This is a genomic window from Actinoplanes sp. NPDC051470 (genome assembly GCF_040682035.1).
Lineage (GTDB): Bacteria > Actinomycetota > Actinomycetes > Mycobacteriales > Micromonosporaceae > Actinoplanes.
Genome location: NZ_JBFBAA010000005.1, coordinates 113,280 through 210,079 on the forward strand (window position 1 = coordinate 113,280; position 96,800 = coordinate 210,079).

General features: G+C 70.9%; 88 protein-coding genes, 2 pseudogenes and 1 riboswitch (1 of these 91 only partly in view). Of the genes and pseudogenes, 28 read left to right on the forward strand and 62 right to left on the reverse strand.

Annotated features, from left to right (window positions below):
* On the reverse strand, positions 1-172 hold the 5' portion of the coding sequence (locus AB0M54_RS11640; protein ID WP_364322468.1) for an ATP-binding protein. Its footprint begins 269 nt before the window's first position; the window shows 172 of its 441 coding nt (coding positions 1-172); its start codon is at positions 170-172; the stop codon falls past the left edge of the window.
* Positions 169-531, reverse strand: coding sequence for an STAS domain-containing protein (locus AB0M54_RS11645; RefSeq protein WP_364322466.1), 363 nt, complete (start codon positions 529-531; stop codon positions 169-171). The genes AB0M54_RS11640 and AB0M54_RS11645 overlap by 4 nt, the downstream gene beginning before the upstream one ends.
* A gap of 155 nt (positions 532-686) precedes the next feature.
* Here AB0M54_RS11645 and AB0M54_RS11650 point away from each other — a divergent pair, with 155 nt between their 5' ends.
* Positions 687-2,903: a DEAD/DEAH box helicase gene (locus AB0M54_RS11650; RefSeq protein WP_364470522.1), complete on the forward strand. Its 2,217-nt coding sequence runs from the start codon at positions 687-689 to the stop codon at positions 2,901-2,903.
* Positions 2,904-3,044: 141 nt separating this feature from the next.
* Here AB0M54_RS11650 and AB0M54_RS11655 read toward each other — a convergent pair whose 3' ends face one another.
* The 8 genes and pseudogenes from AB0M54_RS11655 to ssd form a co-directional block, all read right to left on the reverse strand.
* On the reverse strand, positions 3,045-3,416 hold the full coding sequence (locus tag AB0M54_RS11655) for an Rv3654c family TadE-like protein (protein ID WP_364470524.1): 372 nt from the start codon (positions 3,414-3,416) through the stop codon (positions 3,045-3,047).
* Positions 3,413-3,757, reverse strand: coding sequence for a TadE family type IV pilus minor pilin (locus AB0M54_RS11660; RefSeq protein WP_364470526.1), 345 nt, complete (start codon positions 3,755-3,757; stop codon positions 3,413-3,415). The genes AB0M54_RS11655 and AB0M54_RS11660 overlap by 4 nt, the downstream gene beginning before the upstream one ends.
* Positions 3,757-3,885: a DUF4244 domain-containing protein gene (locus tag AB0M54_RS11665; RefSeq protein ID WP_364322658.1), complete on the reverse strand. Its 129-nt coding sequence runs from the start codon at positions 3,883-3,885 to the stop codon at positions 3,757-3,759. The genes AB0M54_RS11660 and AB0M54_RS11665 overlap by 1 nt, the downstream gene beginning before the upstream one ends.
* A gap of 86 nt (positions 3,886-3,971) precedes the next feature.
* A complete protein-coding gene (locus AB0M54_RS11670) occupies positions 3,972-4,544 on the reverse strand; it encodes a type II secretion system F family protein (RefSeq protein ID WP_364470830.1) in 573 nt (190 codons plus the stop codon).
* A gap of 35 nt (positions 4,545-4,579) precedes the next feature.
* Positions 4,580-4,990: a hypothetical protein gene (locus AB0M54_RS11675; RefSeq protein WP_364470528.1), complete on the reverse strand. Its 411-nt coding sequence runs from the start codon at positions 4,988-4,990 to the stop codon at positions 4,580-4,582.
* Entirely contained in the window at positions 4,987-5,856 is an 870-nt protein-coding gene (locus AB0M54_RS11680) for a hypothetical protein (protein WP_364470530.1), read from the reverse strand. Before AB0M54_RS11680 ends, AB0M54_RS11675 begins: the two co-directional genes overlap by 4 nt.
* A gap of 449 nt (positions 5,857-6,305) precedes the next feature.
* Positions 6,306-7,460: pseudogene (locus tag AB0M54_RS11685) on the reverse strand (TadA family conjugal transfer-associated ATPase); the annotation flags it as partial.
* Positions 7,457-8,509 (reverse strand): septum site-determining protein Ssd, encoded by a 1,053-nt coding sequence (ssd, locus tag AB0M54_RS11690; RefSeq protein WP_364470532.1) that lies wholly within the window; start codon positions 8,507-8,509, stop codon positions 7,457-7,459. The pseudogene AB0M54_RS11685 and the gene ssd, both read right to left, overlap by 4 nt.
* Positions 8,510-8,699: 190 nt before the next feature.
* Here ssd and AB0M54_RS11695 point away from each other — a divergent pair, with 190 nt between their 5' ends.
* Together AB0M54_RS11695 and AB0M54_RS11700 are read left to right on the forward strand one after the other, a co-directional pair.
* The gene (locus AB0M54_RS11695; RefSeq protein ID WP_364470534.1) at positions 8,700-9,068 is read left to right on the forward strand and encodes an STAS domain-containing protein; all 369 of its coding nucleotides are present in this window, start codon (positions 8,700-8,702) and stop codon (positions 9,066-9,068) included.
* Between the two features lie 313 nt (positions 9,069-9,381).
* Entirely contained in the window at positions 9,382-10,182 is an 801-nt protein-coding gene (locus AB0M54_RS11700; RefSeq protein ID WP_364322450.1) for an HAD family hydrolase, read from the forward strand.
* Between the two features lie 430 nt (positions 10,183-10,612).
* On the opposite strand, the gene AB0M54_RS11705 is transcribed toward AB0M54_RS11700, so the two are convergent.
* Both AB0M54_RS11705 and AB0M54_RS11710 read right to left on the reverse strand, forming a co-directional pair.
* Complete coding sequence (locus tag AB0M54_RS11705) at positions 10,613-11,107, reverse strand: PH domain-containing protein (protein ID WP_364322448.1); 495 nt, start codon at positions 11,105-11,107, stop codon at positions 10,613-10,615.
* 83 nt (positions 11,108-11,190) lie between these two features.
* Positions 11,191-11,922, reverse strand: coding sequence for an oxidoreductase (locus AB0M54_RS11710; protein WP_364470536.1), 732 nt, complete (start codon positions 11,920-11,922; stop codon positions 11,191-11,193).
* 198 nt (positions 11,923-12,120) lie between these two features.
* Between AB0M54_RS11710 and acs the strand changes: the two genes are divergently transcribed.
* The 3 genes from acs to AB0M54_RS11725 all read left to right on the forward strand — a co-directional run bounded on the left by acs (position 12,121) and on the right by AB0M54_RS11725 (position 17,494).
* Positions 12,121-14,109: an acetate--CoA ligase gene (gene acs, locus AB0M54_RS11715; protein WP_364322444.1), complete on the forward strand. Its 1,989-nt coding sequence runs from the start codon at positions 12,121-12,123 to the stop codon at positions 14,107-14,109.
* Positions 14,110-14,189: 80 nt separating this feature from the next.
* Positions 14,190-16,508 (forward strand): immune inhibitor A domain-containing protein, encoded by a 2,319-nt coding sequence (locus AB0M54_RS11720; RefSeq protein ID WP_364470538.1) that lies wholly within the window; start codon positions 14,190-14,192, stop codon positions 16,506-16,508.
* Positions 16,509-16,576: 68 nt separating this feature from the next.
* Complete coding sequence (locus AB0M54_RS11725; protein WP_364322440.1) at positions 16,577-17,494, forward strand: alpha/beta hydrolase; 918 nt, start codon at positions 16,577-16,579, stop codon at positions 17,492-17,494.
* Positions 17,495-17,511: 17 nt separating this feature from the next.
* On the opposite strand, the gene AB0M54_RS11730 is transcribed toward AB0M54_RS11725, so the two are convergent.
* The 4 genes from AB0M54_RS11730 to AB0M54_RS11745 all read right to left on the reverse strand — a co-directional run bounded on the left by AB0M54_RS11730 (position 17,512) and on the right by AB0M54_RS11745 (position 22,035).
* Positions 17,512-17,877: a hypothetical protein gene (locus tag AB0M54_RS11730; protein WP_364322438.1), complete on the reverse strand. Its 366-nt coding sequence runs from the start codon at positions 17,875-17,877 to the stop codon at positions 17,512-17,514.
* Positions 17,874-21,131: an SseB family protein gene (locus tag AB0M54_RS11735; RefSeq protein WP_364470540.1), complete on the reverse strand. Its 3,258-nt coding sequence runs from the start codon at positions 21,129-21,131 to the stop codon at positions 17,874-17,876. Before AB0M54_RS11735 ends, AB0M54_RS11730 begins: the two co-directional genes overlap by 4 nt.
* Before the next feature lie 258 nt (positions 21,132-21,389).
* Positions 21,390-21,683, reverse strand: a complete 294-nt coding sequence (locus tag AB0M54_RS11740; protein WP_364322434.1) for a WXG100 family type VII secretion target — start codon at positions 21,681-21,683, stop codon at positions 21,390-21,392.
* A gap of 19 nt (positions 21,684-21,702) precedes the next feature.
* Positions 21,703-22,035, reverse strand: coding sequence for a WXG100 family type VII secretion target (locus AB0M54_RS11745; protein ID WP_364322432.1), 333 nt, complete (start codon positions 22,033-22,035; stop codon positions 21,703-21,705).
* A gap of 334 nt (positions 22,036-22,369) precedes the next feature.
* Here AB0M54_RS11745 and eccE point away from each other — a divergent pair, with 334 nt between their 5' ends.
* The 3 genes from eccE to rarD all read left to right on the forward strand — a co-directional run bounded on the left by eccE (position 22,370) and on the right by rarD (position 25,712).
* Positions 22,370-24,235, forward strand: coding sequence for a type VII secretion protein EccE (gene eccE, locus AB0M54_RS11750; RefSeq protein WP_364470542.1), 1,866 nt, complete (start codon positions 22,370-22,372; stop codon positions 24,233-24,235).
* A gap of 75 nt (positions 24,236-24,310) precedes the next feature.
* Positions 24,311-24,700 (forward strand): phage holin family protein, encoded by a 390-nt coding sequence (locus AB0M54_RS11755; RefSeq protein ID WP_364322428.1) that lies wholly within the window; start codon positions 24,311-24,313, stop codon positions 24,698-24,700.
* Between the two features lie 61 nt (positions 24,701-24,761).
* The gene (gene rarD, locus AB0M54_RS11760) at positions 24,762-25,712 is read left to right on the forward strand and encodes an EamA family transporter RarD (protein ID WP_364470544.1); all 951 of its coding nucleotides are present in this window, start codon (positions 24,762-24,764) and stop codon (positions 25,710-25,712) included.
* A gap of 34 nt (positions 25,713-25,746) precedes the next feature.
* Here rarD and AB0M54_RS11765 read toward each other — a convergent pair whose 3' ends face one another.
* The 3 genes from AB0M54_RS11765 to AB0M54_RS11775 form a co-directional block, all read right to left on the reverse strand.
* A complete protein-coding gene (locus AB0M54_RS11765) occupies positions 25,747-26,463 on the reverse strand; it encodes a zf-HC2 domain-containing protein (protein WP_364470546.1) in 717 nt (238 codons plus the stop codon).
* The gene (locus AB0M54_RS11770) at positions 26,460-26,975 is read right to left on the reverse strand and encodes a sigma-70 family RNA polymerase sigma factor (RefSeq protein ID WP_364322422.1); all 516 of its coding nucleotides are present in this window, start codon (positions 26,973-26,975) and stop codon (positions 26,460-26,462) included. The genes AB0M54_RS11765 and AB0M54_RS11770 overlap by 4 nt, the downstream gene beginning before the upstream one ends.
* A gap of 61 nt (positions 26,976-27,036) precedes the next feature.
* Positions 27,037-27,834 (reverse strand): IclR family transcriptional regulator C-terminal domain-containing protein, encoded by a 798-nt coding sequence (locus tag AB0M54_RS11775; RefSeq protein ID WP_364322420.1) that lies wholly within the window; start codon positions 27,832-27,834, stop codon positions 27,037-27,039.
* Positions 27,835-28,004: 170 nt separating this feature from the next.
* Between AB0M54_RS11775 and AB0M54_RS11780 the strand changes: the two genes are divergently transcribed.
* Positions 28,005-29,165: an MFS transporter gene (locus AB0M54_RS11780; protein WP_364470548.1), complete on the forward strand. Its 1,161-nt coding sequence runs from the start codon at positions 28,005-28,007 to the stop codon at positions 29,163-29,165.
* Here AB0M54_RS11780 and AB0M54_RS11785 read toward each other — a convergent pair.
* Positions 29,143-30,156: a polyprenyl synthetase family protein gene (locus tag AB0M54_RS11785; RefSeq protein WP_364322654.1), complete on the reverse strand. Its 1,014-nt coding sequence runs from the start codon at positions 30,154-30,156 to the stop codon at positions 29,143-29,145. The genes AB0M54_RS11780 and AB0M54_RS11785 overlap by 23 nt on opposite strands.
* 203 nt (positions 30,157-30,359) lie before the next feature.
* On the opposite strand from AB0M54_RS11785, the gene AB0M54_RS11790 reads away from it, so the two are divergent.
* Together AB0M54_RS11790 and AB0M54_RS11795 are read left to right on the forward strand one after the other, a co-directional pair.
* A complete protein-coding gene (locus tag AB0M54_RS11790) occupies positions 30,360-30,950 on the forward strand; it encodes a GrpB family protein (protein WP_364470550.1) in 591 nt (196 codons plus the stop codon).
* Between the two features lie 5 nt (positions 30,951-30,955).
* Positions 30,956-31,624, forward strand: a complete 669-nt coding sequence (locus tag AB0M54_RS11795; protein WP_364470552.1) for an HAD family hydrolase — start codon at positions 30,956-30,958, stop codon at positions 31,622-31,624.
* A gap of 1,022 nt (positions 31,625-32,646) precedes the next feature.
* Here the strand turns inward: AB0M54_RS11795 and nuoN are convergent.
* From nuoN to mqnC, 20 genes are all read right to left on the reverse strand, one after another.
* Positions 32,647-34,179 carry an NADH-quinone oxidoreductase subunit NuoN gene (gene nuoN, locus AB0M54_RS11800; protein ID WP_364322412.1) on the reverse strand — a complete coding sequence of 511 codons (1,533 nt, stop codon included), beginning with the start codon at positions 34,177-34,179 and terminating at the stop codon, positions 32,647-32,649.
* 2 nt (positions 34,180-34,181) lie between these two features.
* Complete coding sequence (locus AB0M54_RS11805) at positions 34,182-35,717, reverse strand: NADH-quinone oxidoreductase subunit M (protein WP_364322410.1); 1,536 nt, start codon at positions 35,715-35,717, stop codon at positions 34,182-34,184.
* Positions 35,714-37,639 (reverse strand): NADH-quinone oxidoreductase subunit L, encoded by a 1,926-nt coding sequence (gene nuoL / locus AB0M54_RS11810; RefSeq protein WP_364322408.1) that lies wholly within the window; start codon positions 37,637-37,639, stop codon positions 35,714-35,716. Before nuoL ends, AB0M54_RS11805 begins: the two co-directional genes overlap by 4 nt.
* Before the next feature lie 13 nt (positions 37,640-37,652).
* Entirely contained in the window at positions 37,653-37,952 is a 300-nt protein-coding gene (gene nuoK / locus AB0M54_RS11815) for an NADH-quinone oxidoreductase subunit NuoK (RefSeq protein WP_364322406.1), read from the reverse strand.
* On the reverse strand, positions 37,949-38,722 hold the full coding sequence (locus AB0M54_RS11820; RefSeq protein WP_364322404.1) for an NADH-quinone oxidoreductase subunit J: 774 nt from the start codon (positions 38,720-38,722) through the stop codon (positions 37,949-37,951). The genes nuoK and AB0M54_RS11820 overlap by 4 nt, the downstream gene beginning before the upstream one ends.
* Positions 38,719-39,315, reverse strand: a complete 597-nt coding sequence (gene nuoI, locus AB0M54_RS11825; RefSeq protein WP_364322402.1) for an NADH-quinone oxidoreductase subunit NuoI — start codon at positions 39,313-39,315, stop codon at positions 38,719-38,721. Before nuoI ends, AB0M54_RS11820 begins: the two co-directional genes overlap by 4 nt.
* A 1-nt stretch (position 39,316) precedes the next feature.
* Complete coding sequence (nuoH, locus tag AB0M54_RS11830) at positions 39,317-40,684, reverse strand: NADH-quinone oxidoreductase subunit NuoH (protein ID WP_364322401.1); 1,368 nt, start codon at positions 40,682-40,684, stop codon at positions 39,317-39,319.
* Positions 40,684-43,164, reverse strand: coding sequence for an NADH-quinone oxidoreductase subunit G (locus tag AB0M54_RS11835; RefSeq protein WP_364470554.1), 2,481 nt, complete (start codon positions 43,162-43,164; stop codon positions 40,684-40,686). The genes nuoH and AB0M54_RS11835 overlap by 1 nt, the downstream gene beginning before the upstream one ends.
* A complete protein-coding gene (gene nuoF / locus AB0M54_RS11840) occupies positions 43,164-44,480 on the reverse strand; it encodes an NADH-quinone oxidoreductase subunit NuoF (protein WP_364322397.1) in 1,317 nt (438 codons plus the stop codon). The genes AB0M54_RS11835 and nuoF overlap by 1 nt, the downstream gene beginning before the upstream one ends.
* Positions 44,477-45,619: an NADH-quinone oxidoreductase subunit NuoE gene (gene nuoE / locus AB0M54_RS11845; RefSeq protein ID WP_364470556.1), complete on the reverse strand. Its 1,143-nt coding sequence runs from the start codon at positions 45,617-45,619 to the stop codon at positions 44,477-44,479. The genes nuoF and nuoE overlap by 4 nt, the downstream gene beginning before the upstream one ends.
* Entirely contained in the window at positions 45,620-46,945 is a 1,326-nt protein-coding gene (locus AB0M54_RS11850; RefSeq protein ID WP_364470558.1) for an NADH-quinone oxidoreductase subunit D, read from the reverse strand. It lies immediately after the preceding gene.
* The gene (locus AB0M54_RS11855; protein ID WP_364322391.1) at positions 46,942-47,628 is read right to left on the reverse strand and encodes an NADH-quinone oxidoreductase subunit C; all 687 of its coding nucleotides are present in this window, start codon (positions 47,626-47,628) and stop codon (positions 46,942-46,944) included. Before AB0M54_RS11855 ends, AB0M54_RS11850 begins: the two co-directional genes overlap by 4 nt.
* Positions 47,629-48,300: an NADH-quinone oxidoreductase subunit B family protein gene (locus AB0M54_RS11860; RefSeq protein ID WP_364322389.1), complete on the reverse strand. Its 672-nt coding sequence runs from the start codon at positions 48,298-48,300 to the stop codon at positions 47,629-47,631.
* A gap of 5 nt (positions 48,301-48,305) precedes the next feature.
* Complete coding sequence (locus tag AB0M54_RS11865) at positions 48,306-48,671, reverse strand: NADH-quinone oxidoreductase subunit A (RefSeq protein ID WP_364322388.1); 366 nt, start codon at positions 48,669-48,671, stop codon at positions 48,306-48,308.
* Positions 48,672-48,750: 79 nt separating this feature from the next.
* Entirely contained in the window at positions 48,751-50,028 is a 1,278-nt protein-coding gene (locus AB0M54_RS11870) for a geranylgeranyl reductase family protein (protein ID WP_364322652.1), read from the reverse strand.
* A gap of 121 nt (positions 50,029-50,149) precedes the next feature.
* A complete protein-coding gene (locus AB0M54_RS11875; RefSeq protein WP_364322386.1) occupies positions 50,150-50,407 on the reverse strand; it encodes a hypothetical protein in 258 nt (85 codons plus the stop codon).
* 55 nt (positions 50,408-50,462) lie between these two features.
* Positions 50,463-51,158 (reverse strand): demethylmenaquinone methyltransferase, encoded by a 696-nt coding sequence (locus AB0M54_RS11880; protein WP_364470560.1) that lies wholly within the window; start codon positions 51,156-51,158, stop codon positions 50,463-50,465.
* A 291-nt stretch (positions 51,159-51,449) separates the two neighbouring features.
* The gene (locus tag AB0M54_RS11885) at positions 51,450-52,532 is read right to left on the reverse strand and encodes a hypothetical protein (protein WP_364470562.1); all 1,083 of its coding nucleotides are present in this window, start codon (positions 52,530-52,532) and stop codon (positions 51,450-51,452) included.
* Positions 52,533-52,627: 95 nt separating this feature from the next.
* Positions 52,628-53,797: a hypothetical protein gene (locus tag AB0M54_RS11890; protein ID WP_364322380.1), complete on the reverse strand. Its 1,170-nt coding sequence runs from the start codon at positions 53,795-53,797 to the stop codon at positions 52,628-52,630.
* Positions 53,798-54,063: 266 nt separating this feature from the next.
* The gene (mqnC, locus tag AB0M54_RS11895; protein ID WP_364322378.1) at positions 54,064-55,305 is read right to left on the reverse strand and encodes a cyclic dehypoxanthinyl futalosine synthase; all 1,242 of its coding nucleotides are present in this window, start codon (positions 55,303-55,305) and stop codon (positions 54,064-54,066) included.
* 92 nt (positions 55,306-55,397) lie between these two features.
* Between mqnC and AB0M54_RS11900 the strand changes: the two genes are divergently transcribed.
* The 3 genes from AB0M54_RS11900 to AB0M54_RS11910 are packed head-to-tail and all read left to right on the forward strand — an operon-like array spanning position 55,398 to position 60,259.
* Entirely contained in the window at positions 55,398-58,415 is a 3,018-nt protein-coding gene (locus tag AB0M54_RS11900; RefSeq protein ID WP_364470564.1) for a DEAD/DEAH box helicase, read from the forward strand.
* A gap of 1 nt (position 58,416) precedes the next feature.
* Positions 58,417-59,241 carry an SWIM zinc finger family protein gene (locus AB0M54_RS11905; RefSeq protein ID WP_364470566.1) on the forward strand — a complete coding sequence of 275 codons (825 nt, stop codon included), beginning with the start codon at positions 58,417-58,419 and terminating at the stop codon, positions 59,239-59,241.
* Positions 59,242-59,251: 10 nt separating this feature from the next.
* Complete coding sequence (locus tag AB0M54_RS11910) at positions 59,252-60,259, forward strand: WD40 repeat domain-containing protein (protein WP_364322372.1); 1,008 nt, start codon at positions 59,252-59,254, stop codon at positions 60,257-60,259.
* An 80-nt stretch (positions 60,260-60,339) separates the two neighbouring features.
* Here the strand turns inward: AB0M54_RS11910 and AB0M54_RS11915 are convergent, their stop codons facing one another.
* Positions 60,340-61,242 (reverse strand): DUF3103 family protein, encoded by a 903-nt coding sequence (locus AB0M54_RS11915; protein WP_364470568.1) that lies wholly within the window; start codon positions 61,240-61,242, stop codon positions 60,340-60,342.
* Between the two features lie 315 nt (positions 61,243-61,557).
* Entirely contained in the window at positions 61,558-63,570 is a 2,013-nt protein-coding gene (locus tag AB0M54_RS11920; protein ID WP_364470570.1) for an AAA family ATPase, read from the reverse strand.
* 167 nt (positions 63,571-63,737) lie between these two features.
* Here AB0M54_RS11920 and AB0M54_RS11925 point away from each other — a divergent pair, with 167 nt between their 5' ends.
* Positions 63,738-64,586, forward strand: a complete 849-nt coding sequence (locus tag AB0M54_RS11925) for a menaquinone biosynthesis protein (protein WP_364322366.1) — start codon at positions 63,738-63,740, stop codon at positions 64,584-64,586.
* Between the two features lie 12 nt (positions 64,587-64,598).
* On the opposite strand, the gene AB0M54_RS11930 is transcribed toward AB0M54_RS11925, so the two are convergent.
* Entirely contained in the window at positions 64,599-65,543 is a 945-nt protein-coding gene (locus AB0M54_RS11930; protein WP_364322650.1) for an aldo/keto reductase, read from the reverse strand.
* A 118-nt stretch (positions 65,544-65,661) separates the two neighbouring features.
* Between AB0M54_RS11930 and AB0M54_RS11935 the strand changes: the two genes are divergently transcribed.
* Positions 65,662-67,257: a beta-1,3-glucanase family protein gene (locus tag AB0M54_RS11935; protein WP_364322364.1), complete on the forward strand. Its 1,596-nt coding sequence runs from the start codon at positions 65,662-65,664 to the stop codon at positions 67,255-67,257.
* Between the two features lie 3 nt (positions 67,258-67,260).
* Here the strand turns inward: AB0M54_RS11935 and AB0M54_RS11940 are convergent, their stop codons facing one another.
* Positions 67,261-67,401, reverse strand: coding sequence for a hypothetical protein (locus AB0M54_RS11940; RefSeq protein WP_364322362.1), 141 nt, complete (start codon positions 67,399-67,401; stop codon positions 67,261-67,263).
* Positions 67,402-67,415: 14 nt separating this feature from the next.
* Positions 67,416-67,898, reverse strand: a complete 483-nt coding sequence (locus tag AB0M54_RS11945) for an HIT family protein (RefSeq protein ID WP_364470572.1) — start codon at positions 67,896-67,898, stop codon at positions 67,416-67,418.
* Between the two features lie 62 nt (positions 67,899-67,960).
* On the opposite strand from AB0M54_RS11945, the gene AB0M54_RS11950 reads away from it, so the two are divergent.
* From AB0M54_RS11950 to AB0M54_RS11970, 5 genes are read left to right on the forward strand one after another with little or no spacing between them, the layout of a single operon-like run.
* Positions 67,961-68,683 carry a transporter gene (locus AB0M54_RS11950; RefSeq protein WP_364322360.1) on the forward strand — a complete coding sequence of 241 codons (723 nt, stop codon included), beginning with the start codon at positions 67,961-67,963 and terminating at the stop codon, positions 68,681-68,683.
* Positions 68,680-68,997, forward strand: a complete 318-nt coding sequence (locus AB0M54_RS11955; protein WP_364322358.1) for a transcriptional regulator — start codon at positions 68,680-68,682, stop codon at positions 68,995-68,997. Before AB0M54_RS11950 ends, AB0M54_RS11955 begins: the two co-directional genes overlap by 4 nt.
* Positions 68,994-69,866, forward strand: a complete 873-nt coding sequence (locus AB0M54_RS11960) for an ABC transporter ATP-binding protein (protein WP_364322356.1) — start codon at positions 68,994-68,996, stop codon at positions 69,864-69,866. The genes AB0M54_RS11955 and AB0M54_RS11960 overlap by 4 nt, the downstream gene beginning before the upstream one ends.
* Positions 69,863-70,603, forward strand: a complete 741-nt coding sequence (locus AB0M54_RS11965; protein ID WP_364322354.1) for an ABC transporter permease — start codon at positions 69,863-69,865, stop codon at positions 70,601-70,603. The genes AB0M54_RS11960 and AB0M54_RS11965 overlap by 4 nt, the downstream gene beginning before the upstream one ends.
* A gap of 51 nt (positions 70,604-70,654) precedes the next feature.
* A complete protein-coding gene (locus tag AB0M54_RS11970) occupies positions 70,655-71,413 on the forward strand; it encodes a VOC family protein (protein ID WP_364470574.1) in 759 nt (252 codons plus the stop codon).
* Here AB0M54_RS11970 and AB0M54_RS11975 read toward each other — a convergent pair.
* The 8 genes and pseudogenes from AB0M54_RS11975 to mqnE form a co-directional block, all read right to left on the reverse strand.
* On the reverse strand, positions 71,364-72,161 hold the full coding sequence (locus AB0M54_RS11975) for an ABC transporter ATP-binding protein (RefSeq protein ID WP_364470832.1): 798 nt from the start codon (positions 72,159-72,161) through the stop codon (positions 71,364-71,366). The two genes, AB0M54_RS11970 and AB0M54_RS11975, sit on opposite strands and share 50 nt — an antisense overlap.
* A gap of 5 nt (positions 72,162-72,166) precedes the next feature.
* A complete protein-coding gene (locus AB0M54_RS11980; RefSeq protein WP_364470576.1) occupies positions 72,167-73,222 on the reverse strand; it encodes an iron ABC transporter permease in 1,056 nt (351 codons plus the stop codon).
* The gene (locus AB0M54_RS11985; RefSeq protein WP_364470578.1) at positions 73,219-74,139 is read right to left on the reverse strand and encodes an ABC transporter substrate-binding protein; all 921 of its coding nucleotides are present in this window, start codon (positions 74,137-74,139) and stop codon (positions 73,219-73,221) included. The genes AB0M54_RS11980 and AB0M54_RS11985 overlap by 4 nt, the downstream gene beginning before the upstream one ends.
* 93 nt (positions 74,140-74,232) lie before the next feature.
* Positions 74,233-74,295: riboswitch (cobalamin riboswitch) on the reverse strand.
* 28 nt (positions 74,296-74,323) lie between these two features.
* Positions 74,324-74,878: a TetR/AcrR family transcriptional regulator gene (locus AB0M54_RS11990; RefSeq protein ID WP_364322346.1), complete on the reverse strand. Its 555-nt coding sequence runs from the start codon at positions 74,876-74,878 to the stop codon at positions 74,324-74,326.
* A 60-nt stretch (positions 74,879-74,938) separates the two neighbouring features.
* Positions 74,939-76,213: pseudogene (locus AB0M54_RS11995) on the reverse strand (M14 family metallopeptidase); the annotation flags it as partial.
* A gap of 95 nt (positions 76,214-76,308) precedes the next feature.
* A complete protein-coding gene (locus AB0M54_RS12000) occupies positions 76,309-76,605 on the reverse strand; it encodes a DUF4229 domain-containing protein (protein ID WP_364322344.1) in 297 nt (98 codons plus the stop codon).
* An 11-nt stretch (positions 76,606-76,616) separates the two neighbouring features.
* Entirely contained in the window at positions 76,617-77,069 is a 453-nt protein-coding gene (locus AB0M54_RS12005) for a hypothetical protein (RefSeq protein ID WP_364322342.1), read from the reverse strand.
* Positions 77,070-77,103: 34 nt separating this feature from the next.
* A complete protein-coding gene (gene mqnE / locus AB0M54_RS12010; protein ID WP_364322340.1) occupies positions 77,104-78,273 on the reverse strand; it encodes an aminofutalosine synthase MqnE in 1,170 nt (389 codons plus the stop codon).
* 288 nt (positions 78,274-78,561) lie between these two features.
* Between mqnE and AB0M54_RS12015 the strand changes: the two genes are divergently transcribed.
* The 4 genes from AB0M54_RS12015 (at position 78,562) to AB0M54_RS12030 (ending at position 85,126) form a co-directional block, all read left to right on the forward strand.
* Complete coding sequence (locus AB0M54_RS12015; RefSeq protein ID WP_364470580.1) at positions 78,562-80,214, forward strand: NlpC/P60 family protein; 1,653 nt, start codon at positions 78,562-78,564, stop codon at positions 80,212-80,214.
* A 204-nt stretch (positions 80,215-80,418) separates the two neighbouring features.
* Positions 80,419-82,341 carry a hypothetical protein gene (locus AB0M54_RS12020; RefSeq protein WP_364470582.1) on the forward strand — a complete coding sequence of 641 codons (1,923 nt, stop codon included), beginning with the start codon at positions 80,419-80,421 and terminating at the stop codon, positions 82,339-82,341.
* Between the two features lie 525 nt (positions 82,342-82,866).
* A complete protein-coding gene (locus tag AB0M54_RS12025) occupies positions 82,867-84,411 on the forward strand; it encodes a DEAD/DEAH box helicase (RefSeq protein WP_364470834.1) in 1,545 nt (514 codons plus the stop codon).
* 82 nt (positions 84,412-84,493) lie between these two features.
* Positions 84,494-85,126, forward strand: coding sequence for a putative glycolipid-binding domain-containing protein (locus tag AB0M54_RS12030; protein ID WP_364470584.1), 633 nt, complete (start codon positions 84,494-84,496; stop codon positions 85,124-85,126).
* On the opposite strand, the gene AB0M54_RS12035 is transcribed toward AB0M54_RS12030, so the two are convergent.
* The 3 genes from AB0M54_RS12035 to AB0M54_RS12045 all read right to left on the reverse strand — a co-directional run bounded on the left by AB0M54_RS12035 (position 85,110) and on the right by AB0M54_RS12045 (position 88,191).
* Complete coding sequence (locus tag AB0M54_RS12035; RefSeq protein ID WP_364322332.1) at positions 85,110-86,576, reverse strand: hypothetical protein; 1,467 nt, start codon at positions 86,574-86,576, stop codon at positions 85,110-85,112. The two genes, AB0M54_RS12030 and AB0M54_RS12035, sit on opposite strands and share 17 nt — an antisense overlap.
* A 65-nt stretch (positions 86,577-86,641) precedes the next feature.
* Positions 86,642-87,739: a PLP-dependent cysteine synthase family protein gene (locus AB0M54_RS12040; protein WP_364322330.1), complete on the reverse strand. Its 1,098-nt coding sequence runs from the start codon at positions 87,737-87,739 to the stop codon at positions 86,642-86,644.
* 2 nt (positions 87,740-87,741) lie between these two features.
* The gene (locus tag AB0M54_RS12045; protein WP_364322328.1) at positions 87,742-88,191 is read right to left on the reverse strand and encodes an Lrp/AsnC family transcriptional regulator; all 450 of its coding nucleotides are present in this window, start codon (positions 88,189-88,191) and stop codon (positions 87,742-87,744) included.
* A gap of 232 nt (positions 88,192-88,423) precedes the next feature.
* On the opposite strand from AB0M54_RS12045, the gene AB0M54_RS12050 reads away from it, so the two are divergent.
* Positions 88,424-88,699, forward strand: a complete 276-nt coding sequence (locus AB0M54_RS12050; RefSeq protein WP_364322326.1) for a BldC family transcriptional regulator — start codon at positions 88,424-88,426, stop codon at positions 88,697-88,699.
* On the opposite strand, the gene AB0M54_RS12055 is transcribed toward AB0M54_RS12050, so the two are convergent.
* The 4 genes from AB0M54_RS12055 to AB0M54_RS12070 are packed head-to-tail and all read right to left on the reverse strand — an operon-like array spanning position 88,672 to position 92,107.
* On the reverse strand, positions 88,672-89,319 hold the full coding sequence (locus tag AB0M54_RS12055; RefSeq protein ID WP_364470586.1) for a UbiX family flavin prenyltransferase: 648 nt from the start codon (positions 89,317-89,319) through the stop codon (positions 88,672-88,674). The two genes, AB0M54_RS12050 and AB0M54_RS12055, sit on opposite strands and share 28 nt — an antisense overlap.
* A complete protein-coding gene (gene mqnP, locus AB0M54_RS12060) occupies positions 89,316-90,194 on the reverse strand; it encodes a menaquinone biosynthesis prenyltransferase MqnP (RefSeq protein ID WP_364322322.1) in 879 nt (292 codons plus the stop codon). Before mqnP ends, AB0M54_RS12055 begins: the two co-directional genes overlap by 4 nt.
* On the reverse strand, positions 90,191-91,651 hold the full coding sequence (locus tag AB0M54_RS12065) for a menaquinone biosynthesis decarboxylase (protein ID WP_364470588.1): 1,461 nt from the start codon (positions 91,649-91,651) through the stop codon (positions 90,191-90,193). Before AB0M54_RS12065 ends, mqnP begins: the two co-directional genes overlap by 4 nt.
* Before the next feature lie 51 nt (positions 91,652-91,702).
* Positions 91,703-92,107 carry a hypothetical protein gene (locus AB0M54_RS12070; protein ID WP_364470590.1) on the reverse strand — a complete coding sequence of 135 codons (405 nt, stop codon included), beginning with the start codon at positions 92,105-92,107 and terminating at the stop codon, positions 91,703-91,705.
* A 156-nt stretch (positions 92,108-92,263) separates the two neighbouring features.
* On the opposite strand from AB0M54_RS12070, the gene AB0M54_RS12075 reads away from it, so the two are divergent.
* A complete protein-coding gene (locus tag AB0M54_RS12075; protein ID WP_364322316.1) occupies positions 92,264-93,142 on the forward strand; it encodes a hypothetical protein in 879 nt (292 codons plus the stop codon).
* Here the strand turns inward: AB0M54_RS12075 and AB0M54_RS12080 are convergent.
* Positions 93,073-94,104: a LacI family DNA-binding transcriptional regulator gene (locus AB0M54_RS12080; RefSeq protein WP_364470592.1), complete on the reverse strand. Its 1,032-nt coding sequence runs from the start codon at positions 94,102-94,104 to the stop codon at positions 93,073-93,075. The two genes, AB0M54_RS12075 and AB0M54_RS12080, sit on opposite strands and share 70 nt — an antisense overlap.
* Positions 94,105-94,228: 124 nt before the next feature.
* On the reverse strand, positions 94,229-96,601 hold the full coding sequence (locus AB0M54_RS12085) for a glycosyl hydrolase family 28-related protein (RefSeq protein WP_364470594.1): 2,373 nt from the start codon (positions 96,599-96,601) through the stop codon (positions 94,229-94,231).
* Positions 96,602-96,800 lie beyond the last annotated feature (199 nt).

Genomic DNA, 96,800 nt, shown 5'->3' on the forward strand with positions numbered 1-96,800 from the left:
ACTGACGGTGCAGCGCCACCGCGCGGGTACACGCCTCGCCGATCGCCAGGCGGACCTCGTCCAGGAGCTCCTCGGCCACGCCCGCCCGGCGGGCCACGGCCACGCCGACCAGGCGCGCCGTGCGGACATGCACGGGCGCGGGCGAGAACGAGAGCCGGACCGTCGCCATCACGCGGTCGTCGCGGCGCCGTCACCGCCGGCCGCGGTCGCCGCCTCGACCGACGGATAGATCGGGAACACCTGGTCCAGCGCGGTGATCCGGAAGATCTTCAGAAGCGGTTCCTTCGAGCAGACCAGGCCGAACGTGCCGTCCGCGGCCCGGAGCCGCTTCAGCGCGCCCACCAGCACCCCCAGGCCGGTCGAGTCGAGGAAGTCGACCCGGCCGAGATCCACCACCACCCTGCGTTCGCCGCCGTCGACCAACTCGACCAGCCGCTCCCGCAACCGTGGTGCGGTATAGACATCGACCTCGCCACCGACTTCCAGCACCGTGTGCCCGGCGACGGTGCGGGTCGCCAGCGACAGCTCCATCGTTCCTCCTCCGCCGATCTCCCCCAGCGAATCTAACCACCGAGGGGAACCCCTAGACGCGTAGCAACGTTCGTGGTACCCGTTTGGGGTTCGTCGCATACCGATGCGAGAGTGCTTTGGTGCCGGTCACCCACACCCTTCTGGATCGACCGGCGGTGACGCATGTGGAACACGTCGCGGCGCGGGCCGGACGCACCGTGGCCTGGCCGGCGTGGGTGCACGACGACGTGCTCACGGCGTACACCAAGAACGGGATCTTGAAGCCGTGGGAACATCAGGCCAACGCCGCCACGATGGCCCACGACGGTCTCCATGTGGTGCTCGCCACGGGCACCGGCTCCGGCAAGTCGCTCGGCTACCAGCTGCCCGCGCTGTCCCGCCTGATGTCCGACGACCGGGCGACCGCCCTCTACCTGTCGCCGACCAAGGCGCTCGCGGCCGATCAGTTACGCGCCGTCGCGGGCCTCGACCTCGATGGGGTACGCCCGGCGACCTACGACGGTGACACTCCGCGAGCGGAGCGCGAGTGGATCCGGCAGCACAGCCGCTTTGTGCTGACCAATCCGGACATGCTGCACCACGCAATTCTGCCCGGCCACACCCGGTGGACGACGTTCCTGCGCAGGCTGGCGTACGTGGTGGTGGACGAGTGCCACGCCTACCGCGGCGTGTTCGGCTCCCACGTGGCGCACGTGCTGCGGCGGCTACGCCGGGCCGCCGCCCGCTACGGCGCGTCACCCACGTTCGTGCTGGCGTCGGCCACGTCCGGTGACCCGGCCGACGCGGCGTCACGCCTCACCGGCCTCCAGGTCAACGCGGTCGTCGACGACGCCTCGCCCCGCGGCGCCGTGACCTTCGCCCTGTGGGAGCCGCCCCTCGATGCTTCGCTTTCTCCCCCGGTTCGCACGTCGGCCCTTTCCGAGACCGCCGACCTGCTGGCTTCCGCGATCCTCGACGACACACGCACCCTCGCCTTCGTGCGGTCACGCAAGGCGGCCGAGCTGATCGCCACCATGGCCCGCGGCCGGCTGAACGCGGCGGTGCCCGGCCTCGGCCGGCGAGTCGCGGCGTACCGCGGTGGCTACCTGCGCGAGGACCGGCGGGCGCTGGAGCAGGCGCTGCTGTCCGGCGATCTGCTCGGGCTGGCCTCGACCAACGCCCTCGAACTCGGTGTCGACCTGGTCGGCCTGGACGCGGTGCTGATGTGCGGCTACCCCGGCACCCGGGCGTCGATGTGGCAACAGGCCGGGCGGGCCGGGCGGGCCGGTGGTGACGCCCTGGTGGTGCTGATCGCCCGCGACGACCCCCTGGACATGTACGTGGTGCATCACCCGTCGGCGCTGTTCGGCCGGCCGGTGGAGGCCACCGTGCTCGACCCGTCGAACCCGTACGTGCTGGGACCGCAACTCTGCAGCGCCGCCGCCGAGGCCGCGCTCACCTTCGACGACCTCGCCATGTTCGGTCCCGCGGCGGCCGGCGCGGCCGAGGCGCTGGCCGCGTCCGGCGCCCTGCGCAAACGGCCGACCGGCTACTACTGGACCCAGCGCGGCACCCCCGACGTCGACCTGCGCGGCACCGGCGGCCCACCGGTCGAGGTGGTCGAGGCGGCCACCGGAAAACTGCTCGGCACGGTCGACCGCGCCTCCGCACACGCCATGCTCCACCCCGGCGCCGTCCACCTTCACCAGGGCTTCTCCTTCATCGTCGATGAACTGGACCTGGACGACGGCGTCGCCCTGGTGCACGCGGCCGACCCGCCCTACTCGACCCACCCGCGCGACATCACCGACATCTCGGTCGTCGCGGTGCGGTCATACGTGGACGCGGGCCCGATCGGCCTCTTCCTCGGCGACGTGGACGTCACCAACCAGGTGGTGTCGTTCCAGCGCCGCAGCATCCGGACCGGCGAGGTCATCGACACCACGCCGCTCGACCTGCCGGCCCGTGACCTGCGCACGGTGGCGGTGTGGTTCACGATCTCGTCGCGCGAGCTGTCCCGGGCCGGGGTGGCGCCCGGGGATGTGCCCGGCGCCCTGCACGCGGCCGAGCACGCGGCGATCGGGTTGCTCCCGTTGATCGCCACCTGCGACCGGTGGGACATCGGCGGGCTGTCGACGGCCGGGCATCCCGACACCGAGGCGCCCACGGTGTTCGTGTACGACGGGCAGGCGGGCGGGGCGGGGTTCGCCGAGCGCGCCTATGGCACGGCTGCGGCTTGGCTGGCGGCCACCCGGGACGCGATCTCCGCGTGCGGGTGTGAGGCGGGGTGCCCGTCCTGCATCCAGTCGCCCAAGTGCGGGAACAACAACAGTCCGCTGGACAAGCCTGGCGCGGTGTCGGTTCTGTCGGCGGTGTTGCGCCGGCTGCCTTGAGCGGGCGGTTCTCGCTTTCTTCGGCCTTCGGCTTCGGGCTTCTGCTTCGACCTTTTGCCTCAGGCTTCGGCTTCGGCTTCGGCTTCGGCCCTCGGCTTCGGCCCTCGGCTTCGGCCCTCGGCTTCGGCCCTCGGCTTCGGCTCATGGGCCGCCTGGGGCGAAGATCGGGCCGGCTCTTGCGGCGGCGCGGGCCGGTCTCGGCAGGTGGCCCGTTGTCACCGTCACGTGGACGACGATCTCCAAGCCCTCGACCTGGCAGGACTGCTGCACCGCGCCGTTGGCCTCGACCAGGCGGGCGGCCGCGGCGCAGGCGGGTTCCTGGCCCTCGACCACCCGGGCCGCGCCGGCCAGCGCGCCGAAGTCAGCGGCCGTCCGGGCCTGGTGGCGGGCGACGCGGGCGTTGGCGATCGCGGCGCCGGCCAGGCCGGCCGCGACCAGGACCAGGCCGATGGCCAGGACGAGGATCGACGCCGCCCCGCGCTCGCCCTGCCTTGGTTGCTCGATTGGTGTCATGGCTCGCGGGCCGCTGTTGCCTCGGCGGTGACGGTCAGGGGCAGGGCCACGTCGCCCAGGGGGCGGGGGTTGGCGGTCACGGTCACGGTGATGAGGTCGGTGCCTTCGGCTACGTCGTAGGTGGCTCCCGGCGGGGCGATGCGCTCGATCGCAGGCGCCGGTGGTTCGCCCCGGGCGGCGGCCAGGGCGGCCTCGCGGGCCGCGTCCACGCACTGGATCTTGGTGTTGACCGCGTTGACCGTGCTCACGCTGACGTACAACAGCAGGAGGAGCGCCGGCAGCCCGGCGGCGTACTCCGCGGTGAACGACCCACGGTCGCCACCGGGCCACCGGCGCCGCATCAGCTCAGCGCCTTGTCGACGATGCCGGCCAGCGCCGCCTGCGTCTTGGCGCTGGTCAGGACCTTGAGCAGCAGCCCGGCGAACGCGACCGCCGCGATCGTGCCCATGGCGTACTCGGCCGTGTTCATCCCGGCCTCGGCCGCATCCCTGGTCAGCCGCACGATCCGGGCCTTGAGTCTGCGCACGGTGGATCTCCTTACTGTGGATGGGTGGTTCACAACACGTCGCCGATCAGGGCGACCAGCACCGGCACGAGGCCGGCGAGCACAAAAGCGGGCAGGAAGCACAGCCCGAGCGGCAGCACGATCAGCACCCCCGCCCGCTGAGCGGCGGTCTCGGCGGCAAGCCCCCGATCGGCACGCAGGTCGTCGGTGAGCCGGGTCAGCGCCCCGGCCAGCGCGCCCCCGCTGGCACTCGACCGGACGGCCGCCACCACCAGCCGATCCGCACCTTTCACATCGGACAGGTGCGCCCACGCCTCATCCGGCCCCGCCCCCAGCCGCAGCGACCGGGCCGCCCGCTCCAGACGGTCCCCCAACGGCCCGCCGAGCGCCTCCGCCACCGCGTACACCGCCCGGTCGACCGGCGCCCCCGCCCGCAACGCGGCAGCCAGCAGATCCGCGCAGAGCGGCAGGTCAGCGGCCGCCCGCAGCCGGGCCTCGCGCACCTCCCCCGGCTCCCGCGTCCCGAGGAACCGCCACACCCCGGCCCCAACGGCCATCCCCGGTGCGACCGCCCACCAGGTCCCGACCAGCGCCACCACACCCGCACCGACCCCGGCCGCCATCAACAGATGCAGCCGGCGCTCCCGCCTGCTCCGAGTCACGCCCGATCCCCCACGACAATCGGCGCGCTCCGACCGTCGTCGGCCGCATCGTCGTGCTCGGCGCTGACGGCGACCGCTCGATCCACCCCGTCGCCGGCCCGGCCGATCAGCAGGTCGGACAGGGCGCCGGTCCGGCCGGCAAGTCGATCGGACCCGACCTCCGGCCGGTGAGCTGCAACAACGGTCCGGCTGGTCAAGCGGTCGGACGCGACCTCTGGCTGGTGAGCTGCGGCAACAGTCCGGCTGGTCAGGCGGTCGGACGCGGCGCAGATGAAGGGCGCGCTGGGGTGACCGTCCTCCACCGCGTGCAAGATCGCTGCCGCACAACAGGCTTTGAGGGGTACGAGGGAAGGGCCGCTGCTGTGCATGAAGCGCTCGGCGCCACACACCTCGCGATCGGCGGTCATCGGGTGGCTCCGGCCATCATCCGGTCGCACCACAGGAGTCCGGCGACCTGGAGCACGACGGCGCTCAGAGCGCACGCCGCGCCGAGTTTCGTCTCGAGGAGCACCTGCAGCGGATCCGCGCCGATGCTGTAGCCCAGCCCGATTCCCGCCAGCGGCAACGCCGCCAGGAGCAGGGCGGTCATCTGGGCGCCGGCGGCCTGAGCCTGCGCCGAGGCGGTCGCCCGGTCAGCCGCGCGGGCGTCGTCCTCGATGCGTTCGACCAGGTCGGCCGCGGGGGCGCCGGTGCGCTCGGCCAGCCGCCAAACCGCAGCCGTCAGATCGGCGAGCCGCCGGTCGGCCAGTCCTGTGGTGCGGCAGGCGGTCGGAGGCAATCCGGCCCGCAGGTCACCGGCGAGAGAACAGAGTTCGTCCAAGCTGGACGTCCGGATGCTCGCCGCGGCCCGCCGCCTCATGGCGCGCGATACCGCCCGCACCAGCATGACCGCGTAGACCGCCCCCACCACCGCGGCGACCAGCCCTCCGGTGACCAACCCGATCCCGGACGCGCCGGTCGCACCAACGACCATCAGCCGCCGCGGATCCGACGCAGCAAGCCGAGCAAGCCCCGCTCCCACCGCAGCCAGGCCAACCGCCCGCCGCGCCAAGCCCTCCCCGTCACGCGCCGCAACCAGGCCAACCGCCCGCCGCGCCAAGCCCTCCCCCTCTCGCGCCGCAACCAGGCCCACCGCGCGCCGCGTCGGACCATTCGTCTGTCGCAGCCGACGCAACGGCGCACGAAGCCGCCTGATCCGCAGAACAACCGCCGGCACAACAACCAACGCCGCCAGGCCGAGCAGCATGGCCAGCTCTTGGAACTCCGCGTTCATGGCCGCGTCACCGCCAGAACGCCGAGCCGACAAGGCGCGTCGGCCTGCGGCTTCACTTCACCCGCCAGCACCTCAGGACCGGGCCGAGGCCGATCCTTCGTCGGCCGGTCGACCCACTTGGCCGAGAGACTTCCGACGCCCGGCGCGACGTGCCGCCGCGCAAAGGAGCCGGAAGCCCTCTCGGGCAAAGGCTCAAAAGGAGGGGAAGGGACCTCGGGAGACGGCTCGACAAGATCGGCCCATGGACGCCCTCGCCGGACCTGGCCGATAGTCGAAGCAGAGGGCGCCGACACGAGCGGCGCAACTGAGGCGGACGTAGGCGGAGCGGACGGCGCGGATGCGAGTGGCGCGCCTGACGCGGGCGGCGTAGGCGGAGGCAGCGCGGGTGGCGCGGACGCTGAGGCGGGCGGAGGTGGGGCAGGGACCGGGATGGTGGTGGGTTGGGGGGACAGGAGTGAAGGGGGCGGGACGCCTCGGGAGGTCAGGAGTTGGGACAGGGCCTCGGCGGCGGGGCCTCGGCCGGTGGCTCGGTGCCAGGCGGGGACGACGGTGGCCAGGCGGTCGTGGCCGTTGGGGAGCAGGACGCTGATGGAATCGAGGGAGCGGCCGGATGGCGTACGCCTGACCTGCAGGATCACCTGCAACGCGGCCAGCACCTGGGCGTGCAGGGCGGCCCGCGGCAGGCCGCCCAGCAGGCCCAGCGCCTCCAAGCGGGCGGGCACGTCGGCGGGAGCGTTGGCGTGCAGGGTGCCCGCGCCGCCCTCGTGGCCGGTGTTCAGGGCGCCGAGCAGGTCGACGATCTCGGCGCCTCGGCACTCGCCGATCACCAGGCGGTCGGGGCGCATGCGGAGCGCCTGGCGGACCAGGTCGGTGAGGCCAACGACGCCGGCGCCCTCCACATTGGCCGTGCGGGCCTGGAGGGCGACGACATGCGGGTGGGTCGGCCGGAGTTCGGCCGCGTCCTCGACCAGCACGATCCGCTCGGTCGGCGGCACCAGGCCCAGGAGCGTTCCGAGCAGGGTCGTCTTGCCGCTGCCGGTGCCGCCGGTGACCAGGTAGGCCAGGCGGGCGGCGACGATCGCGGACAGCACCTCGGCCGGCCCGGTCGCCACGGTGCCGTCGGCCACCAGGTCGTCGAGGGTGAACGGGCGCTGGCGGAAGGTGCGCAGTGACAGGTACGGGCCCGACGTCGCGATCGGCGGCAGCACCGCGTGCAGGCGGGTGCCGTCGGGCAGCCGGGCGTCGGCGAACGGCTGGCCGTCGTCCAGGCGCCGGCCACACGCGGCGGCCAGGCGCTGCGCCAAATGGCGTACCTCGTCGGCCGTTCCTGTCTGGACCTCGGCCCGCACCAGGCCGGCGCCCCGATCGACCCACACCTCGGTGCCGTTGACCAGCACGTCGGTGACCGACGGCTCGGCCAGCAGCGGGGCGAGCGGCCCGGCGCCGACCAGCTCGTCGTGCACCTGCCCGGCCAGCCGCAGCACCGTGGTGTCGCCCAGCACCGCGTGTTCGGACCGCACCGCCGTGACCACCGCGGCCGGCGTGGCCTCGGTGCCCTCGATCGCGAACTGTTGCCGCACCCGCGCGGCCAGCGGGGCGCTCACGCCGCCGCCGCGAGCAGGTCACGGCACAATTCGGCCAGCGGGCCCCGGCCGGCGGCCGCCGGTGGCTCGCCGCGTTCCAGGGCCTGGCACATCCCGGGTTCCGGCTCGAGCACGCCCGCCAGGGGCAGCGACAGCGCCGCCGCCACGTCCTTGGGCTTCAGCCGGCCGGGCGCGGGACCCCGCACCACCACGGCCTGGTGGTCGCAGTGGTGGGCGACCATCGCCGCGATCCGGCCGGCCGCCGCGGTGGCGCGCAGCTCGGCCGGCACCACGAGCAGGGTGCGGTCGGCGGCCTGAAGGGCCAGCGTGGCGGCGTCGTCGAGGCGCCGGGGCAGGTCGACGACGACCAGGTCGCGGCCGCGGCGGGCGGCGTCGAGCGTGGCCGCCATGGCTTCGCCGGGCACCGGGGCCAGGGCGTCCTGCCGGGTGAACGACAGCAGCACCAGGTCGCCGTCGCGGGGCAGGGCCCCCATCAGGGCGGCCGGGTCGACCCGGCCGTCGGCGGCGGCCAGTTCGGGCCAGCGCAGACCGACCATCTTCTCCCAGCCGAGCACCAGGTCGAGGCCGCCGCCGAGCGGGTCGGCGTCGATCAGGAGGGTGCGCCGGCCGCCCCGGACGGCGGTGACGGCCAGCGCGGTGGCGAGGATGCTGGCGCCGGCTCCGCCGCGCCCGCCGATCACGGCGAGGACGCGCGCCCCCGACCGATCGGTGGGCGGGGCCGCGAACTGGTCGACCACCCACGGCTCGGCGACCGGCAGGGCCGCGACATGGTCGGCGCCGAGCAGCTGGGCGCCCGCCCAGACCTCGTCGGGCGGGCTGCCGGGCCCCACGATGATCACCCGGCAGCGGCGGGGCAGGCGGGCGCGGACGCACGGCTGGACCTGGTCGGCGCCGATCACGACGAGCGGCGCGGCGGAGTATCGGGGGCGGGCGGCGGCCGGGTCGTGGGCCACGTCGACCTCGGCGCCGCCGGCGGCGGCGAGACGCAGCAGGTCGTCGAGCAGGCCCGGGTCGGCGGTGACCACGAGCGGACGGCGCGGTACGGGCATCGGGCCTCCAGGTGAGCGGTGGGCTCACACCGTGGCTCGCCGGCGGCGCTCCGGGCGTACGGAGATCGTCTTCTTGTGGATAACTCACCAGGCTGTGGATAACTCTCACCCCATCGGCGGATCCGAACTGGGCCGGAGTGGAACTGTCGCTTCACGGGTATCGTGATGCGACACAAAGCGATGGAGGGGCATGGAGGACGCGACCCTGAGCGCCGCCGCCGGTGACGGCACGGCGACCGTCACCGTGCTGGGTGAGGTCGACTTCTCTAATGCCGGCGAGGTCTCCGACGAGATCCGCGAGGCCGTCGACCAGTTCCGCCCCTCGGTGCTCTACATCGACCTCAAGGACGCGTCGTTCGTCGACTCGACCGGGCTGGGCGCGCTGATCGAGGGCTACCACGCCGCCGGCGAGCGCGACTGCCGCTTCGTCGTCGTCAACCCGAACGCGAATTTCCGCCGGATCCTGGCCGTCACCGGCCTGAGCGAACTGTTCGGCCTGACCGAGATCGAGGGCGCCGGCCTGGGTGATTTCGAGACGACCGAGGCGACCGGCGCCTGACCGGCCCGGAACAGAAGACGACCCCCGTCGGGGGAGACGGGGGTCGTCCTTGGATTCGGCTCCGGGGGGGTCGAGCCGAATCAACCCGGTGATCGCGGGGGGCGCAACCACCGAGGGTCTCAACAATCGAGATGCTCAGCATGGGATGCAACATGAATCTCTGTCGCAACACAAGTCTGCCTCAGCAGAAGCCGACCGTCGAGTACCCCGCGTAACCAACTGCCCGTTCTCCCCGGTTTCTTTCCGTTACCCGTGGTGATGGCGGGTGTGGAGGACAGCGGCCCGGCGCGTCGAGCCGTTACACTTTCGGCCCGTGGGGCGCAGCGCCGCGTTTTTCGACCTCGACAAGACCGTCATCGCCAAGTCCAGCGCATTGGCCTTCGGACGGCCTTTCTATCGTGACGGCCTGATCAGCCGGCAAGACGTCGTGAAGACCGCCTATGCGCAGCTGATGTTCCGCATGGGTGGCACCGACGAGCAGACCATGGCCCGCACCCGCGACTACCTCGCGGCGCTGTGCAAGGGCTGGCGGGTCGAGCAGGTGAGCCAGATCGTGGCCGAGACCCTCGACGACCTGATCAATCCGTACGTGTACGCGGAAGCCGCCACCCTGATCGGCGAACATCAGGCCGCCGGCCGCGACGTCGTCCTGGTGTCCGCCTCGGGTGAAGAGATGGTGCGCCCGATCGGCGAGCTGCTCGGCATCACCGACATCATCGCCACCCGCATGGGCGTGGTCGACGGGCGCTACAGCGGCGAGATCGAGTTCTACGCCGCCGGGGAACACAAGGCCGATGGGGTACGCGAGATGGCCGGCGTTCGCGGCTACGACCTGTCGGAGTGTTACGCCTACTCCGATTCGAGCAGTGACCTCCCGTTGCTGGCGGCGGTCGGGCACCCCAGCGCGGTGAACCCGAGCCGCAACCTGCGCCGGGTGGCGATCGAGCGGTCGTGGCCGGTCCTCGAGTTCCGCCACCCGATCCCGCTGGGCCGCCGCCTCCGCGAGCGGCCCGCCGTCCCGGTGGCCGCGGCCGCCCTGGGCGTCGGCGTCGGTGTTGCGATCGGCCTGGCGATCTACGGCCGCCACCGCAAGGCCCGCGCCGCGAACGCCTGAGTCGCGCGGCTCACATCGCAATCCGGGTCCGGCCCTGTGGACAACGCCGAAGAACGTCACCCGCGACGGCTACCTTGACGCCCACCCAGTGCCGGGGTGGGGGTGGCGGCGGAAGAGGCCGTTGATCTTGATTGAAGTGTCTGACTAATTCGGTTTGGTCCAACTTTGCGAGCGGAACCCATGGCGATCAAGGACCGTCGGGCGTAGAAAGAACGAGCGGGAGATGAGAGATCGGATCCCGTGCACGGCCACCGGGAACCCACGCGCGATCAGCCACGGCAGGCACGTTGCGGCGGGACCTCGGCCACCTCAGCCGTGAGGCTCGGGCGGTTGCAGGACTGTCGACAACGACCCAGGTGCACGCTTGATATCCCGGTCCGGACGCGCGAAAGAACGGCGCCCTCAGTGGCGCCGTTCTTCACGTCGAGGGTCAGGCGTTGACGGCCTTCGAGTGCCGGTTGCGCAGCTCGTGGTAGACGGCCCGGAAGACCTTGGGACGCGAGTGGAAGTCGACGCCCTGCGCCCACAGCTCTGTGTTGACCGTGGTGCCGTCGGGGCGCTCGATGAGCACGGTCATGCCGCTCTCGATCTCCCAGGGGCCGAGCCGGTGCGTGGCCTTGTGCAGCCGCACGTGGGCGATCTCCTGCCAGGACATCGTCCGCGACCGCAGCAGCCCCCGGATCCGCAGGCCGCGGGTGCTGACGTAGGCGCCCATCTGGAGGATCCGCCAGGAGCCGAGCACCCAGGCCACGGCCAGGATCGACGCCATCAGCCGGACGCCGTGCCAGTCGAGCGCGAACGTGTCGACGCTGGTCCAGCCGAGCAGGCCGAGCGCGATCGCCTCCCAGCCGATGACCAGCCAGCGGCCGGCGCCGGGGGTGTAGGGGCGCGTCCAGGTCTCGTTGGCCATCTCGGCGAGAGTCACGCGCGCAAGTATGCCAACGCGACACGCCCGGGCCGCGAAATCGACGCAGATCGCCACCATCCGGGTGAGTGGCCCCTAAGCTGTTAGGCCGCCGCGAGCACCCCATCGCCGACGGTGACCAGTTCGTCGGCGCCGGCCGCCACGGCCGCGGCGTAGTGCCTCAGCCAGGAACGGATGCCGTCGGGCGTACCCGTGGCATAGGCGTTGGCCGCACCCACGTACTCGGGCTCGCGCGAACGGTGACCGACGTCGGCCGCGACCAGACCGCGGGGGTCGAAGGCGCGCCCGACCAGCGTGAGGCGCGCCGCGGCCCGGGCCACCACCCCGGCCGGGCCGGCGAACGGACGCAGCGTGAGCAGCTCGGCGTGCACCACGGCGGCCAGCAGCATCGGCGGGGTCGTCTCGTTCCCGGCGACCAGGGCCGACAGCGCGTCGATACGGTCGGCGGCGCTGGACGGACGCCCGAGTTCCGCCGCCGGCACCACCCCGCGGGCGGCGAGCACATGCAACCGGGCCAGCGCCTGCCGGGGCGCGTTGAGCCACAGGTCGGCGAGGTCGGTGGAGAAGACGCGGAGCGCGCCCTGCACGACCGGGTCGGTCACCGTTCCGGCGCGTACGTCCTCCACCTCGTACTCATGGCCTTCGAGACCGGCCGAAGCCACCGCCGAGCGCAGGCTGATCTCGGCCGCGACCCGGCCGCCCTGCCGGCGCAGGGCCCGGTGGCGCATCGCGGCGTCGACGCGGGCCTGGGCGTCGGCGAAGGCGGACGCGACATCGGCGAGACCGAGCAGCGGCGCAAGCGGGTCCATGGGCACGGAACCACGGTATAGGCCACCGGAAAGATGCGCCGAAGGGCTCGGTTACGGCAAGATCCGAGCAGTAACACGCATCGACACACCAGCCAGCGCGCATTGCGGACCGCAGAGCGCGCTGGTCGCCGCAACCCTCGCCGGGCCCGCCCGGCGCAACTAATGTCGTCAGAAAGCCCCGGTCACGGCATAGGAGCCGCACTCATGAGCAAGAGCCTGGAGAATCTGTACTCGGAGACGCGGCAGTTCCCGCCGCCGGAGGCGCTGGCCGCGAACGCCAACGTCAAGGCCGACGCGTACGACCGGGCCGCCTCGGACCGCATCGGCTTCTGGGAGGAGCAGGCTCGCCGGCTCACCTGGGCCAAGGAGTGGGACCAGGCGGTGGACTGGTCGAACCCGCCGTTCGCGAAGTGGTTCCTCGGTGGCGAGCTGAACGTCGCCTACAACTGCGTCGACCGGCACGTCGAGGCCGGCCACGGCGACAAGGTCGCGATCCACTGGGAGGGCGAGCCGGCCGGCGACACCCGCACGATCACCTACAACGACCTGCTGACGAGCGTCAGCCAGGCGGCGAACACGCTGACCGAGCTGGGTGTCGGCGCGGGCGACCGGGTGGCCATCTACCTGCCGATGATCCCCGAGGCCGCGGTCGCGATGCTGGCCTGCGCCCGGGTCGGCGCCACGCACAGCGTCGTCTTCGGCGGCTTCTCGGTGGACGCGCTCTCCACCCGCATCCAGGACGCGGACGCCAAGCTGGTGATCACCGCGGACGGCGGCTACCGGCGCGGCAAGCCGTCGGCGCTCAAGCCGACCGTGGACGAGGCCGTGGCTCAGTGCCCGAGCATCGAGCACGTCCTGGTCGTCCGGCGCACCGGACAGGACGTGACCTGGGGCGACAAGGATGTCTGGTGGCACGAGACGGTCGAGCGGGCCAGCCCGGAGCACAAGGCCCAGGCGTTCGACAGTGAGCACCCGCTCTTCATCCTCTACACCTCGGGTACGACCGGGAAGCCGAAGGGCATCCTGCACACCACGGGCGGCTACCTGACTCAGACCTCGTACACCCATCACGCGGTCTTCGATCTGAAACCGGAGAGCGACGTGTACTGGTGCACCGCCGACATCGGCTGGGTCACCGGGCACTCCTACATCGTCTACGGCCCGCTCTCCAACGGCGCCACCCAGGTGATGTACGAGGGCACGCCGGACACCCCGCACAAGGGCCGCTTCTGGGACATCGTGGACAAGTACCGGGTGTCCATCATGTACACCGCGCCGACGCTGATCCGCACCATGATGAAGTGGGGCGACGACATCCCGGCCCAGCACGACCTGTCCTCGCTGCGGGTGCTGGGCAGCGTGGGTGAGCCGATCAACCCCGAGGCCTGGATGTGGTACCGGGAGAACGTCGGGCGGGAGAAGAGCCCGATCGTGGACACCTGGTGGCAGACCGAGACCGGCGCGATCATGATCTCGCCGCTGCCCGGCGTCACCGCGGCCAAGCCCGGCTCGGCGATGAAGGCGCTGCCCGGTGTCTCGGCCGACGTGGTCGACGACACGGCCGAGCCGGTGCCCAACGGCGGCGGCGGCTTCCTGGTGCTGACCGAGCCGTGGCCGTCGATGCTGCGCGGCATCTGGGGCGACGACCAGCGGTTCAAGGACACCTACTGGTCGCGCTTCGGAGCGGGTGCGGGCAGCGGGGACAAATGGATCTACTTCGCCGGTGACGGGGCCAAGAAGGACGACGACGGCGACCTCTGGCTGCTCGGCCGGGTCGACGACGTCATGCTGATCTCCGGGCACAACATCTCCACCACCGAGGTCGAGTCGGCCCTGGTGTCGCACCCGTCGGTGGCCGAGGCGGCGGTGGTCGGCGCGACCGACCCGACGACCGGCCAGGCCATCGTGGCGTTCACCATCCCGCGCGGCAATGTGGACACCGAGGGCGACGCCGGCGAGGACCTGATCAAGGAGCTGCGCAACCACGTGGCCAAGAAGCTCGGCCCGATCGCCAAGCCGCGCCAGATCATGCTGGTGCCGGAACTGCCCAAGACCCGCTCCGGAAAGATCATGCGCCGGTTGCTCAAGGACGTGGCCGAGCACCGCTCGCTCGGCGACGTCACCACGCTGCAGGACTCCGCGGTGATGGACCTCATTTCATCTGGCATGAAAGACCGCAAGTCAGAGGACTGATAGCTCTTCTTTTGATCGAGACATGCGCATACGTTGGCGGGAGCCCCTGATCCGGGGCTCCCTTCAACGGAGGTACAGACGTGCGCAAAGTGGTCGCAGGACTGCTTGGCGCCGCGATGGTCACCGCGTTCGGCGCAACCCTGCCGACGGTGGCCTCAGCGGCACCGCCCGACGGATCGGTCACCGCCGGCAAGCGGACCGGGGTCGACGATTACCCCAACCCCCTCGAGGAGAAGCGGCGCGACAAGCGCCAGAAGGCCGTCAACGACGTCCTCAAGGGAAAGCTCAAGGTTGAGAAGCGTGGCGCCAGCAAGGTCGCGAAGCTGGCCGACGGAACATATGTGGAACTGGCCCGGGAGAAGACCGACCGGCTGTTCGTGATCCTGGCCGAGTTCGGCAACGAGCGGCACCCCGACTTCCCCGATGTGGACACCGTTCCCGGCACGCCCGGCCCGGTCACCTTCGACGGCCCGCTGCGCAACAAGATCCCCCAGCCCGACCGCTCGGTCGACAACAAGACGATCTGGCAGGCCGACTACAACCGCGAGCACTACCAGCAGCTCTACTTCGGCGAGGGCGCCGGTGTCGAGTCGCTGAAGACGTACTACGAGGCGCAGTCGTCCGGGCGCTACAGCGTCGACGGCGAGGTCACCGACTGGGTCAAGGTGCGCTACAACGAGGCCCGGTACGGCCGGGACTGCGACATCAACGGCGACTGTGGCGCGTACACCTGGTTCCTGGTGCAGGACGCCGCCAACCAGTGGGTCGCCGACCAGAAGGCCGCCGGTCGCACCGACGAGCAGATCAAGGCCGACCTGGCCACGTTCGACACGTACGACCGTTACGACCACGACAACGACGGCGACTTCAACGAGCCGGACGGCTACCTCGACCACTTCCAGATCGTCCACGCCGGCGGTGACGAGGCCGACGGCGACCGCCAGCAGGGCGAGGACGCGATCTGGTCGCACCGCTCGTACGCGTTCCAGGACCTGCGGGGCGGCAGCACCGGCCCGGAGGGCAACCTGGACGGCGGCGCCCAGGTCGGCGACACCGGCTTCTGGATCGGCGACTACACCGTCCAGCCGGAGAACGGCGGCCTGAGCGTCTTCGCCCACGAGTACGGCCACGACCTCGGCCTGCCCGACGACTACGACACCTCGGGCGGCACCAACAACAACACCGAGTACTGGTCGCTGATGGCGCAGAGCCGGCTCAACGGCGCCGGCGAGCCGGTCGGCACCCGGCCCGGCGACCTGGGCGCCTGGAACAAGCTCCAGCTCGGCTGGCTCGACTACGAGGTCGTCCCCGCCGGGAAGAAGAAGACCCTGGTCCTCGGCCCGGAGGAGTACAACACCGACAACGCTCAGGGCGCGGTCGTGGTGCTGCCCGACATCGTGCAGACCGAAGAGCTCGGCGCGCCGTTCGCGGGCGCCAAGCAGTGGTTCTCCGGCAACGAGGACAACCTGCAGAACACGCTGACCAAGACGGTCGACCTGACCGGGGCGACCAGCGCCTCGTTCGACCTGAAGGGCCGCTGGAACATCGAGGAGGGCTTCGACTACCTGTACGCCGAGGTGTCGACCAACGGCACGAACTGGACGCCGGTCGACGGCACGGTCAACGGGCAGCCGTTCCCCAAGGACACCTCGAAGCGGCCGGCGCTGAGCGGCGAGCAGGCCGAATGGGCCGACCTCTCGGTGCCGCTGACCGCGTACCTCGGCCGGCAGATCCAGGTGCGCCTGCGGTACGCCACCGACCTGGGCGTCACCGCCGGCGGCTTCTTCGGTGACAACCTGACCATCACGGTGAACGGCGCGGCGCAGTCCGTCGACGGTGCCGAGGGCCCGCTGACCTGGACCAGCAAGGGCTGGACGACGGTCGGCTCGTCGATCACCGGCTCGTACGACAACTTCTACATCGCGGGCTACCGCACCCACACGTCCTTCGGCAATTACCTGCTGACCGGCCCGTACAACTACGGCTGGCCGGCCAAGCCGCTGTGGGCCGAGCACTTCGCCTATCAGAAGGGCCTGTTGATCTCGTACGCCAACTCGGGCTACCGGGACAACAACGTCAACGCCCACCCGGGCTACGGGCGCAACCTCTACGTGGACGCGCACCCGGACGCGATCTACAACATCGAGGGCAACCCGTGGCGGTCCCGCGTCATGCTGTACGACGCGCCGTTCAGCCTGACCCGGGCCGACTCGATGACGCTGCACGTCAACGGCAAGCCCTCGCTGATCCGGGGCAAGGCCGCCGTGCCGCTGTTCGACGACACGCGCTCGTACTTCGACCCGGCCATCCCGTACGCCGGGGTGAAGCTGCCCGCGGTCGGCGTCAAGATCCGCGTCGTGGAGCAGGGCGCGACCACCATGAAGATCCGCATCAGCTGATCTTTCGCCGGTGAGCGCCCGGGGGCTGCGGCCTCCGGGCGCTCATTGCTGCGCGTAGCCTCTTCGGCATGGTGGACGACTCGTTCGTGCTGATCGAAGGCCCTTGGACCCACCGGTTCGTCGGCGCCAACGGCAGCCGGTTCCACGTGGTCGAGGCCGGCACCGGGCCGCTCGTGCTGTTCCTGCACGGCTTCCCCGAGTTCTGGTGGGCCTGGGCCGACATCATGACCGAGGTGGCCGACGCCGGCTTCCGGGCCGTCGCGATCGACCTGCGGGGCTACGGCGCGAGCGACAAACCACCGCGGGGGTACGACGGCTACACGCTGGCCGCGGACATCACCGGCCTGATCCGGGCCCTCGGCGAGCGGTCGGCGATGATCGTCGGGGCGGGCGCGGGCGGCATGATCGGCTGGGCCGCCGCCGCCTTCCACCCCCAGATGGTCACCCGGATGGTCGTGCTCGGCGCGGCCCACCCGCTGCGGCTGCGCGCCGCCCTGTTCGTCGACCCGCGCGGCCAGTTCTCGGCGACCGCCCCGATCCTCAAATTCCAGGTGCCACGGTACGAACACGTGCTCACCAAGGACGACGCGGCCGAGGTCGGCGAGCTGATGGCCCGGTGGAGCGGCCCGGCGTGGACGTCCACGCCCGAGTACGCCGACTACGTCGCCAAGTGCCGGACAGCCATGCAGATCACCCAGACGGCGTTCTGCGCGCTGGAGGCGTACCGCTGGGTCTTCCGGTCGATGCTGCGGCTGCAGGGATACCGGTTCGTCAAGGCGATGCAGAAGCCGCTGACCACGCCGACGCTCCACCTGCACGGGGAGCTGGACACCGCGGTGCTGGCGCGCACGGCCCAGGGCTCGGGGCGCTACGTGGTGGCGCCGTACGAGTGGCGGCTGCTCCCCGACGTGGGCCACTTCGTGCACCGCGAGGCCGCGTCGGTGGTCACCGGCGAGATCCTGCGCTGGGTGAAGACGAGCTCTTAGGAAATGTGAGACAGATCCTAGACCCGGTGCTCGTAGAGGTCGGACACCTCGTGCTGCGGCGCCCAGCCCTGGTAGACGCCGTAGTCGAACTCCTCCAGCCCGAGCTGCAGGGCGATCGGGGCGCGTCCGCCGGTGTACTCGACGCGCAGCCACTGCTCCGACTCGGCGAGCACGATGAACGGCTGGCCGCGCCACGTGCAGGTGGTGCGTACGTAGATCAGCTCGTCGTACTCGTGCTGGCGCAGCACCCGGACGAACCGCCCCGGCCGCACCTCCTCGAAGCCGTCGCCGGCCTCGGGCGCGTAGATCCGTGCGTCGTCACCGTCCGGGGCGGCCTCGTACTCCCGCCCCTGCCAGTTGACCACGTAGCCGTCCCGCATCACTGCTCACCGACCTTGCGCCACTGCGGGCCGTCGGCGTCGAAGATCGCGACCATCCGCTCGGTGCCGTCCGCATCCATCCGCCACAGCTGCGCGCCGTGCGGCAGCCGGACACTGTCCACCTTGAACTCGGCGATCACGTCGCGTCCCTCGCCCGGGGCGAAACCGTTGCCCCGGAACGGCGGCCGCTCGATCACCCAGCCGTCCATCGCCCGCAGCGCCTGCTCGCTCTGCCCGCCGTAGGGAATGCGGTACAGGCTCGGCCGGTACGCGGGCCAGCGCAGCACGAACGCCTCCTTGGCGTCCGGCGGGAACGGCGACCCCTCGTGGACCAGGCCCAACGCGGCGAACAACTCGGCCGGCGTACGCAGGTGCTCGACCTCGTTGGCCCGGTGCACGAAGCCGGCCACCCGGTCGTACGCCCGCTCCAGGAAGAAGTCGATCTGGCCCGGCAGGATCGTCTTCTGCATCACGGTGGCGTGCTGCGCGGCGTCGCTGGCCCGCTGCGGCAGCGGCGCGGGCTTCTCCACCCGCTCCTCCGGCTCGGCGCCCAGGCCGGCCTCGTCGGCCCAACTGGCCAGCGCGATGACCTGCGGGCCCGGGTACTTGGCGCCGACCGGCGAATCGGGGTTGACCGCGAACGACCAGTTCGGGTCGGGCCAGTTGCGGATCAGCTCGAGGAACTTCGCCGGGGCCGTGCGCACCGGGTGGTCGTGGTACTCGGACAGCCGGTCGCGGCTGGTGAACACCACCAGGAACGGTCCGCCGTCCATCTCCTCGGTGCGGAAGACGAAGCCCGACTCGCCCGGCGTGCTGCCCGGCCGCGAGTTGTCGGCGACCGGCACCAGCACCGTGGCCAGCAGCAGCGTCGACAGGAAGGAGTCGGTGCTGTGCTCGTCGGCGGCGGCCAGCAGGTCGCGTTCGGTCGCGTTGGCCGGGGTGAAGTCGGCGGCCCGGTCGGGCGTCGCCGATTCGGCCGGGACTTCCGGTCGCCGGCTTTCCGGTCGTGAGGCTTCCGGCCGCTGGGCTTCCGGCCGCGGGCTTTCCGGTCGTGAGGCTTCCGGCCGTGGGCTTTCCGGTCGTGAGGCTTCCGGCCGTGGGCTTTCCGGTCGCGCGCCCGCGGGCTGGGCGAACGGGGCGCGGGCCGGGTGACCGGCGTCGGCGCCCGGAGTGCCCGGCACGACCGGCGGCATGTAGCTCGGCCGGGCGGGGGTCTCGGTGGGCGGCGCGGTGCGGCTGCCGGACAGGGACTGCGCGGCGGCGGCCATGCTCGGCGGGGTCTCGCCCGGCTGCCGGCGGGGCAGGCCAGGCGGTGCGGCGTCCGGTGTGGAAGGTGCCGCGCCGAGATGCCCGGGTACGGGCGGAGTCTGCGCCATCGGGGTACGGGTGGGCAGCGGGGCCTTCAGATCCTGCAGCGGGGGCAGGGCGCCGGGCGGGCCGCTCGTGGGCGTCGGAGCGCCGGGGCCGGCCGGAACACCGCTGACCGGCCGGCCGCCGGGCGCCGCGCCGCTGATCGGAGCGTTGTCGGCCGGGCCACCGCCGGTGGGGACCGTGCGCCGGGGCAACCCGCCGATGCTCGGACCGGAGCCGTCGCCGGCCGGGCCGGTGTTCAGCGAGGACGGCGGGCCGCTGGTGGGAGCGCCGCTGGCCGGCGCGCCCCTCGTCGGAAGCGCACCGGGCGCACCCGGCGAACTCGGCGGGGCGGACGACGGCGCGGTGCCGGCGGGCATGCTCGGCGGGCTGTAGGCGGCCGGAACCGCGTCGGCCGGCGCGTCACCCGGGGTCCGGCCGTAGCCGCCGGGCACGAAGCCGCTGCCGGCCGTGCCGGTCGGCGTCTGACTTGCCTGCGGGACGCGCGAGGGCAGGCCGCTGGGCAGGACGGCGCCTGGATTCCGGATCGGCAGGCCACCCGGGCCGACCTGTCCCGGCTCGCCGGAGGGGTTGCGCTCCCCCGGCCGCTGCGGAGCCCCACGAGCGGGAAGGCCACCCTGCGCCGGCTCGCCGGACGGGCTGCGCGTGGGAAGGCCACCCGGACCGCTCTGCGCCGGCTCACCGGACGGAGTGCGGGTGGGAAGGCCACCGGGGCCGCTCTGTCCCGGCTCGCCGGACGGGCTGCGCGTGGGAAGGCCGCCGGGGCCGCTCGTCGGTGCGGGCGGGGCGCCGGGGAAGCTTGACGGCGCGGCGCTCGAGAAACTCGGCGGGGCGCTGGCCGGCGCGGCGCTGGGGAAACTCGGCGGGGCGCTGGCCGGCGGGGCGCTGGGGAAACTCGGCGGCGCGCTGGCCGGCGCCGCGCTGGTCGGGGCGCTGGGGAAGCCCGGCGGGCCGCTCGCCGGGGCCGCGCTGGTCGGAGCGCCAGGGAAGCTTGGCGGCGCGCTGGCGGGCGACGAGGTCGGAACGCGCGACGGGAGGGCGGGCGCGGCCGGACCACCCATCCGGGTGCCGGTGATGCCGCCGGAGGGGGTCGCGGGACCGCCGCTCAGCCCAGGGGCGCCACTGGCCGCGGGAGCCGCGCCGCCGCCGGTCGTGCGCGGTGGCCGGTTACCGAAGGCGGCCGCGGCACCCGGCGTGCGTTTCGGCTCGAGCCCGGACTTCTGCTCGGGCCCGCCGGGCGGGAAGGCACCGGCACCCGGCCGGAAGCCCCCGTCGCCATCGGGCCGGAAGCCGGAGTCAGCGCCGGCGCCGGGCAGGCCACCACTCGCCGCGCCGGCCATCGCACCAGCGGCGGCAGAGCCACCCGCGAGAGCAGAGCCACCCGCAGGAGCAGCGCCACCGGTCGGCGGCATCGGCCCGCCCTGCTGGCTGGACCCGGACTTGCCACCCAGGGCGGCACCGGCCAGGTCTTGCGTCTCACGTCCGGGCCCACGCTTGGGCAGGCGCACGTCGCCGCGCGACAGCTGCGCCACGAACCAGGCCGGAAGGTAACCCTCGATCGGCAACCCCGGGTTGACGGCGAGCCACCACTCGAGGTTGGGCCAGGTGTCGGCGAGTTCGGCGTAGGCGACCCGGCGCGCCGAGCCGGTGTAGTCAGCCAGACAGGCCTGTAGCGCGGACGGAGAGGTGAATGCGAGCACGTGTGTTCGCCCGCCGGTGCTCCACGTACCCCAGCCCAACGGCGCGAGGCCGGCGAGCGCGTCCGCGGAGACGGGCAGGAGCAGGTCCACACCGGCGAGGATGCGGAAGTAGGACTCCTGATCGTCGGTGCGCAAAGCGTCGCGCATCGCCCTCTCGGCGTCCGTCGCCGGTTCCCACTCGGACACGCTCACTCTCCCAACGCGCGCGAACGAGACCATCTCAACGCGTACAACCTACAAGGTCAGGCGACGATCACAATGGGCGGCAGCGGGCAGACAACCAAGTTGGGTGTATACCGACGCGCAAAGACTGTCACAGCGACAACCGAATCACCCTGTGACCGACGACCATCACAGAAGGTAGCGTTATCGGCCGAATCAGGCAATGGACAGACTGCGGCCGGGACCACCCCCGGGTCGGAGCGGGTCCCGGCCGCCGGTCGATCACTGGAAGCGGTTGGTTGCCCGCTTCTCCGTTTCCTGGTAGCCCGTGGCGGCCTGGTCGACCGCGTTCTTGATCGACTGCAGGATCTGCTTGAGGTCGTTCGCGGAGGTCTCCCAGGTGGTCTGGCGCTGGTGGTAGGCGGTCTGGGCCTCACCGCTCCAGGTTCCGAGCAGCTTCTTGCCCGCGGAGTCGAGGTCGGCCAGGTCGGCGTCCAGCTTGTTGACCGCGGACTGGATTTGCTGGCTCGCGTTCGCCAGCGAGGACCAGTTGACGAGAAGCACACCGTCGTTCATCAGATCTCCTTCTCGTCCCTCAGAGCGGCAGCGTGTAGCCGGTGCTACCGGTCTTGGAGACCGACGACGCGGCCTCGCTGTCGGTCGTGTCGTAGCTCGTCGCGGACTCACGGATCGACGTGGCGGTGTCGGTGAGCGCCTTGCTGAGCGTCTTCAGGTCGGCGTCGTACTGCTGCCGGACCTTCTGGAACTCGCCCGCCGCAATGCCCTTCCAGCCTGCCTGCAGCTCCGTCAGCTGTCCCATGAGAGTGTTCAACATGGACTGAATCGACGAGTTGGTGTTGTCGAACTTGTTGGCGGTATCCGCCATTTGCTGCGACTGTGCTTCCGTCTGGGCCACCCCGGACGTCACCCCGCTTTCTCGCTATCGGTCATCGGACGGCTCGGCCGGCGGATCCATGCTGGACCCAGTTTGCAACCGAGGACATCGATGCAGATTTCAGGTTAACCCCTGCGGCCGAACCTTGGGGGGCACCCCTGAGCTGGGCATCGATGAATTACGAAGCCCGACGGTAGCGGGGTGCGCGGTACGGCGGAAGTCCGGTTACTCAAACTGTGGACAACCGCCGCCCTGTGGATAACCACGCCCGGTTACCCGCCCCCTGTGAAACTGGTCCGCGCCATACGATGTGGCGCACAAGGCGAAGACGCCGACAGATATGTCCCGGGGGGAAGGGAGCGCGCGGGTGACTGCGGAATTGGCCGGCCGACGCGACTATCCCGGCCTCAGCGGGGGCATTCCCCCACAAACCGGGCCACGGGTCCGGCCATTGCGCCGCGGCCGCCTCTTCGGCATGCGGACCGGCCAGCTGGTCAGCACCCAGATCGCCGCGGTCCTGCTGGTGGTCGGGGCGGTCCTCGGACCGATCGCGCTGGCCGGCGCCGCGATGCTCGCGGTCATCCTGCTGGCGATCACCTGGCTGCGGCTGCGCGGCCGGTGGGCGTTCGAGTGGATCAGTGTCGGGATGCGTTATTCCGGCCGGCCGCACACCGTGACGCTGGACAGCTCGCCGACCGCGGTGCTCCAGCTCGCCTCGCCCGGCGCCCGGATCGAGCAGACCGAGCTCGGCGGCGACCAGGCCACCGTGATCGTCGACGGCCACGGCATCACCGCGATCCTCGAGCTGGGCGACCCGGCCGGCCTGCTGGCCGAAGACCTCCTGCGGCTGCCCACGCCGGCCTCGCTGCTGCCGCCGGCCGGCGGCCCCGACCACCCGCCGTGCCGGGTGCAGATGATCTTCACCGGGGTGCCCGCCCCCTCGGTCCGCGCCGGCAACGGCACCCCGGCCAACTCGTACCGCCAGCTCACCGACGGCCGGCTCCTGGGGCACACCCGGGCGCTGATCGCGGTCCGCGTGCTGTCCGGCGAGGGCTGGTCGGCCGAAGACCTGCGGCGCTCGCTCTCCGGGCTGGTCCGCAAGATCCCGCGCCGGCTGGGCGAGCTGCCGGCCCGGCCGCTGGGTGAGGCCGCCGCGCTCCGGGTGATCGGCGAACTGGCCCACGACGACGCCATCGGCCCGGCCCAGGAGATGTGGCCCGGCCTGCGGATCGGTGGCCTGACCCAGGCGACGTACCGGCTCGACCGCTGGCCCGACCTGGCCGCCGAGAGCGCCCAGCGCCTGATCGGCCGGATGCTGGCGCTGCCCGCCGCGGCCACCACGGTCAGCCTGACCGCCGGTCCCCGCCACGAGAACGGCGCGCCGACGGTCGCGGTCGACCTGACCGTCCGGCTGGCCGCCCCCGACCAGACCACGCTGGGCTTCGCCGCGCAGGCGCTGCGCAAGATGGTCGCCGCCGAGCGGGGGCATGTGCGCCGGCTCGACGGCGAACACCTGACGGGGTTCGCGGCCACCCTGCCGCTGGGTGGCGGCCCGCTGACCGATGTGCCCGGCCGCCCCGCCGACGGCGCGCTGCCGCCGGCCGTGATGGACGGCCTCGACCTGAGCCTCGGCGCGGCCGGCATGATGGTCGGCCGCAACCGCGCCGGTGAGCCGGTGGTGGCCCGGATGTTCCGGCCCGAACAGACCCGGGCGCTGCTGGTCGGCGGCGTCCGCTGCGCCCAGCTGATCTCGCTGCGGGCGATGGCGCTGGGCGCCCGCGTGGTCGTCCAGACGGCCCGGCCCCAGGCCTGGGAGCCGTTCGTGCGGGGCGCGGCGGTCCCGGGCGAGGCGATCGCCGTGGTGCCGCCGGGGCGGGCGGTGGAGATCCCGCCCGGTTCGCCCCTGCACCCGCTGCTCGTGGTCGTCGACGTCGGCCCGGTCGGCGCCGACCCACGGCCCGGCGCCGGCTGGCAGGCCACGCTCGTGGTGCGCGACGACTTCAGCGCCGCCGACATCGACGTGGCCTCCCGCGCCGACCTGTTGATCGTGCAGCCGCTGCGGGCCGACGAGGCCAATCTGATGGGTACCGCGATCGGCCTGGGCGAGACCGCCCAGTGGCTGACCCGCATCCGCCCCGACATGGTCGGCCTGATCAACCGCCGCGCCGTCCGCTGGGCCGCCCTCGCCCAGACCCCGATCGAGGCCCAGCTGATCGGCCCGCCCGGCCGTTAGCGGGCCCCATAGACGTCGGAGAGATCGCGGAGTGTCGGCTGGACCGGTAGCGCGATCGTGGCACCATCCGTTGCCATGGGCATCCTCATCCGGCTCGTCATCACGGCGGTGTCGCTCTGGCTCGCGACGGTGCTGATCAGCGGCATCGAGCTGACCACCGACTCGCTGCCCGGCAAGGTCGGCACGCTGATCGCCGTGGCGGTGATCTTCGGCCTGGTCAACGGCATCCTGCGGCCGATCATCAAGGCGATCGGCTGCGGCTTCTACGTCCTGACCCTGGGCCTCATCGCGATCGTGGTCAACGGCCTGCTGTTCCTGCTGACCAGCTGGATCGCGGGACAGTTCGACCTGCCGTTCCACGTCGACAGCTTCTGGCCGTCGGCCGTCCTCGGCGCCCTTCTCGTCGGCGTCGTCAGCTGGCTGCTCAACGCCCTGGTCCCGGACGGCGGGGACCGGGACGACTGACCGGACGTGAGTTGAGACATATGCAAGGAGCAGACGGCAGGGCGGCCCTTACCGTGAGGGAATGACCGAGGAGCGGCGCGGATATCTGTACGGGCTGAGCGCGTACGTGCTCTGGGGCTTCTTCCCGATCTACTTCAAGCTGCTGCGGCCGTCGTCGCCGTTCGAGATCCTGGCCCACCGGGTGATCTGGTCGGTCGTCTTCGTGGCCCTGGTGCTCGCCGTGATGCGCAACTGGCGGTTCCTGGGGCGGCTGATGCGCGACCGGCGGCGGCTGCTCGGTGTGATGCTCGCGGGGCTGCTGATCGGCGTCAACTGGGGCACGTACATCGTCGGGGTCAACTCGTCGCGGGTGGTCGAGACCGCGCTGGGGTACTTCATCACGCCGCTGGTCGTGGTGCTTCTCGGTGTCACGGTCATGCGGGAACGGCTGCGGCGGTGGCAGTGGCTGGCCGTCGGGATCGGCGCGGTCGCCGTGGCCGCGCTGACCATCGACTACGGGCGCCTGCCGTACATCGCGCTGATCCTGGCCGCCAGCTTCGGCTCGTACAGCCTGATCAAGAAGCGGCTCAACCTGCCGCCGGCCGAGGGTCTGTTCGTCGAGTCGGCGGTGCTCGCCCTGCCCGCGCTCGGATTCCTGACCTGGCTCGGCCTGACCGGCGAGGCCACCGTGGGGCACGTGAGCGCCGGCCACACCGTACTCATCGTGCTCTCCGGGGTGGCCACCGCCGTCCCGCTGATCCTCTTCGCCGGCGCGGCCAACCGGGTGCCGCTGGTCGGGCTCGGGATCATGCAGTACGTCGCGCCGATCATCCAGCTCGCGGTCGGCGTCCTGATCTATCACGAGCCGATGCCGGCCGCCCGTCTCGCCGGGTTCACGCTGGTCTGGGCGGCGCTGATCATCTTCACCGTGGACGGGATCCGCAACGCCCGGCGGACCGCGAAGATCAAGAGGGCGGCGGCCGGGCCGGCGGCCGCCACCGTCGAACCGGCCGCCGCCCTACCGCCACGCTGACGAGAGCCTGAAGGCCCGGAGCCGAAAGGCCTCGTCAGGGGACGTCATAGGCGAGCAGCACCTTGCCGTCACCACGCACCAGCTCGAGCCGGGAGAGACTCCCGTCGCCGATGTACGTGTTGCCGCTCATGGTGAACTCCTTGCCCGGCGACGCCGTCCAGGAGCCCAACTGGTCCTCCTGGTCGTCCGCGCCGTGCGCGACCAGCCGCACCGTGTACGGCTTCAGGTCGGGAGCGTTCTTGTTGTAGACGCACTTCAGGTCGATCTTCGTGCCGCCCGGCGCCTTGGTCAGGCCGATGTCCGCGGTCAGGGCCACCCCGTCGGCGACCGTGCTCATCTGCCGCATCGCCACCGGCTGCTGCGGGTTCGTCGACGGCGACGTGGTGCCACCCATCACGAACATCGCGCCGATGCCGACGATCAGCGCCAGCACGGCCGCGGCCAGGGCGGTGCTCAGCACCCGTACCCGCGTCTTCTTCTGCTCTCTGCGTCTCGTGCGCTGCGCGGCGCTGACCAGATGGGAGGCGCGGCTCGGAGGCGGCGGCGCCGGCTGGGTCAGCGACGGGTCGAGGAGCTTCGCGAAGTCGGCCGGCTCGAGCCGGCCCAGCAGACCGGGCAGCACCGCGATGTCCGCGACCGCTTCCCGGCAGAACGAGCAGGTCGAGAGATGCCGCTCGTACGCGGCCCGCTCGGCGGGCGACAGGGCACCGAGGACGTACGCGCCGTCGTCGTGCTCGTGCTCGCACCTCATGCCGTCACCCCCATCTCGTTCAGCGCCATCTTCAACGAGCGCAACGCATAGTGCGTGCGCGACTTCACTGTGCCCGGGGGCACCCCGAGCCGTGCGGCGGCCTCGGCCACCGAATGTCCTCGGTAGAAGCACTCGACCAGGACGTCACGATGTTGCTGGGACAGCCGTCCGAGCGCCTCGGCCACGGTCCATGCTTCGACCGCGCGATCCGCCTCGTCGGTATCCGGTGGTGGTTCGGGCATAACGTCGGTCATCACCTCACCCACCCGCACCGACCGGCGTCGCCAGGCGTCGATGGCCAGGTTTCGCGCGGTGGTGAACAGCCATGACCGCACCGCACCACGTTCCGGGTCCAGCGCCTCGGGATACCGCCAGGCCCGGAGCAGGGTTTCCTGCACCAGATCCTCCGCCTGCTGCCGGTCTCCTCCGGAGAGCCGGACGGCGTGGGCGTAGAGGGCATCCCCGTGTTCGTCCTGCAGAGCACGAAGCAGTTCGGCTTCCTGATCGTCCAAGAGCCCGCCCTCCCTCGTGTTCCACCCGTTCTTACGTGTGGAGGGAGAGAGCGGTTCAAACTCACGCGGTAGCCGCGTCACCACCCGATGACAGCGCCTCCGCGACGTTGCGCGCCGCCGCGGTCAGCTTGGCCCGGACCACCCGGGCCGACGTGAGCATCTCGGCCGCGGGCAGCGAGCAGGCCAGCACCAGCCGGCGTTCCATGTCGCGGTCGGTGATCACGGTGACCGCCGCGCAGGCCACGCCCTGCCGGAACTGGCCCATCTCCAGCTGCATGCCACGCCGCTCGCCGGCGGCCAGGTCGGCTTCGAGGGCCTCGGTCGTGGTCAGCGTGGCCGGGGTGAACGGCCGCATGCCGTAGTCGCGCAGGTATCGCGCCCGCTGGTCGGCGGTGAGCGTGGCCAGCAGCGCCTTGCCCAGCGCGGTCGCGTGGCCGCCCTCGTCGAACCCGGGCGTCATGTCGTCCATGAACGGGGAACGCGCGCCGTCGGCCGACGCGGTCACCGCTATCCGGCCGCCGACGAACCGGCCCAGATAGTGGCTGTATCCGGTGTCCACCGCGGCTCGGCGCAGCGCCTCGCCCACGGCGGGCGGGCCGCGGAAGGCGGAGACGAGCTCACGATAGCGATCGGCGATCTCCAGACCCACGATGTACGTGCCGTCCTCACGACGGATCACATAGCCCTCGTAGGCCAAGGTTCGGACAAGGTGATACGTCGTCGCGACGGTGAGTTCGCACCGCCGGGCGATCTGTTTCACGGTGAGTCCGCGCGGAGCACGTCCCACCGACTCGAGCACACGCAACGCGCGTGACACGCTCCGGATGAGATCTGACGGCTCCGCCAGAGGGTCGCGCACAGCCACCTCCGACGCCGGGGACTTACACCATATGAATAATCTTCCCCTGACGGAATGCCAAATGCGTGTGGATCCTGGTCGATTTGCACGAGCCGTGTGGTCATTCCCACTGAGCGTGCCTGGATGCATCACACAGGCTTAGTCTGCGGATGATGGCTACCACCTCTCCGATGCTCACGAAAAGGCGTCCGGTCCGCGCCGTCACCGGGGCGCTGACCACGACGATCGCGGTTTCCATCCCGGTATTCCTGGTCGGTGGCCTGGCCGTACAGATCGGTGACGATCTCGGCTTCTCCCCGGCCGGACTCGGTCTCGCCGTCTCGGCCTATTTCGGGGCCAGCGCACTGGCGTCGGTACCCGCCGGCGCACTCGCCGAAAAGTTCGGTTCCACGAACGTGTCACGTGTGGCCATCGGATTGGCCAGTGCGTCGTTACTGGCCATCGCTCTCGGCGCCCGATCGCTGTGGAGTCTGGTCGCGATCCTGGCCCTCGGCGCCGCCGCCAACGCGATGGGTCAGCTTGCCAGCAACAGCAGCCTGGCCGAGCACGTGCCGCCCCGCCGGCAGGGGCTGTCGTTCGGGGTGAAGCAGGCGGCGATCCCGGTGTGCACACTGCTCGCCGGGGCGTCGGTGCCCGTGATCGCGCTCACGCTGGGCTGGCGCTGGGCGTTCGCCCTGGCCGCGGTGCTGGCGATCGGCGCGCTCACGCTCGTACCCAGGTCGAACGACGCCAAGCGCAAGTCGCGCGGAGAGAGCGGGGACCGGGCGACCGCGGCGCTGATCGTGCTCGGGGCGGCGGCGACGCTCGCGGCGGGCGCGGCCAACGCGCTGGGGACGTTCCTGGTCGATTCGGCGGTGGAGCGCGGCATCTCGCCCGGACCCGCCGGCCTGACCCTCACCCTGGGCGGCGCGGTGTGCGCGCTCGCCCGGATCACCGGCGGCTGGCAGGCCGACCGGTTCCCCGGCCGGCAGGTCGGAGTGATCGCCGGGCTGCTGGCGGCCGGCGCGATCGGGCTGGGGCTGCTGGCCGTCTCGGGCACGGTGCCACTGGTCATCGGCGTGCTGATGGGCTTCGGGCTGGGCTGGAGCTGGCCCGGTCTGATGAACTTCGCGGTGGTCCGGCTGCACCCACAGGCGCCGGCCGCCGCGACCTCGATCACCCAGACCGGGGTGTACGCCGGAGGCTGCCTCGGCCCACTGGGGCTGGGCGCGGTCGCGACGATGGCCGGTTACCCGACAATGTGGACGGTCGCGGCCGTGGCGATGTTGCTGGCCGCTCTCCTGATGTTCGTGGGGAGCCGGATGTTGCTCAGTTGGTCCGGTCGGCGATGAAGTCGCAGAGGGCTTCCATCGCCGCCTTGGACGAACCATCCGGCAGCGGCGCCAGGCTGGCGCGGGCCTCTTCGGCATACCACCGGACCGTCTCGCGCGCCCGCTTCATCGCCGCCGAATCGCGCAGCAGGCCGAGCGCCTCGGCATGCAGGGCGTCGTCGGTCACCGGGCCGATCGCCAGGATCTCGCGCAGCCGCACCGCCGAGGCGTCGTTGTCGTCGTCGGCCAGCGCGTAGAGCACCGGCAGCGTCGGAACGCCCTCGCGCAGGTCGGTGCCCGGCGTCTTGCCCGACTGCACCGACTCGGACGTGATGTCGAGCAGGTCGTCGGAGAGCTGGAAGGCGATGCCGATCGTCTCGCCATAGCCGGCCAGGGCCTCGATGTGTTCCGGCGCCGCCCCCGAGAACAGCCCGCCGAAGCGCGCCGACGTCGCGATCAGTGACGCCGTCTTCTCGGTGATCACACCCAGGTAGTGGTCGATCGGGTCGCTGCCGCGCGGCCCCACGGTCTCGGCGATCTGGCCGTGGACCAGCCGCGAGAACGTACGCGCCTGAAGCCGCACCGCCTCGGGCCCCAGCGACGCCGCGATGTCGGCCGCCCGCGCGAACAGGTAGTCACCGACCAGGATCGCCAGCGAGTTGCCCCAGCGCGCGTTGGCGCTCGCCGCCCCGCGCCGCACGGCTGCCTCGTCCATGACGTCGTCGTGGTAGAGCGTCGCCAGATGTGTGAGCTCCACCACGAGCGAGGCATCGATGATCTCGGGCCGCCCCGGGTCGCCGAACTGGGCCCCCAACGCCAGGATCAGCGGCCGGAACCGCTTGCCGCCGGCTTCCATCAGATGTCGTGCCGCCTCGGCCACCAGCGGATCGGCGCTGGCCACGTTGCTGCGCAGCGCCACCTCCACAGACGCCAGCGTCGCCGTCACGACCTCATCGACGCTGGCGTCGATCTCCAGGCCGAGCGCCGCGAGCGCGCTGTCACCGGTGCTCATCACGCTTTCACGATGCCATACGGGTCCGACACTTCCCGTGCCAGGGTTATCAAGATCATCCTTGGGTACGCGCGCAGCCCCTGCTCGTCCGCGCCGACCGGCCAGTCGGTGCGAACGCTCCGCCCCCGCTTCCGGGTTGTCCCGACCGGTCCGGCCAGCCCGGCCCGGCACCGTCAGTGGCGGGTGGTCGGTAACGTCGCGTCATGCGCCTCCCTCCGCTGCCCGTGGCGGCCCCCGCCCTGACACCGGAACAGATGGCGCGGCGAGCCGTGGGCGACCGCCCCACCGAGGTGAGCCAGCCGATCACGGTGAGTGAGTACGACCCGGAGTGGCCGGCCCGGTTCGCGCGCGAGGAAGACCGGATCCGGGCGGCCCTCGGCGACCGCGTCCTCGCCCTCGACCACGTCGGCTCCACGGCCGTGCCTGGGCTCCCGGCCAAGGACCGCGTCGACATCGACCTCATCGTGGCCGACCCGGCCGACGAGGACGCCTACGTGCCCGCGCTGACCGCGGCCGGCTACCGCCTGGCCACCCGGGAACCGGACTGGTACGAGCACCGCGCCCTGTGGACCGCCACCCACGACGTCAACCTGCACGTCTTCGGCCCCGACTGCGACGAGCACCTGCGACACCTGATCTTCCGCGACCACCTGCGCGCCCACCCCGCGGATCGCGACCGCTACGCCGGCGTCAAACGGCGGGCCGCGGCCGACCATCCGATGAGCATGGCCGGATACGTGGCCGCCAAGGCCACCGTCGTCATCGCCATCCTGCGCCGGGCCGGCCTGGTCTGACCACTGTGGAACCCCTGATCTTCGATCTCTACAACACCCTGCTCGACGGCGCCGACGACGAACGCGACGTGGTGGTGGCCGAGATGGCCATGGTGGTCGGCGTCGCACCGGAAGCTCTGGTCGAGGCCTACCACGACAGTTGGCGCGTACGGCTGATCAGCTGGACGGTCGAGGAGACCATCACGATTCTCGCCGCCCGCGTCGGTGGCCGGCCCAGCCACGAGCAGGTGGCCGCGGCGGCCGAGATGCGCCGGGCGTTGGCTCGCCGGCTGCTCAGCAACGTACCCCCGTCGACTTTGGACTCGCTGGATCGCCTGCGCGCCAACGGCCATCGTCTCGCCCTGGTCAGCAACGCCACCTCGGAGACGGCCGAGGCGTGGCCGGACACCCCGCTGGCGTCCCGCTTCGACGCGGCCGTCTTCTCCAGCTCGGTGGCACTGGCCAAGCCCGACCCGGCGATCTACCGCCTCGCCGCCGACCGCCTCGACGCCGCGCCCGAGACTTGCCGCTTCATCGGCGACGGCGCCGACGACGAACTGGACGGCGCCCTGAAGGCCGGGATGACCGTGATCCGGACCACCGAGTTCCGGGACAGCGCCCCCTGGTGGACCGGCCCCACCATCAGCGCGCTTGAGAGCCTTCCGGGTGGAGGTCTGCTGCATCGCTCGCGCTGATCATGGACTGAGCTTGGTTGCCAGGCGCCCCGGCTGCCCACTCGCCCTCCCTGCCGCCGCTCACGCTCCCGACCAAGCCGCGCATTCGCAGCGCCGCGGACGGTGTCCCGGCCGCCCCTACCACCGTCACGACCAGTGGTAGGACAGCCCGGCATCGCGGCCCCGAATACCGTCAGGACCCACCACTGCCACGGACGGTGGTAGGGCACGGCGTCGCCCGACCGGACACCGTCAGGACCTACCACCGCTGCGGGCAGCCAGGGTGAGGGGCGGCAGCGAGGGTGAGTCGGCAGCCCGGGCGCCTGGCTACCCCCGGCCGCTCGACCAGCCAGCTGCCCAGCCCTCGGTTTCCCTGCGCCAGACGGTCCTGCCGCTCAGACGACATCGTCCGCCCAGCCGCGGTCAATGTGGCACCCAACGCCGACGGACTGATTTCGATCTTGACGAGCGCGAGCGCACCGCCACCTCCCCCACCCCGGCACTGGGTGGGCCAAACGTTAGGCGGCGGCTACGACAATTTCAGACCGACATCCACAGGCGCGGCGCGGCTCTTCGCGATGAGAGCAAGGCGCGGCTCTAGGCGGAGAACGCAAGGCGCGGCACGAGGTGGAGAGCGCCAGGAACGGCACGAGGCGGTGAGGAGAAAGCGCGGCGCTAGGCGGAGGGAGAGCAAGGCGCGGCAAGGTCATGGGGGTAAGAGCAAGCGGTCGGGGCCCGGGAAGGCGAGAACAAGCGCGGCGCAGCCCGGAAGGCGAGAACAAGCGCGGCGCGGCTTTTGGTGGTGGGAGCTTGGATCACGCACCCGGCAGGGTGTGGTCATCCGCTCATGAGCCGCCAGGCGAATGGATGGCCGCGCCCGGTGCCCGCGGAAGCATACGTCTCGGATCCACAACGAACGCGGGAAATAGATCTTCAGGAACTTGATCTTCAAGAGACGAGAAACAAGAGACAAGAAACAAGAAACGGCAGCGCCTTGAACGAAGCAGCCCCGGCCGACAATCGACCGGGGCTGCATCAGCGAATCATCTGACGAATTGGGCGGCGTCCGTGGTGAGGTCCAGCAGGGGTGCCGGAGCGATGCCCAGTGCCAGCGTCGCCAGGAAGCCGATGGCCAGGGCGGCTGAGGTCATGGCGCCGGGCACGGAGACTGTGGGGGTCGACTCGCCGGGCTCGCTGAGCCACATCATGACGACCACCCGCAGGTACGGGAAGGCCAGCAGCATGCTGGTGATCACGCCGAAGATGACCAGCCAGGTCTGTCCGCCCTCGATGGCCGCGCCGAAGACCGCGAACTTGCTGGTGAAGCCGCTGGTCAGTGGGATGCCGGCGAAGGCCAGCAGGATGAACGTGAACAGGCCGGCGAACAGGGGACTCTTACGGCCCAGGCCGGCCCACCGGGAGAGGTGGGTGGCCTCGCCGTCGGCGTCGCGGACCAGGGTGACGACGGCGAAGGCGGCCAGCACCGAGAAGCCGTAGGCGACCAGGTAGAACATGGTGCTGGACAGGCCGCTCTTGTTCAGGGCCAGGGCGCCGACCAGCAGGTAGCCGGCGTTGGCGACCGACGAGTACGCCAGCAGCCGCTTCATGTCGGTCTGGGTGACCGCCAGGACGGCGCCGACCAGCATGGTGAGGACGGCGATGGCGCCGAGGACGGGCTGGAAGTCCCAGCGGACGCCGTCGAAGGCGACGTAGAGGATGCGCAGCAGCGCGCCGAACGCCGCGACCTTGGTGCACGCCGCCATCAGGGCGGTGACCGGAGTCGGCGCGCCCTGGTAGACGTCGGGGGTCCAGACGTGGAAGGGGGCCAGCGCGCCCTTGAACAGCAGGCCGATGGCGACCAGGGCCAGGCCGGCGAAGAGCAGCACCTCGCTGCGCTGGGGGGTGGCCACCGCGTCGTGGATCTGGCTGAACTGCACGCCACCGGAGAAGCCGTAGATCATGGCCACGCCGAACAGGAAGAAGGCCGAGGCGTACGAGCCGAGCAGGAAGTACTTGAGCGCGGCCTCCTGGCTGAGCAGGCGCCGGCGGCGGGCCAGCGCGCACAGCAGGTAGAGCGGCAGCGAGAAGACCTCGAGCGCGACGAACATGGTCAGCAGGTCGTTCGCGCCGACGAAGAGCAGCATGCCGCCCAGCGCGAACATGGTCAGCGGGTAGACCTCGGTGGCGCCGGGCTCGCTGCCGGCCTGCTTGAGGTCTTTCTGCGAGCCGACCGTGATCGCCGCCTGGGAGACGAACGCGCCGCCCTTCTCGATCGACCGCTCGCCGATCAGCAGCAGCGACACCAGGCCGAGCAGCAGGATCGCGCCCTGCAGGAACAGCGTGGGACCGTCCACCGCGACCGCGCCGCCGATGGTGACCGTGCGCTTGCCGTGGAAGACGATCACCGTGACGAACGCGGCGACCGTGGCCAGCATGGCCAGGGTGAGCTGGACCGGGTGGCGGGACCGCTTCGGCGCGAGCGCCTCGATCAGCACCCCGATGCAGGCGGCCCCGAAGAGGATCAGCATCGGCGCCAGGGCGCCGTAGTCGATCGCGGGTAGTTTGAGGTCTCCCATGGCTACGGAGCCGTCCTTCCGTTTGCGACCGCCGTCGGGCCCGGATCCTGCGTGCCGACGTCCTGCATGGTCGCCTGTACCGCCGGGTTGATCACGTCGGTGATCGGCTTCGGGTAGAAGCCGAAGATGATGAGCAGCGCCACCAGCGGCGCGACGACCACCTTCTCGCGCAGCGTGATGTCCTTCGTCATGGCCGGCACCTCGGCGAGCGCGGGGTTCAGGGTGCCCTGCGTGGTGCGCTGGATCATCCAGAGCACGTACGCGGCGGCCAGGATGATGCCCGCGGTGGCGACCACGGCCCAGGCCGGGTGCACGGTGAACGTGCCGACCAGGACCAGGAACTCGCTGACGAACGGGGCGGTGCCGGGCAGCGCCAGCGACGCCAGACCGGCGAAGAACATCACGCCGGCCAGCACCGGGACCAGCTTGCCGGCCCCGCCGAAGTCGCTGACCAGGGCCGAGCCGCGCCGGGACACGAACATGCCGACGACCAGGAACAGCAGGCCGGTGGCGAGGCCGTGGTTGACCATGTAGAGCACCGAGCCGGTGCCGCCCTGCGTGGTGAAGGCGAAGATGCCGATGCCGATGAACCCGAAGTGCGCGATCGAGGTGTACGACACCAGCCGCTTGAGGTCGTTCTGGCCGACCGCGAGCAGCGCCGCGTAGATGATGCCGATCACCGCGAGGGCGATCGCGACCGGCGCGAACCAGCGTGACGCCTCGGGGAACATCGGCAGGCAGTAGCGCAGGATGCCGAAGGTGCCGACCTTGTCCAGCACGCCGACCAGCAGCGCCGCGGCGCCGGCCGGGGCGGCGCCACCGGCGTCGGGCAGCCAGGTGTGGAACGGGAAGAACGGCGCCTTGATCGCGAAGGCGATGAAGAAGCCGAGGAACAACCAGCGGCCCGCCTCGGTGCCGATGTCGGCGTTGACCAGCGTCTGCCAGTCGAAGGTGTTCTCACCGGCGACCACCCACACGCCGATTACCGCGGCCAGCATGAAGAGGCCGCCGACCAGCGAGTAGAGGAAGAACTTGACCGCGGCGTACTGCCGGCGCTGGCCGCCGTAGCTGCCGATGATGAAGTACATCGGCACGAGCATGACCTCGAAGAACACGTAGAACAGGAAGATGTCGGAGGCCGCGAAGACGCCGATCATCGTGCATTCGAGGGCGAGGAGCAGGGCGAAGTAGGTGGGCACGCTCCGGTTGGTCTGTTCCGCGTCGTGCCACGACGCGAGGATGACCAGGGGTACGAGCACCGCGATCAGCATCAGCAGGACCAGGGCGATGCCGTCCACCTCGAAGGTGAAGCGCACGCCCCAGTTGGGGATCCACGGGTACGACTCGCGGAACTGGAAGCGTTCGCCGCCCACCTCGTAGGCGATCCACATCAGGACGCTGAGCACCAGCACGACCAGCGACCAGACCAGCGCAACAGTCTTGGCCAACTGTCCCTTGGCCTTCGGGATGAACGCGACCACCAGCGCGCCCACCAGCGGGAGCAGCGTGAGAATCGACAGGAACGGGAAGTTCTTCACGCCAGCCATCCCAACTGAACGGCGAGGAAGGCACCGACGACCAGGACCGCGCCGGTGAGCATCGAAAGGGCGTAGGAGCGCACGAACCCGGTCTGGAGCCGCCGCAGCCGGCCGGAACTGCCGCCGACCCCGGCCGCGATCCCGTTGACCACGCCGTCGATGCCCCTGTTGTCGAGGTAGACCAGCGCCCGCGTCAGGTAGACGCCGGGCTTCTCGAACACCGCCTCGTTGATCGAGTCGGTGTAGAGGTTCTTGCGGGCGGCGGTGACCACCACGCCGGCCGGCTGCTCGGCCAGGGCGGTGCCGCGGCGGAACATCGCGAAGGCGGTGCCCGCGCCGAGCAGCGAGACCGCGACCACCAGAAGGCTGATCACGATGGCCGGCATGACCGGCTCGTGTTCGCCCTCGCCGGTCACCGGCTCGAGCCAGGCCGGGATGGCCGAGTGCCGGCTGAGCAGGAAGCCCGCCACCATCGAGCCGAACGCCAGCAGCATGAGCGGCACGGTCATGATGGCCGGCGACTCGTGCGGGTGCTTGTTGTCCTCGGTGTACCGCTCCGGGCCGTGGAAGGTCAGCACGAACAACCGCGTCATGTAGAAGGCGGTCAGGCCCGCGCCGACCAGGGCCGCGGTGCCGAACAGCCAGGACGTCCAGTCGCCGCGGGCGTACGCCGCCTCGATGATCGGGTCCTTGGAGAAGAAGCCGGACAGCGGCGGGATGCCGATGATCGCCAGCCAGCCCGCCATGAAGGTCAGCCAGGTCCACTTCATGTGCTTGCGCAGGCCACCGAACCGCCGGATGTCGACCTGGTCGTGCATGCCGTGCATGACCGACCCGGCGCCGAGGAACATGTTGGCCTTGAAGAAGCCGTGCGCCAGCAGGTGGATGATGGCCAGCGCGTACGCCCCGCCACCGAGCCCGACGCCCAGGAACATGTAGCCGATCTGGGAGACCGTCGACCAGGCCAGGACCCGCTTGATGTCGTCCTTGGCCGCGCCGATGATGCAGCCCATCAGCAGGGTGAGCGCGCCGACGCTGACCACGATGGTCTGCAGCGTGTGGTTGGCCGAGAAGATGATGTTCGAGCGGGCGATCAGGTAGACGCCCGCGGTCACCATCGTCGCGGCGTGGATCAGGGCCGAGACCGGGGTCGGGCCCTCCATCGCGTCCGGGAGCCAGGCGTGCAGCGGGAACTGACCGGACTTGCCGGCCGCGCCGAGCAGCAGCAGGAGGCCCAGGATCAGGACCGTGGTCGCGGACAGCGAGCCGACGCCGTTGAAGACGTCGGAGTACTGCGTGCTGCCCAGCGTCGCGAACATCAGGAAGATGCCGATGGCCAGGCCGGCGTCGCCGACCCGGTTCATCAGGAACGCCTTCTTGCCCGCGGTGGCCGCCGACGGCCGGGTGTACCAGAACGAGATCAGCAGGTACGACGCCAGACCGACGCCCTCCCAGCCGAAGTACAGCATCACGTAGTTGTTGCCGAGCACCAGCAGCAGCATGGCCGCGACGAACAGGTTGAAGTATCCGAAGAACTTCCGCCTGCCCTCGTCGTGCTCCATGTAGCCCACCGCGTACAGGTGGATCAGCGAACCGACACCGGTGATCAGCAGGACGAACACGCCGGACAGCGGGTCGAACAGCAACCCGAAGTCGACGTGCAGGCCGCCCACCACGATGAAGTCCCACATGCTCAGCTCGGCCGAGCGGCCTTCGGCGTCCAGCCCGCTCAGGCTGAGGAACATGGTCAGGCCGAGGACGAACGTGACGGCGACGGCCAGCACGCCCAGCCAATGGCCCCACCGGTTGGCCCGCTTGCCGAGCAGCAGCAGGACGGCCGCGCTGGCCAGCGGAATGGCCACCAACAGCCAGATACCGCTCAGCAACCCCGTGGCCGGGGCATACTCCACTGTCGCTTCCACTCCAAATGCCCCTTTAGTACTTCAGCAGGTTCGCGTCGTCGACGCTCGCGGAACGACGCGTCCGGAAGATCGACATGATGATCGCGAGGCCCACCACGACCTCGGCCGCGGCGACCACCATCACGAAGAACGAGATGATCTGGCCGTCCAGGCTGCCGTTGATCCGGCTGAAGGTGACCAGCGCGAGGTTCGCCGCGTTGAGCATCAACTCGATGCACATGAACAGCACGATCGCGTTGCGGCGGATCAGCACGCCGGCCGCGCCGATCGTGAACAGGATCGCCGCGAGGATGAGGTAGTAGTCGGGTGTCACTTCTCGGTCCTCTTCGGCTCGGCCTCGCGCGTCGTCAACTCACGCACGGGGAGAATCGGCGAGATGCTGCGCTCGGACCCGTTGCCGTCGGGCAGGCGGGCGGGCACAGCAACCGACATGGTGTTGGCGTAGACGCCGGGACCGGCCTTCGGGCCCGGGTAGCTGCCCGGCCGGAACCGGGCGGTCATCCGGGTGACCTGGTCGGCCAGGTCGGCCTTGGTGCGTTCCACGTGAGCCATCACCATCGCGCCGACCGCCGCGGTGATCAGCAGGGCCGAGGTGACCTCGAACGCGAACACGTACCGGGTGAACAGCAGCGAGGCCAGCCCCTGGACGTTGCCGTTGGCGTTGGCCGCGGTCAGACCGGCCGACGCGGTGCCGCTCAGCGCGCGGGCCAGGCCGGCCGCGACCAGGGCGGCGAAGCCGATGCCGAGCACGATCGCGGCGACCCGCTGGCCGCGCAGCGTCTCGATCAGCGAGTCGGACGCGTCCCGGCCGACCAGCATCAGCACGAACAGGAACAGCATCATGATCGCGCCGGTGTAGACGATGATCTGCACCGCGCCGAGGAACGGCGCCGAGTTCATCACGTAGATGAAGCCCAGGCAGAGCATGGTGACGACCAGCCAGAGCGCGGAGTGCACCGCGTTGCGGGCGATGACCATGCCCAGCGCGCCGATCACCGCGAGCGTGCCGAGGATCCAGAAGCCCACGGCCTCACCGTTGGAGACGTGGTCGGCGGCGGCGGCGAGCACGACGTCCGGGCTCATCGTGCGCCCTCCTTCGCCGCTTCCCCGGTTCCGTCGACGGCCTCGTTGGTCGACCACGGCGCCCGCTCGGCGCCGGCCGAGGTGCCCGGGTTGGTCAGCGCCCCGAGGTAGTAGTCCTTGTCGGTCTCGCCGAGGCGCATCGGGTGAGGTGGCTGCTCCATGCCCGGCAGCAGCGGCGCCAGCAGTTCCTTCTTGGTGAAGATCAGGTCCTGCCGGTTGTCCCGGGCCAGCTCGTACTCGTTGCTCATGGTCAGCGAACGGGTCGGGCAGGCCTCGATGCACAGGCCGCAGAAGATGCACCGGGCGTAGTTGATCTGGTAGATGCCGGCGTACCGCTCACCCGGCGAGAAGCGCATCTCGTCGGTGTTGTCGGCGCCCTCGACGTAGATCGCGTCGGCCGGGCAGGCCCAGGCGCACAGTTCGCAGCCGATGCACTTCTCCAGGCCGTCCGGGTGCCGGTTGAGGATGTGCCGGCCGTGGTAGCGCGGCGCCGGCGTGGGCGGCGTGAACGGGTAGTCGGTCGTGATGACCTTGCGGAACATGTGCGCGAAGGTCACCCCGAAGCCCTTGAAGGAGCCGGTGAACGTGCCCACGTCACACCTCCTTCTCTGGCGAGGTTTCGCCGACCGTTGCGGGTTCCCGCTCGGCGACGGCCCGCCGCGCCCGTGGGCTCGGCGGCACTTGCAGGTCCATGGGTGGCACCGGGAAGCTGCCCGGTGGCCGGGCGGCCAGCTGCTCCTCGATGGAGAGCTGCCTGACCTTCTTGGCCGACGGCCAGAACAGCGCGACCAGCAGCACCAGGATCACCACGCTGCCGATCACCAGCCAGCGGGTGGTGCTGGAGAACTCGTTGCTGGCGACCTTCACCCCGGCCAGGAACAGGATCCAGACCAGGTTGACCGGGATCAGGACCTTCCAGCCGAAGCGCATGAACTGGTCGTAGCGCATCCGGGGCAGCGTGGCCCGCAGCCAGATGAAGCCGAACAGCAGGATCAGGACCTTGCCCAGCCACCACAGCAGCGGCCACCAGCCCTGGTTGAACATGCCGTCGTTGATCGAGCTGATCGGCCACGGCGCCCGCCAGCCGCCCAGGAAGAGCGTGGTGGCGAAGGCCGAGACGGTGATCATGTTGATGTACTCGGCCAGGAAGAACAGCGCGAACTTGAACGAGGAGTACTCCGTGTGGAAGCCGCCGACCAGCTCGGACTCGGCCTCGGGGAGGTCGAACGGCGCCCGGTTGGTCTCGCCGACCGCGGAGATGCAGTAGATGACGAAGCTCGGCAGCAGCAGGACCGCGTACCAGCTCGGCGCGGTCGGGTGCCAGCCGAAGATGTCGACCGAGCCGTTGCCGGCCTGGGCCTTGACGATCTGCGAGGTGCTCATCGTGCCGGCGGTCATGAAGACCGCGACGATCGACAGGCCCATCGCGACCTCGTACGAGATCATCTGCGCGCTCGACCGGAGACCACCGAGCAGCGGGTACGTCGACCCGGACGCCCAGCCGGCCAGCACCACGCCGTAGACCGCCATCGACGAGCAGGCCAGCAGCACCAGCACGGACACCGGAACGTCGGTGAGCTGCAGCGCCGTCTTGTGGCCGAACATCGAGACGACCGGTCCGAACGGGATCACCGCGAAGGCGGTGAAGGCCACGGTCGCGGAGATCACCGGCGCGATGAAGTAGACCACCTTGTCGGCGGTCTTCGGGATGATCTCTTCCTTGAACGGCAGCTTCACGCCGTCGGTGAGGCTCTGCAGCCAGCCCTTCGGGCCCACCTGGTTGGGGCCCGGCCGGACCGCCATCCGGGCCACGACCTTGCGCTCGTAGTTGATCGTGAAGAGCGTCAGCAGCAGCAGGACGACGAAGACGCCGAGCAGCTTGATCAGCACGATCCACCAGACGTCCTGTTCGAACGTCTGCAGCGTCGGGTCCTGCGCGAGGACCTCGAGTCCGTTGCTCATCAGGAGAGAGCCCCCTCAGCGAGGATCGGGCCCGGCACCCCGGCGGACAGCCGGACCACCGCTCCCGCGTTGACCCCGAGGCTGCGACGGACCGTCGAGCCGGGTGAGTTGGTGGGCAGCCACACCACCTGCGCGGGCAGGTCGGTGATCTCGGCCGGCAGCGTGACGCGGCCACGGCCGGTGCTGACCGTGATCAGGTCACCGTCCGCGACACCGAGCGTGTCGGCCAGGTCCTTGCCGATCCGGGCCACCGGCGGGCGGGCCGTGCCGGCCAGGGCCTCGTCGCCGTCCTGGAGGGAACCGAGGTCGAGGTTCTGGTTCCAGGTGGCCAGGATCGCCTCGCCCGGGCCCGGGGCGGGCCGCGCGGTCGCCGCGGCCACCGCGGGCCGGGACGGACGCTCCGAGCGGCTGGCCGGCATCGCGCCCAGCTCGCGGCGGATCGCCATCACGTCGCCGGTGTTCAGCGTGACGTCCATCAGCGCGGCGATCGCCTCGAGCACCCGCCCGTCGGTCATCGCCGTGGTCGGCAGCACCGTGTCGAAGGACCGCAGGCGGCCCTCCCAGTTGAGGAACGTGCCGGACTTCTCGGCGGCCGGGGCGATCGGCAGCACCACGTCGGCCCGCCGGGTCACCGCGCTCTGCCGCAGCTCCAGGCTGACCAGGAACGGCACCGTGTCGAGGGCTTCCTCGGCCAGCCGCGGGTCGGCCAGGTCGGCCGGGTCGACGCCGGCCACCAGCAGGCCGCCGAGCACGCCGTCCTTGGCCGCCCGCACGATCGCGTCGGTGTCCCGCCCGACCGAGGCCGGCAGCAGGCCATCGGCCAGGTCCCAGGCGGCCGAGATCTCGGTGCGGGCCGCCGGGTCGGTGACCGGGCGGCCGCCGGGCAGCAGGTTGGGCAGGCAGCCGGCGTCGACCGCGCCGCGGTCACCGGCCCGCCGGGGCACCCAGACCAGCCGGGCGCCGGTCCGCGAGGCCAGCGCGGCCGCGGCCGAGAGCCCACCGGGCACGGCGCCGAGCCGCTCGCCGACGATCAGGATCGAGCCGGGCGCGGCCAGCGCCGCGGCCACCGCCGGGTCGGTCTCGAGCAGCCGGGCCTCGTCGCCGGGAACCGCCTTGACCAGCGCGGCGCTGAGCTTGTCGAGACCCCGGGTGAGGTAGGGCGCGACCGCCGTGACCTTGAGCTTCCGCTTCCGTACGCCCTTGCGCAGACGCAGGAAGAGGATGCCCACCTCTTCCTCGGGCTCGAGCCCGACGAGGACCGCCGACGGCGCTTCCTCGACGTCGGTGTAGGTCACGTCGGTCAGCCCGGCCACCGTGGACGCCAGGAAGTCGGCCTCCTCGGTGCTGACCGGGCGGGACCGGAAGTCGATGTCGTTGGTGCCGAGCGCGACCCGGGCGAACTTGGCGTACGCGTACGCGTCCTCGACCGTGAGCCGGCCGCCGGTCAGCACGCCGACGCCACCGTTGCGCCGCGCCGCGGTCAGGCCCTCGGCCGCGGCGAGCAGCGCCTCGCTCCACGACGCGGTGCGGTATTCACCGGTCTCCCGGTCGCGGATCAGCGGCTCCATGATGCGGTCGGCCGCGGTCGCGTAGCGGAACGCCCAGCGTCCCTTGTCGCAGTTCCACTCCTCGTTCACCGCCGGGTCGTCGCCGGCCATCCGCCGCAGGACCTTGCCGCGGCGGTGGTCGACGCGGCTGGCGCAGCCGCCGGAGCAGTGCTCGCACACGCTCGGCGTGGAGACCAGGTCGAACGGGCGGGCCCGGAACCGGTACTGCTCGCCGGTCAGCGCGCCCACCGGGCAGATCTGGATCGTGTTGCCGGAGAAGTACGAGTTGAACGGGACGTCGCCCTCGCCGTCGCCGGCCTGGCCGTCACCGGTGAGCTCGCCGCCGAAGAAGTCGTCGCGGTAGACGTTGATCTGCTCGCCGGAGGAGCGGTCCATCAGGTCGATGAACTTGTCGCCGGCGATCTCCTCGGAGAACCGGGTGCAGCGCTGGCACAGGATGCACCGCTCGCGGTCCAGCAGCACCTGGCTGGAGATGTGGATCGGCTTCTCGTACTCACGCTTGTGCTCGTGGAACCGGGAGTCGGTGCGGCCGTTGGACATCGCCTGGTTCTGCAGCGGGCACTCGCCGCCCTTGTCGCAGGTCGGGCAGTCCAGCGGGTGGTTGGCCAGGAGCAGCTCCATCACGCCGTGTTGGGCCTTGTCGGCCACCTCGGAGGTGAGCTGGGTCTTGACCACCATGCCCTCGGCCACCGCCTGGGTGCAGGAGGCGACCGGCTTGCGCTGGCCCTCGACCTCGACCAGGCACTGGCGGCAGGCGCCGGCCGGGGCCAGCAGTGGGTGGTCGCAGAACCGCGGGATCGCCGTGCCCATCCGCTCGGCGACGCGGATGACCAGCTCGCCCTTCTCGGCCTGGACCTCGACGCCGTCGATGGTCAGGGTGACGAGATCGGTCTTCTTTGCGACGTCGGTCATCAGTGCGCTCCTACCAGGGCCTTCTCGGACAGCCGCGGAGCGGTCCGGCCCTCGATGTAGTCCAGGTAGTCCTGGCGGAAGAACTTGAGCGTGGACACCACCGGGGTCGCCGCGCCGTCGCCCAGGCCGCAGAACGACCGGCCGAAGATGTTGTCCGCGGTGTCCTGCAGGGTGTCCAGGTCGGCGTGGGTGCCGTGACCGGAGAGGATCCGGCGGTACGTGCGGACCATCCAGTAGTTGCCCTCGCGGCACGGGGTGCACTTGCCACAGGACTCGTGGTGGTAGAACTCGAGCCAGCGCCAGGTCGCGTAGACCGGGCAGTCCTGGTCGGAGAAGATCTGCATGGCCGTGGTGCCGAGGATCGAACCGGCCGCCGCCACACCCTCGAAGTCCATCGGGGTGTCGATGTGTTCCGCGGTGAGCAGCGGGGTGGACGATCCGCCCGGCGTCCAGAACTTCAGGTTGTGGCCGGGCTGCATGCCGCCGGCCAGCTCGATCAGCTCGCGCAGGGTGATGCCGAGGCCGCATTCGTACTGACCCGGGTTGGCGATCCGGCCGGACAGCGAGTAGATCATCGGGCCGGACGACTTCTCGGTGCCCATGCTCTTCCACCAGTCGGCGCCGCCCAGCACGATGTACGGCACGCTGGCGATGGTGCCGACGTTGTTCACCACGGTCGGGCTGGCGTAGAGGCCGGCCACCGCGGGGAACGGCGGGCGCAGGCGCGGCTGGCCGCGGAAGCCCTCGAGCGAGTCGAGCAGCGCCGTCTCCTCGCCGCAGATGTACGCGCCCGCCCCGCTGTGCACCACCAGGTCGAGGTCGAAGCCGGAGCCCAGGATGTTCTCGCCGAGGAAGCCCTTGGCGTACGCCTCCTTGACCGCGTTGCGCAGCCGGCGGGCGGCGTGCACCGCCTCGCCGCGGATGTAGATGTAGGCCCGGCTGGCCCGGATCGCGTACGACGCGATGATCGCGCCCTCGACCAGCGAGTGCGGGTCGTACGTCATCAGCGGCAGGTCCTTGCAGGTGCCCGGCTCGCCCTCGTCGGCGTTGATCACCAGGTAGTGCGGCTTGCCGTCGCCCTGCGGGATGAAGCCCCACTTGAGACCGGTCGGGAAGCCCGCGCCGCCGCGGCCGCGCAGACCGGAGTCCTTGATCAGCTGGATCAGGTCGTCCGGGTGCACGTCCAGCGCCTTCTTGACCGCCGCGTAGCCGTCCAGCCGCTGGTAGACGTCGATCTTCCAGGCGTCCGGCGACAGCCAGCGCTTGGTCAGCACCGGGGTCAGCTTTTCGAGCACCTCACGCCGTGGCTGCGTCACTTCTTCTCCTCGGAACCGTCGGCAGCGGCGGGACGGGCGTCACCGGCCGGTGAGCCGTCGCCGGACGGGGTGGTCTGTGCTACCCCGGACGCCTCGGCCGCGTTGCTCGGCGCCGGCGTGCGGGCCTGGGAGTCGCCGGTGCGGTCGGGCTCACCCATGGTCGGGTTGCGCTTCTCGGCCGTCCGGGTCTCGGGGTCCTTCACGTCCTCGCCGCCGGTCTCCTCACCGGCGTGCCGGTTGGTGACCGCGCCGGCCGCGGCCTTCACCGCTCCGGCCGCCTTCTTGGCCGCCCGGGTCACCCGGCCCTCGGCCGGCGGCGTCGTCGCCGCGGTCCGGGACGCGGGCAGCCGGCCCGGCAGCAGCGGCGAGGTGGCCGGCTCGGCGTCCTTGACGGCCTTGGCCGACTCGTCGCGGGCCGGCTTGGTGGTGGTGATCGGGGTGTCCAGGTTGAAGTCGGGCACCGAGACCCCGTGTTCCTGGGCCAGGGTCACGCCGCGCAGGGTCGGCGCGCCGGCCGGACCGTCGGCGACCGCCTCGATCCGGTCGTCGGCGAACCCGGCCAGCTGGACCTGCATCTCCTTGAGGGTGCAGATCCGGCCGCCGCGGCTGGGCTGCGGGCGCTCGCCCTTGCGCAGCTGCTCGACCAGCCCGATGGTGCTTTCCGGGGTGGCCTGGTCGATCGCGAAGTCGTAGTTGACCGTGACCACCGGCGCGTAGTCGCAGGCGGCCAGGCACTCGGCGTGCTCCAGCGTGATCGTGCCGTCGGTGGTGGTCTCGTCGTGCCCGACACCGAGGTGCTCGGACAGCTCGTCGTAGACCTGCTGGCCGCCCAGCACGTTGCACAGGGTGTTGGTGCAGACGCTGACCAGGTATTCACCGGTCGGCCGGCGCTTGTACATGGTGTAGAACGTGGCCACCGCGCCGACCTGGGCCTTGTTGATGCCCAGGATCTCGGCGCAGAACGCGACGCCGGCCGGGCTGACGTGCCCCTCGGTCGTCTGCACCAGATGGAGCAGCGGGAGCAGCGCGGACCGGCCACGGCCCGCGGGGTAGCGGGCGATGATCTCGAGCGCGGGGTCCAGGAGCTTCTCGGCCAGCGGCGTGGCGGCCGGGGAGAACTCCACCGTGGTTTCGGACATCTATCGGTCACACCCACCCATCACGGGGTCCAACGAGGCGCCGCCGGCGATCACGTCGGCGAGCAGAGCACCCTCGGCCATCGCGGGGATGGCCTGCAGGTTGACGAAGCTGGGATCACGCATGTGCACCCGGTACGGATGTGTGCCACCGTCCGAGACGACGTGCACGCCGAGCTCACCGCGGGGGTGCTCGATGGACACGTAGACCTGACCGGCCGGCACCCGGAAGCCCTCGGTGACCAGCTTGAAGTGGTGGATCAGCGACTCCATCGACTGACCCATGATCTTGGCGACGTGTTCGAGCGAGTTGCCCATGCCGTCGATGCCCACGGCCAGCTGGGCCGGCCAGGCGATCTTCTTGTCGGCGATCATGACCGGGCCCGGCTTGAGCCGGTCGAGCGCCTGCTCGACGATCTTGAGCGACTCGCGGATCTCGGCCATCCGGACCAGGTAGCGGCCCCACACGTCGCTGGTCTGCGCGGTCGGCACGTCGAACTCGTAGGTCTCGTACCCGCAGTACGGCATGGTCTTGCGCAGGTCCCAGGGCAGGCCCGCGGCCCGCAGCACCGGCCCGGTCACGCCCAGGGCCAGGCAGCCGGTCACGTCCAGGACGCCGATCCCCTGCGTGCGCTCCTGCCAGATGATCTGGCCGGAGAGCAGGCTCTCGTACTCCTTGAGCTTCTTCGGCATGTACTTGAGGAAGTCGCGGATCTTGCGGATCGCCGAGTCGGGGACGTCCTGCGCGACGCCGCCGGGGCGGAAGTACGCGTGGTTCATCCGCAGGCCAGTGGTCTCCTCGAAGATGTCCAGGATGTACTCACGCTCGCGGAAGCCGTACAGCATCATCGAGATCGCGCCCAGCTCCATGCCGGTGGTGGCGATCCAGACCAGGTGCGACGAGATCCGGTTGAGCTCCATGAAGAGCAGCCGGATGGTGTTCGCCCGCTCGGTGATGTCGTCGGTGATGCCGAGCAGCTTCTCCACCCCGAGGACGTAACCGGCCTCGTTGAACAGCGGGGCCAGGTAGTCGGCGCGGGTGACGAAGGTGGTGCCCTGGGTCCAGTTGCGGTACTCGAGGTTCTTCTCGATGCCGGTGTGCAGGTAGCCGATCACCGGGCGGGCGGCGGTCACCGTCTCGCCCTCGAGCTCCAGGACCAGGCGCAGCACGCCGTGTGTGGACGGGTGCTGCGGACCCATGTTGACGACGATCTTCTCGTTGCTCAACGGGTCGATGGAGCCGGTGACCGTGTCCCAGTCGCCGCCGGTGACCGTGAAGACACGGCCCTCGGTGGTCTCGCGCTCGGTTGCGTATTGAGAGGAAGTCACTGGTAAACCCTCCGCTGGTCCGGTGGCGGAATCTCGGCGCCCTTGTATTCCACGGGCACTCCGCCGAGCGGGTAGTCCTTGCGCTGCGGGTGGCCCTCCCAGTCGTCCGGCATCAGGATCCGGGTCAGGTTGGGGTGGCCGGTGAAGACCACGCCGAACATGTCGTACGTCTCCCGCTCCTGCCAGTCGGCGGTCGGGTAGACGCTGGTCACGCTGGGCAGGCTGCCGCCGGCCGGCACGGCCGCCTCGAGGCGTACGCGCCGGCGGTAGGTCATCGAGGTCAGGTGGTACGCCACGTGCAGCCGCCGCGCGTCGGTGTTCAGGTAGTCCACCCCGGACACCGAGGAGCACAGCTCGAAGCGCAGCGCCTCGTCGTCCCGCATGATCTGGACGACCTCGAGGATCCGTTCCGGCGCGATGTGCAGGGTCAGCTCGCCGCGGTCGACGACGACCTTCTCGATCGCGTCGGCGAAGCCGGGGTAGGCCTCCTCGAGCGCGTCGGTCACCTCGTCGAAGTAGCCGCCGTACGGCTTGGGGGTGCCGGGCGCCTCGGCGTGCTTGCGGACCAGGCCGCCGAAGCCGGACACGTCACCGCTGCCGGTGATGCCGAACATGCCCTTCTGGGGGCTGGCCGGCGTCTGCGCGGGTGCGCCCAGCTCGGCGCCGGTGGGTTCGATGCTCATCTACTTGCCGTCCTCCCGCAGATGCGGTTGCAGCTTCATCCAGTTCTCGATGCGCAGCTGCTCCTCGCGGCCTTCCTTGACCGCTTGCGTCCACTCCGCGCGGCGGACCTTGTCCACCCGGTACGAGGAGGGCATCGCGCCCGGCGCCACGATCGGCATCTTGCCCGCGGCCTTGCGGGCCTCGAGCATCTTGCGGCCGTTCGGGCCCAGCGGCTGGGCCATCACCTTCTCGCGCATCTTGAGGATCGCGTCGATCAGCATCTCGGGCCGCGGCGGGCAGCCCGGCAGGTAGATGTCGACCGGCACGATGTGGTCGACGCCCTGCACGATCGCGTAGTTGTTGAACATGCCGCCGGACGAGGCGCAGACCCCCATCGAGATGACCGAGCGCGGCTCGGGCATCTGGTCGTAGATCTGCCGGACCACCGGGGCCATCTTCTGGCTCACCCGGCCGGCCACGATCATCAGGTCGGCCTGGCGGGGCGAAGCGCGGAACACCTCCATGCCCCAGCGACCGAGGTCGTAGTGGGGCCCGCCGGCCGCCATCATCTCGATGGCGCAGCAGGCCAGCCCGAACGTGGCGCCCCAGAACGACGACTTCCGGGCCCAGTTCGAGAGCTTCTCGACCGAGGTCAGCAGAATGCCGCTCGGCAGCTTCTCTTCGATTCCCATGGTGATCAGTCCCAGTTGAGGCCGCCACGCCGCCACACATACGTGTAGGCGATGAAGACGGTGATGATGAAAAGAACCATCTCGATGAATCCGAACAGGCCCAGCGCCCCGAAGGAGACGGCCCACGGGTACAGGAAGATGGTCTCGATGTCGAAGATGATGAAGAGCATCGCGGTCAGGTAGAACTTGACCGGGAAGCGGCCGCCGCCGATCGGCTGCGGCGCGGGCTCGATGCCGCACTCGTAGGCGTCCAGCTTGGCGCGGTTGTAGCGCTTCGGTCCGACGATCGGGGCGATGGACACGGAGAACAACGCGAACAACGCGCCCAGGGTCAGCAGCCCGACGATCGGGACGTACGGGTTGACCGTCATGCTCTCTCCTGCTCGGGTGTCGTCCAGCTCACACTATTGATCCGGGATCCTCCGGCCTCGACCGGGGTGTCCTGCGTCTTCATACCGCCGGAGCCACCTTGGTCAGACCGTTGATGACCCGGTCCATGGCGTCCCCGCCCCGCGGATCCGTCAGGTTCGCCAGCAGTTTCAGAACGAATCGCATGAGCGTCGGATGTGGCATGCCGTGCTTGGTCGCGACCCGCATGATCTGTGGATTGCCGATCAGCTTCACGAAGACCCCGCCCAGGCGGTAGTACCCGCCGAAGCGGATCTTCAACTCCGCCGGGTACGCCCGCAGCGCGCGCTCGCGGTCCGGACCGGCCGGTCGGGCCAGCGCCTGCACCGCGACCTCGGCCGCCAGCTCGCCGGACTCCATCGCGTAGGCGATGCCCTCGCCGTTCATCGGGTTGACCATGCCGCCCGAGTCGCCGACCAGCATCATGCCGCGGGTGTAATGCGGAACCCGGTTGAAGCCCATCGGCAGCGCCGCGCCGAGGATCTGACCGTCCGCGTTCGCCTCGTCGGTCAGGCCCCACTCCGGCGGCGTGGTGGCCAGCCAGTCGGTCAGCATCGCCCGGTAGTTGGTGCGGCCGAAGGCGCTGGACGAGTTGAGGATGCCCAGGCCGGCGTTGACCCGGCCGTCGCCGAGGCCGAAGATCCAGCCGTACCCGGGCAGCAGCCGGTCGCGGTCCTGCGCGCTGCGCAGTTCCAACCAGGACTCCAGGTAGTCGTCGTCGGCCCGGACCGGCGACTGGTAGTAGCGGCGGACCGCCACCCCGATCGGCCGGTCGTCCCGCTTGGCCAGGCCCATCGCCAGCGGCAGCTTGCCGGACACACCGTCCGCCGCGACGATCAACGGCGCGCGAAACTGAACCGGTTCCTTCTCGGCGCCACGCTTGGCCAGGACGCCGATGGCGTGGCCGTCGTCGTCGAGCACCGGCCCGGTCACGTTGACCCGGGTGTGCAGCACGGCGCCGGCCTCGACCGCGCGCTTGGCCAGCATGTCGTCGAAGTCGAGCCGGGTGCGGACCAGGCCGTAGCTGGGGAAGCTGGCCAGCTCGGGCCAGTCGAGCTCGAGCCGGACGCCGCCGCCGATCACCCGCAGGCCCCGGTTCTGCAGCCAGCCGGCCTTCTCCGAGGTGTCGACGCCCATCCGGATCAGCTGCCGGGTGGCGCGCGGGGTCAGGCCGTCGCCGCAGACCTTCTCGCGCGGGAACTCGGTCTTCTCCAGCAGGAGGACACGTAGTCCGTGTCGTGCCATGTGATAGGCGGCCGCGGAACCGCCCGGCCCGGCGCCGACGATGATCACATCGGCCTCGTCGACGATCGCTGTCAGCTGCTCGTGCACGGCCTCACCTCCGTTTCGCGCTTGCTCGTGAAACAGTTCACAAGCCAGCCCACCCGGAGTCTAAGACGGCCATCGAGGCGCTTCGGGGTTAGGGAACCCTAACCCCCAGTCACGCCGGTGAGCCGCGGTCGAGTGCCCGGTCTGCGACCAGCCGGGCGGCTCCGTCCAGGTGTTTCCGAAACGTACCGCCCATCGCCCGATCGAGCGCGACGATCAGCTGATCCACCAGATCCTGGGCCAGCCCCGGATCGTCGGCCGCGACCAGCCGGATGCGGTTGGCCAGTTCCAGCGCGCGCCGTTCGCCCTCTTCCTGATCATCGATGGCCACATCGATGTCGGTGTCCTCAAGTTCCCCGAGTGTGCGCATACTTTCGTACGTTAAGCACGGTTTTACGATTTGTTGGGGGTTTGGCGGGTTTTCACTAGTCTCTCGTGGCCCGGTGCAGCGCCACCACGCCGCCGGTCAGGTTGCGCCAGCCGACCCGGGTCCAGGGGCCGGCCTGCGCGATGCGTTCGGCCAGACCCGTCTGGTCCGGCCAGGCGCGGATCGACTCGGCCAGATAGACGTACGCCTCCGGGTTGCTGCTCACCTGACGCGCGACCCGCGGCAACGACCGCATCACGTAGTTGAAGTAGACCGTGTGGAACGGCCGGTTGACCGGGTGGCTGAACTCGCAGACCACCAGGCGGCCGCCCTTGCGCGTGACCCGGCCCAGCTCACGCAGCGCGGCGCCGGTGTCGACCACGTTGCGCAGGGCGAACGAGATGGTCACCGCGTCGAAGACGCCGTCCGGGAAGGGCAGGCGCAGCGCGTCGCCGGCCACCAGCGGAACGGTGCGCCCGCTGTGCCGGCCCGCCGCCAGCATGCCGGTGGAGAGGTCGGCGCCCACCGCGTACGCCCCCGAGCGGGTCAGCTCCTCGGTGGAGATCCCGGTGCCCGCGCCAACGTCGAGCACCCGTTCGCCCGGCCGCAACGCCAGCGCGGCCCGGGTCGACCGTCGCCAGCCGCGGTCCTGACCGAACGACAGGACCGTGTTGGTCAGGTCGTACCGCCGGGCCACGCCGTCGAACATCTCGGCGACCTCATGCGGCTGCTTGTCCAGATCTGCACGCGTCACGCGTCCACTCTGCCAGGCCCCGGACAGGGAAACGGGCGGGATGGTCACCCATCCCGCCCGTCACTGTGTTGCGTTATATATACGACCGCCATCGGTCGGGTCCAGAGGCGCCGCCATCGTTGATGGCAACCGGCGGCGTCGGTGCATTGCTCAGTGTTACGAGAAGCACGATATCCAGCGGAAACACCCCGGTACAGGAAGACACGGCGAGCGTTACGAAGGAGCAATCAGCCCCTCACCGACCCGCCTAACCGCACCTGTCTGAACGGATGATCGGATCCGCTGTACGGCCTACCCGACCCCCTCACGGCGGCGCCCCAGCAAGATCAAGAATGCTCCGAGGGCCAGCAGCAGCGCCCCGGCGCCCACGGCCGGCCCCGGTCCGGTGATCGGCAGGACCGGGTCGTCGTCACCGTCACCGCCGCCGGCGCCGCCGCCCGGGCTCTCGTCGTCACCCGGCACGACCACGATCACGAAGGTGTCGTCGTTGTCGGCCAGGTCGATGTCGGCCAGCGGCGTGGGGAAGGACCTCGGCGCGGCCTTGACCTCGGCCGGGGTCGCCGCCCGGCCGGTGATCGTCACCTTGCCGCCCTTGAGGTTCACGCCCCGCTTGGCGTTGTCGTCGAGCCGCACCGGGAAGGAGAGCGGGATCAGGTCGCTCTTCGCCGGCAGCACCGCGTCGCCGAAGTCGCAGGTGACCGTCCGGGCGGTCGTCTCACAGCCTTCGACGGGCGGCTTCCCGGGCCGGAAGCGAGCGCCGGCCGGCAGGGTCGCGGTCACCTTGACGTCGGTGGCCGGCACGTTGCCCCGGTTGGCGAAGGCGGCCTCCAGCGGGGCCGTCTGCCCCGGCTCGAGCGCGCCGTCGGCCGGCACGTCCGCGGCCTGGGCGTACAGGTCCGGGCCGGGCCCGCTCTCGACGGAGAGCGGGAACGTGGCGAAGTCCTGCGGGTCCCAGCCCACCCGGTAGACGAACAGGACGCGGAGGTTGCCGGCCGGTCCGGGCACGGCCCCGCCCGTGATGGTGGTCGTGAATGTCGCGCTCCGGCCCGGCAGCAACGGGTTCGGCGTGAGCGCGCACCCGTCACCGATCCACCCGCCGGCGTCACAGACCTCGCGGTCGATGGCGATGGTGATCCGGTCGTGGTCCCAGGAGTTCTCCTCGAACTCCAGGACCGGGTTCCAGAGATCGTCGTCGCTGATGTTGGTGATCGTGAACGTCACCTGCTTGGTGCCCCCGGCCACGACCTTGCCGCTGGAGAGTTCGATGGCCACCCTGAGCTCGTCCTCCGGGCCCGCGCTGGCCGGCGACGCGGTCAGGGTGACCGCGCTCGCCGCGAGGAACAGCGCGACGGCGCCGGTGAGCAGACGACGCATGATCAAGATTCCCCCCCATAGCCAACGGCCCGACACCCCCTTGGTGGGGTGCCGGGCCGGTCGGCGATCTTCAGTTCTGCGGTGGTGGTGGCGCCTTACTTGTTGTCGGTCGGCGCGGCGAAGGTGATCCGGCGACGACGGGCCGAGATGAAGAGGAACGCGCCCACACCCAGGGCCAGGGCACCGGCGCCGGCGGCACCCGCGGCGACCGGACCGGTCAGCGGCAGCGACGGGTCGTCGGACTCGCCGCCACCCTCGCCACCCGCGACACCGCCGAGGATGGCCACGAAGCCGTCGCTGTTGTCCGTGGCGTCCACGTCGAACTTGGCGATCTCGGCCTTGGTGACGGCCTTGGCGAACTTGGGCAGGGCCGGCGCCGCGGCGCGACGCTTGGCGACCGAGGCCGGCAGGGTCTCGGCCACGACGGTCCAGGTGCCGCCGGTCAGCTTGGCCGGGCCCTTGGCCTTCGACGAGACGACAACCTCGAAGTAGGAGCTGAACGCCGAGATCGCCGTGTCGTTCTCCTGACCGAACGGCACGAGGACCAGGCCCTTGCCGACGCAGGTCGCGGCGGTCATCGCCGCGTTGTACTCGCAGTCCTCTTCCTTGGCCGCGAAGGTGAGATCCTTCGGCAGCTTGACGGAGACCTTGAGGTTGGTGGCGGCCGCGTCACCGTGGTTGGCGATGTAGCCCCAGGCGAAGCTGTGCTCGCCCGGCGCCAGCGCCTTGCCGGTCGGCACGCCGTTGCTGTCGGCGGACGTCACGTCCGAGGCGACGACGCGCAGGTCGACACCGGCCTTCTCGGACAGCACGACCTCGACGGTCTTGCTGTCGTTGGCCTTGACCGTGTCACCCTCGACGACGACCGTGACCTTCAGCTTGCCGGCGCTGCCGCGGGCGGCCGGGTCGGCCACCTTCAGCGGAACGTCCAGGTCGGCGGTCTCGCCGGGCCCCGGGATGAACTCCTCGCCGATCTCACAGTCGGCGATGCCGTTCTCCACCGTGCACGAGCCCAGGTCGAGAGCGACCTTGTCGTTCAGCTGGCGGGCGTCGAAGAGCACGCCGACCTGCTTGGGCTTGCTGGTGCCGTTGTTCGAGAAGCTGATCGTGGCCGGCTTCTCGGTGGCGCCCAGGGCGATGGTGGTGCCCTTGAGGTTGATACCGAAGTCGACGTCAGCGGCCAACGCCGGAGTGGCGGCCAGGGCGAGAGCGCCGGCCGCGAGCATTCCGGTGGCGGAGACGCGCGCCAGGTGGCGGATCGTCATGAGAGGGGGCTCCCCGTGAGACCTAGGAATAAGAGGCCCGAAGGTTATCGACGGATCTTCACCTTCCGCTATCCCGTCCACAGGGGACACACAGGTCATGCGCGGCCCTGATCCGCAAATGCCCGTTTCTCGGAACGGTTAAGGGACCTTTAAGCCAGGGGCGTCACTCGGCCGAAAGGATGAGCGGATCTCGACGGAGCGTGATACCGCCATTACAAGCGTCGCGACGGTCGCGTATCGTCCATACGCAACCGGCTCACGCTCGGTCAGGAGGCCTCGACCAGCGGTAGCTGGGTGCGGCCGGCGCCGCCACCGGGGATCGCGATCGACGAGAAGTGGGAGACCACCCGGTCGTCGGTCGGGTCGTCGGCCTCGGTGTGGTGCACGGCCAGGTGGTTGTAGAGGGTGTCGCGCCAGGCCGGGATGCGGCCCGCCGTGCGGATCATCCAGATCAGCTCGTGCAGGTTCGAGCGGTGCCGGGCGCCGGCCGAGGAGATCACGTTCTCCTCCAGCATGATCGAGCCCAGGTCGTCGACGCCCATGTGCAGCGACAGCTGGCCGACGTCCTTGCCGGTGGTCAGCCAGGACGCCTGCAGGTGGGCCACGTTGTCGAAGAACAGCCGGGACACCGCGATGAACCGCAGGTATTCCAGCGTCGTGGCCTGGGTGCGGCCCTTGAGGTGGTTGTTCTCGGGCTGGTAGGTCCACGGGATGAACGCCCGGAAGCCGCCGGGACCGTCCGCCGCCTCGACCGGGGTGTCGGCGTAGCCGTTGGCCACGGCGAGGTCCTGGACCTCACGGATCATCCGGATGTGCTCGATGCGCTCGGCGTTCGTCTCGCCCGTGCCCATCATCATCGTGGCCGTCGAGCTCAGGCCGTTGCGGTGGGCGACCGCCATCACCTCGAGCCAGCGGGCGCCGCTCTCCTTGAGCGGGGCGATGGCCTTGCGCGGCCGGTCCGGCAACATCTCGGCGCCCGCGCCGGCGATCGAGTCGAGCCCGGCGGCCTTGATGCGGACCACCGCCTCCTCGATCGAGACGTCGCTCACCTTGGCCATGTGCAGGATCTCGCTGGGCCCGATCGAGTGGATCACGAGCTGCGGGTACGCCTGCTTGACGGTGGAGAAGAGCTGCTCGTAGTAGTCCACCCCGTAGTCGGGGTGGTGACCGCCCTGGAGCATCACCTGGGTGGCGCCGAGGTCGGCCGCCTCGCCGCACCGGCGCAGGATCTCCGCCATCGGGTGGGACCAGCCCTCACCGTGTTTCGGCGCGCGGTAGAAGGCGCAGAACTTGCAGGCGGTGACGCACACGTTGGTGTAGTTGATGTTGCGGTCGATCAGATAGGTGACGATGCCGTCGGGGTATCGACGCCGCCGGACCGCGTCGGCCGCCTCGCCGAGCGCGTGCAACGGCGCATCCGTGTAGAGCAGCAGCGCCTCCTCGGCGCTGATCCGGCCGCCGTCGGCGCCACGCTGCAGGATGCTGTCGATCTCGGTCAAGGCAGTCACGACGCCAAGCGTACGTGCCGTTTCGGGGGGTCGTCAGCGGCGCGTGTCACGGCGGCGCGGTTTTGTCGGTGCCCTTGGTTAGGGTCGTCGGCGTGCTTGTCGTTCACGGTTCGTGGCTGCCCGTTCCGGGCGGCATGGGTCAGCTCGCGCTCTGGGCCGAAGACCCCGAGCTCCCGCTGACCGCGGCGTCGCGCGCGAAAAGGCCGGCCCACCCGTTCGCGGTGCCGGCCGGCCGGCTGCTGGCCGCGCTCGACGACCTCGGCGACGAGCTGGCCACAGCGGTCGAGAGCACGCTCACGCTGCGGCTTCCCGGCACGACCAAGGGTCCGCTGCCGTCGCCCGAGGCGGGCAGCGAGACGCCCGGCCGCGGGCTGCGGCTGACCGAGTGGGAGACGCCGGCGCTGCTGCTGCCCGGCGAGGCGGCGATGGCCGCCCTCGGCGCGCTGGCCTCGCCCGACCCGAGCGGCCCGTGGAGCTCGGCGGCCTCGCTGCGCTACCTCTGCGTGCTGGCCGGGCACGCCTGCGACCTGGCCCGCCGGGGCCGCATGCTGCCCCAACTGGTCACCGAGGCGGGTGAATCGGCCGCGCGCTGGCGTCCGGTGCTGACCGGGGCCGACGCCGCCGCCTACCGCGACTTCGCGGCCGCGATGCCGCCGGTCTGCCGGGCCGCCCACGACGCCGGCGAGGGCGCGACCCTGCGGGACGCGCTGGCCGCCCTGGTCGACGCGGCGGCCCGGGCGCTGCTGCCCGAGCGGCTGCTGCTCGGCCACCGGCCGGGACCCAAGGCGCCGCTGCCCGACCGCTGGGTGCTCGCGCTGACCGCCGACGACCCGGCCCTGCCCGGCGCACCCCCGGCCGAGGTGGCCGACCTGCGCCGGGCCCTGGACGGCTGGCTGGCCGCCGCCCACGAGGCCAACGGGCCGATCCGGGTCAGCTTCCGGCTGAGCGAGCCGCCGCCCGGCGAGGACGACTGGGGCCTGGAGTTCGCGCTCCAGTCGGCCGACGACCCCAGCCTCTACCTGCCCGCGGCAGCGCTGTGGGACGGCGCCCGGATGCCGGGGCTGCCCGCCCGGCCGGACGAGACGCTGCTGGCCGGTCTCGGCCGGGCGGTGCGGCTCTTCCCCCTGCTCCACGTCGCGCTCCGCGATCCGGAACCGGCGGCGATGACGCTGGCGACCGGCGAGGCCCACGAGTTCCTGCGCCAGGCGGCGCCGTTGTTGCAGGCGGCCGGCTTCGGGGTGCAGCTGCCCAAGTGGGCGGGGCGCAAGGCGGTCGGGCTCAAGCTGACCACGCGTACGCGGAAGAAGGAATCGTCCCGGGCGGTCGCCGACTCCGGGTTCGGGCTGGACGAGCTGGTCGGGTTCCGGATCGACCTGGTGATCGGCGACGGCACGGTGACCGCCGAGGAACTGGCCGAGCTGGCCCGGCTCAAGGTGCCGCTGGTCCGCATCCGCGGTCAGTGGGTCGAGCTGGACGACCGGCAGCTCAAGGCGGCGCTGCGGGCGGTCGACAAGCGGCGCGAAGGCGAGCTCACCGCGGCCGAGGTGCTGCAGACCGTGGTCGACGGCGGCGACGAAGACCTGCCGCTGGTCGAGGTCGACGCCGACGGGATGCTCGGCGACCTGCTCGGTGGCGCGGCCGAACGCCTGGCGCCGGTGGCCACCCCGGCGGCGTTCCAGGGCGTGCTCCGGCCGTACCAGGAAAGGGGTTTGTCGTGGTTGCACTTCTTGTCCAGGCTGGGTCTGGGCGGGGTGCTGGCCGACGACATGGGCCTGGGCAAGACCGCACAGACGCTGTCGCTGCTGCTGGCCGAGCGGGCGGGCGACACGAAGGCCGCGCCGACCCTGCTGATCTGCCCGATGTCGCTGGTCAGCAACTGGCAGAAAGAGGCGGCGCGGTTCGCCCCGAGCCTGCGCGTGTACGTGCATCACGGCGGCGCCCGGCAGCGGGACTCCTCGTTCCTGGACGCGGTCGCGTCGGCCGACCTCGTGATCACCACGTACGGGACCGCGCTACGTGACCTGACGGCCCTGTGCGAGGTGACGTGGGGGCGGGTGGCCTGCGACGAGGCTCAGGCGATCAAGAACGCCGGGACCCGGCAGGCGCAGGCCGTCCGTGCGATTCCGGCCCGTACCCGGCTGGCCCTGACCGGCACGCCGGTCGAGAACCACCTGGCCGAGCTCTGGTCGATCATGGAGTTCGTCAACCCGGGGCTGCTCGGGCCGGCCAAGCGGTTCCGCCGCCGCTTCCAGGAGCCGATCGAGATCCGGCAGGACGCCGACGCCACCGCCGCGCTCAAGCGGGCGACCGGCCCGTTCGTGCTGCGCCGCCTCAAGACCGACAAGTCGATCATCTCGGACCTGCCGGAGAAGGACGAGATGAAGACCTGGTGCACGCTCACCGCCGAGCAGGCGACGCTCTACCAGGCCGTGGTGGAAGACATGATGGACGCCATCGAGGGCTCCGAGGGCATCCAGCGCCGGGGCAATGTGATCGCCGCGATGACCAAGCTCAAGCAGGTCTGCAACCACCCGGCCCACCTGCTCAAGGACGGCTCCCGGCTGCCCGGGCGGTCGGGCAAGCTGGCCCGGCTCGAGGAGCTGACCGAAGAGATCATCTCCGACGGCGACAAGGCGCTGATCTTCACGCAGTACTCCGAGTTCGGGTCGATGCTCCAGCCCTACCTGGCCGCCCACCTCGACCGGCCGGTGCTCTGGCTGCACGGCGGCCTGACCAAGGCCCGGCGCGACGACCTGGTCGAGCGCTTCCAGACCGACGACGAGCCGATGCTGTTCCTGCTGTCGCTCAAGGCGGCCGGCACCGGCCTCAACCTGACCGCGGCCAACCACGTGATCCACTACGACCGCTGGTGGAACCCGGCCGTCGAGAACCAGGCCACCGACCGGGCGTTCCGCATCGGCCAGCGGCGCAACGTACAGGTCCGCAAGTTCATCTGCACCGGAACGCTCGAGGAGAAGATCGACGCGATGATCGAGCGGAAGAAGGCGCTCGCCGCGTCGGTGGTCGGCACCGGCGAAGACTGGATCTCCGAGCTGAACACCGACCAGCTGCGCGACCTGTTCGCGCTCGACCCGGTGGCGGTGAGCTGACATGCCGGTCGACCCCGACGGACGGTTCTTCGAGGGCGGGCCGCCGATCAAGGTCGACGGCGGCATCGCGGTGCGGGCCCAGCGCGGCAACATCGGCTCGCAGTGGTGGTCACGGCGGTTCGTCGACATCCTCGAGGAGATCTGCCCGCCCGGCCGGCTGGCCCGCGGCCGCAGCTACGCCCGCAAGGGCCAGGTCATCGACTTCTCGCTCACGCCGGGCCGGGTGGTCGGCCGGGTGCAGGGCTCACGACCAGAGCCCTATCTCGTCACGCTGACCATCGACGCCTTCGACCCGCCACAGTGGACGAGACTGACCTCCGACCTCGCCGGCCAGGCCCTGTTCCGGGCCGCGCTGCTGGCCGGCACGATGCCGCACGAGATCGTGGAGGTCTTCGACGCGGCCGAGCTGCCGCTGTTCCCCGCCCAGGTCGGCATGGTGTGCAGCTGCCCGGACTGGAGCGTCCCCTGCAAACACGCCTCGGCCGTGCTATACGTGCTGGCCGAGGCGTTCGACGACGACCCGTTCCTGGTGCTGGCCTGGCGCGGCCGCAGCCGCGACGAGCTGCTGGACGCCCTGCGCGCGACACCCGAACCGGCCGAGGTGATCGACCCCCTGGCCGTCGACGAGACGGCGCTCGGCGACCGGCTGGGCGACTACTACTCCCCCGGAATCTCGCTGAGCCGCCTGCGCGAGCGGCCGGCCCGGGTGACCGCGCCGCCCGAGTTGCTGCTGCGGGCCCTGGACGCGCCGAAGGTCAAGGTGCGTCACATCCCGCTGACCGACCTGCTGCGTCCCGCCTACCGAGACCTTGAACGCCCCGACTAGCGTGCGCGGCGTGGACACGCCTGTGGATGAACATCCCTGGAACGCGGCTCAGGCCGAGCACGGTCACGCCGGCGACGTCCGGGCGATCGCCGCCGGCGCCTGCGCCGGCCGGCCGGTCTTCGCCTCCGGCGGGGAGGACGGCACGATCCGGCTGTGGGAGGCCGGCACGTCCGATTTCCTGCGGTCCATCGAGGCACACCCCAAGCCGGTCCGCGCCCTCGTGTTCGCCGGCGACATCCTGGTCAGCGCCGGGGAGGACGGCCTCGTCGAGCGCTGGGACCCGGCCACCGGCGAACGGATCGGGGCGCCGCGGCCCGAGCCGGTCGTCGCGCTCGCCGCCGCCGGGAACCTCGTCGCCGCCGCGGGCGCCGACCAGCGACTCCGGGTCTGGGACGCGTCGACCGGCGCCCCGCGGGCCGACTTCGACGTGCGGCGCGAGGTGACGAGCATCTCGTTGTCCTCCCCCGGCGACCGCCTGATCGCCCTGGTCATCGGCGAGCTCCGGGACGACGAGAAGCACTGGGACGACCTCGCGGTCGGGACCCTCTGGGACGCCACGACCGGCGCCGAACTGCGCGAGCCGATGCTGATCCCGGACGGCGGCGGCGTCGGCACCGCCGGAACCGTGAACGGCCGCCCGGTCGTGGTGCACGGCATCGACGCCCGGAAGAACCAGCCCGACGAATGGTGCCGGCCCGAGGAACGGGCCGACCTGAACGTCCGCGACCTGACCACCGGCGACCTGCTGGCCACGCTGACGCACCCCGGGTACGGCTGGAACCACGCGGTGGTGCTGGTCACCGCCCGGTCCGGCCGCACCCTGGCGTTCTCGGCCGGCGACTCGAAGGTGATCGCCTGGGACCCGGCCACCGGCCACGAGATCACCGACCCTCACCTGCGCGAGTTCTACACCGGCGAGGTGTCCGGCCTGGCCGTGACCGAGGTGGACGGCCGGTTCGCGGTCGCCGCCTGCGTCGACGACCAGGTCTGCATCTGGTCGGCCGACGTGCCGGGCTGATCTCACATGCTCCGGGGCGACGGGAGATACGCGAGCGGTCGGCCCGCGCATCTCCACACGGGGTCACCTGATCGGCACCCTCAGGAGGTCCACTGCCGAAGAGCGCCCCAATTGGTTCTGTTCTGGGAAGAGCCTTCAAACAAGCTGTGCTTGATCTGAACGTCGCCGATGCGGTCATCATCGTCGTCCATGCCGATTCCGAGTTTGTACTCACCGAAGGCCAACTCGAAGTCGAAACTGCTGCCGTCGTCCTCCCACCAGGAGAAGACCACGTCACACTTGGAACTGCCCAGGTTCTCCACTCCGGTCCATTCGTCGCCGGCGTTGTTCAACCCCTCCCAGTTGTATTCCACGAACCCCGTACCGCTGCAGCCCCTGCTCTTGACCCGCACAGCGATCTCCGCGTCTCCCTTGGCCCACGGCTCCTTGTCGTCGAGCAGAACGACCTCATTCATGGTGACCTTGTAACTGGCCGCTGCGGCGGAAACCGACTCGTCGGCCGACGTCACGTCTGATTGCCGGGTCTGGAGCACATTGCCGGCATCGTCGGTTCGTTCGTTGACCCCCAGGACGATGACGGGCTGCTTCGGCGCCACCTGAGCATCCAGCTGGTGGGCCTTGCCCGCGGCGTCGTAGGCGGTGACGGTCGCGAGTGTCGTGTCGTCGACGCCCTCGGGCATCCAGGCGACCAGCGGGGTGTAGTCCGCGGCATTCCAGGTGTCGAAATTCGCGGGCACGGCGACCTGGAAGCGCGGAATCCCGTTGGCGAGAGCCGCGACGGTGTTCTGGGCCGACAGAGTCGAGATGCCCTTCGCCTGAGAAGCGACCTTCGTGATTGCGCCCTGCGCACCCGGTTTCGCCTTGAGACTCTTCCACAGGACATCGTTGTCGCCGTCGAACCGCTCGGCGACGGAATCCTGGATCGTCTGACGGAAGCCCTTGTCCGTGACGGCGCCGGCGAACAACTTCGCCAGAGCGTCCAACGAGCTGTTCGTGCCGGCGTCGGAGATCCTGGCCGTGGCGGTCGAAGGTTCCGCGTACGCCGGGCCCCCGATGATGGCACTGCTCGCGGCGACCGTCCCGAGAATGGTCAGGGAAGCGCCGACGATCCGCCCTGCCCTTTTCCGCGCACTCCGAGATCCCATGTTCCCTGGGTTCACAATTCCTCCTCTTGCCGCACCGTCTGTCGAGAAGGGACGCTACGGACGCGCGAACCGGTTCGTGAGGGTCGAACAACCCTCATTCCGCACCGACGAGTGAGTGGGCCGGCGAGCGTCGCCAGGGCTGGAAGCGTCTAATCAGAGAGGCGGCGGCAGGGGCTGGCTGTGCAGGACCGAGAGGCGGGAGACGGCGCGGGTCAGGACGACGTAGAGGCGGTGCAGGCCGCGCGGTTCGGCGGCCACGATGTCGGCGGGCTCGAGGACGATGACGTGGTCGTACTCGAGGCCCTTGACCATCGTCGCGGGCACCACCGTGACGCGCGCCTCGGAGTCGACGTCCTCGGGGGTCGCGGCCTCGACGCCCGCCGCGGCCAGGTGTTTGCGCAGGCGGTCGATGGCGCTGTCGGCCGCGATCACCGCGACCGACCCCTCGTGCTCGAGCGCGGCCGTGATCTCGACCAGCATGGCCGCCTCGACATCGCCGGTGGGCACGATGGACAGGTCGCCGTCGCTACGCAGCGACTCGGCCTCGGGCACGTCCACGCCCAGGGCCGGCAGCAGGCGGTTGGCCAATTCGATGATCATTTCGGGTACGCGGAACCCGACGGTCAACGGGACCACCGCGGCGTCCGGCTTGCCGAGGTGGCCGAGGGTGTCCCGCCAGTTCACCGCCGCCCACGGCGCCGTGCCCTGGGCCAGGTCGCCGAGCAGCGTGATCGACCCGTGCTCGCTGCGCCGCGCGATCGCCCGCGCCTGCATCGGCGACAGGTCCTGCGCCTCGTCGACGACCACGTGCCCGAAGCTGGACTCCCGTTCCAGCAGCCCGGCCGCCTCGTCGAGCAATACCAGGTCGGCGGCGCTGAACCGGGCGGCCTTGACCGTCCGTGGCGGCTTGACCCAGCGGATCGCCTCCTGCTCGGCGGGGGTCAGGATGCCGTCCGCGATCGACGGGTCGACAAGCACGGAGACGACCAGTTCGGCCGGCGTGATCGACGGCCAGGCGGCGTCGATGAACGTGCGGACCGGCGCCACCCGGGCCATCTTGCGCATCCAGCCCTCGCCGGGCGAGTTGCCGGTCCGGTACTCGGACTGGCGTTGCAGCAGCCCGACCACCCGGGCCAGCACCCGCTCCCGGCCCACCGCGTACGGCAGTCCTTCGCGCCGGGCCTCGTCCACGATCCGGCGCAGCGGCTCCGCGTCGATCCGCCACCGGTACGACCCGTCCGACACCATGATCGGCTCGGTCGGCTTCACCAGCCGGCCACGAAGCGCCTCGGCCAGCACCCGGGCCATCCGCGGGTCGTGCTTGATCAGCGTGGCCGCGTCGGTGTCGACGGCCCGGACCGGCGCCCGCCCGATCAACTCGTCGACGGTGGCCTGCTGCACCTCGACCTCGCCGAGGGCCGGCAGGACCGCCGAGATGTACGACAGGAACGCGGTGTTCGGCCCCACGATCAGCACCCCGGACCGGCGCAGCCGCTCGCGGTGCAGATAGAGCAGGTACGCCGCCCGGTGCAGCCCGACCGCCGTCTTGCCGGTGCCGGGCGCGCCCTGCACGCAGATCGAGTGCTCCAGGTCGGCGCGGACCAGCTCGTCCTGTTCCGGCTGGATGGTGGCGACGATGTCGCGCATCGGGCCGACGCGCGGCCGTTCGATCTCGGCGGTCAGGATGCGGCTCTTGGTGCCGAGTTCCTCGCCGCGGTCGAGGTGTTCGTCCTCGAAGCTGGTCAGTTCGCCGCGGACGAAACCGAATCGGCGGCGCACGGCCACGCCCTGTGGGTCGCGGACGCTGGCCCGGTAGAACGAGCGGGACAGCGGCGCCCGCCAGTCCAGGACCATCGGCTCGCCGGCGTCGTCGGTGACGTGCCGCCGGCCGACGTGGAACTCGGCGTCGCCGATGTCGAGGCGGCCGAAGAACAGCGGGGTGTCCGGTACGTCGGCCAGCTCGGCCACCCGCCGGGAGAGGGTCCGGCCGAGGGCTTCGGCGCCGTACGCGTCGCCGGCGACGTCGCTGCCGGTCGAGAAGAGGGCTTCGGCCCGGCCGCGCATCCGGCGCAGGGCGGCCCGGGACTCGGACAGATGGTTTCGTTCGGCTTGCAGTTCGCTGTCGAGGTCAGGTGCGGGCACGCTGATCTTCCCTATCGCTCGCATGCTTCGCTTCCGCGTATCCGGGGGCGGATGGCCGCCTGGACCCGGCGCGGCGACGTCCGCTTCGGTGCTTTCACCTCGTCCGTCGAGCGGCCAACCACCTTACGCTCCGACGTGGGATACGCCACCGAATTACCGGCGGGGCGAAATGCCGGGATACGTTCGGTGGCATGAGTGATCGCGTCCAGCGCCCCCGGGTCGGGCACATCCAGTTCCTGAACTGCCTGCCGATCTACTGGGGCCTGATGCGTTCGGGCGCGCTGCTGGACGTCGATCTGCGCAAGGACACGCCCGACCGGCTGAACGCGGCGCTGGTCGCCGGCGACCTCGACATCGGCCCGATCTCGCTGGTCGAATACCTGCGCCACCACGAAGATCTGCTGCTCCTGCCCAACCTGGCGGTCGGCAGTGACGGGCCGGTGCTGTCGGTGAACCTGGTGACCACCCGGCCGCTGGGCGAGCTGGACGGCCGCCCGGTGGCGCTGGGCTCGACCTCACGAACCGGCGTGCTGCTGGCGCAGATGCTGCTGGCCGACCGTTACCAGGCCGAACCGGAGTACTTCCGCTGCCCGCCCGACCTGACCCAGATGTTGATGGAGGCGGACGCGGGCGTGCTGATCGGCGACCCGGCGCTGCGGGTCATGCACGAGCCGCCCAGCGGTCTGACCGTGGTCGACCTGGGTGAGGCGTGGCGCGAGTGGACCGGGCTGCCGATGGTCTTCGCGGTCTGGGCGGTGCGCAAGGATTTCGCGTCGGCCCACCCGGGCGTGGTCAAGGAGGTGCACGAGGCCTTCCTGCGCTCCCGTGACCTGTGCCTGGACGAGCTCGACACGGTGGCCGAGGCGGCCGCCCGGTGGGAACCGTTCGACGCCGCGACGCTCGCCAACTATTTCCGCGCGCTCGACTTCTCGCTGGGCGAGCGCCAGGTGGCCGGGCTGCGCGAGTTCGCCCGCCGGGCGGCAGCGCGGGGCGAGGCGCCGGCACTGCCGCCGGACGGACCGGTCTTCGCGGCGCTCTGAGGCGGAGCGGCCTCAGCTCAAGATCTCGTCGAGCGCCGCCACGTCGGCGGCGGTGAGCTCCCAGCCACCGGCGGCGACGTTCTGCCGGATCTGGTCCGGGGTCGTCGCGCCGGCGATCACGCTGGTCACGGCCGGGCGGGCGGCCAAGCCGGCGATCGCCACGTCGAGCAGGCTGTGGCCGCGGTCGGCACCGAACGCGGTCAGTGCCTCGATGGTGTCCCAGTCGGCGCCGTCGAGCCAGCGCTGATAGCGGGGAAGCGAGAGCCGCGACCCTGAGGCCGGCTTCTCGTCCCGCGAGTACTTGCCGCTGAGCAGGCCGCTGTTGAGCGGGAAGAACGGCAGCAGCCCGAGCCCGAAGTGCTCGCAGGCCGGCACGACCTCCTGCTCGGCCTCGCGGGCCAGCAGGCTGTACTGGTTCTGCGCGCTGATGAACGGGGTCAGCCCGGCGGCCCGCGCGGTCCAGTCGGCGTCCGCGATCTGCCAGCCGGCGAAGTTGGAGTTGCCCAGGTAGCGCACCTTGCCGCTGCGCACCAGGTGGTCGAGCGCGGCGAGGGTCTCGTCGATCGGGGTGCCCGGGTCTGGCTCGTGCATCTGGTAGAGGTCGAGGTGGTCGGTGTCGAGCCGGCGCAGGGACGCCTCGACGGCCCGGATGATGTAGGACCGCGATCCGCGTACGCCGCGGTCGTTGCCGTTGAGGCCTTCCATGTCCATCCCGAACTTGGTGGCCAGCACCACCTCGTCGCGCCGACCCTTGAGCGCGGCGCCGAGGAACTCCTCGGAGGCGCCGTGCGGGGTGCCGTAGATGTCGGCGGTGTCGAACAGGGTGATCCCGGCGTCGAGGGCGGCGTCGACGACGGCGCGGGTGCCGTCGGCGTCGAGCTTGCGGCCGAAGTTGTTGCAGCCGAGCCCGACCACGGAGACCAGCAGGCCGGAGGGGCCGAGGCGGCGGTAGGTCATGTCGCTCATGAGTTCGAGCTTAGGTCGGGTCATAGATCGGCAATCATCTATTGACATTCTTTACTAAAAACATTCACGCTGTGAGAGCGCTCTCTCGTCCTCATCCCCGGAGGCTCTCGTGCGATTGCGACTGAGATCCCTACTCCTGTCCCTGTCCCTCGTGATTCCGGTCACCGCCGTGGTCGCCACCCCCGCACAGGCGATCGGCCCGGCCGTCCTCCCCGTCTCGGTGACCAACAACACCGGACGCGGCGAGGCCGTCTACCTCTACACGATCGGCGTCCAGCTCTCCAGCGGCCGACTCGGCTACGTGAACCAGGCCGGCACGTTCACCGCCTGGAGCGGTGGCCAGCTCCCGCCCTCGCCCGCACCGGACGTCGCCATCGGCGGACCCGGCAACGGCGGCACCACCACGATCAACTTCCCGCGCGGGTTCTCCGGCCGGGTCTACTTCTCCCTCGGCGAGAAGCTGAAGTTCTTCCTCACCCCGGACGGCCTGGTGCAGCCCGCGCCGTGGGCCGGCGGCGACCCCAACCGCAACATTCTGTTCGACTGGTCCGAGTTCACCTACAACGACGCCGGCCTGTGGCTGAACAGCTCGCAGGTGGACATGTTCGCGATCCCGCACGCGGTCACCGTGACCGGGGCGAGCGGCGCGACCAGGCGGACCGGCGACGTGGTCAACAACGGCCGCAACGCGATCATCGACGGCATCCGCGGCCAGTCCGGCTGGGCCAACACCGTGGTCAGCCGCTCGGACGGGACCGTGCTGCGGGTGCTCGCGCCGGGCAAGGCGGCCGAGGCGGGGCTGCTGGCCGCCAACTACTACGACTCGTACATCGCGTCGGCGTGGAACGCGTACACCGGCAAGGTGTTGACCGTCGTGCCGTTCGGGGACCAGCCCAACACCAAGTACTTCGGGCGTACGTCGGGCAACGTCATGAACTTCACGAACAGCGCGGGCCAGCAGGTGGCGTCGTTCAACCGCCCGTCCTCGGGCAGCGTCTGGGGCTGCGCCGGTGACCTGCCGGCACCCAACGACCAGGTGGTCGGCCCGATCTCGCGTACCCTCTGCGCCGCTCTCAACCGCGGCACCCTGGGCACCTTGGACACTCAGCCGACCCTCAACGCGGGCGAGTTCTACCGCAACAACCCGGCCAACCAGTACGCCCGGGTCATCCACGCGAACATGGTCGACGGCAAGGCCTACGCGTTCCCGTTCGACGACGTCGGCGCGTTCGAGTCGCTGGTGCACGACGGCGACCCGCGCTCGGCCGGCCTGATCCTCAGCCCGTTCGGCGCCGGTGGCTCGACCCCGCCGCCCACGCCGGCCGGGGTGCCGGTGATCAGCAACTGGAACAACCTCTGCGTCGACGTGCCCGGCGCCAACTTCGTCGACCGGGCGCCGCTCCAGACGTACACCTGCAACAACTCGGGCGCCCAGAAGTGGACGTTCGAGGGCGGCGCGCTGAAGACCGAGAACGGCAAGTGCGCCGACGTGGCCGACGGCTCCACCGCCAACGGCGCGGCGATCCAGCTCTACACGTGCAACGGCACCGGGGCCCAGCAGTTCACCCTCTCCGGCGCCGGTGACCTGGTGAACCCGCAGTCCAACCGGTGTGTCGACATCAAGGACTGGGTGAACGGGAACGGCGCCAAGCTCCAGCTCTGGGACTGCGCCGGAACCGCCAACCAGAAGTGGCGCAAGGGCTAGGCGTCACGCCACCAGGGCGCGTGCTTCCGGTAGTGGGAGCGCGCGCCCTTCGGCGTACAGGGCGTCGAACCGATCGCCCAGCGCCGACGACAGCCGATCCTTCGTACGCCGGAAGTCGTCGCCCGTCACAGCCGGGCCGGGCACCCGATGACCGCCGTTCAGCCGGTGCGGCCGGGAACGACCGCGCGGATCTGGGCGGCCAAGGTGGACTGGTCGGCGTCGTCGACCGGCAGAACGCCGTTCTCGGCCATCAGCGCGTGGTACTGCTGCTGGTCGTAGGGCACGCCGGGCGGCAGGGGCGCCAGGTGCCAGTGCAGGTGGGCGTTGCCCTGGTGGCTGCCCAGGGACAGGGAGTACATGCGCTCGGTCGGCACGACCTCGGCGATCGCCACGGCGACGCGGTGGACGACCGACTGGACGGCCAGGTAGTCGGCCGGGGGCAGGCGCAGCCAGTCCTCGAGGTGGCGCTTCGGGCACACCAGCGTGTAGCCCCGCAGCGTCGGCCAGCGGTTCAGGAAGGCAATCGTCGCGTTGTCCTCGTACACCACGTGGTGGTTGTAGTCGGGGTGGCCCGCGAGGAACGCGCAGATGAAGCAGGGGCCGGACCGGGCGCGGCGCTGGTAGGCCTCGATGTCGAACATCCCAGCAGGCTGTCAACTTTATGGCACAAACCTCTTTGACTTTGTGCGGTAAAGTTCTTTGCATGACGAGCGAGCACGATGACGACCTGCCGATGGACCCGGCCGAATCGCTCCGCCTGATCGAGCGCGAGCGGGCCGAGGCGGAACGCAAGCTGACCCCCGACCCGCGCGTCTTCCTGTGGCCCTGGGGCTTCGCCTGGCTGATCAGCTTCACCCTGTTGTTCCTGCGCTTCGGGCCGGGCGGGCGGGTCTTCGTCGACATGCCCGACTGGGTGCCCCTGGCCGTGCTGGCGGCGACGATGATCACGGCCGGCGCGTTCACCGGGGTGGTCGGCGCCCGCAGCGGGCGGTGGATCTCCGGGCCGTCCAGCCGGCAGGGTGCGTTCTACGGCATCACCTGGTCGGTCGCCTTCTTCGGGCTGTCCACGGTGCTCGGCCGGGTCAGCCAGTTCGTGCCCGACGGCGAGGTCAACCTGCTCTGGGCCGGCGCGATGGTGGCGCTGACCGGTGCGCTGCACATGGCCGGTGGCGCCATCTACAACGACAAGAACGTCTTCCTGCTGGGCGTCTTCATCAGCGCGATCAACGTGATCGGCGTCTTCGCCGGGCCGGGGTGGCACGCGCTGCTGCTGGCCGTGCTCGGTGGCGGCGGCATGCTGGCGGCCGGCGCCTACGCCAAGTCCCGCCTGCCGAAAGCCCAAAAAGCCGAGGCCCAGAACGCCGAGGCCGAAACCGCCGAGGCCCGAAACGCCGGGGCCGGGAACGCCGAGGCTGGGAACCAGTGAGCCAGACCGAGCTGCCGGAACTCGACCCGGTGATCCACGCCCAGGCCCGGCTCCGGGTGGTCTCGTCGCTGTCGATGCTCCGTGAGGGCGACCGGATCGCGTTCCCCCGGCTCCAGGAGATCCTGCGGATGACCGCCGGAAACCTGTCGGTGCATCTCCGCAAGCTCGAGGACGCCGGCTACGTCGAGGTGACCAAGACCCATCAGGGCCGGACGCCGGCCACCCTCGTCCAGTTGACCCGCCGCGGCCGGCTGGCCTTCGAGGACTACACCGCGGCCCTGAAAGCCCTGCTCAACCCCTCGGAGGAGCCATGACCCTGGCCCGCGCGATCAACGTCAGCCGCCGGTACGGCGACGTGCTCGCCCTCGACCGGCTGTCCCTCGACGTCCCGGCCGGCCAGCTGGTCGGGCTGCTCGGCCCGAACGGCGCCGGCAAGAGCACCCTGGTCAACCTCTTCACCGGGCTCCGCCGGCCGAGCGAGGGCACGGTCGAGCTGTGCGGCCGCGACCCGCGCCACGCGGCCGCCCGCGCCTCGCTGGGCGTGACGCCGCAGGAGACCGGGCTGCCGTCGTCGCTGCGGGTCGTCGAGGTCGTCGACTACACCCGCGCCCATTTTCCCAGGCCGCTCGGGCGGGACGAGGTGCTCGCCCGGTTCGGCCTGACCGATCTGGCGCGGCGGCAGACCGGCGGGTTGTCCGGCGGGCAGAAGCGCCGGCTGGCGGTGGCGCTGGCCTTCGTCGGCCGGCCCCGCATCGTGTTCCTCGACGAGCCGACGACCGGGCTCGACGTGGAGGCCCGGCGGTCGCTGTGGGACGCGGTCCGCGAGTTCCACGCCGACGGTGGCACGGTCGTGCTGACCAGCCACTACCTGGAGGAGGTCGAGGCGCTGGCCCAGCGGGTCGTGGTGATCGGGGGAGGTCGCGTGCTCGCCGACGACACGGTCGACGCCGTCCGCGGCCTGGTCGCCATCCGCCGGGTCAGCGTCTCGACGGCGTCGCCCGTACCGGATCTGCCCGGTGTGGTCGGCCGAGAGCGGGAGGGCGAGCGTACCCATCTGCTCACGCCGGACGCGGATCGCCTGGTCCGCGACCTGGTGGCCAAGGAAGTGCCGTTCGCCGACCTGGAAGTGCGTCCCACCTCGCTCGAGGAAGCGTTCCTGACTCTCACGGGGAGTGCCCGATGACCACGCTCGCTCTGACCCACGCCAAGTTCCAGTTGCTCGAGACCGTACGCATCCCGATGGCCCTGATCGGCAGCGCGTTCTTCCCGGCCGCGTCGATGCTGTTCTTCGTGGTGCCGTTCGTCGGCGACGACCCGGTCTACTCCACCTTCGCCACCGCCTCCATGGTCACGTTCGCGGTGATGACGACCAACCTCTTCCAGTACGGCGCCGGCATCGCCGAAGACCGCGCCCAGCCGTGGGACCCGTTCACCCGCACGCTGCCGGCCGGACCGGGACCGCGGTTCCTCGGCCGCATCCTGGCCGGGCTGGCCCTGATGACGATCTCGCTGATCCCGGTCGTGCTGATCGCCTGGCTGTTCACCGCGGCCACGATCACCTGGGGCGGTGCGCTGGCCGCGCTCGGGGCGCTGGCCGTGTCCGCGCTGCCGTTCACGCTGCTCGGGCTGGCCATCGGCTACTCGCTGCCGGCCAAGGCGGCGATCGTGACCGCCCAGCTGCTGTTCTTCCCGCTGGCCTTCGGCGGCGGGCTGATGACCGCACCGGGCGCGGCGCCGGGATTCGTCGAGAACATCGCGCCCTACCTGCCCACCGGCGGCGCGGCCCGGCTGATGTGGGCGGCGGTCGGCGACTTCCGGTTCGACCTGACCGCGACGGTGAGCCTGGTGGCCTGGACGATCGTCTTCGCTGGGCTGGCCGCATGGGCCTATCGCCGCGACGAGGGTCGGCGGTTCAGCTAGAAGTTCGACACTTAAGAGAGTCGAAAGGGGGGTCGGTGCCACCATGCGGAGATGACCGCACCGACCCCTGGCCAGCCTCTTTGGGTAGATCTCGGCACCTCGGACGTGAACGACGCGAAGCGCTTCTACACCGAGTTGTTCGGCTGGACGGCCCACGTGTCGGGCGACGACTACGGCGGCTACACGATCTTCAACCTGGACGGGCGGCCGGCGGCCGGTGCCGGACCGCTGTTCGGCGAGGGCCAGCCGACGGCGTGGAGCACGTACATCGCGACGGATGACGCCGACGACACCGCCATCCTGGTCGAGGACGCCGGCGGGAAGGTGCTCGTACCCCCTTTTGACGTGGGCGTCCAGGGCCGGATGGCGGCCTGCCTCGACCCGGCCGGCGCGCCCTTCACGGTGTGGCAGGCCGGCACGATGGCCGGCGCCGAGGTGGTCGACGTGCCGGGCGCGCTGACCTGGAGCGAGCTGACCACCCGGGACGTCGAGCGGTCGGTCGACTTCTACGGCCGGGTGTTCGGCTGGGCGGCGCGGGAGAGCCAGTTCGTGGGCCAGCCGTACGTGGTCTGGGAGCTGGACGGCCAGATGATCGGCGGCATGCAGCCGATGGTCGGCCCCGGCTGGCCGGACGACCTGGCGGCACACTGGATGCTCTACTTCGCGGTGCGGCACTGCGACGAGACCTCCGCGCTGGCCCACGAGCTGGGCGGGCACGTCGTCCGGCCGCCGATCAACTTCCCGATGGGCCGCTACGCGGTCATCGAGGATCCGCAGGGCGGGACGTTCTCGATCCTGGAGAGCGCTTAGGTATCACCACGGGTCCGCTCTCGCCCTCCAGCACGGTGACCCGGGCCCGGTAGTGCTCAGCCAGCAGGGTTTCGGTGAGCACCTCGCGCGGCGGGCCGGCGGCGACCACCCGGCCCTCGGCCAGCAGCACCATCCGGTCGGCGTACTCCCCCGCGATCGACAGGTCGTGCATCGTCGACAGGACGGTCAGCTCCCGCTCGCCGCGCAGCCGATCCACCAGGTCGAGCACCTCCTGCTGGTGACCGATGTCCAGCGCCGAGGTCGGCTCGTCGAGCAGCAGGATCGGCGCGCCCTGGGCCAGCGCCCGAGCCAGGAAGACCCGCTGCCGTTCGCCACCGGACAAGGTCTCGAGCCGCCGCCCCGCGAAGGCCTCCAGGTCGAGCGCGCCCAGCGCTTCGTCCACGGCCGACAGATCGGATGCCGATTCCCGGCCCAGCGGCGCGAGGTAGGGCGTCCGCCCGAGCAGCACGTAGTCGATCACGCGCATCCCCGGCGGCACCACCGGAGTCTGCGCGACCATCGCGACCGCGCGCGCCCGCTCCCGCCGCCTGAGCGTCTCGGCGCGCCTCTTTCCAAGATCAATTTCGCCGGTGTACGCGACCAGCCCGCCGATCGCCCGCAACAGGGTCGACTTCCCGGCGCCGTTCGGCCCGATGACCGTGACCCACTCGCCCGCGCCGACCCCGAGGTCAACCTCGTCGACGACGGTCGCCCCGCCCAGCCGCACACTCACCCGCCGCACACCGATCACCGTCACACCGCCCGGCTCCGGCGGAGCACCAGGATGAAGAACGGGGCGCCGAAGAACGCGGTCACCACGCCGATCGGGATCTCCGCCTCGCCGGCCGCGGTCCGCGCGACCACGTCGGTCAGCGCCAGGAACGCCGCCCCGAACAGCACCGACAACGGCAGGAGCGACCGATAGCTGGCCCCCGACAGCAGCCTCAGCGTGTGCGGGACGACGATGCCGACGAAGCCGATCAGCCCGGACACCGACACGGCCGCCGCGGTGCCCAGCGAGGCCGCGATCAGCAGCAGGTAGCGACTGCGCTGCGGGTGCAGCCCCAGCGACGCGGCCTCCTCGTCGCCGACCGTGAGGACATCCAGTTCCCGGCGCTGGGAGAGGACGATCAAACCCGTCACCACGAAGTACGGAAGGATCAGCAGCACGTCGTGCCAGCCGGCGGTGGCCAGCCGCCCGAGCAGCCAGCTGTAGACCTGGCGGAGCGTTTCCACGTGCTGCTGCATCAGATAGGTCTGGGCCGCGGCCAGGAACGCCGACACCGCCACCCCGGCCAGGATCAGCGTGGCGGGGGTGCGTTCGCGGCCCCCGGCCGCCCCCAGGATCCAGGTCAGGGCCACGGCGAGCAGCGCGCCCAGGAAGGCCGCCGGTGGCACGCCGATCGGCAGGTTGGCCGTGGCGTCGCCGCCGTCGGTGGTACGGGTGGCGATCACCGCGGTCACGCCGAGCCCGGCGCCGGCCGCGACGCCGAGCAGGTGCGGGTCGGCCAGCGGGTTGCGGAAGACGCCCTGGTAGGCGGCGCCGGCCAGGGCCAGCATCGCGCCGACCAGCAGCCCGAGCACCACGCGCGGGAGGCGCAGCTCGGTGAGGATCGCGATCTCTCGTTCGCTGAGCCCGCTGTGCAGGCGTACCCCGGGAACGAGGTTGAGAAGCTCGGCCGAGACGCTGCCCGGCGGGAGCCCGACGGGCCCGAGCGACACCCCGGCGACCAGCGCGATCGCCACCGCGGCCAGGCCCGCCGCCACCCAGCGGAGCCGCAGGCCGGCCGGCCGCGGCCGATCGGTCACGACATCCCGTCCGCGACCGACCGGAGGAGGTCGACGACACGCGGTCCCCAGCGGGAAGCGATGTCGTCGTCCAGGGCGATCACCTTCCCGGAGGTGACCGCGGTGATCGACGACCAGCCGGTGCGCGCCTTCACGGTGGCCGGGGACTGCTTGCAGCACTTGGTGTCGGCCAGCAGGATCAGCTCGGGGTTGGCCTTGACCAGCGCTTCCGGCGAGAGCTGCGGGTAGCCGCCCTTGCTGCCGTCGGGGTCGGCGGCGTCGGCGACGCTCTTCAGCCCCAGCCGCCCGAGCAGCGAGCCGACGAACGTCTTCGAGGTGACCGTGTAGAGGGTCGGGTCCAGCTCGTAGTAGTAGGTCATCGGCTTGGTGCGCTTCGGCACGGAGGCGGCGATCCGGTCGATGTCGGCGCGCATCCGGCCGGTCAGCGCGGTGGCCTCGGCGGGGTGCCCGGTCAGCGTGCCGAGCTGCTCGATCTCACCGTAGGTCTGGTCGAGGTCCCGGGCCGACGGGGTCAGGAAGACCGGGATCTTGAGCGTACGCAGCTGGTCGACGATCTTGTTGAGGTCGTCGGAGAGCACCACGAGGTCGGGGTTCTTCCGGGCGATCGCCTCGGCGTTGGGCTTGAAGCCGGACAGGTCGGTCCGGGGCGCCCCGGCCGGGAACGTCGACTGGTCGTCGACCGCGGTGACCTGCGGTCCCGCGCCGATCGCGAAGAGCATCTCGGTCGCCGTCGGTGAGAGCGAGACGATCCGCTCGGGCCGTTGGGCCAGGGTCAGATCGCCGACCGAGACCGGGTACGCCGGGCCGGCGCTCGCCGAGGGCGGCGACCCGGCGGGGGTGTTGTCGCCCCCGGCACAGCCCGCCAGCAGCAGCGCGGCCGAGGTCAGCAGCGCGGTCAGCACACGTCGTCGTTGCATGGTTCCTCCTGTCGACGGCTCGCCGACAGGAGTGGCCCGCCCGCGAGGCGCCCCTTCCCCGGGGGCGCTGGTTCGCGACCGGCGTCCAGGCGACCTGGCTCGTCCCCCGGGCCCGGGGGCATCACAGTTGCGGGACAGCGCCGGGATCACACCGGCTTCGCTGGAACGCGGTCTCGGGTAGAACCTAACGCAGGCTGCGGACGCACATGTCGATGAGTTGGTCGTACGACTCGTCGACGTCGAGGTCGAGGCCGAAACCACCGCCGGCCTCCAGGGTGGCGAAACCGTGGGCGGCGGCCCGGAGCCGGCGGATCGCGTGGGTCGCGGTGGCTTCGTCCATGGCGTACGCCCGCATCACCGCGACGAACACCGCCAGGATCTCCGCCCCCGCTCGGGCCAGCGGAGTGTCCCGATGCAGCGGGTCGAGCGGCACCAGCGTGTAGCGGGCGTTGTGGCCGACGACGTACGCCCGGTAGGCCCGCAGCAGCGCGATCACCGCCTCGTCGCCGGACCGGCCCATCACCTCGGTCGCGAAGATCGCGGTGATCTGCCGGGTGATCCGCTCGGCCATCAGTTCGCGCAGGTCGGCCAGGCTGCCGACGTGTTTGTAGAGCGAGGGCGCGGCGACCCCGGCCCGGTCGGCGACGGCGGCCAGGCTGAGCGCGTCGAGGCCCTTCTCGTCGATCAGCGCGAGCGCGACGTCGACCACCGCGGCTTGCGACAACCCGGCCCTAGGCACGGAAACTACCTGTCATAGCCACCAAGCTAGGACAGGTAGTTTCCCCGGGCAAGCCGGTCAGCAGTACGTGGACTGCTTGTTGATCACCTTGTACGGGCAGTCCGCCACCTCGGCCAGTTGCAGCGCCGCCGTCCGGTTCCGGCTCGTCTCGCGCGTGATCACGCTGGCCGGCGGGTAGAAGCCGCCGCCCGACGAGGAGGTCGGGTACATCTCGAAGGTGTACGCGAAGATCTTGTGCGTGCCCCACAGCCAGTCGAGCAGGTCACCGTCGGTGATGTAGAGCGCACTGGACTGCTCGGGCGTGTAGTTGTTCGTCGCGGCCATCTGGCGGCCCAGCGTCGAGAACGTGTTGTTCTGGTCGGTGTTCATGCCCTCGCCGGTGCGCGCGTTGGTGTAGCCGAAGGGCCAGAGAACCAGCTCCGAGTACGTGTGGAAGTCCATCGCGGCCTTGATCTGCTGGACCCCGCCGACCACCCGGCTGTTCACGAAGTCGCGGATCACCCGGGTCTCCGGCGCCGAGAACGCCTGCGTCCCCCGGTAGGTCTCGGACCCGGTGCTGCCGGACGAGCCGCCGCAGCAGCCCCACTTGTAGCCGTAGTTCCGGTTCAGGTCGGTGCCGACGTTGCTCGAGCCGCTGTTCGGCTGGCGGTTCTTGCGCCACGAGCGGTAGCTGCCGGTCGCCACGTCGTACTCGGAACCGTCCGGGTTCACGGTCGGGATGATCCACAGCTCGCGGCTGTCCACGACCGACCGGACCCGGCTGTCCGAGGCGTACCCGCTGGTGAACTGGTTGAGCAGGTAGAGGGCCATCTCCACGGTCAGGTGCTCGCGGGCGTGATGGTTGGCGTCGTAAAGGACCTCGGGCTCGTTCTCGTCCGTGCCGACGTTGTCGGAGATCTTCACGGCCACGATCTGCCGGCCCTCGTACGAGGTGCCGAGCACCCGCTTGCTGGCGATCGACGGGTACGCCGCGACCACGCGGTTCACCTCGGCGATCGTCTCGGCGTAGTTGTGGTAGGCGGCGTCCCGGGGCGGGAAGTCCATGGTGGAGGCCTTCTCCAGGGCCTGGTCGGGCAGCTTCTCGACCTTGAAGCCCTGGGACCGCAGGGTCGCGACCTCCGCGGCGGTGGCGGTGATCTCGACCACCGCGTGCTGCACGCCGTCGATCGCGGCGCCGCTGCGGGCGATCTGGTTACGCGACGCGGCGGTACGCACGTCGAACACTTCGTACTGGGCGGACTGCTCGGCACCGGGCCCGGCTTCGGCCGGTCCGGCCGCGACCAGGGTGAATCCGGCCAGAGCGGCGACCACGGCCGCCGTGACACGTCGTCTCATGAACGACCTCCGAGGGAATGGGGGTTTCCGACACCCCATCACCACGGATAGACGACTGGCAATATCCCGGCTGGCACCTACCCCGGCAGGATGCCCTATTTCTCGACGGACCGGGGCTCGGCGGCCCGATCACCCTCGGCCGCGGCCGACTCGTCGCCGGCCAGCGCGGCCCGCAGCCGGTCCTTCTCGGCCTTGCGCCGGTCGGCCACCGTGCCCAGCCGCTCGGCCATCTGGTCGCGCCACTTCGCCAGCAGGAAGTACGACGCGATCGCCGACAGCACCAGCGCGATCATGGCCTTGATCAGGATGTTCAGCGGCACCGGCAGGAGCAGCACGAGGAACAGGAAGAACAGCCCGAACCGGCCGAGCGTGTACTTGAGAGCGGGATTCACAGCAATCTCCCTCAGCCGGCCCGATGGCGCAGCCACCGCAGACCGTAGAACCAGACGGCGCTGTAGACCACGGTCAGCGCGAACGCGCCGATCGCACCGCTGACCAGCGCCGGGAACAGGCCCGCGGCCAGGCCGGCCAGCGTCATCCCGGCCGCGACGCCGAACCCGAGGCCGAGCAGGCCGACCACGACGCGGCCGCCGCCCCACCCGGCCGCGCGGAACTCCTCGGTGAACAGCCACACCGGCAGGACCAGCGCGATCCAGCCGCTCGCGTCGCCGAAGTCGGAGAGCCGCACCAGCGACAACAGGCCCTCGATGACGAGCAGCACGACGAACCCGGCGAGCAGCCCGGCCAGCGCCGTCCCGACCAGGTCGGGGAAGGTGGCCAGGCGGCCGTCGGCATCGCGGCGGAGGCGCCGCTCGCTCGGCTCGGCGCCTTCGGTCTTCTTCGCGGCTTCGGTCATGACAAACCGAGGGTACGCGGCCGGCCCGGGAGCCCTACGCCCAGACCTGCTGCGGCTCGCTGCGCCGGTCGGCCAGCGTCGGCGGCCGGTCGTACTCGCGCACCACCTCGTACCTGGTGTTCCGCTCGACCGGCTGGAAGCCGGCGTCCCAGATCAGGTTGAGCAGGTCTTCCCGGTGCATGGTGGTCGGCGTGCCGTACGAGTCGGCATCATGGGTGATCTTGTATTCGACCACCGAGCCGTCCAGATCGTCGACGCCGAAGTTCAGCGACAACTGGGCCACCGACAGGCCGTGCATGACCCAGAAGCACTTGACGTGGGGCACGTTGTCGAAGAGCAACCGGGACACCGCGAACGTCTTCAGCGACTCGGCCGGCGCGGCCATCGTGGTCTGCGCCTGGATCCGGTTGCGGACGATGCCGTCCTGCGCGTCGACGAAGTCGTGCTGGTAGCGCAGCGGGATGAAGACCGCGAAACCGCCGGTCTCGTCCTGGAGCTCACGCAGCCGCAGCACGTGGTCGACCCGGTGCCGGTGCTCCTCGATGTGGCCGTACAGCATGGTGGCCGGGGTCTTCATGCCCTTGCTGTGGGCCAGCCGGTGGATCCGCGACCAGTCTTCCCAGTGACAGTTGTGGTCGACGATGTGCTGCCGGACCTCCCAGTCGAAGATCTCGGCGCCGCCGCCGGTCAGCGATTCCAGGCCGGCGTCCATCAGCTCGTCGAGGATCGCGTCGGCGGGCAGCCCGCTGATCTTCTCGAACCACTGCACCTCGGTCGCGGTGAAGCACTTGAGCTTGACGTTGGGCAGCGCCGCCTTCAGCTCGCGCAGCACCTTGGGGTAGTACCGCCAGGGCAGGGTGGGGTGCAGCCCGTTGACGATGTGCAACTCGGTGAGCTGCTCATCCTCCATCTCCTTGGCCTTGCGGACGGCCTCGTCGATCCGCATCGTGTAGGCCGCCTTCTCCCCCGGCTTGCGCTGGAAGGAGCAGTAGGCACAACTGGCCGAGCAGACATTGGTGAGGTTGAGGTGCCGGTTGACGTTGAACATCACCCGGTCGCCGTTGGTCTCGGTGCGCTTGTGGTGGGCCAGGCGGCCGAGCCAGGCAAGATCGTCCGTGGCGTACAGCGCCTCGCCGTCGGCCCTGGTCAGGCGTTCACCCGAGTAGACCTTGGCCTCCAGCTCACGCTTCAGACCGGCGTCCATTGGTACCTCCCTCTCTGCCCCTTCGTGCGAGCGTACGTCCCTGGCTCGCCGGCACCACGTGGCGCATGATGGACGCGGCGTAGGTCACCCCGGCGGAGCACCGATTCTCAGGTTCCTTTCATCTTCGATCGATCGACAGCGGTACGCCTGGTGGGGTATGACCTATATGGGGGAACGGACAGCCTCGGAAAGCGCCCTACCGGGTGGCGCCGAGCGGACGGGGAGCTGATGGCGACATACCGAGGGGCAGATCGACTTCGACGTGCGCGGCCTTGGTGGCGTCCGTTGGTGTTGACCGCTGCCGCGGCCACCGCTATCGCCGCTCTCTTCCATCCCCTCGCGGCCCAGGCCGCCCCGAACGTCCCGGCGCCCCCGGTGGCCCCGGCCATCCCCGACGCCGGCTCCCGCCCCACGCCCATCGGCACCCTTCTGATGCCCGGGCAGACCTCGAGCACCCCCACCACCACGACCCCGGTGACGCTGCCCGGCGTCGCGGTGGCCCCGATCCTGCAAGAGCAGGAAAGGAAACAGAACGAGATCAACACCCTCGGCGACCAGCTGATCAAGCTGGGCGAGGACCGCGATCTCGCCAAGACGCAGGCCGACACCGCGGGCGCCAAGCTCACCGCCGCCCAGGCCGCGCTGACCCAGGCCCAGCACGACGCCGCCGCGGCCGCCGCCGCCGCGGTGCGCGACCAGGCCGCGTTGCCGCCCGGCCTGCCCGGGTCCGGCCTGGCCGACCTCGACGCGCTCTCCCGAATGCAGCGTGGCGAGACCTCCTCCGACGAGGCGGCCAACCGCCAGCTCGCGCTGATCCAAGACGCACAGACCATCGCCTGGGCCGAGCAGACCACCGCGTCGGCCACCTACACCGACCTGCAACAGAAGTGGACGACCCTCAAGGCGACGATCGGCACGAAGCAGAAGGCGCTCGACAAGTGGCGGGCCGACCACGCCGAGGAGCTGACCGCGGCCGAGGCCACGGCAACCGCCGAAGACGCGCGTCTCGGCGCCAACTACATGGACGGCACGTCCTCGGGGCGCGGCGCCGACCCGAAGGCGATCAGGGCGCTGACCATCGCGCTCAAGCAGATCGGCGATCCCTACGTCTGGTCCGAAGAGGGCCCAGACCAGTTCGACTGCTCCGGTCTGATGTATTACTCCTACAAGACCGCGGCCAAGCAGGACGACAAGTTCAATCTCGCCCGGGTGTCCCGCGATCAGTACTGGCAGCTGCGCAACCGGGTGGTCGACCGCTACTCGCTGCTCCCCGGCGACCTGCTCTTCTTCAGCTCGAGCAACAGCTGGACGGGCATCCACCACGTGGCCATGTACGCCGGCGAGGGCAAGATGGTGGAGGCGCCGCGGACCGGCCTTGACGTGCGGCTCACCCCGGTCCGGTGGAGCCGGCTGTTCGGCGCGACGCGGGTGTTCGGCTCGGTCGACCACCCGACGCAGGGTCCCGACCTGAACAACCTGCCGGCGCCCGACAACGGGAACGGCGGCACCGGTAACGGCGGCAACGGCACGACGCAGCCGCCGGCCACCACCAACCCGCCGACCACGACCAACCCGCCGAGCGGTGGAGGCACCACGCCACCGGGCAACGGCGGCTCGACCCCGCCGGGTAACGGCGGCTCCACGCCACCGGGCAACGGCGGTTCCACCCCGCCGGGTAACGGCGGAGGCTCGACCCCGCCAGGCAATGGCGGAGGCTCGACCCCGCCGGGTAACGGTGGTGGCTCCACCCCGCCGAACAACGGTGGCGGCGGCACCACCCCGCCGGCGAACGAGCCCGACCCAGACCCGCCGAAGGAGACGCCGCCGGCCGAGGAGACGGAAGAGCCGCCTCGCGAGACGACGCCGCCGGCCGAACCTGAGCCGACCGAGACGTCCAAGGCGGCCGATCCGACGGAGTCGGCGGGCTCGGACGGAAACTGATTCGCGAACCGGCAGAAGCGCCCCGGACGACGGGGCGCTTCGTCGTTTCCCCTGGGTGAGCGCTTTCGGCGGAAACCCGGACACTTGATCCACTTCGCTAGCCTTGCCGACGCCGGGTGCGGGCACCCGCGCCGATGTGGCACGGTTAGGAAACAGCGCCCGACGCTTCCACCAGGTGTCGGCACGCGGCGGTCGGGAGGACCCATGGACGAGCAGCAGGCGCCGGCAGACAGCCAGGGCAACGCGCCTCGAGCTGGGCGGACACCGACCGGGGACAGCGACAAAGGGTACGAATTGCCGCCTCCGCCCGGGCCCGGCGCCCTCTGGGGCGCGTCCGGCAGCGACCAGTCCGCGTCCGATCCGTCCGATGGGTCGTATTCCTCCCGGCCGGCCTCGGTTCCGCCCGCGAACACGCCGGCCAGCGGCAGGTCGGGCCGCGCGTCCGTGCCCGGCCGGGTCGACGCGCCGGGCGGCACCAGCCGGCCGATGTCGGCCACCCCCGGCGCCGGTGCGGCCCGCGCCTCGGTTCCCGGCGGTGCGTGGGATGCCGACCCGGCCGACGCGCCTGCCCGCTCGTCCGGCAGCGCCAAGGTGTACGGCGGACGCCCGAGCGCGACGTCCCCCGAGCCGGGCGATCCCGACCAGCCCGAGCCCAACCGGCCTGACCCCGAGCCCAGCCGGCCCGATCCCGAGCCCAACCGGCCCGACGAGCCGGCGCCCGGCGACCCCGAGCCTGACCGCCGGCCGGCGCCCGCGCCGCGACCCGGCGAGCCGAGCCGGCCGCCCGAGCCGTTCAAGCCGTTCGACCCGCCGGAGCCGGTCTCGCCGGCGCCGAACCCGTTCCCGAACCCGTTCCCGTCGCCGCAGCCGCCCGGCCCGTCGCCGATGCCCCCGCGCCCCGACCCGTACCCGACGCCGCAGCCGGGCCCCTCGCCCGTGCCGCCGGGCCCGGGTCCGTCGCCGATGCCGCCGGGTCCCGGCCCGTCGCCGATCCCGCCCGGCCCCGGTCCGAGCCCGGTTCCGCCCGGCCCCGGCCCGTCACCGGTGCCCGGGCCACCCCAGCCGGTCTTCCCGCCGCCGCCGACGATCTCCAGCCCGGCGGCCGGCGGGCCGCTGCCGTCCTACTCGATGCCGCCCGGCGTCCCGCCGGCGCAGTGGTCCGCGCCGCCGCCGGTGAGCTACGGGCAGCCGACCAGCGGCGCACCGGCCAGCAGCCCGCCGGCCGACTGGGCCCGCCCGTCGAGTGGCGCTCCCGCGAGCACGCCGCCCTACAACTCCAGCGCGCCGCCCTACAGTGCGAGCACGCCGCCCTACAGCTCCAGCGCGCCGCCATACAGCACGAGCACGCCGCCCCATAACTCCAGCGCGCCGCCGTACAGCACGAGCACGCCGCCCTACAGCTCCAGCGCGCCGCCGTACAGCTCCAGCACGCCACCGGCCGAGGCGACCATGCCGTTCCGCCCGGGCGCCGGCCAGCCCAACGAGGCCACCGCGCCGTTCCGCCCGGGCCAGGGCAACCCGTCCGCCGACGCCACCGCGCCGTTCCGCCCCGGGGCGGGCACGCCGTCGGCCGACGCGACCATGCCGTTCCGGGCTGGAACCGGGACGCCGGGTGGGCCGGCCGCGGACGAGACGATGCCGTTCCGCGCCGGGACCGGAGTGCCCGGAATGGGCGGTGCGGCGCCGGCCGCCAACCCGCCGTGGAACGTCGCGCCGCCGCCCAGCCAGGCGCCGGCGTGGAACGGCCCCTCCTCCGGGGTCGGCGCGTCAGACGCTTCCGGTCGCCCGTTCGGTGGAGTCCCCGCCCAGGTGTCCAGCCCATTCCACGGGCCAGGATCGGGCGTGCCCGGTCAGCGGATGGACGGCACCGTCTACGGCAACGACTCGCCGATCGACATGACCATGCCGGTCAACACCAACTCGCTGGAGAACTCCGGGTCGCTGACCGGGCACATCCTCGCCCAGGGCTGGGACAAGGGTGTCGACACCAACCGGCGCAGCAACGTCAAGGTGGGCATCGCGATGCTCGTGGTGCTGCTGGTGATTCTCGGCATCAGCCTGTTGTTCGTCTTCACCGTCGGCGACGCTTTCACCGACATGATGAACGGCGTGTTCGGCAAGGAGTGAATTTGCCGCTACGCAGCTATACGCCCTAAGCTGGCGCGGTTGCGCCGAAGGTGAGTCTGCCCACTACCGGCGCGGATTATTCGCGGGTGCGCAAACGTTGACCCGTACACTGATGGCAGTAATTTGACGCGGCGTGTCCCCCGGTTCACGCCATGGGCGTTCTTGCAGGCATGACGGCGGTCGGTCGATCGAGTCCTCACGGACACGTACGAGACCCGCGGCGGGCCATTCGCGAGCATGCGCCCCCGTAGAGAGGTTCTCTTGACCACTTTCGCCGACCCGAACACTTTTCCTTCCGTCTTCGAATCCCCCACGGTGGACACCGCGGTGAATTCCGAGCTCGCGGTCAACTCCGAGCCCGCGGTCAGCACCGAGCAAGCGAAGAACGCTGAGCCCGCGATCGACATCGAGCCCGCGGCCGAGACTGAGCCCGCGGCCGACATCGAGACCGCGGCGGTCATCGAGGCAGCAGCCATCGACGAGACTCCGGTCATCGAGGCGACTCCGGTTACCGAGGAGACCGCGATCGCCGACGAGACCCCGGTCATCCCGGTTGCCACCTTCGGCGACCTCGGCCTCCCCGCCGAGCTCGTCCGCGTCCTGACCCGCGAGGGCATCAGCTCGCCGTTCGAGATCCAGACCGCCACCATCCCCGACGCGCTGGCCGGCCGTGACGTTCTCGGCCGCGGCCAGACCGGCTCCGGCAAGACCCTCGCCTTCGGTCTTCCGCTGCTGGCCCGGGTGGCCAAGGGCGGCCGCGCCGTCCCGCACCACCCCAAGGCCCTGATCCTGGTGCCGACCCGCGAGCTGGCCATGCAGGTGGCCGACGCGCTGATGCCGCTCGGCCGCGCCGTCGGCGTCTTCATCAAGACCGCGGTCGGCGGGGTGCCCTACGACCGCCAGATGGACGCGCTGCGCCGCGGCGTCGAGGTCATGGTCGCCACGCCGGGCCGCCTCGGCGACCTCATCGAGCGCGGCGCCTGCAGCCTCGACCAGATCGAGGTGTCGGTGCTCGACGAGGCCGACCAGATGGCCGACATGGGCTTCCTGCCCGAGGTCACCGAGCTGCTGGCCAAGACCCCGGCCAACGCTCAGCGGCTGCTCTTCTCGGCCACCCTCGACGGTGACGTCGACATGCTGGTCAAGCGCTTCATGCACGACCCGGTCACGCACTCCACGGACCCGTCCGAGGCCAGCGTGTCCACGATGGATCACCACCTGCTGCTGATCCCGCCGCACGACAAGTTCCCGATCACGGCCTCGATCGCCAACCGGGCGGGCAAGACGATCGTCTTCGCCCGTACCCAGATGGGGGTCGACCGTCTGCAGGAGCAGCTGCGCGCGGTGGGTGTGCGCGCGGGCGCGCTGCACGGCGGCAAGACCCAGCGGGTCCGCACGAAGACGCTGGCCGAGTTCAAGGAAGGCCGCACCAACGTGCTGGTCGCCACCGACGTGGCCGCCCGTGGCATCCACGTCGACGGCATCTCCCTGGTCGTCCACGTCGACCCGCCGAAGGACCCGAAGGACTACCTGCACCGCGCGGGCCGCACGGCTCGGGCCGGCGAGTCCGGCGCCGTGGTGACGCTGGTTCTGCCCAAGCAGCGCCGCAGCACCAGCTCGATGATGGCCAAGGCGGGCGTGGCACCCGACGAGGTGCGGGTGCGCCTGGGCGACGAGCGTCTGATGGAGATCACCGGCGCCCGCGAGCCCAGCGGCATCCCGGTGGTGGAAGAGCCCGAGCAGCGGCGCGACCGCACCGAGCGGCCCAAGCGGTTCGGTGACCGGCCCCAGCGTGGCGGCTACCGCGGCGAGCGTCCCTTCGCCCGCGGCAGCGACCGTGGCGGCGAGCGCACCGCCGGCGAGCGTACGTTCACCGGCGGCAGCGGCACCGGCGGTGGCGAGCGGCGGGTCGGTGGCGAGCGCACCGCCGGCGAGCGCACCGCCGGCGAGCGCAACTTCGGCGACCGGGCGGCCCGCGGCGGCAACTTCCGGCGCAACGACCGGCGTGAGCCGACCAACGGCGACCGCCGGTTCAGCAGCCCGCGCCCAGCGCGGAGCAGCAACTACTAGGCGACACAGCACCACGTAGCACCAGGTGGTTTCCGGCCGGGCCCGATGCGGGCCCGGCCGGAACCCGTTACCGTCGGTTCCTATGCCGACTCTGCCCGCCGCACGGTTCTGGGAGCGCCGGGATGTGCCCGGCGTCGAACACACGCTGGTCGACGCCCGTGACGGTCTGTATGCCCGAGGCACCCAGCAGGCCATCGATCCGATCCCCTACACGGCGCGCTACGAGATCCAGACCGACCCGGCGTGGGCCACGGTCCGGGTGGACGTGTCGGCCGAGGGCGCGGGCTGGGCCCGTACCCTGCGCCTGGAGCTTGCGGCCGGCCGCTGGCGGGTGACCACCGGCGAGCAGGGCAATCTCGACGCGGTCCTGACCTCGGCCGGGCATGCGGCCGCCGGCCTGCCCGGCACCGAGGACCCCGACCTGCTCTACGGCGCGTTCGACGTCGATCTGACCGGCTCGCCGCTGACCAACACGCTGCCGATCCGCCGGCTGGGCCTGCTGACCGCCGAAGCCGGGGTGGCCCACCGGATCAGCGTGGCGTGGGTGCGGCTGCCGAGCCTCGAGGTGGTGCAGGCCGACCAGATCTACACGCCGTTTGGCGACGGGGTGATCCGGTTCGCGTCGGACACGTTCAGCGCCGACCTGATCGTGGACGACGAGGGGTTCATCACCGATTACCCGACGCTGGCCCGGTGGGTCACGCCGTCTTCTTGATCCAGGTCAGGCAGCCCTTGTCGACGGTGGCGAACGGCAGGCCGTACGCCTCCCGGGACGCCATGTCGTAGGTGTTGTCCTCGCGCAGCGTCAGCTTGACGAACTCGAACAGCTTGCGTTCGCCGTACGTCTGGGCCATGCAGTCGATCGCGAAGTGGGCGAGCCCGTAGAACTGGTCGCCGGCCTTGTCACTGGCGTCGTCGGCCAGCGCGCTGGCGGCGATCGTCTTCGGCTTCCTGGCCTTGCGGAAGGCGTTGCGCACGCCTTGCCGCCGCCAGCTGTCCTTGGCGTGCCTGGGCGCCCAGCCGATGTATTCGGCCACGCCCTCGCTGAGCCACTGGTCCTGGCCGAAGTCGCGGGTGGACACTCCGCCGACCGTCACCACGTGACCGAGTTCGTGCTGCACCGTGGTCTCGAGCAGGCGTTTGTCGCTCAGTTCGCTCATCCGCAGGACGACGTCGGTGCCGGCGTTGTTGAGCGGGACCGCGTACGCCACCGTCCACTTGTCCTCGATGCCGCCGTACCAGGACTTCCAGACCTTGTCGTCGGCCAGGTAGACGCGGTAGCGCTGCTGCGGGTTGCCGACGAAGGCGGCGTACCGGTCGTTGATCACGGCCGCCTTCTCGGCCACGGCGAGCACCCGCTTCAGGTTCTTGGCCTGCTTGGGGGTGGCCGCCACGGTCACCCGACGACCACGCTCGAAGACCAGGTCGCCGCTCTCCCACGGCATCGGCTGGAGGTAGTTGGGCTCCTTGATGTTCGACAGCGAGGTGATCACGTATCGACCGCCGACCGGCTTGAGCGTGAGGGCCTGCTCGGCGCGCGGCGGCCCGGTGTCGGAGCTGGAGTTGAACTCGGGGCAGGTCGGCCGGCTCAGGCAGAACGCGGCGGACACGCCCATCAGCACGGTGGTGCCCTTGCCGCCGTCGCGCTGGTAGGCGTGGTACTCGAACTGGCTGACGCCGAGGCCCCGCAACGAGGTGAACATCGTGCGGTAGCGGCTCTGGAGCATGCGTGACTTCGGGTCGACGGCCGCGAGCCAGCCTTTCTGGTCGCCCTTGAGCAGCGCGGCCGTCTGTTGCTGGAGCGACGCCTCGGCCTGCTCGAAGGGTGTGGCCGGCGGCTTCGCGCCGGCCTCGGCTGCGGGGACCGGCGCGGTGGAGGGCTCCGAGCGCCCGGGCGCGAACGCGATGATCCCGGTGGAGACGGCCACCGCGAGCGCCAGCACGCCGGCCGAGACCCCGACCGCCTTGCGCGAGACTCCCCGCGCGGGCGGCGGGGCGAAACTGGCCGGCGGGTTCACCACCTCGAAGGGCGGCGCCGGGGTGAAGGCCCCCGGCGGCGCGGGCCACGCCGGCTCGGGCCAGACCGCCCGCGGCTCGGGCCGCGCCTCCGGCCGGAGGGGTGGCTCCGGCCGGGCGAGCGCCGGAGAAGGTGAATCGTCTTCCACGTCTGGAATCCAACCAAATCTCGGGCGCGCGCGCCGCCCTTCGCTCGGTCAGTTTTCAGCGGGAGTCAGGGAACCGAGGGCCACTCGCCGCCGGCCAGGAAACGGTCGATGACCCGCCGGTGCGGCGTCAGGTCGAGGCCCTGCGCGGCGACCCAGGCGTCCGAGTAGTAGGTGTCGGCGTACCGTTCGCCGCCGTCGCAGATGAGCGTCACCACCGACCCCTGGCGGCCGGTCGCCCGCATCGCCGCGATCAGCCCGAACGCGCCCCACAGATTCGTTCCGGTCGATCCGCCCAGGCGCCGGCCGAGCACCTCCGACCCGGCCCGCATGGCCGCCAGCGACGCCGCGTCGGGCACGTGCACCATCCGGTCCACCACGGCCGGCTGGAACGACGCCTCGACCCGGGGCCGCCCGATCCCCTCGATGCGTGAGCTGCGGCCGGTGCAATGATCAAAATCGCCGCTGAGGTACGCCGGCCAGAACGCCGAACCCTCCGGATCGACCACGCACAGCCTGGTCGGGAAGCGGCGGTAGCGCGCGTAGCGGCCGATGGTCGCGCTGGTCCCGCCGGTGCCCGCGCCGACCACGATCCAGGCCGGCACCGGGTGCCGTTCCAGGGTCAGCTGGGCGTAGATCGACTCGGCGATGTTGTTGTTGCCGCGCCAGTCGGTGGCCCGCTCGGCGTGGGTGAACTGGTCCATGAAGTGCCCGCCCAGGTCGGCGGCGAGCCGGGTCGCGGTCGGCACCACCGTGGCCGGGTCGTCGGCCAGATGGCACTTGCCGCCCTGGAACTCGATCAGCGCGACCTTCTCGGGCGAGGTCGACGCCGGCATCACCGCGATGAAGGGCAGGCCGAGCATCCGGGCGAAGTACGCCTCGCTGACCGCGGTCGAGCCGCTGGAGGCCTCGACCACGGTGGTGTCCGGCCCGATCCAGCCGTTGCACAGGGCGTACAGGAAAAGGGATCTGGCCAGTCGATGCTTGAGCGAGCCGGTGGGGTGCGAGGACTCGTCCTTCAGGTAGAGGTCGACGCCCCACTCGGCCGGCAGCGGGAAGGGCAGCAGGTGGGTGTCGGCGGAGCGGTTGGCGTCCGCCTCGACGTGGGCGATGGCATCACGGGCCCAGACCCGCGCGGCTTCGTCACCGCGGTCGAGCTGATCCATTTCTACCCCAATCCGGGCTGCGGCCGGTTCTCCCACTTGGTGCTGAGCGCGATCGCGGTGCGGGTGGAGGCGACGCCGGGCGTCCGGTTGACCCGCACGATCAGCTGCTCGAGCTCGGCGATCGTGCCGACCCGCACGGTCAGCTGGTACGACTCGACGCCGGCCATGAAGTAGCAGGACTCGACCTCGGGCATCCCCCGCACCGCGGTCAGCACGTCGTCGGTGTCGGCGCCGGAGTCTTCGACGATGCCGATCAGCGCGGTGACGCCCAGACCGATCTGTTCGTGGTCGACCTCGGCGCGGTAGCCGCGGATCGTCCCGGCGGCCTCCAGCTTGCCGACCCGCTCGTGCACGGCCGGGGCGGAGAGCCCGACCTTGCGGGCCAGCTCGGCGTACGACGAGCGAGCATTCTCTCGCAGCAGGTCGATGAGCCGGCGGTCGATGGCGTCCATGGTTTCAGACCCTAAACTGCCGGTGCGCGTGGTTGTCTTGCGGAGGGGCAGCCTCACACCGCGTAGCAGGGTTAGGGTGCCAGGATAATGATCACTGTCGCAATCGGCTCTTTTTCCGCATTTCACGGACTTGCTGATAGGGCGATGCTCTAATTGCTGTACGTCCCGATCGAGCTCGCCGCCACTCACCGTGACCACGGCCGCTCCAACACACCGACGCGAGGAGGAGGCTGTGGACACGGGAGATCGTCTGCTGACGCCGGGCGAGGTGGCCGCGCTGTTCCGCGTCGACCCGAAAACGGTCACACGCTGGGCCGCTGCCGGCCGTATCGGCAGCATCCGCACACCCGGCGGTCACCGCCGCTTCCGCGAATCCGAGGTTCGCGCGCTGCTCGAGGGCGACGGCGTGGTCGAGGAGATGCGGGAGGACGATGCGGCCAACCGGCCACGCAACGGCGGCCCCTCGAACCCGGGGTCGAGTTACGGGCCACCCAACGGGCTGCGCTGAGCATTCAGCTCACCTGTCCAACGGGCGAAGAGGGTGTGCGTGACGCCGAGCGCGTCCAGCACCTTGCCCGCCACGAAGTCGACCAGCTGTTGAGCTGTCGCCGTCGCACCCGCGCCGTAGAAGCCAGGGCTGGCCGGTAGCACCACCGCGCCTGCATCATGCAGCGCGATGAGGTGCTCCAGGTGGGAGCGGGTGACCGGCGTCTCACGGGGCACCACGACCGTGCGCCGGCGCTCCTTCAGGTTGACCTCGGCGGCCCGCTGGAGCAGGTCCTTGGACAGGCCGATGGCGATGCCCGCGCAGGCGGCCGTGCTGGCCGGCACGACCACCATGCCGGCGGCCGGGTACGAGCCGCTGCTCGGGCCGGCCGCCAGGTCGGAGGCCGGCCAGTAGGTCAGGTCGTCGCCGAGGTCGCGGCCCAGCCAGGCCGCCACGTCGTCCTTCCAGTGCGCGTCCCGGACGGTCGCGCCGGTCTCGTCCAGCAGGGTCAGCCGGGCCGCCTTGGAGATCACCAGGTCGACCGGGTGGCCGGCGTCGAGGAGCCCGAGCAGGACCGTTTTCGCGTACGGGGTGCCGGACGCCCCGGAGACCCCGACGATCCAGGGCGTCCGCGGCGTCACAGCAGCACCAGGTCGAGCAGGGCGAACACGAAGAGTGCGATCCCGACGAAGCCGTTGGCCGTGAAGAACGCTCTGTTCACCTTGCTGAGATCACGAGGCGTGACGATCACGTGCTGGTAGGCGAACGCGGCCGCGGTCAGGGCCAGACCGACCCACCACAGCCAGCCCAGGCCGACCAGCGCGCCGAACCAGACGAACAGGGCGAAGGTCACCACATGGGTGACGGTCGAGATGTGCAGGGCGGTGCGCACCCCGAACCGGGCCGGCGTGGAGTGCACGCCGATCTGCCGGTCGATCTCCACGTCCTGACAGGCATAGATGATGTCGAAGCCGCCGATCCACAGACCGACCGCGACGCCGAGCACCCAGGCCGGTCCGGAGCCGGCGAACGTACCCGTGATCGCGATCCAGGCCCCGACCGGCGCGACCGCCTGGGCCAGGGCGAGCACGTAGTGCGGGAAGTTCGTGAAGCGCTTGGCGTACGGGTAGATCACCAGCGGGATCACCGCCAGCGGCGAGAGCACCAGGCACAGCCAGTTGAGCAGGCCGGCCGCCACGAAGAGGAAGACCAGGGAGATCAGCGCGCCGGTCCAGGCCGTGCGGACGCTCACGGCGCCGGTGACCAGTTCGCGGTTCTGCGTACGCGGATTGAGCGCGTCGATCTTGCGGTCGAGAATGCGGTTGGCCGCCATCGCGAAGGTCCGCCCCGCCACCATCGCGACGGTGATCAGCAGAAGGTCTTTGATTCGCACGGACGGCCACATGGCCACGAACGCCGAGAGGTAGGCGAACGGCAAGGCGAAGATCGAGTGCTCGACCTTGACCAGGCTGAGGAACGCTCTGGCCTTGCCCGGTTTCTCCGACAAGTCGGTCATATGCCGTACTCCTTCCACCGCTTGTCCACCAGGCCGACGACCTCGGGCGCCATCGTCATCTCCTCCGGCCAGCCGCGCGTGTAGCCCTCGGCCGGGAGCTTACGGGTCGCGTCGAGACCCGCCTTGCCGCCCCAGAACTGCTGGTAGGAGGCGTGATCGAGGTGATCGACCGGCCCCTGGGTGACCAGTAGGTCGCGGTCGTAGTCGACGTTGCCGAACGCCCGGAACGCCACCTCGCGGTAGTCGTGCACGTCGCAGTCCTCATCCACCACGACGATCAGCTTGGACAGCGACATCAGGTGGGCGCCCCAGATCGCGTTCATGATCTTCTGGGCGTGCTTGGGGTAGCGCTTCCGGATCGAGACGATCACGCAGTTGTGGAAGACGCCCGCCGCCGGCATGTCGTAGTCGACGATGTCCGGGATCAGCATCTTCAGCAGCGGCAGGAAGATCCGCTCGGTGGCCTTGCCCAGCCCGTGGTCCTCCTGCGGCGGCTTGGACGTGATGATCGAGTGGTAGACCGGCTGCTTCCGCATGGTCATCACCTCGACGTGCAGCACCGGGAACGGCTCGACCGGCGTGTAGAAGCCGGTGTGGTCGCCGAACGGCCCCTCGTCCTGCCGCTCCCCCGGCTCGAGATAGCCCTCGAGGACGATCTGCGCCTGCGCCGGGACCTGCAACGGCACGCTGACGCAGTCGACCATCTCGACCCGCTCGCCGCGCAGGAACCCGGCGAAGAGGTATTCGTCGATGTCACCCGGCAGCGGCGCCGACGCGGCGTAGCTGACCACCGGATCACACCCGATGGCGATGGCGACCGGGAGCCGCTGGTTTTTTCTTTCCGCGACGGCATGATGCGCGGTCGAGTCCTTGTGGATCTGCCAGTGCATGCCCAGCGTGTTCCGCGAGTGCTGCTGGAGCCGGTAGAGCCCGAGGTTCCGCTTGCCCGTCTCGGGGTGCTTGGTGTGGGTCAGCCCGAAGTTGTGGAAGATGCCGCCGTCGCCCGGCCAGACCTGCAGCCCCGGCAACTTGTCCAGATCGACCTCGTCGCCCTTCAGCACCACCTCTTGGCAGGGCGCCGACTTGACCTTCTTCGGCGGCAGCGAGGTGAGCTGCATGACCTTGCCCAGCCCCTCACGAATGCCGGAGAACCCGACCGGCAGCTCGGGCTTGATCATCGCCCCGATCCGGTCACCCACCTCGTCAAGGTGGTCGACCCCGAGCGCCATGGCCATCCGCTTCTCGGTGCCGAAGAGGTTGACCACGATCGGCATCTCGCCGCGGGTGGGCCGTTCGAAGAGCAGCGCGGGCCCGCCGGCGCGAACGGTGCGGGTAACCACCTCGCTGATCTCCAGCGTCGGGTCAACCGGAACGGTCACCCGCCGCAGCTCACCGGCCTTCTCCAGCGCCGAGATGAAAGACTGCAGGTCAGAGTACGGAAACCCACGAGCGGCCATGCCCCAAGTCTGGCACCGGCACCCGCCGGAAACGGATCAGGGTGCCAATCGTCACGATCCCTCCGCACCCGGTGGCGAGTTCGCCACATCGACGGCGAGTTTGATCTGCTGCCAGTCGCTCAGTGGCTGGCCGGGACCAAGCGGTTCGACGTAATCCCACAAGATGCCCGCTTGCGGCCCGCTGATCTGTGGAAGAACAAGGTGCGGCTGAACCGGGCTCGCCGTACTCACGATCTCATCGGCATTGAGCCAGACCGAGTCACATTCCCCGCACACCATCAGCGGCTGGCCCGTCGCCACCACGACGCACGACAGGAGCCACCCCGCTCGCACCACCCGCACAGGTATTTGTCGATCGAATCCAGCCGCTGCTCGAGAACCTGCTGCCAATACCTCATCAGCACGAGCGAAAGGGCAGGAAGCCGTGACCCGCGATCCGATGTGGTCGCGCTTCATCGTTGGACGTCATCACGTTCCCTCGCATTGACCATTTTCAGTGGCCAGGAGCCTATGTGCTGAAGTGACTGACGTAAGTGAGATTCACGTCTGCCTGACGAGGGGCCGTCACCAGTGATCGTCGTCGGGCGTTGATCGTGCGTGAAGGTGCGCACTGTGGGACGGATTCTTGGGCTGGCCGGGCTGGTGTGCGCACTGGCCGCGACCGCGCCCGCGCAGGCTCGTGAGCTGCCCGCCTGCGGCGCGGGGGCGGCCTCGACCACGGCGCCGACGATGCCGGCGGGGAAGCGGACGCCGGGGGCGTGCCGGGCCGTGGGGCGGGTGCTGGAGTCGGCGATCCAGGTGCAACGGCTGCGGGTCGAGGCGACCGCCAGCGGGTATCACCATCTGGGGGCGGGCACCGCGGGTGAGTGGGGTGGGGTCTCGGGGCGGATCTCGGTGGTGGACGGGGCGATCCGGCCCAACACCTATGACTTCGTGGCCGGGCGGTTCATGGTCAAGCGGGACCTGGGCGGCGGGAACATCTCGTGGCTGGAGGCGGGCTGGGCCGAGACCGGGTGGGCGGGGGCCGGGCGGCAGCACGTCTACACCTACAACACCAACACCAAGAGCTGGCAGTTCTACGACCAGTACGCGCTGAAGCCGGGCGACCGGGCCTGGCTCGACCTGCACACCGACGGGCAGGGCGTGTGGCAGGCGTGGTTGTGGTGGAACAACCGGTGGAACCTGCTCACCGCGCAGCGGCTGCCGGTCGGCGGTAGCGCGTACGTCGAGCAGTACGTCGAGGTCTACGCCGACCCGCGCCGGGCCACCCGGATCGACGTGCCCGCCGTGACCGTGGACAACGTGCAGTTGCGCCCGGCCGGTGGCGGCGACCCGCGGTTCTGGCGGGCCGACGTGAACACGTTGACGGCGGACTCAGCCGCGCAGCGTACCGGCGGATTCTGTCTTGATTGGAAGACCCGTTACGACACCTGGACGGCCGGGGACTGCCCGGGGCTGGGGCTGCTGGGCGAGAAGCGCGCGGTCGAGTAGCGGACGACCAGCTCGGGCTCGAAGAACAGCTCTTCGCCGCCGGCCGGGCGCCCGTCGATCTGCTGGAGGAGCAGTGACACGGCGGCGTGGCCCATCGCGTCGACCGGCTGGCGGACCGTGGTGAGCGGCGGGTCGGTGAACGCCATCACCGGTGAGTCGTCGTACCCGACCACCGAGACGTCCCGGGGCACGGCCAGGCCCAGGCGGCCGGCCGCGCGCACCGCCCCGATCGCGGTCACGTCGCTCGCGCAGATCAGCGCGGTCGCCCCCTGTTTGAGCAGGTGGCCGGCGGCGACCTGGGCCTCGGCCATGGCGAACGGCGCCCGGCCGACCAACTCGCCGTTGAGCGCTTGGAAAGCCGCCAGTTTGCGCGCCGACGGCACGTGGTCCGGCGGGCCGAGCAGCAGGCCGACCCGCTCGTGACCGAGGGCCGCCAGGTGGTGGTAGGCCATCTCCACGCCGTGCCCGTCGTCGGTGCACACCTGCGGGAACCCAAGCCCCTGGACGGCCGCGTTGACCAGCACGGTCGGCAGCGCCCGCTCGCGCAGCGCCGCGTAGTGCGTGTGGTCGGCCGCCATCTCCTGGTAGCGCCCGCCCGCGAAGATCACCCCGGAGACCTGCTGGTCGAGCAGCAGCCGGACGTAGTCGGCCTCGGTCACGCCGTCGACCGTGCGCGTGCACAGCACCACGCTGAACGCGCGCTTCGCCAGCGCGCCGGCCATGGCCTCGGCCAGCGCGGGGAAAACCGGGTTGGTCATCTCGGGCAGAACCAGACCGACCAGCCGGGTACGTTCGCCGCGCAGCTTGTTCGGCCGCTCGTACCCGAGCACGTCGAGCGCGGTCAGCACCGCGTCGCGGGTGGCCTGGGAGATGCCGGGCTTGTCGTTGAGCACCCGGGACACGGTCGCCTGGCTCACGCCGACGTGCTGCGCGATGTCGGCCAGGCGGCGGCGGCTGCTCATGCCTCGGAGTCTAGGAGCCAGACGGCCGTGTCCGGTGGCAGCGCCTTCCCCGGCGCCGAACTCAGGCCAGGCCGGCCCGCCCTGTAGATCGCGGCCGACCGCCACCACTCCATCGCCGGACTCCCTACCAGCCGCTGTTTCCGGGGCCACGGGTGATCTGGAAGCCGCTGTTGTTGGCCAGGGCCGGGCCGCCGGTGCCGGCGACGGTCACATAGCCGAACGTGCCGGAGCCGGGCGTGTTGAACTCCATGCCGATGGTCCCGGCGCCGCGGAACGCGACCCGCTCGAGCGTCAGCCCGTTGATCGGCACCTGCCAGCTCAGCAGCATTCCCTGGTACGAGCTGTCGACGACCTCGAGGTCACGCAGCACCACCGGCGCGGCGATCGGGTTGGCCGGCGCGTAGAGCCACACCGCCCCGATCGCGCTGCCCCAGTCGAGGCTGTACGAGCCGGCCCGGGTCAGCGTGTTCCGTTGCACCACCGTGGTCCCGCCGAACGGCACCGAGTCGTGCCAGGTCGACACCGTGACGCCGGCGCCCTGGAACACGATGTCGGTGATCAGGTTGTCCTCGATCCGGTTCGCGGCGCCGCCGTAGATCGCGGCGCCGTTCGCCAGCAGCGGCAGGGTCAGCGTGTTGAAGGCGAACACCGAGTCGCGTACGGTCCCGGCGTTCACCCACGACCACATGGCCAGGCCGTCGTCGCCGGTGTTGCGGGTGGTGCTCTGCTCGACGCGTACGTTGGACGTGTTGCCGTTGATGTTGGCCCCGTCGGCCATGGTGTTGCGGATCCGCAGCCCGACCGCGTAGAGCCCGGCCGCGCTCTTCACCCAGAGGCCGACCTTGGCGTGGTTGGTGGCCACGTTGCGGATCAGCGAGCCGGCGCCGAAGTCGCCCTCGATCGCCGCGTCCGAGTTGGGGCAGCAGTCCGGGTCGCGGGTGGTGACGTCGCCGTCGAAGGTGAAGTCGCCGAGCTGCGTGTTGCCGCCGGTGACATAGAGGCCGCCGCGGCGGTTCTGTCCAAGCAGGACGGTGTGCCACAGGCCGGCGCCGCGGACATCGATGCCGGCCACGTCGACCAGCGAGCCGATCACGAAGCGGCCGGCCGGGATCCACAGGCCCCGGGCCGGGTTCGACCGGGCCGCGGACACGGCCGAGCGGAAGGCCATGGTGTCGTCCCCGGCATCGTTGGCGACCGCGCCGTACGACGTGACGCTGACATAGCCGGCCGGTGCGGGCTGCGGCGCCTCGGCCACCTCGGCGTCGACCAGGTCCACCGTCACGTACGCGGTCGCGGTCGTCTCCTTGACCAGCCGCAGCACGGTCCCGGCCGGGTAGGTCTGCGGCAGCAGCGTACGCACGTCGTCGAAGTAGCGGTGCGGCCGTTCGCCACCGGGCGCCCCGTCGAACGGGTACGGCCCGTACATCCAGCTGTACTTCGACGTCAGCGGCAGGTCGGCGACCTTCGTCCCACCGATGTGGACCGCGAGCGGCGCGGAACTGTTGTCCGGCAGGCCCGCGCGAACCGTGATCGCGTTGGCCGGCCTGGTCAGCGTCACCTCGACGTACTGGCCGGCGCCGGTCAGTCGCACCGCCCGCCGCCCGGACGCCTCGGCCTGCTCGGTGGTGTAGATCCGGCCCGCCGCGAGCACCGATCCGTTGGTACGCCCGGCTTCCGCCTCGTACGTGGTGTACGGCAGCGTCGCACCGCGCGCGGCCAGCGCCGTGCTCCCGGCGACCGCCAGGTTGTCCAGTTGCACGCCGCCGGAGTCGCCGCCGTCGACCTGGAAGCCCACGATGTTCACCCCCGCCCGCAGCGGCAGATCGCGTTGCGTGGTCTGCCATCCGGCGCCACTGGGCAGGCTGAGCTGCCCCTGCTTCAGGCCGTTGGCGTAGACCGACAGCGTGCGGTTCGAGCCCGAGGTGTTGCGGAAGCGCAGGGTGGTCGCGGCGGTCCCGGCCGTTTCCTTCCTGACGGTACGGAGGATCCGGGCGCCCGCCCCGAGCCCGGTGACGAACCCGTTCCCGGTGTACCCGGCGACATCCGTGGCGACGGTGGCCCCGGCCACGAAGCCGTCCTCCAGCTCGAGGCCGCTGCTCGGCGCCGACGGCGTGGTGACGGTCAGGTTGTCGAGGTTGAAGTTCCCGTTGTCGGCGGTGCCGTACTTCACCGCGACCGCGTTGGCGCCCACGGTCAGGCTGAGCCCGGCGTCGACCGTGCCCCAGGCGTCCCAGTTGGCCAGGGCCGGCAGGGTGACCTGCTGGGTCACGCCGTTGACGATCAGCGAGGCCGTGCGGGGCGAGCCGGTGCCGTTCGCGTACCGCAGCGTGGCCGTGCCCGACCCGGCCAAGCCTGAGCTGACCGTGAAGGCGGCGGTGGCGTTGCCCCGGTTCCCGTCGACGAAGCCGCCGACATAGCCCGAGCCGGTGTAGCCGGGGTGTTCGGTTTCCACCCGGGCACCGCCGCTGAGCTGGGCCGCCTCGGCCTCCAGACCCACCGCCGCGGCCCCTTTGCTCTGAGCGCGTATAGGCAACACCCCGCGACCGCTCTGAGCAGGCGCGACGGCTCTCTCGCCACCGCTCTGAGCGCGTATAGGCAACACCCCGCGACCACTCTGAGCAGGCGCGACGGCTCTCTCGCCACCGCTCTGAGCGCCTATAGGCAACACCCCGCGACCACTCTGAGCAGGCGCAACG

Bases quoted from the DNA above. Each gene is read 5' to 3' on its own strand.
- AB0M54_RS11645 (WP_364322466.1), bottom strand. From the start codon at position 531: ATGGAGCTGTCGCTGGCGACCCGCACCGTCGCCGGGCACACGGTGCTG.
- AB0M54_RS11655 (WP_364470524.1), bottom strand. From the start codon at position 3,416: ATGACACCAATCGAGCAACCAAGGCAGGGCGAGCGCGGGGCGGCGTCG.
- AB0M54_RS11660 (WP_364470526.1), bottom strand. From the start codon at position 3,757: ATGCGGCGCCGGTGGCCCGGTGGCGACCGTGGGTCGTTCACCGCGGAG.
- AB0M54_RS11665 (WP_364322658.1), bottom strand. From the start codon at position 3,885: ATGAACACGGCCGAGTACGCCATGGGCACGATCGCGGCGGTCGCGTTC.
- AB0M54_RS11670 (WP_364470830.1), bottom strand. From the start codon at position 4,544: ATGGCGGCCGGGGTCGGTGCGGGTGTGGTGGCGCTGGTCGGGACCTGG.
- AB0M54_RS11675 (WP_364470528.1), bottom strand. From the start codon at position 4,990: ATGACCGCCGATCGCGAGGTGTGTGGCGCCGAGCGCTTCATGCACAGC.
- AB0M54_RS11680 (WP_364470530.1), bottom strand. From the start codon at position 5,856: ATGAACGCGGAGTTCCAAGAGCTGGCCATGCTGCTCGGCCTGGCGGCG.
- ssd (WP_364470532.1), bottom strand. From the start codon at position 8,509: ATGCCCGTACCGCGCCGTCCGCTCGTGGTCACCGCCGACCCGGGCCTG.
- AB0M54_RS11695 (WP_364470534.1), top strand. From the start codon at position 8,700: ATGGAGGACGCGACCCTGAGCGCCGCCGCCGGTGACGGCACGGCGACC.
- acs (WP_364322444.1), top strand. From the start codon at position 12,121: ATGAGCAAGAGCCTGGAGAATCTGTACTCGGAGACGCGGCAGTTCCCG.
- AB0M54_RS11725 (WP_364322440.1), top strand. From the start codon at position 16,577: ATGGTGGACGACTCGTTCGTGCTGATCGAAGGCCCTTGGACCCACCGG.
- AB0M54_RS11740 (WP_364322434.1), bottom strand. From the start codon at position 21,683: ATGAACGACGGTGTGCTTCTCGTCAACTGGTCCTCGCTGGCGAACGCG.
- AB0M54_RS11755 (WP_364322428.1), top strand. From the start codon at position 24,311: ATGGGCATCCTCATCCGGCTCGTCATCACGGCGGTGTCGCTCTGGCTC.
- rarD (WP_364470544.1), top strand. From the start codon at position 24,762: ATGACCGAGGAGCGGCGCGGATATCTGTACGGGCTGAGCGCGTACGTG.
- AB0M54_RS11765 (WP_364470546.1), bottom strand. From the start codon at position 26,463: ATGAGGTGCGAGCACGAGCACGACGACGGCGCGTACGTCCTCGGTGCC.
- AB0M54_RS11780 (WP_364470548.1), top strand. From the start codon at position 28,005: ATGCTCACGAAAAGGCGTCCGGTCCGCGCCGTCACCGGGGCGCTGACC.
- AB0M54_RS11785 (WP_364322654.1), bottom strand. From the start codon at position 30,156: ATGAGCACCGGTGACAGCGCGCTCGCGGCGCTCGGCCTGGAGATCGAC.
- AB0M54_RS11790 (WP_364470550.1), top strand. From the start codon at position 30,360: ATGCGCCTCCCTCCGCTGCCCGTGGCGGCCCCCGCCCTGACACCGGAA.
- nuoN (WP_364322412.1), bottom strand. From the start codon at position 34,179: ATGGGAGACCTCAAACTACCCGCGATCGACTACGGCGCCCTGGCGCCG.
- AB0M54_RS11820 (WP_364322404.1), bottom strand. From the start codon at position 38,722: ATGAGCCCGGACGTCGTGCTCGCCGCCGCCGCCGACCACGTCTCCAAC.
- nuoH (WP_364322401.1), bottom strand. From the start codon at position 40,684: ATGAGCAACGGACTCGAGGTCCTCGCGCAGGACCCGACGCTGCAGACG.
- AB0M54_RS11835 (WP_364470554.1), bottom strand. From the start codon at position 43,164: ATGACCGACGTCGCAAAGAAGACCGATCTCGTCACCCTGACCATCGAC.
- nuoE (WP_364470556.1), bottom strand. From the start codon at position 45,619: ATGTCCGAAACCACGGTGGAGTTCTCCCCGGCCGCCACGCCGCTGGCC.
- AB0M54_RS11855 (WP_364322391.1), bottom strand. From the start codon at position 47,628: ATGAGCATCGAACCCACCGGCGCCGAGCTGGGCGCACCCGCGCAGACG.
- AB0M54_RS11860 (WP_364322389.1), bottom strand. From the start codon at position 48,300: ATGGGAATCGAAGAGAAGCTGCCGAGCGGCATTCTGCTGACCTCGGTC.
- AB0M54_RS11865 (WP_364322388.1), bottom strand. From the start codon at position 48,671: ATGACGGTCAACCCGTACGTCCCGATCGTCGGGCTGCTGACCCTGGGC.
- AB0M54_RS11875 (WP_364322386.1), bottom strand. From the start codon at position 50,407: ATGCGCACACTCGGGGAACTTGAGGACACCGACATCGATGTGGCCATC.
- AB0M54_RS11885 (WP_364470562.1), bottom strand. From the start codon at position 52,532: ATGCGTCGTCTGCTCACCGGCGCCGTCGCGCTGTTCCTCGCGGCGAGC.
- AB0M54_RS11890 (WP_364322380.1), bottom strand. From the start codon at position 53,797: ATGACGATCCGCCACCTGGCGCGCGTCTCCGCCACCGGAATGCTCGCG.
- AB0M54_RS11905 (WP_364470566.1), top strand. From the start codon at position 58,417: ATGCCGGTCGACCCCGACGGACGGTTCTTCGAGGGCGGGCCGCCGATC.
- AB0M54_RS11920 (WP_364470570.1), bottom strand. From the start codon at position 63,570: ATGCGAGCGATAGGGAAGATCAGCGTGCCCGCACCTGACCTCGACAGC.
- AB0M54_RS11925 (WP_364322366.1), top strand. From the start codon at position 63,738: ATGAGTGATCGCGTCCAGCGCCCCCGGGTCGGGCACATCCAGTTCCTG.
- AB0M54_RS11930 (WP_364322650.1), bottom strand. From the start codon at position 65,543: ATGACCTACCGCCGCCTCGGCCCCTCCGGCCTGCTGGTCTCCGTGGTC.
- AB0M54_RS11945 (WP_364470572.1), bottom strand. From the start codon at position 67,898: ATGTTCGACATCGAGGCCTACCAGCGCCGCGCCCGGTCCGGCCCCTGC.
- AB0M54_RS11950 (WP_364322360.1), top strand. From the start codon at position 67,961: ATGACGAGCGAGCACGATGACGACCTGCCGATGGACCCGGCCGAATCG.
- AB0M54_RS11960 (WP_364322356.1), top strand. From the start codon at position 68,994: ATGACCCTGGCCCGCGCGATCAACGTCAGCCGCCGGTACGGCGACGTG.
- AB0M54_RS11965 (WP_364322354.1), top strand. From the start codon at position 69,863: ATGACCACGCTCGCTCTGACCCACGCCAAGTTCCAGTTGCTCGAGACC.
- AB0M54_RS11970 (WP_364470574.1), top strand. From the start codon at position 70,655: ATGACCGCACCGACCCCTGGCCAGCCTCTTTGGGTAGATCTCGGCACC.
- AB0M54_RS11985 (WP_364470578.1), bottom strand. From the start codon at position 74,139: ATGCAACGACGACGTGTGCTGACCGCGCTGCTGACCTCGGCCGCGCTG.
- AB0M54_RS12005 (WP_364322342.1), bottom strand. From the start codon at position 77,069: ATGACCGAAGCCGCGAAGAAGACCGAAGGCGCCGAGCCGAGCGAGCGG.
- mqnE (WP_364322340.1), bottom strand. From the start codon at position 78,273: ATGGACGCCGGTCTGAAGCGTGAGCTGGAGGCCAAGGTCTACTCGGGT.
- AB0M54_RS12020 (WP_364470582.1), top strand. From the start codon at position 80,419: ATGGACGAGCAGCAGGCGCCGGCAGACAGCCAGGGCAACGCGCCTCGA.
- AB0M54_RS12030 (WP_364470584.1), top strand. From the start codon at position 84,494: ATGCCGACTCTGCCCGCCGCACGGTTCTGGGAGCGCCGGGATGTGCCC.
- AB0M54_RS12040 (WP_364322330.1), bottom strand. From the start codon at position 87,739: ATGGATCAGCTCGACCGCGGTGACGAAGCCGCGCGGGTCTGGGCCCGT.
- AB0M54_RS12045 (WP_364322328.1), bottom strand. From the start codon at position 88,191: ATGGACGCCATCGACCGCCGGCTCATCGACCTGCTGCGAGAGAATGCT.
- mqnP (WP_364322322.1), bottom strand. From the start codon at position 90,194: ATGACCGACTTGTCGGAGAAACCGGGCAAGGCCAGAGCGTTCCTCAGC.
- AB0M54_RS12065 (WP_364470588.1), bottom strand. From the start codon at position 91,651: ATGGCCGCTCGTGGGTTTCCGTACTCTGACCTGCAGTCTTTCATCTCG.
- AB0M54_RS12070 (WP_364470590.1), bottom strand. From the start codon at position 92,107: ATGAAGCGCGACCACATCGGATCGCGGGTCACGGCTTCCTGCCCTTTC.
- AB0M54_RS12080 (WP_364470592.1), bottom strand. From the start codon at position 94,104: ATGAGCAGCCGCCGCCGCCTGGCCGACATCGCGCAGCACGTCGGCGTG.